100 protein-coding genes and 1 tRNA gene (1 of these 101 running past the window's edge) are annotated in these 115,343 nt (G+C 63.8%); 62 read left to right on the top strand and 39 right to left on the bottom strand.

Features of this window, described 5'->3' with window-relative positions:
- A protein-coding gene (locus RT582_RS00500; protein ID WP_014821899.1) for a 2-hydroxycarboxylate transporter family protein crosses the window boundary here: on the top strand, positions 1-1,221 show its 3' portion. The gene continues 93 nt to the left of window position 1, outside the view; the window shows 1,221 of its 1,314 coding nt (coding positions 94-1,314); its start codon lies off the left edge, out of view; the stop codon is at positions 1,219-1,221.
- A gap of 73 nt (positions 1,222-1,294) precedes the next feature.
- Here RT582_RS00500 and RT582_RS00495 read toward each other — a convergent pair whose 3' ends face one another.
- The 3 genes from RT582_RS00495 to thiI form a co-directional block, all read right to left on the bottom strand.
- Positions 1,295-2,932: a methyl-accepting chemotaxis protein gene (locus RT582_RS00495; protein WP_313476125.1), complete on the bottom strand. Its 1,638-nt coding sequence runs from the start codon at positions 2,930-2,932 to the stop codon at positions 1,295-1,297.
- Between the two features lie 353 nt (positions 2,933-3,285).
- Entirely contained in the window at positions 3,286-5,106 is a 1,821-nt protein-coding gene (gene typA, locus RT582_RS00490; RefSeq protein ID WP_313476123.1) for a translational GTPase TypA, read from the bottom strand.
- A 167-nt stretch (positions 5,107-5,273) separates the two neighbouring features.
- Positions 5,274-6,728 (bottom strand): tRNA uracil 4-sulfurtransferase ThiI, encoded by a 1,455-nt coding sequence (gene thiI, locus RT582_RS00485; protein WP_313476121.1) that lies wholly within the window; start codon positions 6,726-6,728, stop codon positions 5,274-5,276.
- Between the two features lie 338 nt (positions 6,729-7,066).
- Between thiI and glnA the strand changes: the two genes are divergently transcribed.
- From glnA to ntrC, 5 genes are all read left to right on the top strand, one after another.
- A complete protein-coding gene (glnA, locus tag RT582_RS00480) occupies positions 7,067-8,473 on the top strand; it encodes a glutamate--ammonia ligase (RefSeq protein ID WP_014821904.1) in 1,407 nt (468 codons plus the stop codon).
- Positions 8,474-8,637: 164 nt separating this feature from the next.
- Positions 8,638-9,186, top strand: coding sequence for a DUF4124 domain-containing protein (locus RT582_RS00475; protein WP_313476118.1), 549 nt, complete (start codon positions 8,638-8,640; stop codon positions 9,184-9,186).
- On the top strand, positions 9,183-9,812 hold the full coding sequence (locus RT582_RS00470) for a DUF4124 domain-containing protein (protein WP_221104208.1): 630 nt from the start codon (positions 9,183-9,185) through the stop codon (positions 9,810-9,812). Before RT582_RS00475 ends, RT582_RS00470 begins: the two co-directional genes overlap by 4 nt.
- Before the next feature lie 169 nt (positions 9,813-9,981).
- Positions 9,982-11,064 (top strand): nitrogen regulation protein NR(II), encoded by a 1,083-nt coding sequence (gene glnL / locus RT582_RS00465; RefSeq protein WP_014821907.1) that lies wholly within the window; start codon positions 9,982-9,984, stop codon positions 11,062-11,064.
- Positions 11,061-12,497, top strand: a complete 1,437-nt coding sequence (gene ntrC, locus RT582_RS00460) for a nitrogen regulation protein NR(I) (RefSeq protein WP_014821908.1) — start codon at positions 11,061-11,063, stop codon at positions 12,495-12,497. Before glnL ends, ntrC begins: the two co-directional genes overlap by 4 nt.
- A gap of 52 nt (positions 12,498-12,549) precedes the next feature.
- Here the strand turns inward: ntrC and RT582_RS00455 are convergent, their stop codons facing one another.
- The gene (locus RT582_RS00455) at positions 12,550-12,999 is read right to left on the bottom strand and encodes a hypothetical protein (protein ID WP_312171256.1); all 450 of its coding nucleotides are present in this window, start codon (positions 12,997-12,999) and stop codon (positions 12,550-12,552) included.
- Here RT582_RS00455 and RT582_RS00450 point away from each other — a divergent pair.
- The 6 genes from RT582_RS00450 to RT582_RS00425 all read left to right on the top strand — a co-directional run bounded on the left by RT582_RS00450 (position 12,998) and on the right by RT582_RS00425 (position 20,693).
- Positions 12,998-13,480: a tRNA (cytidine(34)-2'-O)-methyltransferase gene (locus tag RT582_RS00450; RefSeq protein ID WP_312171254.1), complete on the top strand. Its 483-nt coding sequence runs from the start codon at positions 12,998-13,000 to the stop codon at positions 13,478-13,480. The genes RT582_RS00455 and RT582_RS00450 overlap by 2 nt on opposite strands.
- A gap of 90 nt (positions 13,481-13,570) precedes the next feature.
- The gene (locus tag RT582_RS00445) at positions 13,571-15,943 is read left to right on the top strand and encodes an FdhF/YdeP family oxidoreductase (RefSeq protein ID WP_313476115.1); all 2,373 of its coding nucleotides are present in this window, start codon (positions 13,571-13,573) and stop codon (positions 15,941-15,943) included.
- A 120-nt stretch (positions 15,944-16,063) separates the two neighbouring features.
- Entirely contained in the window at positions 16,064-16,600 is a 537-nt protein-coding gene (hslV, locus tag RT582_RS00440; protein WP_014821912.1) for an ATP-dependent protease subunit HslV, read from the top strand.
- A gap of 90 nt (positions 16,601-16,690) precedes the next feature.
- Entirely contained in the window at positions 16,691-18,034 is a 1,344-nt protein-coding gene (hslU, locus tag RT582_RS00435) for an ATP-dependent protease ATPase subunit HslU (protein WP_014821913.1), read from the top strand.
- A gap of 48 nt (positions 18,035-18,082) precedes the next feature.
- Positions 18,083-18,457 carry a gamma-butyrobetaine hydroxylase-like domain-containing protein gene (locus RT582_RS00430; protein ID WP_228207677.1) on the top strand — a complete coding sequence of 125 codons (375 nt, stop codon included), beginning with the start codon at positions 18,083-18,085 and terminating at the stop codon, positions 18,455-18,457.
- 304 nt (positions 18,458-18,761) lie between these two features.
- Positions 18,762-20,693, top strand: coding sequence for a methyl-accepting chemotaxis protein (locus RT582_RS00425; protein ID WP_228207678.1), 1,932 nt, complete (start codon positions 18,762-18,764; stop codon positions 20,691-20,693).
- 37 nt (positions 20,694-20,730) lie between these two features.
- On the opposite strand, the gene RT582_RS00420 is transcribed toward RT582_RS00425, so the two are convergent.
- The gene (locus tag RT582_RS00420) at positions 20,731-21,006 is read right to left on the bottom strand and encodes a polyhydroxyalkanoic acid system family protein (protein WP_228207679.1); all 276 of its coding nucleotides are present in this window, start codon (positions 21,004-21,006) and stop codon (positions 20,731-20,733) included.
- 235 nt (positions 21,007-21,241) lie between these two features.
- Here RT582_RS00420 and ubiE point away from each other — a divergent pair, with 235 nt between their 5' ends.
- From ubiE to RT582_RS00370, 10 genes are all read left to right on the top strand, one after another.
- Complete coding sequence (gene ubiE, locus RT582_RS00415) at positions 21,242-22,012, top strand: bifunctional demethylmenaquinone methyltransferase/2-methoxy-6-polyprenyl-1,4-benzoquinol methylase UbiE (protein WP_014821916.1); 771 nt, start codon at positions 21,242-21,244, stop codon at positions 22,010-22,012.
- The gene (locus tag RT582_RS00410; RefSeq protein ID WP_228207680.1) at positions 22,012-22,635 is read left to right on the top strand and encodes a ubiquinone biosynthesis accessory factor UbiJ; all 624 of its coding nucleotides are present in this window, start codon (positions 22,012-22,014) and stop codon (positions 22,633-22,635) included. Before ubiE ends, RT582_RS00410 begins: the two co-directional genes overlap by 1 nt.
- Complete coding sequence (ubiB, locus tag RT582_RS00405; protein WP_044315788.1) at positions 22,632-24,242, top strand: ubiquinone biosynthesis regulatory protein kinase UbiB; 1,611 nt, start codon at positions 22,632-22,634, stop codon at positions 24,240-24,242. Before RT582_RS00410 ends, ubiB begins: the two co-directional genes overlap by 4 nt.
- A gap of 49 nt (positions 24,243-24,291) precedes the next feature.
- Complete coding sequence (gene hisI / locus RT582_RS00400) at positions 24,292-24,687, top strand: phosphoribosyl-AMP cyclohydrolase (protein WP_014821918.1); 396 nt, start codon at positions 24,292-24,294, stop codon at positions 24,685-24,687.
- On the top strand, positions 24,680-25,012 hold the full coding sequence (locus RT582_RS00395) for a phosphoribosyl-ATP diphosphatase (protein WP_011911574.1): 333 nt from the start codon (positions 24,680-24,682) through the stop codon (positions 25,010-25,012). Before hisI ends, RT582_RS00395 begins: the two co-directional genes overlap by 8 nt.
- A gap of 20 nt (positions 25,013-25,032) precedes the next feature.
- Complete coding sequence (tatA, locus tag RT582_RS00390) at positions 25,033-25,266, top strand: twin-arginine translocase TatA/TatE family subunit (RefSeq protein ID WP_014821919.1); 234 nt, start codon at positions 25,033-25,035, stop codon at positions 25,264-25,266.
- 71 nt (positions 25,267-25,337) lie between these two features.
- Entirely contained in the window at positions 25,338-25,754 is a 417-nt protein-coding gene (tatB, locus tag RT582_RS00385) for a Sec-independent protein translocase protein TatB (protein WP_014821920.1), read from the top strand.
- Positions 25,751-26,554, top strand: coding sequence for a twin-arginine translocase subunit TatC (gene tatC, locus RT582_RS00380; protein WP_014821921.1), 804 nt, complete (start codon positions 25,751-25,753; stop codon positions 26,552-26,554). Before tatB ends, tatC begins: the two co-directional genes overlap by 4 nt.
- Positions 26,551-27,258: a 16S rRNA (uracil(1498)-N(3))-methyltransferase gene (locus tag RT582_RS00375; RefSeq protein WP_014821922.1), complete on the top strand. Its 708-nt coding sequence runs from the start codon at positions 26,551-26,553 to the stop codon at positions 27,256-27,258. The genes tatC and RT582_RS00375 overlap by 4 nt, the downstream gene beginning before the upstream one ends.
- A gap of 173 nt (positions 27,259-27,431) precedes the next feature.
- The gene (locus RT582_RS00370) at positions 27,432-27,851 is read left to right on the top strand and encodes a UPF0158 family protein (RefSeq protein WP_014821923.1); all 420 of its coding nucleotides are present in this window, start codon (positions 27,432-27,434) and stop codon (positions 27,849-27,851) included.
- A 10-nt stretch (positions 27,852-27,861) separates the two neighbouring features.
- On the opposite strand, the gene dtd is transcribed toward RT582_RS00370, so the two are convergent.
- Complete coding sequence (dtd, locus tag RT582_RS00365; RefSeq protein ID WP_014821924.1) at positions 27,862-28,299, bottom strand: D-aminoacyl-tRNA deacylase; 438 nt, start codon at positions 28,297-28,299, stop codon at positions 27,862-27,864.
- 15 nt (positions 28,300-28,314) lie between these two features.
- A complete protein-coding gene (gene pip, locus RT582_RS00360; RefSeq protein WP_014821925.1) occupies positions 28,315-29,286 on the bottom strand; it encodes a prolyl aminopeptidase in 972 nt (323 codons plus the stop codon).
- 78 nt (positions 29,287-29,364) lie between these two features.
- Between pip and RT582_RS00355 the strand changes: the two genes are divergently transcribed.
- Positions 29,365-29,790: a hypothetical protein gene (locus RT582_RS00355; protein ID WP_041754610.1), complete on the top strand. Its 426-nt coding sequence runs from the start codon at positions 29,365-29,367 to the stop codon at positions 29,788-29,790.
- Between the two features lie 13 nt (positions 29,791-29,803).
- Here RT582_RS00355 and RT582_RS00350 read toward each other — a convergent pair whose 3' ends face one another.
- The 5 genes from RT582_RS00350 to RT582_RS00330 all read right to left on the bottom strand — a co-directional run bounded on the left by RT582_RS00350 (position 29,804) and on the right by RT582_RS00330 (position 34,954).
- Positions 29,804-30,340 carry a lipocalin family protein gene (locus RT582_RS00350; RefSeq protein WP_014821927.1) on the bottom strand — a complete coding sequence of 179 codons (537 nt, stop codon included), beginning with the start codon at positions 30,338-30,340 and terminating at the stop codon, positions 29,804-29,806.
- A gap of 27 nt (positions 30,341-30,367) precedes the next feature.
- Entirely contained in the window at positions 30,368-30,622 is a 255-nt protein-coding gene (gene bamE / locus RT582_RS00345) for an outer membrane protein assembly factor BamE domain-containing protein (protein WP_014821928.1), read from the bottom strand.
- A gap of 81 nt (positions 30,623-30,703) precedes the next feature.
- Complete coding sequence (locus tag RT582_RS00340; protein WP_014821929.1) at positions 30,704-31,306, bottom strand: DUF924 family protein; 603 nt, start codon at positions 31,304-31,306, stop codon at positions 30,704-30,706.
- A 3-nt stretch (positions 31,307-31,309) separates the two neighbouring features.
- Positions 31,310-32,320 (bottom strand): class 1 fructose-bisphosphatase, encoded by a 1,011-nt coding sequence (locus RT582_RS00335; protein ID WP_014821930.1) that lies wholly within the window; start codon positions 32,318-32,320, stop codon positions 31,310-31,312.
- Between the two features lie 183 nt (positions 32,321-32,503).
- Positions 32,504-34,954 carry a glycogen/starch/alpha-glucan phosphorylase gene (locus RT582_RS00330; RefSeq protein ID WP_014821931.1) on the bottom strand — a complete coding sequence of 817 codons (2,451 nt, stop codon included), beginning with the start codon at positions 34,952-34,954 and terminating at the stop codon, positions 32,504-32,506.
- Positions 34,955-35,151: 197 nt separating this feature from the next.
- Here RT582_RS00330 and RT582_RS00325 point away from each other — a divergent pair, with 197 nt between their 5' ends.
- On the top strand, positions 35,152-35,559 hold the full coding sequence (locus tag RT582_RS00325; protein WP_218857984.1) for a YkgJ family cysteine cluster protein: 408 nt from the start codon (positions 35,152-35,154) through the stop codon (positions 35,557-35,559).
- Between the two features lie 182 nt (positions 35,560-35,741).
- Complete coding sequence (locus RT582_RS00320) at positions 35,742-36,194, top strand: thioesterase domain-containing protein (protein WP_003303048.1); 453 nt, start codon at positions 35,742-35,744, stop codon at positions 36,192-36,194.
- Between the two features lie 76 nt (positions 36,195-36,270).
- On the opposite strand, the gene cysQ is transcribed toward RT582_RS00320, so the two are convergent.
- Positions 36,271-37,089, bottom strand: coding sequence for a 3'(2'),5'-bisphosphate nucleotidase CysQ (cysQ, locus tag RT582_RS00315; RefSeq protein ID WP_014821933.1), 819 nt, complete (start codon positions 37,087-37,089; stop codon positions 36,271-36,273).
- Positions 37,086-37,652 carry an ADP compounds hydrolase NudE gene (gene nudE, locus RT582_RS00310; RefSeq protein ID WP_014821934.1) on the bottom strand — a complete coding sequence of 189 codons (567 nt, stop codon included), beginning with the start codon at positions 37,650-37,652 and terminating at the stop codon, positions 37,086-37,088. Before nudE ends, cysQ begins: the two co-directional genes overlap by 4 nt.
- A gap of 119 nt (positions 37,653-37,771) precedes the next feature.
- Between nudE and yrfG the strand changes: the two genes are divergently transcribed.
- The 4 genes from yrfG to RT582_RS00290 all read left to right on the top strand — a co-directional run bounded on the left by yrfG (position 37,772) and on the right by RT582_RS00290 (position 42,958).
- Complete coding sequence (yrfG, locus tag RT582_RS00305) at positions 37,772-38,452, top strand: GMP/IMP nucleotidase (RefSeq protein ID WP_014821935.1); 681 nt, start codon at positions 37,772-37,774, stop codon at positions 38,450-38,452.
- A 169-nt stretch (positions 38,453-38,621) separates the two neighbouring features.
- On the top strand, positions 38,622-41,183 hold the full coding sequence (locus tag RT582_RS00300) for a hybrid sensor histidine kinase/response regulator (protein WP_014821936.1): 2,562 nt from the start codon (positions 38,622-38,624) through the stop codon (positions 41,181-41,183).
- Between the two features lie 269 nt (positions 41,184-41,452).
- A complete protein-coding gene (fdhD, locus tag RT582_RS00295; protein ID WP_014821937.1) occupies positions 41,453-42,301 on the top strand; it encodes a formate dehydrogenase accessory sulfurtransferase FdhD in 849 nt (282 codons plus the stop codon).
- A 195-nt stretch (positions 42,302-42,496) separates the two neighbouring features.
- Positions 42,497-42,958 (top strand): YMGG-like glycine zipper-containing protein, encoded by a 462-nt coding sequence (locus RT582_RS00290; protein ID WP_003303059.1) that lies wholly within the window; start codon positions 42,497-42,499, stop codon positions 42,956-42,958.
- Between the two features lie 112 nt (positions 42,959-43,070).
- Here RT582_RS00290 and RT582_RS00285 read toward each other — a convergent pair whose 3' ends face one another.
- The 4 genes from RT582_RS00285 to RT582_RS00270 all read right to left on the bottom strand — a co-directional run bounded on the left by RT582_RS00285 (position 43,071) and on the right by RT582_RS00270 (position 47,938).
- Positions 43,071-43,502 carry an acyl-CoA thioesterase gene (locus RT582_RS00285; protein WP_014821938.1) on the bottom strand — a complete coding sequence of 144 codons (432 nt, stop codon included), beginning with the start codon at positions 43,500-43,502 and terminating at the stop codon, positions 43,071-43,073.
- A 33-nt stretch (positions 43,503-43,535) separates the two neighbouring features.
- Positions 43,536-44,699 (bottom strand): iron-containing alcohol dehydrogenase, encoded by a 1,164-nt coding sequence (locus tag RT582_RS00280; RefSeq protein ID WP_014821939.1) that lies wholly within the window; start codon positions 44,697-44,699, stop codon positions 43,536-43,538.
- A gap of 207 nt (positions 44,700-44,906) precedes the next feature.
- Positions 44,907-46,697, bottom strand: coding sequence for an acyl-CoA dehydrogenase C-terminal domain-containing protein (locus RT582_RS00275; RefSeq protein ID WP_014821940.1), 1,791 nt, complete (start codon positions 46,695-46,697; stop codon positions 44,907-44,909).
- Between the two features lie 2 nt (positions 46,698-46,699).
- The gene (locus RT582_RS00270) at positions 46,700-47,938 is read right to left on the bottom strand and encodes a 3-hydroxyacyl-CoA dehydrogenase (RefSeq protein WP_313476110.1); all 1,239 of its coding nucleotides are present in this window, start codon (positions 47,936-47,938) and stop codon (positions 46,700-46,702) included.
- Positions 47,939-48,040: 102 nt separating this feature from the next.
- Between RT582_RS00270 and RT582_RS00265 the strand changes: the two genes are divergently transcribed.
- The 8 genes from RT582_RS00265 to RT582_RS00230 all read left to right on the top strand — a co-directional run bounded on the left by RT582_RS00265 (position 48,041) and on the right by RT582_RS00230 (position 55,459).
- Complete coding sequence (locus RT582_RS00265; protein ID WP_313476108.1) at positions 48,041-48,940, top strand: LysR family transcriptional regulator; 900 nt, start codon at positions 48,041-48,043, stop codon at positions 48,938-48,940.
- A gap of 196 nt (positions 48,941-49,136) precedes the next feature.
- Positions 49,137-49,985 (top strand): STAS domain-containing protein, encoded by an 849-nt coding sequence (locus RT582_RS00260; RefSeq protein WP_014821943.1) that lies wholly within the window; start codon positions 49,137-49,139, stop codon positions 49,983-49,985.
- Complete coding sequence (locus tag RT582_RS00255) at positions 49,985-50,347, top strand: STAS domain-containing protein (protein ID WP_041015300.1); 363 nt, start codon at positions 49,985-49,987, stop codon at positions 50,345-50,347. The genes RT582_RS00260 and RT582_RS00255 overlap by 1 nt, the downstream gene beginning before the upstream one ends.
- Entirely contained in the window at positions 50,344-50,748 is a 405-nt protein-coding gene (locus tag RT582_RS00250; RefSeq protein WP_003281109.1) for an ATP-binding protein, read from the top strand. The genes RT582_RS00255 and RT582_RS00250 overlap by 4 nt, the downstream gene beginning before the upstream one ends.
- Positions 50,745-51,755: an ATP-binding protein gene (locus RT582_RS00245; RefSeq protein ID WP_312916801.1), complete on the top strand. Its 1,011-nt coding sequence runs from the start codon at positions 50,745-50,747 to the stop codon at positions 51,753-51,755. Before RT582_RS00250 ends, RT582_RS00245 begins: the two co-directional genes overlap by 4 nt.
- Entirely contained in the window at positions 51,748-52,620 is an 873-nt protein-coding gene (locus tag RT582_RS00240) for a sensor histidine kinase (protein ID WP_014821947.1), read from the top strand. The genes RT582_RS00245 and RT582_RS00240 overlap by 8 nt, the downstream gene beginning before the upstream one ends.
- Positions 52,610-54,559, top strand: coding sequence for a response regulator (locus RT582_RS00235; RefSeq protein ID WP_312916803.1), 1,950 nt, complete (start codon positions 52,610-52,612; stop codon positions 54,557-54,559). The genes RT582_RS00240 and RT582_RS00235 overlap by 11 nt, the downstream gene beginning before the upstream one ends.
- A 687-nt stretch (positions 54,560-55,246) precedes the next feature.
- On the top strand, positions 55,247-55,459 hold the full coding sequence (locus RT582_RS00230; RefSeq protein WP_014821949.1) for a cold-shock protein: 213 nt from the start codon (positions 55,247-55,249) through the stop codon (positions 55,457-55,459).
- Positions 55,460-55,961: 502 nt separating this feature from the next.
- On the opposite strand, the gene RT582_RS00225 is transcribed toward RT582_RS00230, so the two are convergent.
- From RT582_RS00225 to RT582_RS00205, 5 genes are all read right to left on the bottom strand, one after another.
- Positions 55,962-57,173, bottom strand: coding sequence for an aldose 1-epimerase family protein (locus RT582_RS00225; protein ID WP_312726691.1), 1,212 nt, complete (start codon positions 57,171-57,173; stop codon positions 55,962-55,964).
- Positions 57,174-57,300: 127 nt separating this feature from the next.
- Positions 57,301-57,861: a fructose-2,6-bisphosphatase gene (locus RT582_RS00220; protein WP_278361996.1), complete on the bottom strand. Its 561-nt coding sequence runs from the start codon at positions 57,859-57,861 to the stop codon at positions 57,301-57,303.
- Between the two features lie 111 nt (positions 57,862-57,972).
- Entirely contained in the window at positions 57,973-58,395 is a 423-nt protein-coding gene (locus RT582_RS00215; RefSeq protein WP_014821952.1) for an HPF/RaiA family ribosome-associated protein, read from the bottom strand.
- 60 nt (positions 58,396-58,455) lie between these two features.
- A complete protein-coding gene (locus tag RT582_RS00210) occupies positions 58,456-59,781 on the bottom strand; it encodes an NTP/NDP exchange transporter (RefSeq protein WP_312916806.1) in 1,326 nt (441 codons plus the stop codon).
- A 7-nt stretch (positions 59,782-59,788) separates the two neighbouring features.
- The gene (locus RT582_RS00205; RefSeq protein WP_313476103.1) at positions 59,789-60,706 is read right to left on the bottom strand and encodes an aldo/keto reductase; all 918 of its coding nucleotides are present in this window, start codon (positions 60,704-60,706) and stop codon (positions 59,789-59,791) included.
- Positions 60,707-60,928: 222 nt separating this feature from the next.
- Here RT582_RS00205 and RT582_RS00200 point away from each other — a divergent pair, with 222 nt between their 5' ends.
- Complete coding sequence (locus RT582_RS00200) at positions 60,929-61,123, top strand: hypothetical protein (protein WP_017244744.1); 195 nt, start codon at positions 60,929-60,931, stop codon at positions 61,121-61,123.
- Between the two features lie 22 nt (positions 61,124-61,145).
- Here the strand turns inward: RT582_RS00200 and RT582_RS00195 are convergent, their stop codons facing one another.
- Positions 61,146-62,780, bottom strand: coding sequence for a methyl-accepting chemotaxis protein (locus RT582_RS00195; RefSeq protein WP_313476100.1), 1,635 nt, complete (start codon positions 62,778-62,780; stop codon positions 61,146-61,148).
- Between the two features lie 329 nt (positions 62,781-63,109).
- Here RT582_RS00195 and RT582_RS00190 point away from each other — a divergent pair, with 329 nt between their 5' ends.
- Positions 63,110-65,131, top strand: coding sequence for an FIST N-terminal domain-containing protein (locus RT582_RS00190; RefSeq protein WP_313476097.1), 2,022 nt, complete (start codon positions 63,110-63,112; stop codon positions 65,129-65,131).
- A gap of 68 nt (positions 65,132-65,199) precedes the next feature.
- Here the strand turns inward: RT582_RS00190 and RT582_RS00185 are convergent, their stop codons facing one another.
- The 5 genes from RT582_RS00185 to RT582_RS00165 form a co-directional block, all read right to left on the bottom strand.
- Positions 65,200-67,140 carry a RecQ family ATP-dependent DNA helicase gene (locus RT582_RS00185; protein ID WP_313476096.1) on the bottom strand — a complete coding sequence of 647 codons (1,941 nt, stop codon included), beginning with the start codon at positions 67,138-67,140 and terminating at the stop codon, positions 65,200-65,202.
- A gap of 211 nt (positions 67,141-67,351) precedes the next feature.
- A complete protein-coding gene (locus RT582_RS00180; RefSeq protein WP_041015312.1) occupies positions 67,352-67,954 on the bottom strand; it encodes a nitroreductase family protein in 603 nt (200 codons plus the stop codon).
- A gap of 163 nt (positions 67,955-68,117) precedes the next feature.
- Positions 68,118-69,662, bottom strand: a complete 1,545-nt coding sequence (locus RT582_RS00175) for a phosphoenolpyruvate carboxykinase (protein WP_023447049.1) — start codon at positions 69,660-69,662, stop codon at positions 68,118-68,120.
- A 221-nt stretch (positions 69,663-69,883) separates the two neighbouring features.
- On the bottom strand, positions 69,884-70,771 hold the full coding sequence (gene hslO / locus RT582_RS00170; protein WP_278379295.1) for an Hsp33 family molecular chaperone HslO: 888 nt from the start codon (positions 70,769-70,771) through the stop codon (positions 69,884-69,886).
- Positions 70,772-70,888: 117 nt separating this feature from the next.
- Positions 70,889-71,287 carry an RNA-binding S4 domain-containing protein gene (locus RT582_RS00165; protein WP_014821963.1) on the bottom strand — a complete coding sequence of 133 codons (399 nt, stop codon included), beginning with the start codon at positions 71,285-71,287 and terminating at the stop codon, positions 70,889-70,891.
- Positions 71,288-71,388: 101 nt separating this feature from the next.
- Here RT582_RS00165 and rimB point away from each other — a divergent pair, with 101 nt between their 5' ends.
- A complete protein-coding gene (gene rimB, locus RT582_RS00160) occupies positions 71,389-71,856 on the top strand; it encodes a retropepsin-like aspartic endopeptidase RimB (RefSeq protein ID WP_102833477.1) in 468 nt (155 codons plus the stop codon).
- Entirely contained in the window at positions 71,853-72,758 is a 906-nt protein-coding gene (rimK, locus tag RT582_RS00155) for a 30S ribosomal protein S6--L-glutamate ligase (RefSeq protein ID WP_023447046.1), read from the top strand. The genes rimB and rimK overlap by 4 nt, the downstream gene beginning before the upstream one ends.
- A gap of 21 nt (positions 72,759-72,779) precedes the next feature.
- Here the strand turns inward: rimK and RT582_RS00150 are convergent, their stop codons facing one another.
- The gene (locus tag RT582_RS00150) at positions 72,780-74,111 is read right to left on the bottom strand and encodes an ATP-binding protein (protein ID WP_023447045.1); all 1,332 of its coding nucleotides are present in this window, start codon (positions 74,109-74,111) and stop codon (positions 72,780-72,782) included.
- 76 nt (positions 74,112-74,187) lie between these two features.
- Positions 74,188-74,922: an osmolarity response regulator transcription factor OmpR gene (ompR, locus tag RT582_RS00145; protein WP_014821967.1), complete on the bottom strand. Its 735-nt coding sequence runs from the start codon at positions 74,920-74,922 to the stop codon at positions 74,188-74,190.
- 225 nt (positions 74,923-75,147) lie between these two features.
- Here ompR and RT582_RS00140 point away from each other — a divergent pair, with 225 nt between their 5' ends.
- The 3 genes from RT582_RS00140 to gshA all read left to right on the top strand — a co-directional run bounded on the left by RT582_RS00140 (position 75,148) and on the right by gshA (position 79,707).
- Positions 75,148-77,466: a Tex family protein gene (locus RT582_RS00140; RefSeq protein ID WP_104098224.1), complete on the top strand. Its 2,319-nt coding sequence runs from the start codon at positions 75,148-75,150 to the stop codon at positions 77,464-77,466.
- A gap of 2 nt (positions 77,467-77,468) precedes the next feature.
- Positions 77,469-77,858: a PaaI family thioesterase gene (locus RT582_RS00135; protein WP_104098223.1), complete on the top strand. Its 390-nt coding sequence runs from the start codon at positions 77,469-77,471 to the stop codon at positions 77,856-77,858.
- Positions 77,859-78,129: 271 nt separating this feature from the next.
- Complete coding sequence (gshA, locus tag RT582_RS00130) at positions 78,130-79,707, top strand: glutamate--cysteine ligase (protein ID WP_313476094.1); 1,578 nt, start codon at positions 78,130-78,132, stop codon at positions 79,705-79,707.
- A gap of 33 nt (positions 79,708-79,740) precedes the next feature.
- Here the strand turns inward: gshA and argA are convergent, their stop codons facing one another.
- The 4 genes from argA to RT582_RS00110 form a co-directional block, all read right to left on the bottom strand.
- A complete protein-coding gene (gene argA, locus RT582_RS00125) occupies positions 79,741-81,039 on the bottom strand; it encodes an amino-acid N-acetyltransferase (protein WP_014821979.1) in 1,299 nt (432 codons plus the stop codon).
- A 40-nt stretch (positions 81,040-81,079) separates the two neighbouring features.
- Positions 81,080-82,240 carry an acetylornithine deacetylase gene (argE, locus tag RT582_RS00120; protein WP_104098221.1) on the bottom strand — a complete coding sequence of 387 codons (1,161 nt, stop codon included), beginning with the start codon at positions 82,238-82,240 and terminating at the stop codon, positions 81,080-81,082.
- 117 nt (positions 82,241-82,357) lie between these two features.
- Positions 82,358-83,623 carry an inorganic phosphate transporter gene (locus tag RT582_RS00115; protein WP_014821981.1) on the bottom strand — a complete coding sequence of 422 codons (1,266 nt, stop codon included), beginning with the start codon at positions 83,621-83,623 and terminating at the stop codon, positions 82,358-82,360.
- 39 nt (positions 83,624-83,662) lie between these two features.
- Positions 83,663-84,340 carry a TIGR00153 family protein gene (locus RT582_RS00110; RefSeq protein WP_031298440.1) on the bottom strand — a complete coding sequence of 226 codons (678 nt, stop codon included), beginning with the start codon at positions 84,338-84,340 and terminating at the stop codon, positions 83,663-83,665.
- 113 nt (positions 84,341-84,453) lie between these two features.
- On the opposite strand from RT582_RS00110, the gene RT582_RS00105 reads away from it, so the two are divergent.
- Together RT582_RS00105 and RT582_RS00100 are read left to right on the top strand one after the other, a co-directional pair.
- Positions 84,454-85,818 carry a CYTH domain-containing protein gene (locus tag RT582_RS00105; protein WP_125898178.1) on the top strand — a complete coding sequence of 455 codons (1,365 nt, stop codon included), beginning with the start codon at positions 84,454-84,456 and terminating at the stop codon, positions 85,816-85,818.
- A 106-nt stretch (positions 85,819-85,924) separates the two neighbouring features.
- The gene (locus RT582_RS00100; protein WP_014821984.1) at positions 85,925-87,709 is read left to right on the top strand and encodes a GspE/PulE family protein; all 1,785 of its coding nucleotides are present in this window, start codon (positions 85,925-85,927) and stop codon (positions 87,707-87,709) included.
- Positions 87,710-87,878: 169 nt separating this feature from the next.
- Here the strand turns inward: RT582_RS00100 and RT582_RS00095 are convergent, their stop codons facing one another.
- Positions 87,879-88,592 (bottom strand): murein L,D-transpeptidase catalytic domain family protein, encoded by a 714-nt coding sequence (locus RT582_RS00095; protein ID WP_313476092.1) that lies wholly within the window; start codon positions 88,590-88,592, stop codon positions 87,879-87,881.
- 209 nt (positions 88,593-88,801) lie between these two features.
- Here RT582_RS00095 and RT582_RS00090 point away from each other — a divergent pair, with 209 nt between their 5' ends.
- The 4 genes from RT582_RS00090 to RT582_RS00075 all read left to right on the top strand — a co-directional run bounded on the left by RT582_RS00090 (position 88,802) and on the right by RT582_RS00075 (position 96,150).
- Complete coding sequence (locus RT582_RS00090; RefSeq protein ID WP_313476089.1) at positions 88,802-90,406, top strand: L,D-transpeptidase family protein; 1,605 nt, start codon at positions 88,802-88,804, stop codon at positions 90,404-90,406.
- 191 nt (positions 90,407-90,597) lie between these two features.
- Entirely contained in the window at positions 90,598-95,307 is a 4,710-nt protein-coding gene (locus RT582_RS00085; protein ID WP_313476088.1) for a PAS domain S-box protein, read from the top strand.
- 66 nt (positions 95,308-95,373) lie between these two features.
- Positions 95,374-95,682 carry a DUF2388 domain-containing protein gene (locus RT582_RS00080; RefSeq protein ID WP_014821988.1) on the top strand — a complete coding sequence of 103 codons (309 nt, stop codon included), beginning with the start codon at positions 95,374-95,376 and terminating at the stop codon, positions 95,680-95,682.
- A 42-nt stretch (positions 95,683-95,724) separates the two neighbouring features.
- Entirely contained in the window at positions 95,725-96,150 is a 426-nt protein-coding gene (locus RT582_RS00075; protein ID WP_104098215.1) for an OsmC family protein, read from the top strand.
- Between the two features lie 83 nt (positions 96,151-96,233).
- Here the strand turns inward: RT582_RS00075 and RT582_RS00070 are convergent, their stop codons facing one another.
- On the bottom strand, positions 96,234-97,340 hold the full coding sequence (locus RT582_RS00070) for a TRAP transporter substrate-binding protein (RefSeq protein ID WP_313476086.1): 1,107 nt from the start codon (positions 97,338-97,340) through the stop codon (positions 96,234-96,236).
- Between the two features lie 294 nt (positions 97,341-97,634).
- Between RT582_RS00070 and RT582_RS00065 the strand changes: the two genes are divergently transcribed.
- From RT582_RS00065 to RT582_RS00020, 11 genes are all read left to right on the top strand, one after another.
- Positions 97,635-98,186, top strand: coding sequence for a TRAP transporter small permease subunit (locus RT582_RS00065; protein ID WP_023447031.1), 552 nt, complete (start codon positions 97,635-97,637; stop codon positions 98,184-98,186).
- Complete coding sequence (locus tag RT582_RS00060) at positions 98,179-99,555, top strand: TRAP transporter large permease (protein WP_125860971.1); 1,377 nt, start codon at positions 98,179-98,181, stop codon at positions 99,553-99,555. Before RT582_RS00065 ends, RT582_RS00060 begins: the two co-directional genes overlap by 8 nt.
- Positions 99,556-99,647: 92 nt before the next feature.
- The gene (locus RT582_RS00055; RefSeq protein WP_313476084.1) at positions 99,648-100,880 is read left to right on the top strand and encodes a methyltransferase; all 1,233 of its coding nucleotides are present in this window, start codon (positions 99,648-99,650) and stop codon (positions 100,878-100,880) included.
- A 70-nt stretch (positions 100,881-100,950) separates the two neighbouring features.
- Positions 100,951-101,026, top strand: a tRNA-Thr gene (locus RT582_RS00050).
- 146 nt (positions 101,027-101,172) lie between these two features.
- On the top strand, positions 101,173-101,421 hold the full coding sequence (locus tag RT582_RS22420) for a helix-turn-helix transcriptional regulator (protein ID WP_126527058.1): 249 nt from the start codon (positions 101,173-101,175) through the stop codon (positions 101,419-101,421).
- 124 nt (positions 101,422-101,545) lie between these two features.
- Positions 101,546-103,330 (top strand): DUF927 domain-containing protein, encoded by a 1,785-nt coding sequence (locus RT582_RS00045; RefSeq protein WP_312726497.1) that lies wholly within the window; start codon positions 101,546-101,548, stop codon positions 103,328-103,330.
- A gap of 394 nt (positions 103,331-103,724) precedes the next feature.
- The gene (locus RT582_RS00040; RefSeq protein ID WP_312726499.1) at positions 103,725-106,223 is read left to right on the top strand and encodes a type I restriction-modification system subunit M; all 2,499 of its coding nucleotides are present in this window, start codon (positions 103,725-103,727) and stop codon (positions 106,221-106,223) included.
- Positions 106,216-107,568 carry a restriction endonuclease subunit S gene (locus RT582_RS00035; RefSeq protein ID WP_313476083.1) on the top strand — a complete coding sequence of 451 codons (1,353 nt, stop codon included), beginning with the start codon at positions 106,216-106,218 and terminating at the stop codon, positions 107,566-107,568. The genes RT582_RS00040 and RT582_RS00035 overlap by 8 nt, the downstream gene beginning before the upstream one ends.
- Before the next feature lies 1 nt (position 107,569).
- Entirely contained in the window at positions 107,570-109,225 is a 1,656-nt protein-coding gene (locus RT582_RS00030; protein ID WP_312726504.1) for an ATP-binding protein, read from the top strand.
- A 173-nt stretch (positions 109,226-109,398) separates the two neighbouring features.
- Positions 109,399-112,728, top strand: coding sequence for a type I restriction endonuclease subunit R (locus RT582_RS00025; RefSeq protein WP_312726506.1), 3,330 nt, complete (start codon positions 109,399-109,401; stop codon positions 112,726-112,728).
- Positions 112,725-113,426, top strand: a complete 702-nt coding sequence (locus RT582_RS00020) for a M48 family metallopeptidase (RefSeq protein ID WP_312726508.1) — start codon at positions 112,725-112,727, stop codon at positions 113,424-113,426. Before RT582_RS00025 ends, RT582_RS00020 begins: the two co-directional genes overlap by 4 nt.
- A 45-nt stretch (positions 113,427-113,471) precedes the next feature.
- Here RT582_RS00020 and RT582_RS00015 read toward each other — a convergent pair whose 3' ends face one another.
- On the bottom strand, positions 113,472-114,032 hold the full coding sequence (locus RT582_RS00015; RefSeq protein WP_312726510.1) for a recombinase family protein: 561 nt from the start codon (positions 114,030-114,032) through the stop codon (positions 113,472-113,474).
- Between the two features lie 404 nt (positions 114,033-114,436).
- On the opposite strand from RT582_RS00015, the gene RT582_RS00010 reads away from it, so the two are divergent.
- A complete protein-coding gene (locus tag RT582_RS00010) occupies positions 114,437-114,814 on the top strand; it encodes a hypothetical protein (RefSeq protein ID WP_044316362.1) in 378 nt (125 codons plus the stop codon).
- Between the two features lie 140 nt (positions 114,815-114,954).
- Here the strand turns inward: RT582_RS00010 and RT582_RS00005 are convergent.
- Positions 114,955-115,343: DUF4113 domain-containing protein (locus tag RT582_RS00005; RefSeq protein WP_313476081.1), on the bottom strand; the 389-nt coding region annotated here is incomplete at its 5' end.

Genomic DNA, 115,343 nt, shown 5'->3' with positions numbered 1-115,343 from the left:
TTCGCCATCGCCTTGCTCGTCATGGCCGCCGCCATCGCTACCGACACACTGCCCAGCGGCATGATCGGCGCGCTGCTGGTGATGATGCTGCTCGGCGAGCTGCTTGGCTTCGCCGGTGACCGACTACCGATCATCAAGACCTACCTCGGCGGCGGCGCGATCCTGGCGCTGTTCGGCGCCGCGGCGATGGTCTATTTCGGCTGGCTGCCGGCAGCCGTGGCCGATGACGTCGCCAGCTTCATGAAGGGCGGCGGTTTTCTAGACTTCTATATCGCCGCGCTGATCACCGGCAGCATCCTCGGCATGGACGCCAAGGTGCTGGTCAAGGTCGGCTCGCGCTACGCGTTGCCGCTGCTCTGCTCGGTGCTGTTCGCCGCGCTGTTCGCCATGGCCGTGGGCGCGCTGCTGGGTTTCTCGCCGCAGGATGCGGTGGTGGTCATCGCCATGCCAATCATGGGCGGCGGCATGGGCGCCGGCGCGGTACCGATGAGCCAGATCTACGAGCAGCTGCTCGGCCAGCCGGCCAGCTACTACATCTCGATCCTGGTGCCGGCCCTGGCGCTAGGCAACGTCTTCGCGATCATCATCGCCGGGCTGCTCAATGGCCTCGGCAACCGCTATCCATCGCTGACCGGCAACGGCCAGATGATGCCCGGCGTGGACGTCAACGAGAAGGAAGGGCCTATCACCCTGCCGGCGCTGGGCGTCGGTCTGGTCGCGGCGCTGAGCTTCTTCGTCGCCGGGCAGATTCTCGGCGAGTTCGTGCCGCTGCATCCCTACGCCCTGATGATCGTACTGGTGGCGCTGCTCAAGGTGAGCAACCTGGTGCCCGAGTCGATCAACGACGCCGCCTCCCAGTGGTTCCGCTTCGTCGCGCGCAACTGGACCTTCGCCCTGCTGTTCGGCATCGGCGTGGCCTTTACCGACCTCGGCCAGGTGATCGACGCCATCTCGCTGACCTATGTGCTGATCGTTTTCGCCGTGGTCGCCGGTGCCGCCTTCGGCGCGGGCCTGGTAGGCAAACTGGTGGGCTTCTACCCGATAGAATCGGCGATCACCGCCGGGCTGTGCATGGCCAACATGGGCGGCACTGGCGATGTCGCGGTATTGTCCGCCGCGCGCCGCATGTCGCTGATGCCCTTCGCACAGATATCCTCGCGCCTGGGCGGCGCGCTGATCCTGCTGATCTCCAGCGTGGTGGTGCCGCTGTTCTTTACCTGAGCGACGGTGATCCTGGAATGAAAAAGCCCCGGCCTTGCGGTCGGGGCTTTTTTTGTTCGGCGAACGGGCTGCGTCAACCGCGGAAGTAGTTGACCCGCCGATTCAGCTCCTCGGCCAGCATGGTCAGGTCCTGGCTGGAGGACGCCACCTGATTCGATGCAGCGGAACTGGCGACAGTCGAGTCGTGGATGCGCGTGACGCTCTGGTTGACCTCTTCCGCCACCGCGCTCTGCTCCTCGGAAGCCGTCGCGATCTGCGCGTTCATCTCGTTGATCGAGCCCACTTCCTGACGAATCTTGGTCAGCGCATTTTCCGCCTGCAGCGTCTGCTCGACGGTCTGCTGCGCCAGCAGCTTGCTCGACTGCATTACCTCCACCGCCCTGCCAGCGCCGGCCTGCAGCGAGGCGATCATCTCGCTGATCTCGCTGGACGACAGCTGCGTGCGATTGGCCAGCGAGCGCACCTCGTCGGCCACCACCGCGAAACCACGGCCATGCTCGCCGGCACGCGCCGCCTCGATGGCGGCGTTGAGCGCGAGCAGGTTGGTCTGCTCGGCAATGGCGGTGATGACCTGCAGGATCTTCTCGATGTCGCCGCTTTGCGCCGAGACCTGGTTGACGGTTTCGGTCGCGCTCCCCAGCACCTTGGCCAGGTTATGGATGGAGATGGCCGTCTCGCCGACGATCCGCGTACCGGTCTCGACCTGCTCGTCGGCGCTCTTCGCCGCAGCCGCGGCACGGGCGGCGAAGCTCGCCACCTCGTTCACCGTCGTGGCCATCTGGTTGATCGCCGTGGCGACCTGCTCAGCCTCGGCCGACTGGTGCTGGATCTGCTGATTGCTGTTCGCCGATGAGGTACGCAATTCACCCGAGGCGACGCCGACGCCATCGGCGGCCGCGCGCACCTCGGCGATGATCGCGGTGAGGCGGCTGGCCATCTTCGCGGTCGCCCCCATGACGCTGTCCGGGTATGGGGTGACGATCACCTGGCCAAGATCGCCGTTGGCCAGATTGCCGATCACACGGGCCACCTCGTCGGGTTCGGCACCGAGGGTCGAACGCAGCTTGCGGATGATCACCACGGCGATGGCCACACCCAGCAGAACCGCCACACCAGTCACCGCGACGATCAGCGCGAGGAAGCCGCTGGCGGTTTCGCGGACCACGGTCACGTCCTGATTGATGCTCGATTCCTGGTGATCGATGAACGCGTTGATCAGCCGCAGCCACTCGGTATAGGCCCCGGCGACGTTTTCCAGGAGGAATTCGTAGGCGCGCTCCGAGCCCTCGCTGAAGCGCAGTTCGACCACCTGCTGGGTCAGCGCGTTGGTCTTCGCCTCGATGGCCTCGATCTGCAGCATCAGCTGCTTTTCCACGGCATCGGCGGAGGGTTGCGCAAGCATCGTCTTCATCGGCTGCGCCGAATAGGTGTACAGCTGCGCCAGCCGCTTGATCTCCGCCACCTGCTCACGGGCAAACGCCGGATCGGCTGCACTGACGGCGTCCCGCACGGCAATCGCACGATCGTGCACGCTGCCGCGGAAGTTGATCGCATAGCGTTGCTTGAGGCCGGCCTGCGAGCTGATCTGGCTCATGCTCCGGTCGATGACGTCGACTTTGAGCGCACTGACCACGGCGACCGCCACCATCAGCGCCAGGATCACCAGAAACCCCAGGCCCAGGCGCATGGATACCGACATCTGCTTGTTCATCGAACACTCCTCTAGCCAGACTGCGAGGCAGCCATTCAGTCAGTCGTTGATGCTCCGAGCGAAACTCGGAGCGGGGCAAAACTTGTACAACATAATGTCACCGTGACATTACTTGTACAAGTTTTATCGACGAACTGCCGGCCGAGAGCGGCGGAGTAAGAGCGCTCCAGTGTTCGCAGTGAAATATCGCAGGCTCAAGCACGCTGCTTGCAGAGGTCTTGTACAATTTTTCTGAAATCGCCGGTCGCCGGTTGTGAAAGCTGCTGCGGTCGGCACGCCGGAGCACCGGGCCTGGCAATCGCCAGACAGCAAAAAGGCGCCCGAAGGCGCCTTTCTGTTGTCTCGCAACGGTGTCAGACCTTGCTGCGCTCGAAGCGCTTGCGGTCGTTCTCGTTGAGGTACTTCTTGCGCAGGCGGATCGACTTCGGCGTCACTTCCACCAGCTCGTCGTCGGCGATGAATTCCAGCGCCTGCTCGAGGGTGAACTTGATCGGCGGAACCAGGGCGATGACTTCGTCCTTGCCGGAAGCGCGCATGTTGTCGAGCTTCTTGCCCTTGGTGGGGTTGAGCACCAGGTCATTGTCACGGCTGTTGATGCCGCACAGCTGGCCTTCGTAGATCTCGTCGCCCGGGGCCAGGAACAGCTTGCCGCGCGCCTGCAGGGTTTCCAGCGAGTAGGTCAGTGCGGTACCGGTAGCCATCGAGACCAGCACGCCGTTCTGGCGGTTGGTCACTTCACCGGCCTTGATGGGGCCGTAGTGGCTGAAGGTCGAGGTCAGAATGCCGCTACCCGAGGTCAGGGTCAGGAAGTTGTTACGGAAGCCGATCAGGCCGCGCGCCGGGATGGTGTATTCCAGGCGTACACGGCCCTTGCCATCCGGAACCATGTTGCTCAGGTCGCCCTTACGCAGGCCCATCTGCTCCATCACCGGACCCTGGTGCTGCTCTTCGATATCGATGGTGACGTTCTCGTACGGCTCCTGCTTGTCGCCGGCCTCGTTCTCGATGATCACCACTTCCGGGCGGCCTACGGCCAGCTCGAAGCCTTCACGACGCATGGTTTCGATCAGTACCGAAAGGTGCAGCTCGCCACGACCGGAAACCTTGAACTTCTCAGGGCTGTCGCCCGGCTCGACGCGCAGGGCGACGTTGTGCAGCAGCTCCTTCTCCAGACGATCCTTGATGTTGCGGCTGGTGACGAACTTGCCTTCCTTGCCGGCGAACGGCGAGTCGTTGACCTGGAAGGTCATGCTCACGGTCGGCTGGTCGACGGTCAGCGGCGGCAGCGCTTCGACATTGTTCTGGTCGCACAGGGTGTCGGAGATGTAGAGCTCGTCCATACCGGATACGCAGACGATGTCGCCCGCTTCGGCTTCCTGCACTTCAACGCGCTGCAGGCCGGAGTGGCCCATGATCTTGAGGATACGACCGTTGCGCTTCTTGCCGTCGGCGCCGATGGCGGTGACCGGCGTGTTGGCCTTGATGGTGCCGCGGGCGATGCGGCCGATGCCGATCACGCCGAGGAAGCTGTTGTAGTCCAGCTGGGAAATCTGCATCTGGAACGGGCCGCTTGCGTCGACGACTGGCGCCGGCACGTGGTCGACGATGGCCTGGAACAGGGCATCCATGTCGTCATCCATCTTCTCGTGGTCCATACCGGCAATGCCGTTCAGAGCACTGGCGTAGACGATCGGGAAGTCCAGCTGCTCGTCGGTGGCGCCGAGGTTGTCGAACAGGTCGAAGATCTGGTCGATTACCCAGTCCGGACGCGCGCCCGGACGGTCGATCTTGTTGACCACGACGATCGGACGCAGGCCGGCCTTGAACGCCTTCTGGGTCACGAAGCGGGTCTGCGGCATGGGGCCGTCCTGAGCGTCGACCACCAGCAGCACGGAGTCGACCATCGACATCACGCGCTCGACTTCACCGCCGAAGTCGGCGTGGCCGGGGGTGTCGACGATATTGATGCTGTAGTCCTTCCACTTCAGCGCAGTGTTCTTGGCCAGGATGGTGATGCCGCGTTCCTTTTCCTGGTCGTTGGAGTCCATCACGCGCTCGTTTTCCAGCTCCTTGCGATCCAGGGTGCCGGACAGACGCAGCAGCTTGTCGACGAGGGTGGTCTTGCCATGGTCAACGTGGGCGATGATGGCGATGTTGCGTAGATTCTCGATCACTGATTCTTTTCTCTGTAGATAGCTTCGAGCTGAGGCTGGAAGCTGGAAGTAGTCCGGACGAAGACAGTCTGTCCGAGGGTTGTACGGCCTGGCCTTGCGATCAGTGCCGGTCGGGAGGGCGGTGGCGGATGCTGCCGCCAAGCAGCCCCGGCTGTTTCACCGATGAGTCAGGCCGGACGATAGACGCGTACATTGACATGCCCCTCGCTCAGCAGATGGTGAGCATGCAGGCGGCTCATGACACCTTTGTCGCAATACAGCAGGTACTGGCGGTTTTCATCCAGCTCCTTGAATCGGTTGTTCAGTGCGTAGAACGGCAGCGTCTGAACTTCGATGCCCGGCAGCTCGAGCGGTTCGTCCTCGGCGCTGTCGGGGTGACGAATGTCGAGGATGACCTGGCCAGCGCTCGGCTCGACGACTTCTTCCACCTGCAAATCCTGGCCCAGCTCGTCGATCACGCGATCGATGGCGACCTGGCGGGCATTCGCCAGCGCACGCTCCAGGATAGCCATGTCGAACTGCTTTTCTTCGTGCTCTATACGATAGCGCTTGGCCTTGGTGGTCGGGTTCACCGAGATCACGCCGCAGTACTCGGGCATGTTCTTGGCAAACTCGGCGGTGCCGATCTCGAAGGCGGTGTCGATGATGTCCTGCTTGTGGCTGGCGATCAGCGGGCGCAGCACCAGCATGTCGGTGGCCGAGTCGATTACCGAGAGGTTCGGCAGGGTCTGGCTGGAGACCTGCGAGATCGCCTCGCCGGTGACCAGCGCGTCGATGTGCAGGCGCTCGGCGATCTGCGTCGAGACGCGCAGCATCATGCGCTTGAGGACGACGCCCATCTGGCTGTTGTCGACCTTCTGCAGGATTTCGCCGACCACTTCCTCGAACGGCACGCTGATGAACAGCACACGGTGCGAGCTGCCGTACTTCTTCCACAGATAATGAGCGACTTCCATCACGCCCAGCTCGTGGGCACGCCCGCCGAGATTGAAGAAGCAGAAATGCGTCATCAGCCCGCGGCGCATCATCTGATAGGCGGCGACGGTGGAATCGAAACCACCGGACATCAATACCAGGGTCTGCTCCAGCGCACCCAGCGGGTAGCCGCCGATGCCGTCATGCTGCTCGTGCACGACGAACAGGCGCTGGTCGCGGATCTCCATGCGCACTTCGACTTCCGGTGTTTTCAGCGAAATACCGGCGGCGCCGCACTGCTGGCGCAGCTGGCTGCCAACGTGGCGCTCGACGTCCATGGAGCTGAACGGATGCTTGCCGGCACGCTTGCAGCGCACGGCGAAGATCTTGCCCGGCAGGCGCTCGGCGTAGTGCGCCTTGCATCTGGCGACGATGTCGTCGAGATCGCCCAGCGGGTACTCGTGCACTTCCAGGCAATGGGCGATGCCGGGCGTGCAGCGCAGGCGCTCGATCATCTCGCGCAGCAGCTTCGGCTCGCTGCGCACGGTTTCCACCTCGATGTTGTCCCACGCGCCCTCGACCCGCAGGTCGGGATCGAGCTCGCGCAGCACGGTGCGGATGTTCTTCGCCAATTGGCGAATGAAGCCCTTGCGCACCGGCGGGCTCTTGATGGTGATTTCGGGGAAAACCTTGACGATCAGCTTCATGGAAACAGCGCGGCGCCGATGTGGCAGGAAAAGAGGGGCGCGGAGTATAGCGGAAACTGCTCAACATTTAACCGCTTTCTTCAAACGCAGCAGAACGCACCAAAAGAATGCACATTGCCGGCGAGACGCACCAATACCGCGCATCAATCCAGTGCAGCAGCTACGCTTTGAGACGCGCAAACGCTGCCGCAGCGCTGCCAGCGGCCTGCAGTCCCAAGAAAGAGCACTGGCATGCAATTTGCTCCCTTGTGAGGCAGGTCGCCTTGGCGGAACATCGCCGCCCGGCTTCACCCTGATTCGGAAGCTCACTGTCATGCTTCCACCACTTGGAGAACACCATGTCGAAGTCGCTTCAACTGATCAAAGATTACGATGTGAAGTGGATTGATCTGCGCTTCACCGATACCAAAGGCAAGCAGCACCACGTCACCGTTCCGGCTCGTGATGCCCAGGATGAAGACTTCTTCGAGCACGGCAAGATGTTCGACGGCTCCTCCATCCATGGCTGGAAAGGCATCGAAGCCTCCGACATGATCCTGATGCCGGTCGACGAAACCGCCGTGCTGGACCCGTTCACCGAAGAGCCGACCCTGATCCTGGTCTGCGATATCGTCGAGCCGAGCACCATGCAGGGCTACGACCGCGATCCGCGCTCCATCGCCAAGCGCGCCGAAGAGTTCCTGAAAGGCACCGGCATCGGTGACACCGTATTCGTCGGCCCGGAGCCGGAGTTCTTCATCTTCGACCAGGTCAAGTTCAAGTCGGACATCTCCGGCTCGATGTTCAAGATCTACTCCGAGCAGGGCTCCTGGATGACCGACCAGGACGTCGAAGGCGGCAACAAGGGCCACCGCCCGGCCGTCAAGGGCGGCTACTTCCCGGTTCCGCCGTGCGATCACGACCACGAAATCCGTACCGCCATGTGCAACGCCATGGAAGAAATGGGCCTGGTCGTCGAGGTTCACCACCACGAAGTGGCCACTGCCGGTCAGAACGAGATCGGCGTGAAGTTCAACACCCTGGTTGCCAAGGCAGACGAAGTTCAGACCCTGAAGTACTGCGTACACAACGTCGCCGACGCCTATGGCAAGACCGCGACCTTCATGCCGAAGCCGCTGTATGGCGACAACGGTTCGGGTATGCACGTACACATGTCCATCTCCAAGGATGGCAAGAACACCTTCGCTGGCGAAGGCTATGCCGGCCTGTCCGAGACCGCCCTGTACTTCATCGGCGGCATCATCAAGCACGGCAAGGCGCTGAACGGTTTCACCAACCCGTCGACCAACTCCTACAAGCGTCTGGTCCCGGGCTTCGAAGCACCGGTCATGCTGGCCTACTCGGCCCGCAACCGTTCCGCCTCGATCCGTATTCCGTACGTTTCCAGCCCGAAAGCCCGTCGTATCGAAGCGCGCTTCCCGGACCCGGCTGCCAACCCGTACCTGTGCTTCGCTGCACTGCTGATGGCTGGCCTGGACGGCATCCAGAACAAGATCCACCCTGGCGATGCAGCCGACAAGAACCTGTACGACCTGCCGCCGGAAGAAGGCAAGCTGATCCCGCAGGTCTGCGGCAGCCTGAAGGAAGCCCTGGAAGAGCTGGACAAGGGCCGCGCGTTCCTGACCAAGGGCGGCGTGTTCTCCGACGAGTTCATCGATGCCTACATCGAGCTGAAGTCCGAGGAAGAGATCAAGGTGCGCACCTTCGTGCACCCGCTGGAATACGACCTGTACTACAGCGTCTGATCCAGCTCGCGTGACAGGAAGGCCACCCTCGGGTGGCCTTCTTCGTTTCTGCAGTCCGGCGGCGGTTCGTGCAGCTTGTCACGCCTCGCAAATCCCACCGATCGCACTTGCCTGCAACTCGGCGCAGTGCAAGGCTTCGGCAGTCCAACTCCGCGGAGCCTCCCATGCGTAGCGCACTGTTCAGCCTGCTGTTCATTCTCAGCCTTCCGGCCTTCGCCGAGATCTACAAGTACACCAATGCACAAGGCAATACGGTGTTCACCAATCAGCCACCGGAGGGTGTCCAGGCCGATACCGTCGACCTGCCGCCAGCCAATACGGTAAATATCCGCACGCCCGAACCGCCGCCACCACTGCCGGACAGCCAGCAGACGCAGTCGGCCCCTTACCAGACACTGATGCTGAGCGGGATTCCCGATGAAGAAGCCCTGCGCGCCAACAACGGCACCTTCGTCGTCAGCGCGCTGCTGGAGCCGCCGCTACGACCCGGCCACAGCTTGCGCTTCGTGCTGGACGGCATTCCTCAGGCGGCCGCCAGCGCCGCCGCCTCCCTGCAACTGAACAATGTCGAGCGTGGCGAGCATCGCCTGCACGTCGAGGTGCTGAGCGGCGAGAAGGTCATCCAGCGCAGCCAGCCGGAGCTGTTCACCGTGCAACGGGTGAATACCTCCAGCCCGGCATTGCGTCCGAAGCCTCCGAGGCCTGCTCCTTGAGCATCCTGCGGCAGACCCTGGCCGTCGCACTGCTGGCGGCCGCCCTGCCCTGCCTCGCCGGCGTCTACTCCTATGTCGACGCCGAGGGCAATCGGGTCTTCACCGATCGTCCGGCCGGCGAGGCGGCCGAAGAAGTACACCTCAAGCCGTCCAACAGCATGCCTGCGCCGCCGATGCCGGCCGCACTCCCTACAGAGCCGGCAGCACCGAAAGCCGCGAGCATCATCTATCAGTTGCGCATCCTCAGCCCGACGGCGGACGAAGCGATCCGCAACAACGCCGGCAATGTCAGCGTCACCGTGCAGGCCGAACCGACGCTACACCCCGGCCACGCCTATCAGGTACTGCTCGATGACCAGCCGTTTGGCGCACCCGGCGAACAGACTTCCTTCGCCTTGAGTAACGTCGATCGTGGCACCCATCAGCTGGCGGTGGCTGTCGTGGATGAACAGGAGCGCGTCCTGCAACGCACCGCGAACCAGCCCTTTCACCTGATTCGCACCTCGCTGGCCCAGCGGCGCATGGTCAATCCTTGCCAGAAGGCCGATTACGGCGTTCGCCCGGAATGCCCGCTAAAGGACAAGCCGGTGGAAAAACGCGACATTCCCTTCGTGCCCTTTCTATGATCATGGGGTGCACCTGTTTGGTGCGCCCATCAGGTGAGCGGATCGCTCGTCACCAATTTGGGTCACCGGACAGCCCGTAGGACTGCAGCATCACGCCGATCCGCGCCGCAATGGCGCGTTTGGTTTGGTTCTTGCATTTCCTGCCTGAACTTCCGGACGCAGACCAGCCATGATCAACGAAGCCCTGCAACGCCTGCTGATCGAGAATCTGACTACCGCGACGCTGTTGCTCAACTCGCGCCTGCGCCTGGAGTACATGAACCCGGCTGCCGAAATGCTGCTGGCCGTCAGCGGCCAACGCAGCCACGGACAGTTCATCAGCGAGCTGTTCACCGAGTCGCCGGAAGCCCTGGCGGCCCTGCGCCAGGCGGTTGAAGAAGCCCATCCGTTCACCAAGCGCGAAGCCACCCTGACCTCCGCCACCGGCCAGACACTGACCGTGGACTACGCGGTGACCCCGGTACTGACCCGGCAGGAAACCATGCTGTTGCTGGAAGTGCTGCCGCGCGACCGCCTGCTGCGCATCACCAAGGAAGAGGCCCAGCTGTCCAAGCAGGAAACCACCAAGATGCTGGTGCGCGGCCTGGCTCACGAGATCAAGAATCCGCTGGGCGGCATTCGCGGTGCGGCACAACTGCTGGCCCGCGAGCTGCCCGAAGAACACCTGAAGGACTACACCGAAGTCATCATCGAGGAGGCCGACCGCCTGCGTAATCTGGTCGACCGCATGCTCGGCTCTAACAAGCTGCCGTCACTGTCGATGACCAACATTCACGAAGTGCTCGAACATGTCGCCAGCCTGATCGAGGCGGAATGCCAGGGAAGCATCATTTTGGTGCGCGATTACGACCCAAGCATTCCCGAAGTCCTGATGGACCGCGAACAGATGATCCAGGCCGTGCTCAATATCATGCGCAACGCCATGCAGGCACTGGCCGGGCAGAACGAGCTGGGCCTCGGCCGTCTCACCCTGCGCACCCGCACACTGCGGCAGTTCACCATCGGCCATATTCGTCATCGCCTGGTGACACGCATCGAGATCATCGACAACGGCCCGGGGATTCCCGCCGAACTGCAGAACACGCTCTTCTACCCGATGGTCAGCGGCCGCCCGGACGGAACCGGCCTGGGCCTTGCCATCACCCAGAACATCATCAGTCAGCACCAGGGTCTGATCGAATGCGAGAGCCATCCTGGCCACACCGTGTTCTCGATCTTCCTACCGCTGGAACAAGGAGCCACATCAGCATGAGCCGAAGCGAAAACGTCTGGATCGTCGACGACGACCGCTCCATCCGCTGGGTCCTGGAAAAGGCCCTGCAACAGGAAGGCATGGCCACGCAGAGCTTCGACAGCGCCGACGGTGTGCTGGCCCGCCTCGCCCGCCAGCAGCCGGATGTGATCATCTCCGACATCCGCATGCCCGGCCTCAGCGGTCTGGACATGCTCTCGCAGATCCGCGAGCAGTACCCTCGCCTGCCGGTGATCATCATGACCGCGCATTCGGATCTGGACAGCGCGGTGGCCTCCTACCAGGGCGGCGCCTTCGAATACCTGCCCAAGCCGTTCGACGTCGACGACGCCGTCTCGCTGGTCAAGCGAGCCAATCAGCACGCCCAGGAGCAGCAGAACCAGCAGGAACCGGCCAACCGCCACCACACCCCGGAGATCATCGGCGAAGCGCCGGCGATGCAGGAGGTGTTCCGCGCCATCGGCCGGCTCAGCCATTCCAACATCACCGTGCTGATCAACGGCGAGTCCGGCACCGGCAAGGAGCTGGTGGCCCATGCCCTGCACCGCCACAGCCCGCGCTCGGCGTCGCCATTCATCGCGCTGAACATGGCGGCTATCCCCAAGGACCTGATGGAGTCGGAGCTGTTCGGCCACGAGAAAGGCGCCTTCACCGGTGCGGCCAATCAGCGCCGCGGCCGCTTCGAGCAGGCCGACGGTGGCACCCTGTTCCTCGACGAGATCGGCGACATGCCGGCCGATACGCAGACCCGTCTGCTGCGCGTGCTGGCCGATGGCGAATTCTACCGGGTCGGCGGCCACACGCCGGTGCGGGTCGACGTGCGCATCATCGCCGCAACCCACCAGGACCTGGAAACCCTGGTGCAGGCGGGCAAGTTCCGCGAGGACCTGTTCCACCGCCTGAACGTCATCCGCATTCATATTCCCAGGCTGTCCGATCGCCGCGAGGACATCCCGGCACTCGCCGAGCACTTCCTCGCCAGCGCCGCGCAGGAGCTCTCGGTGGAAACCAAGGTGCTCAAGCCGGAAACCAAGGAATACCTGCAGCACCTGCCCTGGCCGGGCAACGTGCGCCAGCTGGAGAACACCTGCCGCTGGATCACAGTGATGGCATCCGGCCGTGAAGTGCATGTCGACGACCTGCCGCCGGAGCTGCTCAACCAGCAGGCCGAGGCGCAGCCGGCGCACAACTGGGAACAGGCGCTGCGCAACTGGTCCGATCAGGCCCTGGCGCGCGGCCAGAGCAACCTGCTCGACGAGGCGGTGCCAGCCTTCGAACGCATCATGATCGAGACCGCGCTCAAGCACACCGCTGGTCGCCGTCGCGACGCCGCGCTGCTGCTCGGCTGGGGACGCAACACCCTGACGCGCAAGATCAAGGAGTTGGGCATGCGCGTCGATGGCAGCGATGACGATGACGGCGACGACAGCTGAGCGCGGCTGACACTGCATCGTGTTTAGCGCGCTGCCAAGGGCGTCACCTGAATCATGGCTGCTTGTCGGCCGCCACCTGCACGGCGATACGCCAGCCACCATCGTGGCGCTCGCCCTGCCATTGCCCCTGCAGTCGCCGCGCCGCCACCAGATGCAGCAACAGGCCTTTCCCGGTCTGCTGCACGCGCCAGGCCACTGGCATGCCGTCGATCTGCAGTTGTCCGGATTGCGGCTCGCCTTCGGCCTGGAACAGCAGGGCGAACGCCCCTTCTAGGTGCTCGTCATATACCTCGGGTTCGCGGTCGAACTGCAACGAAAGGCCTTGCGGCTGCACCTCCACCAATGCCAGTTGCACCGGCCCGGGCGCGGTGAGCCGGCCGATCATCAGCCCCACCAGCAGCCCGATCAGCACCAGCGAACCGAAAAAGGTCCGGCGTATGCGGCGCATCGGGTCCTGCGCCCCGGTAGAATGCCGCCGGTCTTCAACCTCGGTGCTGCGCATGTTTCACGTGATCCTGTTCCAACCGGAAATTCCGCCCAATACCGGCAACATTATCAGGCTCTGCGCCAATACCGGCTGTCACCTGCACCTGATCGAGCCGCTGGGTTACGAGCTGGACGACAAGCGCCTGCGCCGCGCCGGCCTCGACTACCACGAGTACGCCACGCTGGAGCGCCACTCCGACCTACCGAGCTGCCTCGCGCGGATCGGCATCGACGCCGCAAACGCAGACGGCCCGCGGCTGTTCGCATTCACCACCAAGGGCTCGCAGCCGTTTCACGAGGTGCACTACCGACGCGGCGACGCCTTGCTGTTCGGCCCGGAGAGCCGCGGCCTGCCGCCGGAGATCCGCGACGCACTGCCCAACGAGCAACGCCTGCGCCTGCCGATGCGCCCCGACAGCCGCAGCCTGAACCTGTCGAACACCGTGGCCGTCACGGTATACGAGGCCTGGCGCCAGCACGGCTTCGCCATGGAGTGAGCGGTACAACCTTGTGACAAAGGGTCCTGAACGATCCGCCGTGGTCCCCGTCGTAAACAGACAAGCTCCCTTGGCAGCAGGAGAAACGACGTGTCCCAGACCAAGTTCAGGCCCTACCACGCGCCCGCGGGCGGCTGGGGGTCAGCCTACTCCGTCGCCAACATCCTGCTGCGTGAGCGCGTTTCGCCGGCCGGTATCGGTCTGCTGCTCAAGCAGAACAAACCTATCGACGGTTTCGCCTGTGTCAGTTGCGCCTGGGCCAAGCCGCATCCGTCACGACTACTGTCCTTCTGCGAGAACGGCGCCAAGGCGACTGCGTGGGAAACCACGTCGCTGCGCTGCGGCCCGGAATTCTTTGCCAGGCACAGCGTCAGCGAGCTGCTCAACTGGAGCGACTACGATCTCGAGCAGCAGGGCCGGCTGACCCATCCGCTGCGCTACGACGCCGCCAGCGATCACTATCAGCCGGTCAGCTGGGATGAAGCCTTCGCCGAGATCGGTGCCGAGCTCAAGGCCATGGCCGATCCCGATCAGGTGGTGTTCTACATGTCCGGGCGCGCGGCGCTGGAAACGGCCTACATGTATGGCCTGCTGGCGCGGCTGTACGGCACCAACAACCTGCCGGACAGCTCCAACATGTGCCACGAGAGCACTTCGGTGGCGCTGCCGGAGAGCATCGGCGTGCCGGTGGCGACCGTCACCCTGAACGATTTCGAGCACACCGACGGGCTGTTCTTCTTCGGCCACAACACCGGCACCTCCAGCCCGCGGATGCTGCATCAGCTACAGGAAGCCCGTGAACGCGACGCGCAGATTGTCACCTTCAACCCGCTGCGCGAGCGCGGTCTGGAGCGCTTCGTCAATCCACAGTCGCCGCGCGAAATGCTCACACCGGACAGCACGGTGATCAGCACCCAGTATCACCAGCTCGCCATCGGCGGCGACATGGCCGCCATCGCCGGCATGTGCAAGGCGCTGTTCGAAATGGACGACCAGGCCGTCGCCGAGGGTCGCAAGCGCGTGCTCGACGTGGACTTCATCGAGCAGCACACCCATGGCTTCGAGGATTTCGAACAGCGCATCCGCAGCTACAGTTGGACGCAGCTGGAACGCCGTTCGGGGCTCAGCCGCGCCGCGCTGGAAGCAGCCGCGACCGTCTATGCGCGCTGCGAACGGGTGATCGCCCCTTATGGCATGGGCCTGACCCAGCACCGCTACGGCGTGCAGACCATCCAGATGCTGGTCAACCTGCTGCTGTTGCGCGGCAACATCGGCAAGGAAGGCGCAGGCATCCTGCCGGTGCGCGGCCACTCCAACGTGCAGGGCCAGCGCACCGTCGGCATCACCGAAAAGGCGGCAAAGGTGCCTGCGGACAACCTGCGCCGGCAGTTCGGCTTCGAGCCGCCAAGCGATGACGGCGTGAACACCGTGGAGGCTTGCGAGGGCATTCTCGATGGCAGCATCCGTGGCTTCATCGGCCTGGGTGGCAACTTCGTCCGCGCCATTCCCGACACCCTGCAGATGGAGCCGGCCTGGCGCAGGCTGCGGCTGTCGGTGCAGGTGTCGACCAAGCTCAATCGCAACCACCTGATCACCGGCGAGGTGTCCTACATCCTACCCTGCCTGGGGCGCACCGAGATCGACCGTCAGGCCACCGGCGAGCAGCGTCACACCACCGAGGACAGCACCGGCTGCATCCGCGCTTGGCGCGGCGCCGCCGAGCCGGCCGGCGAACTGTTGCTATCGGAGCCGGCAATCATCGCGCGGCTGGCCAGGGCCACACTGGCACCCAACCCGATGCTGGACTGGGACGCCTGGGTCGCGGACTACAGCCTGATACGCGACGCCATTGCCGAGAGCTACCCGGAGATCTTCCACGACTTCAACGTGCGCATGATGGAGCCCGGCGGCTTCCATCGCCCGCTTGGCGCCAGCGAACGACGCTGGGATACCGAGTCTGGCAAAGCCAATTTCATCAACCCGCCATCGCTGGTTGCCGACCCCGACACCGAAGAAGACGGCCACGAGCAGCACGACGTGCTGCAGATGATGACGCTGCGCAGCAACGACCAGTTCAACACCACCGTCTACGGCTACGACGACCGCTTCCGCGGCATCCATGGCACCCGCGCGGTGATCCTGATGAACCGCAACGACATCGTCCGCCTCGGCCTGGCCGAAGGCGACCGCATCGAGGCGATCACCGTGGTCGACGATGGCGTGCACCGCGCGGTCAGCCCGTTGCGGGTCACGCCGTACGATATCCCCGAAGGCTGCTGCGCCGGTTATTACCCGGAATGCAATGCCCTGCTGCCGGTCTGGCACCATGCCGAACGCAGCAAGGTGCCGGCGGCCAAGTCGATTCCGGTGCGCCTGCGCAAGCTGATCGCCGCGTCGGTTGCCGGCGACGTACCGCGCCAGCCCAGTCGCCCGCAGCGCAGCGAACAACCCGGGCCTGCCTAGCGCCTCGTGCAGAACCACGGCTGTCGACGAACCTCGCCGACAGCCGTTGAAAAGCCGGCAGCAGTCCCCCATATCAACCGCATTCGGGCATTCATCGCCCCGCAGTGTGGAGATTTTCCTTTGACCACCATCGTTTCAGTGCGCCGCAACGGCAAAGTCGTCATGGGCGGCGACGGCCAGGTTTCCCTGGGCAACACCGTCATGAAAGGCAACGCCAAGAAGGTCCGCCGCCTCTATCACGGCCAGGTTCTGGCGGGCTTCGCCGGCGCCACCGCCGACGCCTTCACCCTCTTCGAACGCTTCGAAGGGCAGCTGGAGAAACATCAGGGTCACCTGGTCCGCGCCGCCGTCGAGCTGGCCAAGGACTGGCGTACCGACCGCTCCCTGAGTCGCCTGGAAGCCATGCTGGCGGTGGCCAACAAGGACGCCTCGCTGATCATCACCGGCAATGGCGACGTGGTGCAGCCCGAGGACGACCTGATCGCCATGGGCTCCGGCGGCGGCTTCGCCCAGGCCGCGGCCAAGGCCCTGCTACTCAAGGCCGGCGCCGATATGTCGGCCCAGGAAATCGCCGAGACGGCGCTGAACATCGCCGGCAGCATCTGCGTGTTCACCAACCAGAACCTGACCATAGAGGAGCTGGACAGCGCGATCTGACAGGCCGATGAAAAACCAGCTGCGTTGCCTCGCCTGGGTTTTTCAAGCCGCCTGCTTGCACCCCGTCCAGCCTTCCGGAGTAACGAAACAATGTCCATGACGCCCCGCGAGATCGTCCACGAACTCAACCGCCACATCATCGGCCAGGACGACGCCAAGCGCGCCGTGGCCATCGCCCTGCGCAACCGCTGGCGGCGCATGCAGCTGCCGGCCGAGCTGCGCCAGGAAGTCACCCCGAAGAACATCCTGATGATCGGCCCGACCGGTGTCGGCAAGACCGAGATCGCCCGCCGCCTGGCCAAGCTGGCCAATGCGCCCTTCCTCAAGGTCGAGGCGACCAAGTTCACCGAGGTCGGCTATGTCGGCCGCGACGTCGAGTCGATCATCCGCGACCTGGCCGATGCAGCCTTGAAAATGCTGCGCGAACAGGAGGTGCACAAGATGCGCCACCGCGCCGAGGACGCCGCCGAGGAACGCATTCTCGACGCCCTGCTGCCGCCGGCACGTCCGGTGGGCTTCTCCGAGGAGCCAATGCAGCCGAGCGATTCCAACACCCGCCAGCTGTTCCGCAAGCGCCTGCGCGAAGGCCAGCTGGATGACAAGGAAATCGACATCGAGGTCGCCGAAAGCCCGGCCGGCGTGGAAATCATGGCACCGCCCGGCATGGAGGAGATGACCAACCAGCTGCAGAACCTCTTCGCCAACATGGGCAAGGGCAAGAAGAAGAGCCGCAAGCTGAAGATCAAGGAAGCCTTCAAGCTGATCCGCGACGAAGAAGCCGCGCGCCTGGTCAACGAAGAAGACCTCAAGGCCCGCGCCCTGGAAGCGGTCGAGCAGCACGGCATCGTCTTCATCGACGAGATCGACAAGGTCGCCAAGCGCGGCAACACCAGCGGCGCCGATGTCTCCCGCGAGGGCGTGCAGCGCGACCTGCTGCCGCTGATCGAAGGCTGCACGGTCAACACAAAACTCGGCATGGTCAAGACCGACCACATCCTCTTCATCGCCTCCGGCGCCTTCCACCTGTCCAAGCCCAGCGACCTGGTGCCGGAACTGCAGGGTCGCCTGCCGATCCGTGTCGAGCTCAAGGCGCTGTCACCGGAAGACTTCGAGCGCATCCTCACCGAGCCGCACGCGGCGCTCACCGAGCAGTACCGCGAGCTGCTGAAGACCGAAGGCCTGCACGTCGAATTCCTCGAAGATGGCATCAAACGCATCGCCGAGATCGCCTGGCAGGTCAACGAAAAGACCGAGAACATCGGTGCGCGTCGCCTGCACACGCTGCTCGAGCGCCTGCTGGAGGAGGTCTCCTTCAGCGCTGCCGATATCGCCGCCAAGCAGGACGGCGAGGCGATCCGCATCGACGCTGCCTACGTCAACGAGCATCTCGGCGAGCTGGCGCAGGACGAAGACCTGTCGCGCTACATCCTCTAACCGTCGCGGCCGTGGCAATCGCCACGGCCGGTTCTTCCGGAGCGTTGCATGCGCATCCCCACTGCAATCAAGCTGCACAAGGCGTCGAAAACCCTGGAGCTGGAATATGGCAGCGACGAGCGCCATGTGCTGTCCGCCGAATTCCTGCGCGTGCATTCACCCTCGGCCGAGGTGCAGGGCCACGGTAATCCGGTGCTGCAGACCGGCAAGCTGAACGTAGGCCTGGAGCAGATCGAACCGGCCGGCCAGTACGCGCTGAAGCTGACCTTCAGCGACGGCCATGACAGCGGCCTATTCACCTGGGATTACCTGGAGCGCCTGGCGCTGAATCAGCAGACGTTGTGGGAGGACTATCTCGCGGCACTGGCGGCCGCCGGCAAGTCGCGCGATCCGGATGAGTCAGTGGTCAAGCTGATGCTCTGACCTTGCTCGGCAACATCTCGCCATCGTTTTCTGCCCGAACTCTCAGCGCCTGACCGACTGCGCAACTGGTCGGTGCCGCGCTGCCGGCCCGCCAACTGCGCTCCGACGGTCAGCCCCGTACCGCCATAGCGCGACCCTGCAGTCAAAAAAACGACCGGCGTGCAGCGCATTTGCTTAAGAAACCTCCGAAGTCGGCCGCTAAGTGCAGTGACACTTACGCTGCCGCCACGGCAGCCCGGCACAAGACGCCTCGCCACTGCGCCTCGGCAACTTGCGCCCGCCTCGACTTTTGGAGCGTTCATACATGTTCTCGCGCTTTTTCACCGACCTGGCCGTCACGCGCAAGCTTGGCCTGGGCTTCGGCTTCATGGTCCTACTGACACTTCTGGTCGCCGCCATCGCCGTCACCAGTCTCAACGGGCTGATGGAGCGCAACCAGAAGCAGACACGCCTTTCGCAGGTTCAGGAAGCCGCCTACGCGGTGGATACCGCGCGCACGCTGTTCGAACAGAGCGGCAGCGACGCCCACGCCCAGCAGGTGACCGGCAAGATCGGCGAAGTTCGCTATCACCTGCAGGACATCCGCACCACCCTGACTGCCGCTGACGATCAACGTGACATCGCCGCCGCGCTGCAGCACGCCGAGCGTATCGAGCGCAGCTTTCAGGAGCTGAAGCAGGCCCGCGAAAGCCGCGAGCAGAGCCGGGGCGTTATGGTCAGCAGCGCCGGCGAGGCGCTCAAGGCACTCGGTGAACTGGAAGGACAGATCTACCAGGCGCTCGAACAATCCGCCGACGACCCGCTCGTCGTGCAGCAGGCCCGCGCCCTCGCCGAACTCACCCGGCGTGTGCTGGAGAGCCGTTATCTGGTGCGTGGCTACATCTTCCAGCACACTGAGGAGTCTGCGCAGCTCGCCTACGCCGGCCTTGATCGCTCCCGCCAACAGGCCGACCTGCTGCGCGGCCTGCTGCCATCCGACCAGCACAGTCATCTCGATCGCATGGCCAGCGCCCTGCAACGCTACCGAGCGGCGATTGAAACCTTCAAGGTTGGCATGGACGCAACCATCCAGGCACGCACGGCGCTGGCCAAGGAGATCGGCGGGCTGCTGGAAATTAACGGCAACCTGTACCGCAACCAGCAGAACAAGATGCTCGGCGAAACGCAGCAGGCACGCATCCAGACCATGCTGACCGCCCTCGCCAGTGCACTGCTCGGCCTGCTCGCGGCCTGGTTCATCGCCCGCCAGATCATTCTGCCGCTGCGCCACACCCTGGCCATGGCCCGGCGCATCGCCGACGGCGACCTCTCTGGTCAGGACAGCGCGCCGCGACGCGACGAACTGGGACAGCTGGAAAGCGCGATGCAGGAGATGCGCCAGAGTCTGCGCAAGCTGATCGGCAGCATCGGCGACAGCTCGACGCAGATCGCGGCGGCTGCCGAGGAGCTCTCCGCGGTCACGGAGCAGACCAGCGCCGGGGTCAACGATCAGCGCCAGGAGACCGATCAGGTGGCCACGGCGGTAAACGAGATGGCCGCCACCGTTCAGGAGGTGGCGCGCAACGCGATCGATGCCGCACAGGCCACTGCCGAGGCCGACCAGCAGGCGGTACAGGGCGAGAAGCTAGCTGGGGACGCTGTCGCCCAGATCGAGCGCATGGCGATGCAGGTCGCCAACACCGGCGAGGCAATGGAGCATTTACGCCGCGACAGCAATGCCATCGGCAGCGTGCTGGACGTGATCAAGGCAGTCGCCGAGCAGACCAATCTGCTGGCGCTCAATGCCGCCATCGAGGCGGCGCGGGCTGGTGAAGCGGGCCGTGGCTTCGCCGTGGTAGCAGACGAGGTGCGTGGCCTGGCGCAACGCACCCAGCAATCGACCGAGGAGATCGAGAAACTGATCGGCACCCTACAGAACAGTGCCCAGAGCGCCAGCCAGCTGATGCGCGACAACCAGCAGCTGAGCGACAGCACGGTCGAACTGACCCGCCGTGCCGGCGACGCCCTGAGCGTCATCGCCCGGACCGTGTCGACCATCCAGAGCATGAACCAGCAGATCGCAGCGGCGGCCGAACAGCAGAGCGCGGTGGCCGAAGAGATCAACCGCAGCGTGGTCAGCGTGCGCGACATTTCCCTGCAGACCGCTACCGCCAGCGACGAAACGGCACGCGCCAGTACCGAACTGGCCCAGCTCGGCAACGCGCTTCAGCAGCAGATCGGCCGCTTCCGCCTCTGACGGCCAGGCGCAGGGCCGCAGCGTCCTGCGCCGCCTCTCAGGTCAGCGCCTTGTCCAGTGCCCGCTCGATCTGCCCCTGAATGCTGCTACCCATGGCCGAGAGCAGCAGGCCGAGGTTGAGCAGAACCTTCACGCTGTCCTCGTAGACTTCGATACGCCCATCCGCGCCGCTGCGCTTGACTGCCAGCACATCGCCCTGCCACTGACAGCTCACACCGAACTCGCGAGCCAGGCGTGCAGCCAGTTCGTCGGCCTTCTCGCGTGCGGCCTCGCGGCCAAGATTGTGGGTACGTTCGACGATGATCTGGGCCATGAGGACTCCTGGCTGCGCCCGAAAAGGCGCGCACTATAGCAAAGCGGCGCCGTCGATCGCCTGGCCGCCCCGCCTGCTCATGCCAGTGAACCCTCTGTCCCACAGGCCTGTCGCCGCCAGCGCCATCCTGCGACATGTCGCCGCTAGCCCTTTTGCCCGCGACCGCCAGCTCGACGCTTATCAGCCGCCTATTTAGGTTTAGAATGCCGGGCACATTCTTTCCGGCGAAAGTGACATGACCGACCCTCGCAAAGCGCATGACGCAGAACCGACCACCCATTTCGGCTACAAGAACGTGCCGGAAAGCCAGAAGGCGCAGAAGGTGGCCGAGGTGTTCCACTCCGTGGCCGCCAAGTACGACCTGATGAACGACCTGATGTCCGGTGGCGTGCATCGCCTGTGGAAGCGCTTCACCATCGAGCTGTCCGGCGCCCGCCACGGCAATCGCATCCTGGACATCGCCGGCGGCACCGGTGACCTGACCCGCCAGTTCTCGCGCATCGTCGGCCCCACCGGCGAGGTGGTGCTGGCCGACATCAATGCTTCGATGCTCAAGGTCGGCCGCGACAAGCTGCTGGACAAGGGCGTGGCCGGCAACGTCAGGTTCGTTCAGGCCGATGCCGAGAAGCTGCCCTTCCCGGACAATCACTTCGACGTGGTCACCATCGCCTTCGGCCTGCGCAACGTGACGCACAAGGAAGACGCAATCGCGTCGATGCTGCGCGTGCTCAAGCCGGGCGGCCGCCTGCTGGTACTGGAATTCTCCAAGCCGACCAACCAGCTGTTTTCCAAGGCCTACGACGCCTACTCGTTCAGCCTGCTGCCGATGATGGGCAAGCTGATCACCAACGACGCCGAGAGCTATCGCTACCTGGCCGAGTCGATCCGCATGCACCCGGATCAGGAAACGCTCAAAGGCATGATGGAGACCGCCGGTTTCGAGCGCGTCAGCTATCACAACATGACCGGCGGCATCGTCGCCCTGCACCGCGGCATCAAACCCTGATGTTGCGCGCTGCCCTGCTGGCCGGTGCCGAGCGTGGCATCAATCGCGTCCTGCGCCTGGACCCCACGGCATTGCCGCGACTGGCACGCCTGAGCGGCCGGATCATCGAGATCGACTGCACGGCGCCGGCCTGGCGGCTGTTCATCCTTGCCGACGACGAAGGCCTGCGCCTGGCCAGCAACTGGGGCGCGGATGCCGATTGCCGCCTGCGCGCGCCTGCGAGCAGCCTCTTGCGCCTGGCCGTCAGCCGCAACAAGACCGCCGTGCTGCATGGCCCCGAGGTCGAGATCGACGGCGACAGTGGGCTGCTGATGAACCTCGCTGAGGTGCTGCAGGATCTGGAGCTGGACTGGGAATACGAAATTTCCCGCTGGCTCGGCCCGGTCGGCGCACAGCTGCTCGGCTCCAGCCTACGCGGCCCAGTGGACTGGGTGCGCGACAGCGCCGACTCGCTGCGTCAGGACCTTGCCGACTACCTCAGCGAGGAATCGCGGATGCTGGTCGGCCAGGCCGAAGCCCAGGCGCGTTTCGACGAGCTGGATGACATGAAACTTGCCCTCGACCGACTCGAAGCCCGCATCGAGCGCCTCGCCCTCAACCTGAATCCAGATCGCCCCGAATGAAGCTGTTCGCCGCCGCACGCCGCCTGTTTCGCATCCTGCTGGTGGTGATCCGCTACCGCCTCGATGACATCATCCTCGACCTGCCGATGCCCTGGTGGCTGCGCGCCACCAGCTACCTGCTGCCCTGGCGCTGGATTCCGCGACGCCACAGCGAGCTGTCGCGCGGCGCACGCCTGCGTCTGGCACTGGAGGGCCTGGGGCCGATCTTCATCAAGTTCGGGCAGATCCTCTCCACCCGCCGTGACCTGCTGCCGCCGGATATCGCCGAAGAGCTGGCGATGCTGCAGGACCGCGTGCCGCCCTTCGATTCAGCCGTCGCCACGGCACTCATCGAGCGCCAGCTGGGCGCTCCGGTAGGGGAAATCTTCGCCCGTTTCGACAGCAAGCCGCTGGCCTCCGCATCGGTGGCGCAGGTGCACGCGGCCAAGCTGCGCTCCGGCGAGGAAGTGGTGGTCAAGGTGGTGCGCCCGAACCTCCGGCCGATCATCAGCCAGGATCTGGCCTGGCTGTTCATGCTGGCCAACAGCGCCGAGCGCATTTCCATCGACGCGCGCCGCCTGCACCTGGTGGAAGTGGTCGACGACTACGCCAAGACCATCTACGACGAGCTCGACCTGCTGCGCGAAGCGGCCAACGCCAGCCAGCTCAAGCGCAACTTCGAGGGCTCGGCGCTGCTTTACGTGCCGCAGGTGTACTGGGACTACTGCCGCCCGCAGGTGCTGGTGATGGAACGCATCTACGGCGTACCGGTGACCGACATGGCTGGACTGGCACGACAGAACACCGACATGCGCCAGCTGGCCGAGCGCGGGGTGGAGATTTTCTTCACCCAGGTGTTCCGCGACAGCTTCTTCCACGCCGACATGCACCCCGGCAACATCTTCGTCAGCACCCACCAGCCCTGGAGCCCGCAGTACATCGCGGTGGACTTCGGCATCGTCGGCAGCCTGACGCCGGAGGACCAGGATTATCTGGCGCGCAACCTGATGGCCTTCTTCAAGCGCGACTACCGCAAGGTCGCGCAGCTGCACATCGATTCGGGCTGGGTGCCGGCGGAAACCAAGGTCAACGAATTCGAGGCCGCGATTCGCACCGTCTGCGAGCCGATCTTCGAGAAGCCGCTGAAGGACATCTCCTTCGGCCAGCTGCTGGTGCGCCTGTTCCAGGTGGCGCGGCGCTTCAACATGGAAGTGCAGCCACAGCTGGTATTGCTGCAGAAGACCCTGCTCAACATCGAAGGTCTCGGCCGTGAGCTGTACCCGGATCTCGACCTCTGGAGCACCGGCCAGCCGTACCTCGAGCGCTGGATGCGCGAGCGCATGAGCCCCAAGCAGCTGATCAAGAACGTGCACGCGCAGATTGAACAACTGCCGCACCTGGCCAACATGACCCGCGAGCTGCTCGAGCGCATGGCGCACCCGCACGCTAACAACCCACCGCCGCCCTGGCGCGAGCGTCACCACGGCTGGCCGCTGCGTCTGATCGGCGCCGTACTGCTCGGCAGCGGCGCGACCCTGGCGGCCAGCGCCGACAGCCTGACCGCCGTAACCGCCTGGCCGGCGTGGGTGATGCTGGTAGCCGGCATCTTCATCGTGGTGCGCCGATAGCCATCCCTGGTGCAGGCTGGCACACTTGGCCCATTGAGCGGAGAATCCGATGAACTGGCTGGACGAAATCAACTGGAACGCCGACGGTCTGGTGCCGGCGATCGCCCAGGACCACAAGACCGGCCGCGTGCTGATGATGGCCTGGATGAATCGCGAAGCCCTGACGCTGACTGCGCAGGAAAACCGCGCCATCTACTGGTCGCGTTCGCGCAACCGGCTGTGGCGCAAGGGCGAGGAGTCCGGACATGTGCAGCAGCTGCACGAGCTGCGCCTGGACTGTGACGCCGACGTGATCATCCTGATGGTCGAGCAGATCGGCGGCATCGCCTGCCACACCGGTCGGGAAAGCTGCTTCTACCGCGTTTTCGAAAACGGCGCCTGGAAGGTCGTCGAGCCGGTCCTCAAGGACCCGCACGCCATCTATGCGGAGCACAAGCATGAGTGACACCCTGACCCGTCTGGCCGAGGTGCTGGAAGCCCGCAAAGGCGCGGCGCCGGACAGCTCCTACGTTGCCAGCCTGTACCACAAGGGCCTGAACAAGATTCTCGAGAAGGTCGGCGAGGAATCGGTGGAAACCATTCTCGCCGCCAAGGACGCCGCCGTCAGTGGCGACTCCAGCGACCTGATCTACGAAACCGCTGACCTCTGGTTCCACAGCCTGGTCATGCTCGCCGCGCTCGGCCAGCACCCGCAGGCCGTGCTGGATGAACTGGACCGGCGCTTCGGTCTCTCCGGACACGCGGAAAAAGCCGCGCGTCCGCAAACCTGATTCACATCGGAGATATCACCATGGGTTTTGGCGGCATCAGCATCTGGCAACTCCTGATCATTCTGCTCATCGTCATCATGCTGTTCGGCACCAAGCGCCTCAAGGGCCTGGGCTCCGACCTCGGTGATGCGATCAAGGGCTTCCGCAAATCCATGGGCACCGACGAGGAAAAGCCCGGCGTCGAAGACAAGCAGAACCAGACCATTGACGCACAGGCGCGCAAGGTCGAAGAGCCGACCAAGAAAGACCAGTGATTACGTTCCATGCGGCCGAGCGGCGACCTTCGCTGCCCGGCCGCTCTCCCTATTGATGTGAGCACGTCCTGATGTTCGATATCGGTTTCACCGAACTGCTACTGGTCGGCCTGGTGGCGCTGTTGGTGCTCGGCCCGGAGCGCCTGCCCGGTGCGGTTCGCACCACGGGACTGTGGGTTGGCCGGCTGAAACGCAGCTTCAGTAACATCAAGGCCGAGGTGGAGCGCGAGATCGGTGCCGACGAGATCCGTCGGCAGCTGCACAACGAGCGCATCCTCGACTTGGAACGGGAAATGAAGCAGAGCATCATGCCGCCGACCTCGACCACCAGTTCGAGCACCGCCAAGCCGCCGCTGACCGAAAGCCCGGCTAACGACACGGCGAACAGTACCGGCGCCGCCGTTACGCCCAGCCCGGAAGTGCCGCCAGCTGCACCTGTTGCTGAACCCGCACCTACCCCTCGCCCCGACAGATCGCCAGAACCATGAGCCAGTCTTCCATCGATGATCAGGAAATGCCCCTGATCGCTCATCTGACCGAACTGCGCAAGCGCCTGCTGCGCTGCGTCGTGGCCATCGGCCTGTTGTTCGGCGGGCTGTTCTACTTCTCCCAGCAGATCTACGCACTGGTCGCCGCACCGCTGCGCGCCTATCTGCCGGAAGGCGCGACGATGATCGCCACCGGCGTCGCCTCGCCCTTCCTGACACCGTTCAAGCTGACCTTGATGGTCGCGCTGTTCCTGTCGATGCCGATCATCCTGTACCAGATATGGGGCTTCATCGCCCCAGGCCTGTACAAGCACGAAAAACGCATCGCCGTGCCGCTGCTGGTGTCGAGCATTTTCCTGTTCTACGCCGGCATGGCCTTCGCCTATTTCGTCGTGTTCCCGATCATGTTCGGCTTCTTCGCCAGCGTGACGCCGGAAGGCGTGGCGATGATGACGGACATCGGCCAGTACCTGGACTTCGTGCTCACGCTGTTCTTCGCCTTCGGCGTGGCGTTCGAGATTCCAGTGGCGACTTTTCTGCTGATCTGGGTGGGCATCGTCGACGTCGCCACCCTGCGCAAGAGCCGACCCTATGTGGTCGTCGGCTGCTTTGCCGTCGGCATGGTGCTGACGCCACCGGACGTGTTCTCGCAGACGCTGCTGGCCGTTCCCATGTGGCTGCTGTTCGAAGCCGGGGTGATCTGCGGCAGCATGATCAACAAGCGCGACGAAGATTTCCGTGGCGATGCCGAGCAGGACGCGGCAGAACCCGGCGACCAGCCGCCCGCGCCGCGCCCGTGAACCTGCTGCTGCTCGACACGGCCGATTTCGTCGCCGATAACCGCGTGCTGCTGCGTGACCGGCGCCTGACTCATCTGCAGCAGGTCCATCGCGCCGAGGCGGGCGAGCAGCTCAGAGTTGGCCGCGTGGGCGGCAACATGGGCAGCGGACAGCTCCTGCGCCTGGATGCTCACGAGGCAGAGCTGCAGGTCAGCTTCGACCAACCACCGCCGGCGAAGCTGCCGGTGACCCTGCTACTGGCGCTGCCACGACCTAAGATGCTGCGCCGCGTGCTGCAGACCGTGGCCGCCATGGGCGTGCCGCGGCTGGTATTGCTCAACAGCTATCGCGTCGAGAAAAGCTTCTGGCAAACGCCATTCCTCGAGCCCGCCGCCATCCACGAGCAGCTGATCCTCGGCCTGGAACAGGCGCGTGACACCGTCCTGCCGGAGGTCATTATCGAGAAGCGCTTCAAGCCCTTCGTCGAGGATCGCCTGCCTCAGCTTGCCGCAGACACCCTGGGGCTGGTCGGCCATCCCGGCGATTTTCCCCATTGCCCCCGTGCCGTAACGCAGCCTGTCACCCTGGCGATCGGCCCGGAAGGCGGCTGGATCCCCTACGAGGTAGACAAACTGGCTGCCGCCGGCCTGCGACCGGTTCAGTTGGGAGAGCGCATCCTGCGCGTGGAAACGGCGGTCAGCGCGCTGCTGGCCCGACTGTTCTGAGCCTGAACGGCTGACTCACCACCGTCACCGTTCGCCACCTGACCGATGCGCCCCGATGAACGTAACGCACCCACCCGGTGCAAGGGAGTCACAGATTAGGACTGCTCACGCTTCAGTGCGTCTGCGCTGCGGCCTCGACACTCCAACGAATCCCTAAAAGAGCCGTTCTTGCCATGCGACCATTGACCATCGACATGCACCGTCTGGAGTACGCTCTGGATGGACGCGACAGCGCCGAGTACTACCTGGACCTGGAAAGCGGTGCCATCCGCGCCGTTTTTCCCAGCGAGCCAGCCCCCGGCGTCATGGAGAAATACGACGTACAGCAGGATCGCTATCTGCACATCGAACCGCTGGAGCTCGCGCAATCCATGGCGATGCGTGAGGCCTTCCTCTTCACCCAACACGACCCGATCGCCCACGCGGTGCTGAGCAGTGCGCTGAACGGCCGCAAGCCACTGCGCACCTTCGACTTCAAGCTGGAGGATTTCCCTGCGGTGAGAGAGGCCTGGCTGGACTACCAGACCGTGCAGCTGCGCGAGTACGCGATCACCTGGCTGCGCGAGAACGACCTGGAACCGGTCCGGCACTGATTCACGCGCGTCAGCTTTCGAGGAGAAAGGTCACCGGACCGTCGTTGACCAGATGCACCTGCATCTCGGCGCCGAAACGCCCGCAGGCCACCTGTGGATGCTGCTGGCGCGCCTGGGCCAGCAGGTAGTCGTAGAGCGCTTCGCCGTGCACTGGTCGCGCGGCGCTGGAGAAACTCGGCCGCAGCCCGCTGCGGGTATCGGCCGCCAGGGTGAACTGCGATACCAGCAACAGACCACCGTCGATATCCTTCAGCGAGCGATTCATCTTGCCCTGCTCGTCGCTGAAGACGCGGTAGTTGAGCAGCTTGTGCAACAGCTTGTCGGCACGGGCATGATCGTCCTCGCGCTCGACGCCCACCAGCACCAGCAAGCCCTGATCGATGGCACCGACCACCTCGCCTGCGACCTCGACCCGTGCCTGACGGACACGCTGGATCAACGCTTTCATCGCTGGGCGGCTCCGTCAGGCGTCTGTCGGAGGCAGATCGAGCAAGCGGTGGGCGATCTCACCGGTCGCCCGTATCAGCGCATCGGTAATGCCTAGCTCCGCCGCCGAATGCCCGGCGTCGCGGATGATCTGCAACTCGCTGTTCGGCCACGCCTGATGCAGCGCCCAGGCATTGTCCAGCGGGCAGATGGCATCGTAACGGCCGTGCACGATGATGCCCGGCAGGTGGGCGATCTTCGGCATGTCGCGCAAGAGCTGATCCGGCTCGAGAAAGGCCTGATTGACGAAGTAGTGGCATTCGATTCGCGCCATCGACAGCGCCCGGTGCGCATCGGCAAACCGCTCGACCACGTTGTGATTCGGCCGCAGCGTGGCGGTGCGACCTTCCCAGCAGGACCACGCCTTGGCGGCGTGCATCTGGGCGATCTGGTCGTTGCCGGTGAGACGGCGGTAGAACGCTTGCATCAGGTCGTCGCGTTCCTCCAGCGGAATCGGCGAGAGGAAGTCCTGCCAGTAGTCCGGGAAGAGCCGGCTGGCGCCTTCCTGATAGAACCAGGCGAGGTCCTGTGGACGGCAGAGGAAGATGCCTCGCAGGATCAACGCATGCACATGCTCGGGATAGCGCTGCGCGTAGGCCAGGGAGAGCGTCGAGCCCCAGGAACCACCAAACAGCACCCACTTGTCGATGCCCAGATGCTCGCGGATGCGCTGCATGTCGGCGATCAGATGTGCGGTGGTGTTGTTCTCCAGGCTGGCATGGGGCGTCGAACGTCCGCAGCCACGCTGATCGAAGGTGATGATGCGGTACAGGGTCGGATCGAAGAAGCGGCGGCTGAGGGCATCGCAGCCGCCGCCGGGACCGCCATGGACGAACAATACGGGCAGACCATCCGGCGACCCACTCTCGTCGACATAGAGCACATGCGGTTCTTCCACCGCCAGCTCGTGTCGGGCGTAGGGTTTGATCTCCGGATACAAGGTCTGCATGGCACACTCCTGATCTGCGGCGGGCCGGCTGGCCCCCATGACGTTAGCGGCATCATAACGAGGTTCACGGAGTTGAGCATGTCAGCATGGAAAATAGCGGCACTGGCGCTATTAATGACTCTGGCCGGCTGCGGCCGGGACGACCCGGAAGCAGCGCTGCAGCAGGCCGCCGAGCAGTTGCAGACGACCCTGGAGAACAAGCAGGTCGGCGACCTGATGGAACTGCTGCACGCAGATTTCCAGGCGCAGCGGCAGTACGATCAGGAATGGGCGCGGCGCACGGCAACACTGATGTTCCTGCGCCATCGCAATGTCCGGGTAATCGCCCTCAGCCAGCGCAGCTGGGTCGATCCGACCTATCCCGATCGCGGCCATACCGAGGCACAGGTGACGCTCGCCGGCGCCGAATCACTCCTGCCGCAGCAGGCGGGGCATTATCAGGTCAGACTCGAGTGGCGCCAGGACCGAGGCGAATGGCAGCTGGCGCGTCTGGAATGGGACTGAGCAGGCCAAACGATTACTGGCGCCAGATCAGTTCGCTGGTGTCGTAACCGCGCCGTTCGGCCTCGGAGAGCAGGCGATCGCGGGTCGCCTGGTCGACCTCGGTGTCCCGCGCAAGCAGCCAGAGATACTTGCGATCCGGGCTGCCGACCAGCGCAGTGCTGTAGCCCTCGTCCAGATAGAGCACCCAGTAGTGGCCCTTGGTCAGACCGGGAAAGAGCCGGCTGAACCAGTTGTCGAAGCGCACCCACAGCCGATCGGTAATACCGGCTTCCTGCGGCACCGCTTCGCCTTTGGCTTCCTGCCAGTCGCCGTCTTCTGTTTCGCAACGGTTGGTCACCGCCACGCTGCCATCGGCCTGCAACTGGTAATTCGCTTCGGAGCGTATGCAATTGCGCTGAAAGAACATCGGCAAGCGCGCCAGCTCGTACCAGGTCCCCTGATAGCGTTGAAGGTCGACCTCGCCGACCGTTTCAGGGGGCTGTTCGCGCCCGCCTCCTGCGCAGCCGCTCAACAGCATCAGGCACAGCAGGGCAACGACACTCGCACGCATGGGATCTCTCCTGAGTTACATCAGCAGTTATTTCAGCCCCTTGCCGGAAAACATCATCACCTTGTCGCCCGCGAACTGGACGCTGATGAAGCGATTCTTCTCGCCCCAGGTGCAGCTCGACATTCCCAGCGCCCCGGCGCATTCGGAAGGTTTGCCGAGCAACTGCTCGACTTCCACCCGTTCCATGCCGGGCTTGAGCTTGGCGAAGTTTTCCTGGGTGATCGGACTGCAGGCAGCCAGCAGGACGACGCAGGCAATCAGCAATGGGGTACGCAATGGCATATCGAGCTCCTTGCTTGTTCTAAGGTTCAATGCCCCGCGGTAGCGGTGCCGCGGATCCTTGGACAGAAATGGCATCCGCGCTCAGAAAGACGAGCCCGGCTGTTCCAGAAATAGTCGCTCGGCGTCGCTGGACTCGCGGCCGAGAATTGCATTGCGATGCGGGAAGCGACCGAAGCGGGAGATCACCTCGCGGTGGCGCTCGGCATAGTCGAGAAAGCCGACGAACAGCGGCTGTTCCGCCTCGTCGGCGATGTCGCGCAAGGCAGTGAACTGCGCGACGGCCAGATCCTGGGTTGCCAGGTTCTCCGCGTGCTCCAGCACCAGGTAGATGAACACGCGCTGGATAGGCGCCAACAGCATGTCGCCGCCGTGGGCCAGGCCATCGCGAACCAGGTGCTGGGCGCGCTCGTCGCCGGCGAAAGCCTTCGGCGTGTTGCGATGGATCATGCGCGGCAGCTGATCGAGCAGCAGCACCAGTGCGAGCCAGCCCTCGGGCAATTCGGCCCAGTCCTGCAGCTCGCCGTTCAGAGCCTGTTCGACCAGTGCGCCGAAGCGCTGGCGCGCCTCGTCGTCCTGTTCTGCGCGGTAGCCAAACCAGAGTCGCTGCTTTTCAGCCGCGATCTCGCTGGCGCTGGTGCCCTGGCCGAACCACCAGTGGAGCAAGTCCTGCCAGGGCGCCTGCATCGGTCAGCCCTGGTGGTAGCCGGTGACGCGCTCGACTTCTTCCTTCGAACCGAGGAACACCGGCACGCGCTGGTGCAGGGACTCCGGCTGAATTTCCAGGATGCGCTGCGTACCGTTGGTGGCGGCGCCGCCGGCCTGCTCGACGATCATCGCCATCGGGTTGGCCTCGTACATCAGGCGCAGCTTGCCGGCCATGGAAGGGTCGCGGTTGTCACGCGGGTACATGAACAGACCGCCGCGGGTGAGGATGCGATGCACGTCGGCCACCATCGAGGCGATCCAGCGCATGTTGTAGTTCTTGCCCAGCGGGCCGTCCTTGCCGGCCAGCAGCTCGCCGACATAGCGCTGCACCGGCTCTTCCCAGTGGCGCTGGTTGGACATGTTGATGGCGAATTCGGCAGTGCTCTGCGGAACGCTGAGGTTCTCGTGGGTAAGCACGAAGCTGCCCAGCTCACGATCCAGGGTGAAGCCCATCACGCCGTGGCCGAGAGTCAGAATCAGCATGGTCTGCGGGCCGTAGATGGCGTAGCCGGCGGCAACCTGCTTGGTCCCCGGCTGCAGGAAGGCTTCCTCGCCGAGTGCGTCGTTCTGACTGAAACAGGCATCCGGACAGCGCAATACGGAGAAGATGGTGCCGACCGAAACGTTGACATCGATGTTGCTCGAGCCGTCCAGCGGGTCGAAGACCAGCAGATAGGCACCCTTCGGGTACTTGCCGGGAATCTGGTAGGCGTTGTCCATTTCCTCGGACGCCATGCCGGCCAGGTGTCCGCCCCACTCGTTGGCCTCCAGCAGGATTTCGTTGGAGAGCACGTCGAGCTTCTTCTGCACTTCGCCCTGGATGTTCTCGCTGTCGGCGCTACCCAGTACGCCACCGAGGGCGCCCTTGGATACCGCGTGGCTGATTTCCTTGCACGCTCGTGCCACGACCTCGATGAGAAAGCGCAGATCAGCAGGCGTGTTGTTACTGCGAGTCTGCTCGATGAGGTAGCGACTGAGGGTTACGCGTGACATGGAAATGACTCCGGAGGAAGGATAAACCCGCGCAGTTTAGCAGGCCGTAGGAAAACTAACTCCCCTCAGACAGGTCCGCCCCCTGCAGAGTTCAGCGAAGCGGCGGCCAGATTGCCAGCACGGTCGGCAACCCTCGCCATTTGCGGCTGCGCGCCGGCGGAGGACCCTCCGGCGCGCCGGCCATCACAGCACTTTCCAGATCTCCCGGGCGTACTCGCGAATGGTGCGGTCCGACGAGAACCAGCCGGTGCGGGCGGTGTTCAGCACGGAGGAACGCCACCAGCGTGCCGGATCACGCCAGCACTCCTCGACATCCAGCTGCGCCTGCCAGTAAGCCTCGAAATCGGCGCAGACCATGAAGGTGTCGTGCCAGCTGATGCCATCCACCAGCCCGGTGTAACGGCCCGGATCACCCGGCGAGAAGGCACCGCCACGAATCGCCGAGAGCACTTCGCTGAGCCGCGGTGAAGCGCCGATGATGGCTTCGGCGTTGTACTCGTTGGCCTGCTTGCGCACATTCACCTGCTGCGCGGTGAGGCCGAAGATGAACATGTGTTCAAGGCCGATCTGCTCGCTCATCTCCACATTGGCGCCGTCCAGGGTGCCGATGGTCAGCGCCCCGTTGAGGGCGAACTTCATGTTGCTGGTACCCGAAGCCTCCAGGCCGGCGGTGGAAATCTGCTCCGACAGGTCCGCTGCCGGGATGATGTCCTCGGCCAGGCTGACGTTGTAGTTGGGCAGGAACACCACCTTGAGCAGGCCGCGCACGGTGGGGTCGGCATTGATGGTATTGGCGATGTCGTTGGTCAGCTTGATGATCAGCTTGGCCTGGTGATAGCTCGCCGCCGCCTTGCCGGCGAAGATCTTCACCCGCGGCACCCAGTTGCCGCCCGGATCGGAGCGAATCGCCTGGTACAACGCGACGGTGTGCAGCAGGTTGAGCAACTGGCGCTTGTACTCGTGGATGCGTTTGACGTGCACGTCGAACAGCGCGGTCGGGTCGACGCTGATGCCCAGCCGCTCCTGGATCACATTGGCCAGATGACGCTTGTTGGCCAGCCGCTGCTCGGCGAAACGCTGGCGGAACGCGGCCTGTTCGGCAAAGGGTTCGAGCTCGCGCAGGCGGGTTTCCGGCTCATCGAGCACCTCCTCGCCGACATGCTCCACCAGCAACTGGGTCAGCTGCGGATTGGCCTGGTAGAGCCAGCGGCGGAAGGTGATACCGTTGGTCTTGCTGTTGATCCGCTGCGGATAAAGGCTGTGCAGATCGGTGAACACGGTCTTGCGCATCAGCTGGGTGTGCAGCCCGGATACGCCATTGGTGCTGTGCGAACCGAGGAAGGCCAGATTGCCCATGCGCACCCGGCGACCGTGATCTTCCTCGATCAGCGATACCGAGCGCAGCAGCTCGGCATCGTGGACGCCGCGCTCGCGCAGCTGGTCGAGATGGTAGGCATTGATCAGGTAGATGATCTGCATGTGCCGCGGCAGCAGGCGCTCCATCAGGCCCACCGGCCAGGTTTCCAGCGCTTCGGGCAGCAGCGTGTGGTTGGTGTAGGACAGCGTGGCCGTCGTCAGCCGCCAGGCGTGCTGCCACTCGTAGCTGTGCACGTCGACCAGCAGGCGCATCAGCTCGGCCACGGCAATCGCCGGGTGGGTGTCGTTGAGCTGGATGGCGGTGTAGTCGGGCAGGCTGTCCAGCGAACCACGCTGCTTGATGTGGCGACGCAGCAGGTCCTGCAGCGAGGCGGCGACGAAGAAATACTCCTGGCGCAGGCGCAACTCCTGCCCGGCCTCGGTGCTGTCGGCCGGATAGAGCACCCGTGAAATGCTTTCGGCGCGGGCCTCTTCGGCCGCTGCACCGATATGGTCACCGGCGTTGAAGCGCGCCAGATGGAAATCCGCCTCGGGCCGCGCACGCCAGAGGCGCAGCGTGTTCACCCCGGCGCCGCGCCAACCGACGATGGGGGTGTCATAGGCGATCGCCCGTACCCCTTCGGCCCAGTGCCAGAAATGCTGGACCTCGCCTTTCTCGTTGGTGGCCGCCGTGACACTGCCGCCGAAGCCGATCAGATACTTCACCTCGGAGCGCTCGAACTCCCAGGGGTTGCCGAAATCCAGCCAGGTCTCGGTCTGCTCGTGTTGCCAGCCATCGACGATGGCCTGGCGGAACAGGCCGTGGTCATAACGGATGCCGTAACCATGGGAGACCACGCCGAGGGTCGCCATGCTCTCCATGAAGCAGGCCGCGAGCCGGCCGAGGCCGCCATTGCCGAGCGCCGCGTCAGGCTCCAGCAGGCGGATGCGTTCGATATCCACGTCGAGCCCGGCGAGCGCTTCACGCGCCACGTCGAACAGGCCGAGGTTGCTCAGGCTGTCGACCAGCAGGCGGCCGATGAGAAACTCCAGAGAGAGGTAATACACCCGCTTCTGCCCGCTGGTGTAAGCCTCGCGCGTGCAATCCATCCAGCGGTCGATGGTGCTGTCGCGAGTAGCCAGGGCTACCGCATGGAACCAGTCGTAATCGGAGGCGTTCTCCGGATCCTTGCCAACCGAATAGGTGAGCTTGCGCAACACTCGCTCACGGAAAGCGGCAATTTCTTCAGCGGTGGCAATGGCTGTTTCCTGCGTCATGGACAGACCTCGGTTAGCGAAGACACACAAGAGGGACTCGCGGCAGCCATGCCCGTTCACCTCCATTCGACATTCCAGAAAAAGCGTTGCAGGTTTCCTTTACATCTGCGCTACCGCCCGTCCGGTCGCCGCCGTCGGAAGACGCTGGTAATCGCCGCGCGACTCGTTATGATCCGCGCGCCCGAACGCACCGAAGACTGCCCGTGAAGACAAGATTGATCGCCTCCGCCGACCCGGAACGCCTGGAAACCTGGGTACGCTACAGCGCCGGCCTGTGCCGCGACTGCCATGCGACCTGCTGCACCCTGCCGGTGGAGGTACGCATCGACGACCTGATCCGGCTGGAGCTGGTCGATGCCTTCGAGCGCGACGAGCCGGCGAAGAACATCGCCAAGCGCCTGAGCAAGGCGGGCATCGTCGAGCACTTCAATCACAAGCACGAGATCTTCACGCTGACCCGCCTGGCCAATGGCGACTGTCTCTATCTGGACCGCAAGACCCGGCTTTGCACGGTCTATGCCAAGCGCCCGGACACCTGCCGCAACCACCCGCGTATCGGCCCGCGCCCAGGTTATTGCGCCTACCGAAGCAAAACCGCCGGCTGACGCGGCGCACCATCGGACATCGCCGCTGCACCCGCCAGCACCGATGCGGAACACCGCAGACAGCAGCGCGGCGTGCCCGGATTTGTCGCCACGGATAGCCTGAACGGACTGGCCAAAGCGTGACTCAGGAGTCATGCTTGGCGTCTGTCTGTATCTTCGTAACGTTTAGGAACCTCCCCGGCATGAGCCGCGATAGCCGCTACCTGGAAGCCATCCTCCATCACGACATTCCGCTGACCCGCTCGCTCGGGCTGCGCGTCGAGCAGTGGGAAAACCACGAGTTGCGCCTGCAGGTACCGCTGCAGCCGAACATCAACCACAAGAGCAGTATGTTCGGCGGCAGTCTGTATTGCGCTTCGGTGCTGGCAGGCTGGGGCTGGCTGCATCTGCGGCTGCGCGAGGCGGGCATCGAGGATGGGCACATCGTCATCCACGAAGGGCAGATCGAGTACCCGCTGCCGGTGGTCGACGATGCAATCGCCATCTGTTCAGCGCCGAGCCCCGAGGCCTGGGAGCGCTTCGAATCGATCTATCGTCGCCGTGGCCGTTCGCGGCTGGAGCTGAAAAGCCGCATCCTGGCGGCCGACGGCCGTGACGCGGTGCGCTTCACCGGGCAGTTCGTGCTGCACAAATAAGCGAAGGATTACATTGCACGCGTCTGCGACGGCTTGCTCAGTCGGCGCAATGCCCGCTCCAGGCAGGCGCGCCGGGTTACTCGCGATTGGCCAGTTCGATCAGCCAGTCGCGCCAGTCGACGCCTCTGGGCAGGGCCAGGAAAGACGGGTTCAGATAACTTTCCCGCGCGTCATAGCGCAACGCCGCACCACTGACATCCAGCACCTCGCCACCGGCACCTTCCAGCACCCCCTGCGCGGCAGCGGTATCCCACTGCGAGGTCGGCGCCAGGCGCGGGTAGCAATCCGCAGCACCTTCGGCCAGCAGGCAGAATTTCAGCGAACTGCCGACATTCGCCAGCGCCAGCTCACCGAAACGTTCGCCCAGACGACTCAACAGCTGCTCCTGCGCCGGACTGCTGTGGCGCCGGCTGGCGACCACGGTAAACGCTTGCTCCGGTTGCTGGCGCACGCGCAGCGGCTGAGTCGCGCCGGACACTTCGCTGCGCCAGGCGCCGAAATCCTCGCCACCGTAGTAACAGCGTCCAGATGCCGGAATGCCGACCACGCCGAAGCGCACCTTGCCTGCCTCGATCAGCGCGACGTTGACCGTGAACTCCTCGCTGCCGGCGATGAATTCCTTGGTGCCATCCAGCGGGTCAACCAGCCACCAGCGCGTCCAGCCGGCGCGCTCGCTCAGCGGCACCTCGCAATCCTCCTCGGACAGCACCGGGATGGCGCTATCCAGCGCCAGCAGGCCGTCCAGCAACACCTGATGCGCCGCCATATCGGCGACAGTCACCGGCGATTCGTCGGTCTTGGTCTGGACATCCAGCTCGCTGCGCCAGTGAGGCAGGATCGCCTCGCCCGCCTGACGCACCAGATCGATGACCGACGACAGATAGGGATGACTCATTGGCCGAACTCTCCGCGCTGGGTCAACAGATCCTTGACCAGGTACAACGCGGCCAATGCGCGCCCCTCGCTGAACTGCGGGTGCTGCACCAGACTGGACAGTTCGTGCAGGTTGACCTTGTCGAGCCGCATCGGCTCCGGCTCGTCGCCGGGCAGCTGCTCCGGATACAGATCGCGCGCCAGCACCACCTGAATCTTCTGGCTCATGTAACCGGGCGACAACGACAGCTCGGTAAGCAGCTCCAGGCGGCGCGCGCCGAAGCCGGCCTCCTCCTTGAGCTCACGGTTGGCCGCTTCGAGTACGTCTTCACCCGGCTCGATCAGGCCCTTGGGCAGCGACAGCTCATAGGTGTCGGTGCCGCCGCAATATTCCTCGACCAGCAGTGCATTCTCCGCATCGGCCAGCGCCACGATCATTACCGCGCCGTAACCGCTGCCCTTGCCAACCAGGCGTTCATAGGTGCGCTCGACACCATTGGAAAAACGCAGCTGCAGCTCCTCGACACGGAACAGTCGGCTGCTGGCGACGATCTCACGGGCTAGCACGGTGGGTTTCTGGCGCATGGGGAACTCCTGGAAACGCGAGCGGCTATCATAACCCGGCTTTTTGCGCTGGCCGTGAGTGCTTTGCGACCAGCTGACCGACGCCGCCCCGTCCATACACCGCTGACGCGAGCCCGCACATGACCGCCAACCTGCCCTGGTCCGACATCGATACCGTCCTGCTCGACATGGACGGCACGCTGCTGGACCTCCATTTCGACAATCATTTCTGGCTCGAACTGCTGCCGCAACGCTACGCCGAGCTGCACGGCATAAGCCGCGCCATGGCCGAGCTGGAACTGGCACCACTGTTCAACGAGCACGTCGGCAAACTCACCTGGTATTGCCTGGACTACTGGACCCGCGAACTCAACCTGCCGATCCGCGACATGAAACGCGAGATCGCCGAGCTGATCGCCCTTCGACCAAATGCCGACGAATTTCTCGCCGCGTTGCGCCATACCGGCAAGCACGTGGTGCTGATCACCAATGCGCACCGCGACTCGTTGTCGCTGAAGCTGGAGAAGATCGAACTGGCGCCCTGGTTCGACCGCCTGATCAGCTCCCACGACTACGGCTATCCGAAGGAGGAGCCGCAGTTCTGGCACGCACTGCGCCAGGATCTGGAGTTCGAGCCCGCACGCGCACTGTTCATCGACGATAGCCTGCCGATCCTGCGCAGTGCGCAGCGCTTCGGCATTGCGCATCTGCTGGCGGTGCGCGAGCCGGACAGTCGCCGCGCACCGAAGGACACCGAGGAATTCGCCGCGGTTGACGATTACCTCGACCTGATCCGCAGCCTGCACGGCGGTCCAGCGTGACGGCTGGCGCTGCCTTCGGCAGCCGGAAGCTTTACACTACGCAACAGTTGCCGTCGGCGGGAACCGGCTCAGGACGAGCCCGGGCCGGCACGCATCGAAACAGCGCAGCGGTGCGCAGCACATGCCCTGCCGCTCGTAGTTCGCCCACGGATGATCGATAGGAAGCAACATGGCAGCAGTAGGCGCCGAATTCTGGCCCCATAGTCACAGCGAGATGAGCGAGCGAATCCGCCGGCATGACTGGGGTGCGACTGCGCTCGGAACTCCTGACGCCTGGCCGGCTTCGCTACGGCTGCTGCTGGACACCAGTCTCGAAGCGCCCCTGCCGATGTGCATCCTTTGGGGCGACCAGGCGCTGCAGTTGTACAACGACGCCCACGCCGCACTGATCGGCGATCGCCACCCGGCCGAACTCGGCCAGCCCGCTTGCCACCGCTGGGGCGCGACCTGGGCCCTGCTGGAGCCGGCCTGCGACACTGCCCGCCGCGGTGAGCCACGGGTACTGCGCAATCAGCAACTGGTCATCGAACGCGATGGCGCTCCGGTGGAAGCCTGGTTCGACCTCGCCCTGAGCCCCATTCGCAACGCCTCGCACGGCATCGGTGGTCTGCTGCTGTGCCTCAGCGAAACCAGCGAACGCGTGCGCACCGAAACCCGCCTGTCGCAGACCGCCCTGCACTACAAACTCAGCGCCGAGGTGCACCGCGCCAGCGAACAGCGCCTGCAACTGGCGCTCGAGGCCAGCGACCTGATCGGCATCTGGGACTGGGCCATCCAGGCCAGCGAGATTCCGGCGGGCGCGGAGCTTTCCCGCATCCTGCCGGTGGCCCAGTCCGGGCCGAACGGCCTGAGCAGCGAAGCCTTTTTCGATCATGTCCATCCCGACGACGTGCCTCGCCTGCGCGCTGCGCTGGAGCGCTGCATCGTCGAGCGCGGTACGCTCGACGAGCGCTACAGGCTGCGCAGCGACGATGGCGTCACCCGTTGGGCGCTGGCGCGCGGGCGCTGCCATTGCGACGAGCAGGGCTGGCCACAGCGCTTCCCCGGCGCAGTGATGAACATCACCGGACAGCAGGCCAGCGAAGATGCCCTGCGCCAGAGCGAAGCCGAGTTGAAGATGGTCACCGACGCACTGCCGGTGCTCATCGGCTACGTCGACGCCGAGGAACGTTTTCGCTTCAACAACCGCTACTACTCCGACTGGTTCGGCCACTCGACCGAATGGCTGCTGGGCAAGACTGCCCGCGAAGTGCTCGGTGAACGTGGCTATGCCGAGCGCCAGACAAGCATCCGTGATGCCCTCGCTGGCCGCGACGTGACCTTCGAGGCCCATAGCCCGCACCGTGACGGCGAGGCCCGACGCATGCTGGTGCACTACCTGCCGCGCCGTGACGGCCAGGGCAACGTGCTCGGCTTCTTCGTCATGGCACTGGATGTCACCGAGCGCTGGCGCGCCGAACAGGCTCTGCGCGAACTCAACGAGACACTGGAAAGCCGTATTCAGGAGCGCACCCAGGCACTGGCGGAAGTCTACGAACGCCTGCTCAAGGAAATGGCCAGCCGCGAGCAGGCACAGGAAGCGCTGCGTCAGGCGCAGAAGATGGAAGCGGTCGGGCAGCTGACCGGCGGCATCGCCCACGACTTCAACAACATGCTGACCGGCATCATCGGCGGCCTGGACCTGATCCAGCGCTACATCCAGTCCGGCCGCCACGGCGAAACCCAGCGCTTCATCGATGCCGCGGTCACCTCGGCCAATCGCGCCGCGGCACTGACCCACCGCCTGCTCGCCTTCGCCCGGCGCCAGCCGCTGAATCTCAAGCGTGTCGAGCTGAACCAGCTGATCGAGTCGATGCACGACCTGCTCAGCCGCACGCTGGGCAGCCACATCCACATCCGCAATCAATTGCAGCAAGGTCTGTGGCCGGTTTCCAGCGACGAAAACCAGCTGGAAAGCGCGCTGCTCAACCTGGTCATCAACGCCCGCGACGCCATGGCTGACGGCGGCACCCTGCTGCTGGAAACTCGCAATGTCGAACTGTACAGGCAAGGCGATGTGGGCGATCTGGCCGCCGGGCGCTACGTCATCCTCTGCCTGACCGACAGTGGCTGCGGCATGAGCCCCAAGGTGCTGGCCAGCGTCTTCGAACCGTTCTTCACCACCAAACCCATCGGCCAGGGCACGGGGCTCGGCCTTTCCATGGTCTACGGTTTCACCCGGCAAGCCGGCGGCCATATCCAGATCGCCAGCGAACCGGGCGAAGGCACCCAGGTCAGCCTGTACCTTCCCGTATTCGAGGACCAAGGCGTCAGCGTCGCGCCAGCCGGCGAAGACGACGGCCCGCTTCAGGCCCAGCAAGGCGAAACCGTCCTGGTGGTCGAGGATGATCCGGCGGTGCGCCTGCTGGTCATCGACGTGCTACAGATGCTCGGCTATCAGACGTTGGAAGCCGCCGACGGCAATGCGGCGATCCGCCTGCTTGAGAGCACGCCCACCATCGACATGCTGGTCACCGATGTCGGACTGCCCGGCATGAACGGCCGGCAACTGGCGGATGTCGCGCGCCAGCATTGCCCCGATCTGCCGGTGCTGTTCATGACCGGCTATGCCAAGCAGGCCGCCAGCGCGGACTTCCTCGAACCGGGCATGGACATGATCAGCAAGCCGTTCAACCTTGATGCGCTGGCCAAGCGCGTACGCGACATGCTGGCGGATAACGACCAACGGTGAATCGTCCGCAGCCGGCTGGGGTCATAACCCTATCCACCGGCGGCGAGCATGCACTGCAGTTGCAGCGATGCAGAATGCCGGTCTCGTCAGACCTCGTGGCCTGTGCGGTGAGTGGGTTGAGGCAAGTTCGGATGTAAATGGCCGAGACAAGGCGCTGCGACGAGTCATAGCGGGCTATGGCGAGGAGCAGCAACCCAGTATCGGGGCCATGGACGCCGAAATTGACCAACCGAACTACTAAACAGGCCACTAACCGGACCGAATCGCCGATGAACGCCCCGTCTCGCCTGAATGCCGGCGTCGCCAGTGCCGCGCAACCACCTGCCGGCGCCAGCCAGCGCTACTGCTACCAGCCGATCGACGATGTCGCGCAATGCGCAGTCGATCTTGCCGAGGAGTGCGCGCTGGCGATCGCCTACAACGGGCTGAGCCAGGCGGTGATGATGATCTCGCCGGCCGATCTGGAAGATTTCGTGGTTGGCTTCAGCCTGGCCAATGGCTTCGTCGAGTCGCTGGATGATATCTACGACATTCGCCTGCACGGCAGCGGCAGTGCGCGGCGCGCCGAATTGGACATCGCCAGCCGCGCGTTCTGGCGCCTCAAGCTGCAACGCCGCCAGCTACCCGGCAACAGCAGCTGCGGGCTCTGCGGGGTCGAAGCGCTAGAGCAGGCACTGCCGCGCCTGCCGGTCATGCCGGCAGCGCCACTGCCGCCCTCGCACTGGTTGCAGGACCTGCGTCAACGAATCGAAGCGTTTCAACCGCTGGGGCGCGACTGCGGGGCGGTGCACGCCGCATTGTTCATGGACGCCAACGGCGAGATCCGCCTGGGCCGCGAGGATATCGGGCGGCATAACGCGCTGGACAAGCTGATCGGTGCCATGGCCCGCTCCGGCTGTGCAGCGGCCGGTGGCCTGGCGATCGTCACCAGCCGCTGCAGCCTGGAGCTGGTGCAGAAAGTGCAGCGGGCCGGGATTCCAGCGCTGGTGAGCCTGTCTTCACCCACCGGCCTGGCCGCCCAGTGGGCGCAGCGACATAACCTCAACCTCATCCACCTGCCACAGCACAGCCCGCCGCGGGTCTACAGCCCTGCCGCAGCGGTGCGCGCGCAAGGCTGATGCTGATTCCGAGCGGTAAAGGCCCTGCGCGCAGACCGCACAATCGAGCTAAGACCATTCGAAACACCCGTTGTTCCTAAGCAAAATCAAATAGTTAGCAAACGCCAACCGGATCACGCATTTCACCGGATCGCTCTTGCCGCAAGCGCAGCGGCACGTGAGGATCGCGGCGCAATCCACATACGGGATCACTCCATGAAGTACGCCTCGATTTTCCTGTTGTCCACCAGTCTGCTCAGCGCTGCAGCCTTCGCCGGCAGCAACACCGAAGCCGCCGTCGGCGGCGCGCTTGGCGGTGCACTGGGTTCAGTGGTGGGAGAGCATCTGGGGGGCTCGACCGGCGCCACCATTGGTGCCGGCGTTGGCGGCGCGGCCGGCGGCATGGTCGGTGCGGACAAACGCAGCCGTACCGAAGCGGCCATTGGTGGTGGCCTCGGCGCGGCAGGCGGTAATGTCATCGGCCAGCAGGTCGGTGGCAGCACGGGTGGGCTGATCGGCGCAGCCGTGGGCGGCGGCGCTGGCGGCGCGATCGGCAATGCCTACGGCGACGATGATGATGACTACCGGCGTGACCGTCGCTACCGGGATGATCGCCGCTACTACGGCCATCCAGGCAAAGCCAAAGGTCATTACAAGCACAAACACAAGCATCACTGAGGGCCGCAGACGGCAGGCATTGCCGTCTCGCAGCGCCACCGCATCGCCCGGACCGGCCCAGCCGCTCCGGGCGATCTCGTTTTTACGGCTTCTGCTGTATGCGCCGAGCGGGTTAGCTCAAGGCTTCCAGCGCGGCGCGCAAGCGCCCGGGAATGGCGACGGGACGGTTGCTTGCGCGTTCGACGAAGACATGCACGAAGCGGCCCGCGGCGCAGGCCTCCTGCTCACCCTCGCGGAAGATAGCCAGCTCGTATTGCACCGACGAGTTGCCCAGCCTGGCCACCCGCAGGCCGACCTCGATGACGTCCGGATAAGCGATCGACGCAAAGTAGTCGCAGGCGGAGCTGACCACGAAACCGACGATCTCACCGCCCTGGATATCCAGCCCGCCCTGCTGGATCAGATAGTTGTTCACCGCGGTATCGAAGAAACCGTAATAGACGACGTTGTTCACGTGGCCATAGATATCGTTGTCGTGCCAGCGCGTGGTGATCGGCTGGAAATGCCGGTAATCGTGGCGCAGGTGCTTAGGTTGCTCAGGCATGGGTGGTTTCCGCGTGCAGTAGTAAAAAGGCGCTCAATACGCCGCCTGATAGATTGCCAGCGCATCGGCTTCGGTGACTTCGCGCGGGTTGTTGACCAGCAGGCGCTGCTGCAGCATCGCCTCCTTGGCCAGCTGCGGCAGCATCTCCTCCGGCACGCCGGCATCGCGCAGCCGGGTCGGCAGGCCAACGCGTGCGCTCATCTGCTCGAACTCCTCGATCAGCTGTTCGGCGTAGGTCGAAGGGTCGTCCGTGCGCAGTCGGTCGCCGAGGATGATCGGCGCCAGCTCGCCGTAATGCGTGGTCGCCGCGCTGACGTTGAATCGCAGCACCTGCGGCAGTACCAGCGCGTTCGACAGCCCGTGCGGGATATGGAAATTGCCACCCAGCGGATAGGCCAGGGCATGCACCGCCGCTACTGGCGCATTGGCGAACGCCTGCCCTGCCAGGCACGCGCCGAGCAGCATGGCCTGACGCGCCTCCCGGTTGCTGCCTTTGTGCACCGCCTCGTCGAGGTTCGCCGCCAGCAGGCGCAGCGCCTCGCGAGCCAACAGGTCGGACATGGGGTTTTTCTTGAGCGCGCTGGTATAGGCCTCGATGGCGTGCACCATGGCGTCGATGCCAGTCGCTGCGGTGACTGCAGGCGGCAGGCCAAGGGTGAGGTCGGCATCCAGCAATGCCAGATCGGGCAGCAACAGGGTCGATACCACACCCATCTTGGTCGTCTCGCCGGTGGTGATGATGGCGATCTGCGTGACTTCCGAGCCGGTGCCGGCGGTGGTCGGCACCTGAATAAGCGGCAGGCGCTGGCCCTTGGCATTGCCGACCCCGTAGATATCCTGCAGCGATTGGGCACAGGCCGGATGCGCCAGCAACGCCACCAGCTTGGCGACGTCCATGGAGCTGCCACCGCCGAAACCGATGATGAGATCGGCTCCCACTGCCCGAGCCTGCTCCACCGCCGTCATGACGATGTGTTCCGGCGGATCGGCGATGACCTGATCGTAGATCGCAACTGCCAAGCCTTCGCTTTCGAAGCCAGGCAAGACATCATTGAGCAGGCCGAAACGGGTGATGCCCGGATCGGTGACGACCAATACGGAACGCGCCCCGCGCTCCTTGCAGAGGCTAGCCAAACGGCGAGAAGAGCCGGGCTCACAGATCAATTGCGCGGTTGTGGCAAAGCTGAACGGATGCATGCTGCCTCCTGACTGTTTTTATTCGGCTTTGGCAAAGGCAGTCAACGTGAAAAAAGCGCCCTCACCCCAGCCCTCTCCCGGAGGGAGAGGGGGTAGTTCTGTGTTGTTGCCCAACCGCGGGGCCTGGCCCTCACTCGGTCGACCCCCTCTCCCCTTTGGGGAGAGGGTTGGGGTGAGGGGCTGTCGCACTCGCCCTTCCAACCTCACTCAAAACGCAAAATCCGTCTCCGGCAGCGCCATCAAACATTCGGCCCCACCCTGAATCGCTTCCCGATGCGCACTGGCCCGCGGCAGTACACGACGCAGATAGAAGTCCGCACTGGCTAGCTTGGCCTGATAGAACGCCTCTTCACCCGTACCCTGCTCCAACGCATCCTGCGCGCGCGCCGCGGACTGCAGCCACAGCCCGGCCAACAAGACATAGGCAGAGTACTGGAGGAAGTCCACCGACACCGCGCCGATCTCCTGTGGGTCGCGCCCGGTCGCCGCAATGATCTCGGCACTCAGCTCGCGCCATTCGCCGATACGTGCCTGCACCTTGCTGGCCAGAGCGTGCAGCGCCGGGCGATCGATCTGCCGGTCGCAAATCTCGCTGAATTCCGCCTGCAGCGCCGACAGTTCCGCGCCGCCGTCGCCGAGCAGCTTGCGGCGGATGTAATCCAGCGCCTGAATGCCGTTGGTGCCTTCATAGAGCTGGGTGATGCGGCTGTCGCGCATCAGCTGTTCCATGCCCCATTCGCGGATATAGCCGTGGCCGCCGTAGACCTGCACGCCGAGGCTCGCCACCTCCTGACCCATGTCGGTGAAGAACGCCTTGACGATGGGGATCAGCAGCGCAGCGCGCTTGCTCGCCGCCTTGCGGTAGCTCGGCTCGGGATGGCCATGCTCGAGGTCCAGCTGCCGGGCGCAGTAGGCCGCCAGCATGCGGCTGCCTTCGACCAGCGTCTTTTGCGTCAGCAGCATGCGGCGCACGTCGGGGTGCACGATGATCGGGTCGGCTGGCTTGTCCGGATGCTGCGCGCCTGCCAGCCCACGAGACTGCAGGCGCTCGCGGGCATAGGCCAGCGAGCCCTGATAAGCCTGTTCGGCAATGCCAAGCCCCTGCAGCCCGACCTGGAACCGTGCGTCGTTCATCATGGTGAACATGCATGCCAGGCCCTGGTTGGGCTCGCCAACGATCCAACCGGTGGCGTCATCGAAGTTCATCACGCAGGTAGCGGCGCCCTTGATGCCCATCTTGTGCTCGATGGCACCGCAGGACAGCGCGTTACGCTCGCCCGGCGTACCGTCAGCGCTGGCGATGAACTTGGGCACAAGCAACAGGCTGATGCCCTTCACGCCGGCCGGCGCATCCGGCAGGCGCGCCAGCACCAGGTGCACGATGTTCTCGCTCATGTCGTGCTCACCACCGGAGATGAAGATCTTGCTGCCGCTGACCTTGTAGCTGCCGTCCGCCTGGGGTTCGGCGCGGGTGCGCAACAGCGCCAGATCGGTGCCGGCCTGCGGTTCGGTCAGGCACATGGTGCCGCTCCAGCTGCCGCTGACCAGCTTCTCCAGATAGGCATCTTTCAACTCGTCGCTGCCGTGCTTGTACAGCGCGAGCACCGCACCTTCGGTCAGGCCGGAATAGATGCGGAAGGACAGTGAAGCGCCCATCAGCATCTCGTGGAAGTTGCAGGCCACCAGCTGTGGGAAGCCCTGGCCACCGTATTCGGTCGGCCCGGTCATGCTCGCCCAGCCGTTGTCGACGTACTGTCGATACGCCTCGACGAAGCCCTGTGGCGTGCGGACTTCGCCGTTTTCCAGGGTCACGCCCTCTTCGTCGCTGTTGCGATTGAGCGGCGCGATTTCGCCGCCGGTGTAGCGGGCGGCCTCTTCCAGTACGCCGTCGATCAGCTCGCGGTCCAGGCCGTTGCCCAGCAATTCACAATGGCCGGTGGCATCGAACAGTTCGTGCAACACGAAGCGCATGTCACGCAGCGGGGCCTTGTATTCCATGCTCAAGCCTCCTTCTTGTAATCGACGAAGCGGCCGCCGAGCGTCGCCAGGCTGTCGATCAGCTCGGCAGGCTTCCAGTGCTCGCCGTACTGCTCAGCCAGGGCGTTCAGGCGATCACGAATGGCCGGCAGGCCCTGACGATCGGCCCAGGTCATCGGCCCACCGACTTCGGCAGGAAAGCCGTAACCGTAGAGGTAGACGGTGTCGATATCGGCGCTGGACTCGGCCATGCCTTCCTCGAGGATCTTCGCGCCTTCGTTGACGAGTGCCAGCAGGCAGCGCTCGAGGATTTCCTCACTGCCAATCTCGCGACGCTCATAGCCGAGCCGCTCGGACTCACGCTGCACCAGCGCATCCACTTCAGGATCGTGCTCGGCCTGGCGGCTGCCCTCGGCATAGCGGTAGTAGCCCGTGCGCGATTTTTGGCCGAAGCGGCCCAGCTCGCAGAGACGATTGTCGACCTGCACCTCGGGCTCGTCCTGGCCCTTGCCGGACAATTCGCGGGCGCGCCATTCCAGGTCGATGCCCACCACGTCGTACATGCGGAACGGGCCCATGGCAAAACCGAAGCCCTGCAGCGCGGCGTCCACCTGATGCGGATAGGCGCCTTCGAGCAGCATCATCCGCGCCTCGCGCACGTAGGTGGCGAGCATGCGGTTGCCGATGAAGCCCGGGCAGTTTCCGGCGACCACACTGACCTTGCCCATACGCTTGCCGAGCGCGGTGGAGGCCTCAAGCACCGCTTTGGAAGTCTTCGCGCCGCGGACGATCTCCAGCAGCTTCATGATGTGCGCCGGGCTGAAGAAGTGCAGCCCCACCACCTGTTCCGGGCGGCCGGTGACAGCAGCGATGGCGTCGATATCCAGCGCGGAGGTATTGCTGGCAAGGATGCCGCTCGGCTTCACGATGCCATCCAACTCGCGGAAGATATTCTGCTTGAGCTCGAGGTTTTCGTAGACCGCCTCGATCACCAGATCCACATCGGCCAGCGCCTGGTAATCGGCCGCCTTGCTGACGCAGGCCCGGCGCGCCTGCGCCTGAGTCTCGTCGATCCGGCCCTGCCGCACGTTGTGCGCGTAGGTGTCGGCCACCACGCCCAGCGCCTGTTCCAGCATCTCGGGGTTGTTGTCCAGCCACAGCACCTGCACGCCGGCGTTGGCCAGGCTCATGACGATCCCGCGGCCCATGGTGCCCGCCCCGATCACGGCGGCGGTCTGGATATCGAAGCGGTCTTGGCTCATTGCAGCTGTCCTCGTTGCAAGGCTGGAAAAACTGGAGACCAACCATAGACGAAGACGCTACTATTTTTGAAATTTAGTCTTGTGATGTTTCGAATTCACCAAATGAATATCTACAACTTCGACCTCAACCTGCTCCGTGTGCTGGACGCCCTGCTGCGCGAGCGCAACGTCTCGCGGGCGGCGGAGCGGCTGTCGCTCAGCCAGCCGGCAGTCAGCAACGCGCTCAATCGCTTGCGTGAGTTGCTCGACGACCCGCTGCTGGTGCGTGCCGGCCGAGCCATGCAGCCGACACCAAGGGCGCTGGCACTGGAAGCACCGATCCGTCACGCGCTGCAGCAGATCGAGCACAGCCTGATTGCCGGCGAAGCCTTCGATCCGGCGCGCAGCCACCAGCGTTTCCGCATCGCCGTGACCGACTATGTGGAGCTGATCTGCATGCCCGCGCTGATGCGGCGGCTGGCCGAGCACGCACCCGGCATCCAGCTGGCGATCCAGCACCTGACGCCGACGCTGCCGGTCGAAGCGCTGGACAACGGCGAGGTCGACCTGGTGCTCGGGCGCTTTCTCGAAGTGCCGTCACGCTTTCACGTACGTCGCTGGGCCAGCGAGACGCTGCAGGTGGCGGCGCGGCGCGACCACCCGCTGCTGACGGCGGGGCTGGATCTGGATGCCTTTCTGCGCCTGCGCCACCTGTGGGTGCATGGTGGCCAGACCCGCGGCATGGTCGACCAGTGGCTGGAAGCCCAAGGGCTTGGACGCAAGGTTGTCTACACCACGCCGAACTACCTGCAGGCCGCGCATATCGTCGCCAGCAGCAACCTCGCTGCCGTACTGCCGACCCAGTTGGCGCGCTATTTCGCCACGCTGCTACCCCTGCAAACCTTCGATCTGCCGTTCGATCTCGGCACCTTCGCGCTGGATATCGTCAGCGTCGCACAGCGACAGAACGACTCGGCGCTGCAATGGCTGATCGAACAGATCGACGCCGTGGCGCCTGGCTGAGGCGCGAATCGAGCGCAACGAATCTCACGCCTGGCTAATATCCATTTGCTAGTATCTCCCAGCTTTTCCGTCGGGAATTTCCCGAAAGCAGGCGACTGCGGCCGGCTGCGCGGAACATCGCAGCAAGGTGGATATCTACTCTTGCTAATGCGCCATGGTGAACATGGACGATCAAATCAAATCCGGAGCTAGACCTATGGCGGCCCTGCTGCAACGTACCACCGACACCATCACTCGCAATCAGGCCGAACTGCTCAGCAGCTGGAAGTCCGACCTGCAGAATCTGGGCGGCTATCACAACGTCAAGCCCGAAGAACTGGCCCAGCAGACCGTCGACTTCATCCGTCAGCTGATCAGCGGAACGGCAGACGGCTCGGCCGATATCAACGGTCCGGCCTGGGACAGCATGCGCCTGTACCTGGAAAAACTCTCGCGCAGCCGCGCCCTGCTTGGCATGGATTCGCAACAGACCGCTGGTTTCATCTTCGCCATCAAGCGTCCGCTGATGACCCTGCTGCAGAGCGAATACGCCAACGAACCGGCAGTATTCGCCGAGCAGCTGTGGGCGGTATCCGAGCTGATCGACAGCCTCGGGCTTTACACCGTGCGCACCTTCCAGAAGTCCCGCGAAGAAGTGATCAAGCGTCAGCAGGAAGAGTTGCTGGAGCTGTCGACCCCGGTGGTCAAGCTGTGGGACGGCGTGCTCGCCCTGCCGATGATCGGCACCCTCGACTCGCAGCGCACCCAGGTGGTGATGGAGTCGCTGCTGCAGCGCATCGTCGATACCGGTTCGGAAATCGCCATCATCGATATCACCGGTGTGCCGACGGTCGACACCCTGGTCGCCCAACATCTGCTGAAGACGGTCACCGCGATTCGCCTGATGGGTGCCGACTGCATCATCAGCGGCGTGCGTCCACAGATCGCGCAGACCATCGTGCACCTGGGCCTGGACCTGCAAGGCATCGTCACCAAGGCCAGCCTGGCCGACGCCCTGGCCCTGGCCCTGCGCCGTTCCGGCCTCACCGTGACGAAGGCCGTCTAATGGATCGCATACCCATTCTGCGGATGGGCGAGTTTCTGCTCGTCACCATCCAGGTCGACATGCACGACCAACTGGCGATGACCCTGCAGGACGACCTGGCCGAACGCATCAGCGCGACGTCGGCAAAGGCCGTGCTGATCGATATCTCCGCACTGGACATGGTCGACTCCTTCATCGGCCGCATGATCGGCACCATCTCCGGCCTGTCACGGATCATGGACGCCGAGACCGTAGTGGTCGGCATGCAGCCGGCCGTGGCCATCACCCTGGTCGAACTCGGTCTCGAACTGCCCGGCGTCAGCACCGCGCTGAACGTCGAGCGCGGCATGCAGCTGCTGCGCGCCCGCGTGGCCGCGCAATGATCGTGCGCAGCAGCGGCAGCCAGCCGGTGCGCCTCGAACAGGATGTCGTGCTGGCGCGGCAGACCGTGCGCAAGCTGACCCAGGAATGCGCCATGCGCCTGATCGACCAGACCAAGCTGGTCACGGCGGTCAGCGAGCTGGCGCGCAACACCGTGGTCTACGGCGGCGGTGGCGACATGGATTGGCAGCTGATCGAGGATGGCACGCGGGTCGGCGTGCGCCTGACCTTCCGCGACGAAGGCCCGGGCATCGCCGACATCAAGCTGGCCATGACCGACGGCTGGACATCCGGTAGCGGCCTCGGCCTGGGGCTGACCGGCGCCAAGCGGCTGGTTGACGAGTTCGAACTCGACAGCACGGTCGGCGCGGGCACCCGAATCACCATTACGCGGTGGACATGAACGTTCAGGGAAGCGTCACCCAGGTCCTGCTGATCGAAGACAACAGCCAGATCGGCCACGCCCGCCGGGTCGCCCAGCGGCTGGCCGAACAGCACGACTTCGACACCACCGATGCCGGGCGCGCCGCCCTGCTCGCCACCGAGCTGGGCAGTAACCTGCTCAAGCACGCCGGGCGCGGCGAACTGCACCTTCGCGTAATTCCTGGACGAGAGGGGCGCGGCGTCGAAATCATCGCGGTCGACCGCGGACCGGGCTTCGACCTTGATCAATGCCTGACCGACGGATTTTCCACCCGCGGCACCCAGGGCATCGGGCTCGGCGCGCTGGCGCGTCAGGCCCAGGTGTTCGATGCCTATTCCGATACCCGCGGCTCGGTGGTGCTGGCGCAGCTGTTTCCTCGCGGCGCGCAGCCGCCGCCGTGGCGCTACGGCGTCAGTCAGCATCCCTATCCAGGCGAAACAGCCTGTGGCGACGCCTGGCAGCTGGCCTTCGATGGGCAGCGCTGCAGTGCCCTGGTCATCGATGGCATCGGCCATGGCGAGCTTGCCCAGCAGGCCGCGCTGGCAGGTGCGGTGGCGTTTGCAGAATCCCCACTGGATTCCCCCTTCGCCCTGTTCAGCAACATGCACCAGGCGATGAACGGCACTCGCGGCGGCGCCGCAGCCATCGCGCACTTCGACGGCCAGCGTCAGACGCTGGATTTCGCCGGCATCGGCAATATCGGCGCCAGCCTGATCGCTAGCGAGGGCTCGCGTGGCCTGGCCTCGCATCCCGGCATCGTCGGCGTGCGCTTTCGCAAGGCGCATGTCTTCGACTACCCGCTGGGCGAGGCGCGGCTCCTGGTGCTCTACAGCGATGGCCTGCAAACACGCTGGAATCTGCGCGACTACCCCGGTCTCGTTCACCGTCACCCGGCCATCATTGCCGCACTGCTGCATCGCGACTTCTGCCGCGGTCGCGACGACGTGACCGTGCTGGCACTCAATCTGGAGGCTCCCCGTGGCTGATCCGACGTCCCCCGAGACCGGCGACGCCGGCCAGCTCGAACAGCTGCGCCGGGCGAATGAATCGCTGCGCGCCGAACTGGAAGAAACCAATCAGGGTGTACTGGCGCTGTATGCCGAGCTGGACACCCAGGCCGAGCAGCTGCGCCAGGCCTCGGACCTGAAGAGTCGCTTTCTGTCGTACATGAGCCACGAGTTCCGTACGCCGCTGGGCTCGATCCTCAGCATCACCCGCCTGCTCAGCGACGAACTGGACGGCCCGTTGAGCCCGGAACAGCACACGCAGGTGCGTTTCGTCAGCTCGGCCGCCAGCGAGCTGAGCGAAATGGTCGATGATCTGCTCGACCTGGCCAAGATCGAAGCCGGCCGCGTCAGCATTTCCCCGGCCTGGTTCGACATGCTCGACTTGTTCTCGGCGTTGCGCGGCATGTTCCGCCCCATCGTCGAGGGCTCGCCGATCGACCTCATCTTCGAAGAGCCCGAAGGCATTCCGCGGCTCTATACCGATGACAAGAAGCTGGCGCAGATCCTGCGCAACTTCATCTCCAACGCGGTGAAGTTCACGCCTCAGGGGGTGGTGCGCGTGTCGGCACGGATGGAAAACCCGCAGCAGGTCCGCTTCGCCGTCAGCGACACCGGTATCGGCATTGCCCCCGAGCTGCACGACCGGCTTTTCGAAGATTTCGCCCAGGTCGACTCACCGCTGCAGAAGCGCCTGCGCGGAACCGGCCTCGGCCTGGCGTTATGCAAGCGTTTCGCCGAACTGCTCGGCGGCCGTGTCGGTGTGGAAAGCGAACCAGGCAAGGGCTCAGAGTTCTATGTAGTTCTGCCTCTGGCGATTGATACGGAGCCTTCCGATGGAGCGTGACAGCCGTCTGTTGATCGTCGACGACAACGTGCCGACGCGCTATGCGATGCGCCGGGTACTGGAACGCCATGGCTATCAGGTGCTGGAAGCCGGCACCGGCAGCGAAGGCCTGGAACTGGTGGCCAACGCCGCGCCGGATGCGCTGATCCTCGACGTCAACCTGCCGGACATGAGCGGCTTCGACATCGCCCGCCAGCTGCGCGCCGATGCGAACACCGCCCTGCTGCCGCTGATTCACGTGTCCGCCGCCTCCATCGAGACCAACGACATCATCACCGGCCTCGATGCCGGCGGCGATGCCTACCTGATCCACCCGGTCGATCCCGACGTGCTGCTGGCGACGCTGCGCACCCTGCTGCGGGTGCGCGATACCGAGCGCGCACTGCGTGACAGCGAGGCGCGCTTCCGGGAAATCTTCTTCCATGTCGCCGCGCCCATCGCGGTGCTCGACGCCGAGTTGCAGCTGCACGAGTGCAATCACGCGTTCGAACTGCTGATTGGCGGTGCCAGCCCGGCTTCGCCCCTGTCGCAAAGCGTCGCCGCCGGGCAGGAGACGATTCTCGCCGAGCTGAGCGCACATCTTCAGGCCGGCGAGCGCTGGCATACGCCGCTGCAAATGCAGGTCAACGGCGAGACCCGCGAGACCGAGTGGCAGATTTCCCCGTACCGCGCACAGGGCCTGGGCCTGGTGTTCGTTGAGGACGTAACCGAACAGCGTCTGCGTGAACGCGCACAGCGCCAGGAAATCGCGACTACCACCAGTCAGCTCGCCCACGAGGTCGCCGAGCGAGCGCGCACCGAAGAGCAGCTGCTGCAGGCGCAGAAGATGGACGCCCTGGGCAAACTCACTGGCGGTATCGCCCACGACTTCAACAACCTGCTCACCGGCATCATCACCGGCATCGAGCTGATGAAGCAGCGCATCATCGAAGGCCGCGCCGACAGCGTGCTGCGCTTTGCCGATGCCTCGCTCAGCTCGGCGCGCAGTGCAGCGTCGCTGACCAATCGCCTGCTGGCATTCGCTCGCAAACAGCCGCTGGATGCGCGGGCGCTGGATATCAACGAACGCATTCGCTCGCTGCAAGACCTGCTGCGGCGCACCATCGGCGAACGCATCACGCTGACCTTCGACTTCACCGCCGAGCCCGCGGTGGCGCGCGTGGACGTCAGCCAGTTCGAGAGCGCCCTGCTCAATCTGGTGATCAACGCCCGCGATGCGTTGCCCGAAGGCGGGCATATCCGCATCAGTACGTTCCCTTCGGATGGCGGCCAGAAGGCGGAACTCGCGCCAGGGCGCTACATCGGGCTGTGCGTGAGCGATGACGGAACGGGTATCGATCCCGGCGTGCTGGACAAGGTCTTCGATCCCTTTTTTACCACCAAGCCGCAGGGCCGCGGCACAGGGCTGGGGCTATCGAGCATCTACGGGTTTGCCCTGCAGTCGGGTGGCGATGCGAGCATTCGCAGCACGCTCGGCGCCGGAACCGAAGTCACCCTCCTGCTGCCCGCCGCCAACGGCGAACAGGCAGCGACGCCCGCCGCAGCGCCGGATAGTTCGATGCGGCTGGTCGGCCACGAGCACGTGCTGGTGGTGGAAGACATGCCCAGCGTGCGCATGCTGATCGCCGAGACGCTGATCGAAGCCGGCTACCGCTGCAGCCAGGCGGGAGACGTGGAAACCGCCCAGTCTCTGCTCGAGGCCGACCCGTCAATTGACCTGCTGCTGACCGATGTCGGGCTACCCCGTCTTTCCGGTCGCCAGCTGGCCGAATGGGCACGCCGCGAGCGCCCGACATTGCCGGTGGTGCTGATGACCGGCTATGCGGAGAGCGCATCCAGTCGCGAGGGCTTTGTCGATGAGCGCATGGAGCTGGTACTCAAGCCGTTCGAAGGTGCAGACCTGTTGATCAAGATCCGCGGCCTCCTCGACGAAGCCTGATGTTGCCGATCGGCTATCCACCGCCGCTTAAAAATCACCGATCTGCGCTTGATGCGCATGGCGCGGGCAACAAAAAACCCGCCGAAGCGGGTTCTTTCTGACCTATCCGAATCCTTCCGGCTGCCTTCCTGGCGATGGTCGATCATCCTGATCCTGAGCACGTCCTGCGCTTCAGAATGGGCATAGATTAATCATCAGGCCGCAGGCAATGAAGAGCCAAAAACCGGGATTCTTGTAAGCCTTTCGCTATAGCTAAAACGAACGTGTCGTTTCACTGTCGCGCTTACCAGCCTGGAGGGACAGAAGGCCGCCTTTGCGCGGCCACGCACCCCCGCTGCTTTGTCGGCAAGCAATGCTCCCGCTACAAATTATTAGCGTGGAACTTTTGTTGAATTATTTCTCTTGCCTCCATAGGCTCATACAATATTGATAATTAACAACTAGTTAAACCCTAAATATTCGAGTTCGCGAGCTTACTTAAAGAGGCCAATTTATTTAAATTGCAAATAAAAGCTGTACATATACTTAAATCTACGTATATTCGCCCCCACTGCTTCGCAATTAACACTTCGACACCCGGCATGATGTTTCTCTGTTTCATCTCCTCGGTTCGTTTTGCTTCTCGCTTCTCAGTCTCGGCACCGAATGCTTCAGTGCTGCAGCCTTAAAACACCTTGGGAGATACTCATGTCTACTCGTCAAAATGGCACAGTCAAATGGTTCAACGATGAAAAAGGTTTCGGCTTTATTACGCCGACCGATGGCAGCGAAGATCTGTTCGTTCATTATCGTTCAATCGAAAGCACAGGCTTCAAAAGCCTGAGCGAAGGCCAAGCGGTCTCTTTCATGGCTACCAAAGGCCAGAAAGGGATGCAGGCTGATCAGGTTCAAGTCTCCTAAGACGCCTGATACAAAAAAGCCCCGCTTCGGCGGGGCTTTTTTTCGTCCGTAATATCTGACGCAACGGCTTTTCCCATGATCGGAAAATAATGGTGCTAGTTCTGAATGTCGCAAATAGGCGCGGTCGACGTTCAGCACCAGCGGCATATGAATTCCTCAGAAAAGCAAAAACCCGCCGAAGCGGGTTTTTTCTGACCTTTCCGAATTCCCTTCGATTGCCGTCCTGGCGATGGTCGATCTTCCTGATCCTGAGCGCGTCCTGCGCTTCAGAGTGGGTGTAGATTAATTACACGCCGTGGACGGTAAAAGGGTCGAACGCCGCAGCCTCTTGTAAGCCTTTTGCTATAGCTGCAGGAGCCGGGGAACTTTCAGACCCAAGGAACGCCTCGCAGTCGCCCTGAAAGGCCCGACGTAGAGCCATCCTGAGCAAGCGATGCATCGTAATCGACGGTGCATCGCTGCGACGAGATCCAAAACGCGCGAAACCTGTCCAGCAGACGTATTAGTCCTTCGACAGGTCAACCAGCGGCTCGTCACGAATTTCAGTGTCGCGACCGGCCTGTACCGCTTCGATCCGTTTGCGCGCGGCGTCGACTGCGGCGCTATTGACCAGCAGCTCGTAACTCACGCGAAAATGCTTCTGCTCACCTGGCTCAATCTTCGGCACCAATCCCAACGGCCGTTGATAGCGGCGGTTGTAGGAAAAGCTGGTACCCGGTTCGAGGCCGGTCACGTAGCCCTGCTTCTCGGTATCGGTGTTCTTCCACAGCGAGAACACCGGTAGCTCGGCAGTATTGAAGCCGGCACTGACGCCGAGATTGCCGGCGCGGTTGTGCAGCATGGTCAGGGTCTGGCCCTGTTCGTCCGCATAGGGCACCACGTTGAACACCGTCTCGTCGTAGTCCCTGGTTGGGCCGCGATAGCGCTGCCAGTCGCTCAGCTCCTTCGCCGCGCGGGGGTTGAACGGTGAGACCTGCTTGACCGGCGCCACGAAGCGCGCGCCCTCCTCCAGCAGCGGCGTGCCGAAATTGGTGTGGTACAGCACCTGGTATTCCTTGGCGTAGTCGCCCTGATTGGTCAGCGTGTCGTGCAACGAGAATCCGGTGCGGCCGGGCTCTGTGCTGAGCTCGGTGAGGATTGCGAAGTCGAGTTTCTTGAAGGCCTTCTCCTGCAGCTCGCCACGCAAGCGAATGGCATAGGGCGGCTTCTCGTCGATCTGCAGCACCACCCGCGAGGCCGGAATGTTCGCCGCACGGCCATGCAGCGTGAGCAGTTCGCCATTGTCTTCGCCGGGGTGGCCGACCCACTCGAAGCCGCAACGGGTGACCAGTTCATTGAAGCCCTCGAGCCAGCCCAGCCCGCCGCGCCCGTTGAGCTCGATAAAGGCCGGGTTAACCACTTCATCCACCGGCGAATCCCAGCCCAGGCGTACCTCGCCGGCCACCGCTTCCAGCACGTTCATGCCGCGCGTGGGCACAACGGTCATGCGCATGCTGCCGTTGTCGATCTCAATCAGGCTGACGCCTTCCTGCCGGCCGCCATGCAAGGTACGCATGCTGACCGAAAATGGCGTCGGCGCGTCGATGCCCAGCTCTTCGCTGGTGATGCGCCAGTTCTTCGCCGGTTTGTCGTGGTCGATCAGCACCTGTTCCCAGGCCATGGCAGGGGTGGCCAGGCAGATGCCCAGGCCGAGGAGAAGCTGCAAACGGGTCATGGGGGTTCCCTTTGTTGTTATGACTCCTGCTCAAGGTAGCTGAAACGTTTCATCTGGCAAGCCAAAGCGGTTGCCGAATGACTGAAGGGAGGCGGAACGCAGCTGGACGGAGTGCTCTAGCTTGGCTTCAGCCCTTGCTGTAGCGACTCGACTGCCAGTAGCCGGTGAGCAGCGGCAGTGCGGGGCCAAGCCAGCCGCGCTGACGAAGTTGCCGGGCGATCAGCGCATTCATGATCTTGTGCCCCATCAGCAACACGCTTTCATTGGCCTCGGCCAGCTCGATCAACCGATCGGCCGCTGCGCTGGCACGCCTGGTGGATTCGCGGATGTGCTCGGTATGGCTGGCGAAGCCGAGAAACCAGGCGGTGCGAAACGCCAGGCGCCAGAAGCGCGACGGCAACAGCGGCAGGCCCCACTCGGGATACGGCAGGTGCGGCTCGACGAACAGCGGATCAGGCAGTTCACAGCAGTCGCATTCCAGATGCGAGCGCGATTCGATGCAGCGCTGCAGGGAGCTGCAGACCACGATGCCAACCGAGCCTGCCAGCGCGACCAGACTGTCCGGGCGCTCGGCGGCGACGACCTCCGCAGCGTTGTAGCGCTCGACCCAAGTTTTCATGCCAACCGGCGTGCTCCAGCGCGCTGCGCCGTGGTCGGGTCTACCGTGCCGCACGAGGATGATCTGCATCTGGCTACCGGATACACGGGCCCGGCCGCCAAGGCGCATGCCTGGCAGCAGGGGGATAGAAAGAGAATGAAGCGGGTGGAAACGCCCCGGCACGCGGCCGGGGCGACGGGGTCACTTGTCGAGCTCGTCCTGCTTTTCCAGGAATTCCTCTTCGAGCATCGCATCCTTGACGGCCTGAGGCTGCTCGTCGAGCAGCGGATCATTCAACTCGCCGCTGGACAGTACGCGGGTGTCCAGCTTGCCCATCAGATGCTCCAGCGCGTGCTGCATCTTGTCCGCCGCGCCATCGACCGCCAGCTGCAGCGACTCGGCCTTGTGCGTCACCGACACCGCCTGATGCCCCTTGGGCCGCGCCTCGATCTGGCAACGCTTGTCATCGGCGCCGGCCTTCTGCGCGTTTTCATCGCTGACATGGACTTCCACTCGGGTGAGGAAGTCGTCGAAACGCTCGAGCCGATCCTCAACGGTCGTACCGACCCACTCGTGCAGCTCGACGCTGCCAGGGATGTGGTTGCTATTGACCTGCACTTGCATACGACTACTCCTGATAGATGACGTACCTACTAGAGTTCGAGGCGCGCGCGTCGGCGAGGTTCAGCTGCTTCGTCCGGTTGCCGACCGAGGCGGCTCATCCGGCTTGGCGCCAGCGCGGTCGGCCCGTCCGCCGATAAACCAGCCCACCAAGCCCCAGACCGCCGCGCACACGGCGCCGACCAGGGCGATCAGCCAGACGCCCTGACCGAGACTGTCGAGCAGGCTCTTGGCCCAGCCGCTCAGGGCATCGCCGCCGCGGTAGACCACGGTGTCGATGAAGTTCTTCGCCTTGTACTTGCTCTCGGCATCCAGCGGCGCGAAGAGCATCTCGCGGCCCGGGCGGACGAAGGCGTATTCGCCGACGCGACGCACGATCATCACGGCGGCCAGCACGGCAAAGGTCGGCGCCAGGGCCAGGCCGATGAAGCCCACGCAAACCAGTGCCGGCACCGCGGCGAGCAGAATCCGCACGCCGAGCCGCTGCGCGATGCGACCGGTGATGAACAGCTGAGATAACAGCGCCCCCGCCTGCACCACAAAATCGATCGCACCGAACACCCGCACCTGCTCGGCACGATCCGGAAACAGCTCGGCGACCAGCCTTGCCTGTTCGAAGTAGAGAAAGGTGCTGGCGGTCGTCAGCAGCAGCACGAACGCCGCGATGCCGAGCAGATAGCCCGAGCCCAGCACCCGCGTCAGGCCACTGAATGGATTGCCCGCTACCGGGCGCCGTGGACTTTCGGCATGTTCGGCGCCGGGACGGCCGGCACCCCGTTCCTCGCGCCAGACCATCAGGTAGTGCTTGAGCGCGACCGCCGCGACCAGCAGAAGCGCCGCCAGCAGCATCAGCCCGAACTGACCGAGCACGCCGACCAACAGCGCGCTCGTCGCCGGTCCGACCAGCCCGCCCACGCTGGCACCAGCAGCGATGAAGGCGAACAGCCGGCGCGCCTGTGGCGCGTCGAACACATCGGCCATCAGGCTCCAGGCGACCGAGACCACAAACAGGTTGTAGACCGAGATCCACACATAGAACACCCGCGCCAGCCAGACGCTGTCTCCGAGCAGGAAGAACAGCCCCGCGAACACGAGCAGGTTGACGCAGAAAAAGCCGTACACCCAGTCGATGTAATGGATGCGCGCGACCCGCGAGTTGAGCCAGGCGAACAGTGGCACCGCCACCAGCATGGCGATGAAGGTCGCGGTAAACAGCCACTGCAGGTTCTCGACGCCGCCCTGAATGCCCATCGACTCGCGAATCGGCCGCAGCATGAAGTAGCCAGAGAACAGGCAGAGGAACAGGCTGAACCCGGCCAGCGCGGCACGCAGTTCCCCGGGGTGGGCATTGATCAGCGCGGCCCCGCGAGCGGCTAGCGAAGTCGGCATTCGGCGCTCAGCGGAAGGCGTCGACGACCATCTGCCGCTGTCGCGCATCCGGCAGCCGCCCCTGGCCGGCGAGCAGGTTGTCGGCCATGTAGCGCGGGTTGGAAGTCGCCGGTATGACCGCAGTTACAGCCGGCTCGGCAAGGATGAACTTGAGCAGCAGCTGCGCCCAGGAGCTGGCATCGATCTCCACCGCCCAGGCCGGCAGCGGCTTGTCCTTGACCCTGGACAGCAGGTTGCCACGGGTAAACGGCCGGTTGATCAGCGTGGCGATGCCGTGGTCGGCGCAGTACGGCAGCAGCTGCTTCTCGGCGTTGCGCTCGCCCACCGAATAGTTGAACTGCACGAAGTCGACCTTCTCCTGCTTCAGCGTCTCCAGCAGGCGGTCGTGGGCCGACTCCAGATAGTGGGTCACGCCGATGTAGCGCACCCGCCCCTCCTGCTTGAGTTCGCGCAGCAGGCCGAGCTGGGTGCGGGTGTCCTGCAGGTTGTGCACCTGGATCAGGTCGATGGTGTCGGTCTGCAGCGCCTTGAAGCTCGCTTCAATCTGCGCCATGCCGCGTTCGCGACCGCTGGAGGATACCTTGCTGGCGAGGAAGACCTTGTCGCGCTGGCCGTGGCGCTCGACCAGCTCACCGACGACGCGCTCGGCATTGCCGTAGCTCGGTGCGGTATCGATCAGCGATGCGCCGCCATCGACCAGCACGCGCAGCACCTCGAGCAGCCGCGTCATCTCGGGATCGTCCAGGGCCACGTCATGGGTGCGTGACGTGCCGAGGCCGATGACGGGTAGCATCTCGCCGGTGGAAGGAATCTCGCGTCGACGCAGCACCTCGGCTGCCCGCACCAGCGACGGCAACAGCGGACCGAGCGCCAGCATCGCTGCGGCCACGGCTGTACGTTGAATGATCTGGCGGCGCGTCGGCATGGGTGGGGTCTCCGGTCGTTTGCGGTATCGACCTCTGAGTATGGTCGAGCCATCCCGCGATACCGGCCCGGCGACGTACGGAGCTTTTCCTGATGTTTCAGAGCGACGCAAGGCGTAAGGAAGCGACGCCACGGTGGTGGCAATATGCCTTTATTTGCGCTTTACTGCGCCGCTTCCGATGCCTGCTGCGTTGACGGCGGGTAGATAACTGTCGAGCCGAGCATGTCCTGCAACCTACCCCAGTCGCGCCAGCCGAGCCCCGGCGGCAAAGCACCTGCCGCGTCGCGCCCGCCCCGTGCACGCTCCAGGCTGAGCAGTCTCTGCTATGCCGCAGGACTGCTGTTGGTGTTCATTCTCAGCCTGCTTCTGCTGCCGAACGACAGCGGCCTGGGCCGGCTGCTGTGGGGCGCGCTGTAAGACAGCGCCCAGATATCAGGTCTCAGGTACGAAAACGGCCGACCAGCTCCGCCAGGGTTTTCGATAGCCCAGACAGCTGCTGGCTGGCGAGCATGCTTTGCGAGGAGCAGGTAGCCGCCTCGTTGGACAGGTCACGGATATCGGTGATGTTGCGCGCGATTTCCTCGGTGACGCTGCTCTGCTCCTCGCACGCCGTGGCGATCTGGGCGGCCATGTCATTGATCCGCTGCACCGACACGGACGTTTCCGCCAGCACCTGATCGACGCCGGATGCCCGCTCGACGCTGTCTCGCGCCTTGTCGCTGCCGTTCTGCATGGCCTGCACGGCCTTGTCGACGCCGCTCTGCAAGCGCTCGATGCGAGCCTGGATATCCTCGGTCGAATCCTGCGTGCGCGCGGCCAGTGCCCTTACCTCGTCGGCCACCACGGCGAAACCGCGGCCCTGCTCACCGGCGCGCGCGGCCTCGATGGCGGCGTTGAGCGCGAGCAGATTGGTCTGCTCAGCGATGCCGCGAATCACTTCCAGCACCGCGCCGATGCTGGCGGTTTCCTCGGCAAGCGCACCGATGGCCTGCGATGCGCCTTCGACCTCCCCGGCCAGCTGGCGGATCGACTGGATGGTACTGCTGACGACCGACGCACCCTGGCGTGACTGGGTTTCCGCCGCACGCGCGGCGTCCGACGCGTTCTGCGCATTGAGCGCGACTTCATGCACCGCCGCGCTCATCTCGGTCGCGGCAGTGGTCACCTGATCGACCGCGGCGTGTTCGCTGCTGATCAGCTGATCGTTGGTTTCAGCCATTGCCGCCATGCCGCGCGCGGCGGTCTCGACCTCAGCGGTAACCCGTCCGACCTCGGCAATCAGCGGCTGCAGTTTGTCGAGAAAACGGTTGAAGGCGTTGCCGAGCTGGCCCAGCTCGTCAGCCGAATGCACCTCCAGGCGGGCGCGCAGGTCGCCATCGCCATCGGCGATCTGCTTCAGGCGATCGAGCAGTCGGCGCATCGGATGCAACACCACCATCGGCAAACCCAGTATCAACAGCACGCAGCCCAGCAGGCCGATGATCAGCACCGCGGTCTGCTGCCTGGATGTGGCGGCGCCTTCGGCAATCGCCGCCGCGCCTTCGGCCTCGGCGGCTGCGCCTTCGAGTTCGCCGAGCTTGTCGATAGCATCGCGCATGGCATCGAAGCGCGCCTCGCTGTCACCAAAGCTCAGCGCGCTGGCGGCCTGAGGATCGAGATCGACCTGCTCGATGACCCGCTGCGATACCGCGGACCACTGCTGAAAGCCGCTATTGAACCGCTCGACCAGCGCCAGCGCCTCGGCGCCCGGCTGCATGGCTGCGTACTTCTGCACGCGGTCGTAGGCTTGCTTGAGGTTTTCCGCATGGCTGGCCTTGAGTGCCTGCACATGGTCGCCAGCATCGCTGTCGAGCAGGCTACGCTCGGCGACGAAGGCCTGATACAGGTCACGATCGGCATTGAGCAGCAGGCCGATGGCCGGCAGATGGCGCGTGCCCAAGACCTCGCTGGAGTCGGTCACGCGTTCGATGCCACGCATCCCGAAAACGCCCATCAGCACCAGCAACAGCGCCAGCGCCGCAATGGGCAAGGTGATCTTCCAGCGGAATCCGAGATCGGTGAACAGGCGGGGCATGGCGTCGCTCCTCGAGAGGCTTTCCTTGGCTATCGGCTACAACAACTGCGGCAACAGGTCACCGGTCGACAATTGCACAGCCGCGCGCGACTTCCGTTGCGCCACATCAAGAGGAATCGCCGCCTCACCCAGTACTTCCGGATGAAGACCATGGTTGCATGGCGATCTTCGATCCGGCGGCCGATAACGTGGCTGACGGTGACGGCGCCGAACGGGCATGCAGCTCGCGGCCGGGGTGCCGATAACAAAAAATGTAGCCTCTGATCGACGGCTGATCAGTGCGGGAGCGGCCGAGTTTCCCGCTTCCCTTCCTAAAGCGAGTAACGCCCATGATTTCGCTCTCCCGATTCAAGCCAGGCCACACGCAATCCAGCGGCACGGCGAGCCTGCTCTGCTCGGCTCACCAGCTTGCCCAGCAGCTCACCACCCTGCGCTTCAACCCGACCTACATTGCCGGTTTCGTCTCGCCGCACGTGGATCTGGATGAGGTCGCCAGGCAGGTAGCGCAGCGCTTTCCGCAGGCGACGATCAGCCTGTGTACCACCGCGGGCGAGCTGTCCAGCGAGGACCAGCGGCTTTACTGTGCCACCGGCGCGCAGTGGGATCGGGTGGTGTTGCAGCTGTTCGACGCCAGCGTCATCGCCGCCGCCGAGATCGTCCGTGTGCCGCTGGAGTGCGAGGACATCCGCGGCCAGGGTCAGCGGCTGTCGATGGGCGAGCGCATCGCGCGCCTCACGGCGTCGATCAAGCGGGTGCAGGTGTCGATGAAGATCGACTACCGCGACACGCTGGCGAACATCTTCTTCGACGGCCTCTCCGCTTCGGAATCCTTCTTCATGGAGGCGCTGTACGAGTCCGGTCGTTTCCCCTGCCTGTTCGTCGGCGGCTCAGCCGGTGGCAAGCTGGATTTTCAGAAGACCCAGCTGCATGACGGCAAACGCAGCTACCAGAACCACGCGCTGATCGTCTTTCTCAAGTGCGCGCGGGACGTACGCTTCGGCGTGTTCAAGAGCCAGAACTTCGAGCCGACGCCACTTAGCCTGAACGTACTCAGCGCTTCCCTGGAAGACCGCTACATCAGCCAGGTGGTCGACGCTCGCGGCAACATCCGCACCATGGTCCAAGCGCTGTGCGAGGCGCTCAAATGCGCGCCGCAGGAGCTGGAGCAGCGGCTCTCGGACTACTCCTTCGCCATTCGCGTCGGCGAGGAAGTGTTCGTCCGCTCGATCTCGCAGATCGACTTCGCCAACGAGCGCGTGCACCTGTTCTGCGACGTCGCCCCCGGCGAAGAGCTGATCATGGTCAAGCGCACCCCGCTGGCCGAAACCACCCGCCGCGACTATCAGCAGTTCATGCGCAACAAGCCCGGCAAGCCGCTGGTGGGCATCCTCAACGACTGCATCCTGCGCCGACTGAACAACGAGCAGGCACTGGGCGGCATGGACCCGGTGTTCGATGACGTGCCAGTGGCCGGTTACTCGACCTTCGGCGAGATCCTCGGCCTCAACCTCAACCAGACCCTCACCGCGGTGTTCTTCTTCCGCACCAACGGCAAGGACGAGTTCCACGACGAGTACACCGACAACTTCATCGCCTACCACGGCGAATTCAAGGCGTTCTTCCTGCGCCGGCAGATCAAGAAGCTGACCGGTCTGAGCCAGGTGGTGGTCAAGCAGATCGAGCAGTTCAAGCGCCAGGACTACAGCAGCGCGGTGGACATCAATGGCCTCGACGAACACATCCGCCCAGTGTTCCGCGGCCTGGCCGACCTTGGCCAGGTCCTGTCCCAGGCCGACCATGAGCGGCAGTCCATGTCCGAACAGCTGAGCCAGTGCGCCAACGAACTGCACGGCTCGATGGACGACCTGACGCTGAACATCAACCAACAGGGCACCGTCATCGAACAGGCCGGCAGCTCGGTCAAGCAGATGGTCCACCAGGCCGACGAGGTGGTCAGCAGCGCCCGCGACCTGGCGCAGTCCAGTCAGCGCATCCAGTCGGTGGTGCAGACCATCCAGCAGATCGCCGGGCAGACCAACCTACTGGCGCTCAATGCGGCGATCGAGGCGGCGCGCGCCGGCGACATGGGCCGTGGCTTTGCGGTGGTGGCGGATGAGGTGCGCAAGCTGGCCGAGATCACCGGCAAGAACGCGGAGGAAATCGGCACCGACATCGACCGCCTGGCCAGCGAGATTCGCGCGGTGGCGCAACACATCGAGACGCAATCGGCCGGTGTCGGCTCGCTGACCGGGCTGCTCGATGCACTGGAGAACTCGAGCAACCTCACCGCTGGCACCTCACGCCAGACCAAGGGCGTCGCCGACCGGCTGATCGGCCTGACCGCGCGCTAAGGCTGTTCGCCGATGGCCAGGGTCTGTTGACGTTTTGTCGCGAGCCGCGAACGAAACGTCAACAGACCCTAACGCGTCAGGCGCGCGCGAACCTCGGCGTAGGGATAAGCCTCCAGCGAGGCGAAACCGGGGATCTGGCGCGCCTTGAGCTTGGTGAACACCGGCACGCTGATGCCGCAGAGAAAGCGCGTCAGGCACTCGGCGCTGGGCGCACCGCCCTTCAGCTGCGCGAAGCGTTGACTGAATTCGGCGCAGCGGGCGGCCAGGTCAATCTGTTCCAGCGGCGCCATTGCCGGCGGTTCCGGCAGTTTCGCGACCTGTCCGTTGCAGACAGAACAATGCCCGCAGTGCTGCGGCGCCTGCACGTCACCGAAATACCCGGCCAAGCGCTGGCTCAGGCATTCACTGGATTCGAACAGCGCCAGCATGTTGTCGATGCGGGTGATCTCGCTCGCTTCGTGCTGTTTGAAGTATTCATGCAGTTCGATGCTCAAGCCCTCTGCGTCGAAGTCTGGATCGAGCAGCGCATAGACGTCTGTCATCTGCTTGCTCTCCAGCTCGATCCAGCCCTTTTCCTGGAAGTACTCCAGGGCCTTTACCACCCGTCCACGGTCCGCCCCGTGCTGCTGGTAGAGCGCATCGAAATCCAGCGTGCACCAGGTCCTTGCCCGCGCCGAGCTATGCACGATGGCCTCGACGAACTGCCGCCGCTCGCCTTCAAATTTCGCCACCAGCACCTCGGGTTCGAGCAGGTACTTGAAGCGGTACTCAGCGAAATAGGCGAAGCGTGGCGCGATGATGCCGCGCAGCTCCAGCTGCACCAGCAGGGTTTTCAGCGGCAGCTGGCGGATGTTGCTCTGGTCCGATAGCTGGTTGAGCATCAGCTCCCACTGTCCGCTGCCCTTTTGATCAGGAGCAGCCGCCTGTAGCAGCTCGTCGAGTACGCAGCGGATCCCGTCAAGCTCCGGTGTGTCGCCATAGACGAAGTTCTGCAGCACGCTGAGGCTGTCCCGGTTGGCCAGCACCAGGCAATCCGAAGCGTTACCGTCGCGCCCTGCCCGACCGATTTCCTGACTGTAATTTTCCACCGACTTGGGCAGGTCGTAGTGCACTACGTTGCGGATGTCCGCCTTGTCGATGCCCATACCAAAGGCAATGGTGGCGACGATGCAGTTCAGCTCGCCGGCCATGAAGCGGCGCTGGATCGACTCACGCAACTCGTGGGCCATGCCGGCGTGGTAGGCGCTGGCCGGGAAACCGCGCTGCGCCAGATGCTCGGCAACCTGCTCGGCTGTTTTCTGCTGGGTGACATAGACGATGGTAGGTTGGCCGCCCTTGTCTGCCAGCCACTCCACCAGCCGCCGCTGCTTGTTGAAGCCGCTGACTGGCTCCACCAGCAGATTGAGGTTGGGCCGGTAGAAACCGGTGGTGACCACGTCGTCCGCGGCAATCGAGAATTTGGCCTGCATGTCGGCGATCACCGGCGGCGTCGCCGTGGCGGTGAGCAGCAGCACCTGGGGAATGTTGAACTGGCGCTGGTAGTCGGGAAGCTTGAGATAATCCGGGCGGAAGTTGTGGCCCCATTCGGAGATGCAGTGCGCCTCATCGACGACCAGCAACGAGATCGTCACCTGGCTGATGAAGTTGCGGAAGCGTTCGTTCTTCAGCCGCTCCACCGAAATCATCAGGATCTTCAGTTCACCGGACTTGGCGCGGGCCATGGTTTCGCTGGCCTGCTCGCGGCTCTGCGCCGAGTCGATGCTGGCTGCGGCGATGCCGTGCCGGTGCAGGAACGCCAGCTGGTCCTGCATCAGCGCCAACAGCGGCGAAACGACCAAGGTGAGATGAGGCAATAGCAGCGCCGGCACCTGATAACACAAGGACTTGCCCGACCCGGTGGGAAAGATCGCGGCCGCCGAGCGCCCGGCCACCACGGCGCGAATGGCCTGATCCTGGCCGGGACGAAAGCCGTCGTAGCCGAAAGTCTGCCTGAGGGTCTGTTCGATCATGCTGAGTCACTCCTTTGACTGGAGGCCGGAGGGTAGCAAACGGAGGGAGACGGTACTGCAAAGCGGCTGACATGTGCGGCCGGTCGTCGGAGCGCGTGGCCATCAACCCAGCGATGGCCCTGGGCGGGCCGGATGGGACTTTGAGGTGGACAAAGTTGGCGGCCAGCGGGCCCAGGCGGAAGGACGCATTGCGCGCCCTTCGCCAGAAGACTCAGAAGCGGTCGCGAATCACCACCTCGTCGAACGGCAACTTGCCGATCCGCGGCTTCGGCTCAGCAGCGCGCTTGCCCACCGCGACCATCAGCGCGATGACATGGTTGTCCGGCAGGTTGATCAGCTTGCCGACCGCGTCGAAATCGAAGCCATCCATCGGGCAGGAATCCAGGCCCTTGGCCCGTGCCGCGAGCATCAGCGTCTGTGCCATCAGGCCGCAACTGCGCATGGCTTCGTCACGCTGGACCTGCGGCTTGTCGCGGTAGTAGGCATCGATGGCGCCGGCCATAAAGTTCTGCACCTCGCCTGGCGCACCATCCCAGACCCGGCGGACATTCTTTTCCCAGCTGTCGACCTGCGCGCAGATCACCACCAGCATCGAGGCATCGGTCATCTGCGCCTGGTTCCAGCCCACCTCGCGGATCTGCGCCCGCAGCGCAGGGTCGCTTACCTCGACGAAGCGCACGTGCTGCAGGTTGAAGGCAGAGGGTGCCAGCAGTGCCAGTTGCAGCAGCTCGTCCTTCTCCTCCCGGCTGAGCTGGAAGCTCGGGTCGTAGACTTTGACGGCGCGACGGGTGCGGATGGCTTCTACGGTATTCATGACGCTTCCTCGTGATCAACAGTGGCGCCATGCTAAGGGCGCCGACCAATCGAATCCATGCGCCTTGACCGATAAGAATCATCGACGCCTTTGATCCGAATCACCACCCGGCACAAACGAAAAAGCCGCCCCGAGGCGGCTTTTCGATAACGCAGCAGACAGCTTAGAGCTGCGGGCCGGCGTTGCGGATGGCGTCGGAGACATCGAACTTCTTAAAGTTCTCGACGAACTTGGCTGCCAGTTCCTTTGCGGCCTGGTCGTAGGCGCTCTTGTCAGCCCAGGTGTTGCGCGGGTTCAGCAGCTGGGTATCGACGCCGGCGACGGCCTTCGGCACGTCCAGATTGATGATCGGCAGGTGCTCGGTCTCGGCACCGATCAGCGCACCGCTCTGGATTGCAGCGATCACCGCACGGGTGGTCGGGATGTTGAAGCGCTTGCCGACGCCGTAGCCACCACCGGTCCAGCCGGTGTTGACCAGGTAGACCTTGGAGCCAAAGCCGTTGATACGCTTGATCAGCAACTCGGCGTACTCGCCAGCCGGACGCGGGAAGAACGGCGCGCCGAAGCAGGTGGAGAAGGTCGACTTGATGCCGCTGCCCGAACCCATTTCGGTGGAACCGACCAGCGCGGTGTAGCCGGACAGGAAGTGGTAGGCAGCCTGCTCGTTGTTCAGGATCGACACGGGCGGCAGTACGCCGGTCAGGTCGCAGGTCAGGAAGATCACCGCGTTCGGCTCACCGCCGAGGTTCTTCTCGGAGCGCTTCTCGACATGCTGCAGCGGGTACGCGGCGCGGCTGTTCTGGGTCAGGCTGGCGTCGGCGTAGTCGGGCAGACGGGTGCGCTCGTCGAGCACCACGTTCTCCAGCACGGCGCCGAACTTAATAGCCTTCCAGATCACCGGCTCGTTCTTCTCGGACAGGTCGATGCACTTGGCGTAGCAGCCACCCTCGATGTTGAACACGCGGCCAACGCCCCAGCCGTGCTCGTCATCGCCGATCAGGTAGCGGCTCTCGTCGGCCGACAGGGTGGTCTTGCCGGTGCCGGACAGACCGAAGAACAGGGTGGTGTCGCCGTCTTCGCCGATGTTGGCGGCACAGTGCATCGGCAGCACGTCGACGTCCGGCAGCAGGAAGTTCTGCACGGAGAACATGGCTTTCTTCATTTCACCGGCGTACTGCATGCCGGCGATCAGCACCTTCTTCTCGGCGAAGTTGATGATCACGCAACCATCGGAATTGGTGCCGTCACGCTCGGGTACGCACTGGAAGAACGGTGCGTTGAGGATGCGCCACTCGCTCAGGCTGGCCTGGTTGAACTGTTCCGGGGTGATGAACAGGCAACGGCCGAACAGGTTGTGCCAGGCGGTCTCGGTGGTCATCTTGACCGGCAGGTAGTGCTCGGGATCGGCACCGACATGGACGTAGGAGACGAAGCTGTCGCGCTCGGCGAGGTAGGCTTCGACGCGGTTCCACAGTGCTTCGAAGTTGCCGGCCGGGAACGGACGGTTGATCGGGCCCCAGGCGATCTTGTGCTGGGTGCTCGGCTCTTCGACGATGAAGCGGTCAGCCGGAGAACGACCCGTGCGGTGCCCGGTCTTCACCACCAGAGAGCCATTGGCGGACAGTTCGCCCTCTCCGCGCTTGACGGCTTCTTCAATCAGTTGAGCGGTGCTGATGTCGGTGTACACGGCGTTGGTGGCTTGCGTCATGAGTGTTCCCGTCGGCCTTGGGCCGATTCCTCCATGCTGTTGTAGCCCGCCGAGCGACGAACTACATCGAAAAAAGTGCGCGCGATTATGCCAGATAATGCGCCGCGCTGGGTATGAGGCCGTGATGGCCAAATAGTTCACTGGCTGGCTGCAGGTCCATCCCTGTCTCATTCCTTAGCGTACTGGCGCTCCGCGGATGGCTGCCGAGCGCCAGGCGCCGCTCAATGACGGGTGCCCGAGGGCGCGTCGCTGCCGCCACCGGCGAAAAGCTGGGCCACGTCCGCGGCGTCATAGGTGTACTTCTCGTTGCAGAACTGGCAATCGATGCTCACCGCACCGCCCTGCTCGACCACCAGTTGCTGGGCGTCGTCCTCGCCCAGGCTGATCAGCGCACGGGCCGAGCGCTCCCGCGAGCAGCTGCAGCGAAAGCGGATCGGCAGCGCGTCGAACAGGCGCAGCTGCTCCTGATGGTAGAGCCGGTGCAACAGCGTCTCGGCATCCAGTCCGAGCAGTTCCTCGGCCGTCAGGGTGTCGGCCAGGGTGCGCAGGTGCTCCCAGCTGGCGTCACGCTCGTCGGCATCCTTGATTCGATCGGCCGGCAGCTGCTGCAACAGCAGGCCGCAGGCCCGGCGGCTGTCGGCATTGAGCCAGAAGCGCGTCGGCAGCTGCTCGGACGCAGCGAAATAGTTGGTCAGGCATTCCGCCAGGTTGACCCCGTCCAGGCCGACGATGCCCTGGTAGCGCTGGCCGTTGGCCGGGTCGACGGTGATCGCCAGCATGCCCTCGGGCATCAACTCGGCCAGCGTTGCGCCCGTCTCGATCTGCTCGGCGTGGTAGCGCGCGATGCCGCGCACCTCCCGGGCACTGGAGCACTCGACCATCAGCAGCGGGACGGCTCCGCTGGAACGCGCCTGGAGAATCAGCAGCCCGTCGAACTTGAGCGTGCCGACCAGCAGCGCGGCAGCGGCGAGCAGCTCGCCAAGCAGCTGGGCGACGGGCTCGGGGTAGGTGTGCTTGGCCAGCACGTGCTGGAAGCTTTCGTCCAGCGTGGCGATTTCGCCGCGAACGTCGGAATCGTCAAAGATAAAGCGCTGAGTTTGGTCGGACATGCCGGGGCTCGCTGGAACGGCGGAGGAAGCCGGCGATTTTAGGCGCAAAGCCCGCCCGGACCAAGGGCGGCTGCCGGACGGCCTCGTGAGTGATGCAGCTCGCCAGCGTTGCGAAGATCAGTCCGGTTTGTAGTCGCGCAGGTACTGGATCTGCCGGCGCTGCTTCTTGCTCGGCCGCCCATCGGTCTGCAGCCCCAGTGCGCCGGCCTTGCGCTGCGCCGCCGCTTCCTCGCGCGCGGCCAGGCTTTGCGGCGTTTCCTCATAGAGTGTTTGCGCCTCGGGCGCTCCGCGGCGCACCGCCGACAAAGCGCGGACGACCACCGTGCGCTCGTCGAAACCGATGCGGATCAGCAGCTCGTCGCCCACCTTAGGTTCCTTGCTCGGCTTGCAACGCTCGCCACGACAGTGCACCTTGCCACCCTCGATGGCCGCCTTGGCCAGCGCACGGGTCTTGAAGAAGCGCGCAGCCCACAGCCACTTGTCCAGGCGCACCTTGTCGTCGTCTTTTTCGGCCATCGTCCAGCTCTATCCTCTACACGTCGTTCTAGGGTGTTACAGACGGATGCAGTTGTCATGCACCCCGACTAGAATGCCGGCAAATTCTTCGGACGCTCCCATTGAAGAGACTCGACCCCCATACCGTGATCGGTCTGCGTGAGTGGATCGCCCTGCCGGATCTCGGCGTGGTGGGACTGCGCGCGAAGGTCGATACCGGGGCCAGCACATCGGCGCTGCATGCTACCGAGATCAGCGAGTTCGAACGCGACGGTCAGCGCTGGGTCCGATTCACCGCCCACCTGGGCACGCTGGTACAGCGCCGCCACCGCTGCGAGGCACCGCTGGTCACGCGCAAGCTGATCAAGAGCTCCAACGGGCAGGTGCAGACGCGCTACGTGGTGCGAACATTGCTTGCACTCGGCAGTCATGTCTGGCCGGTGGAGTTCACCCTGACCTGCCGCAAGACCATGCGTTATCGCCTGCTGCTCGGTTCAAAAGCGCTGATCGAAGGGCAATGGCTGATCGATCCGTCGCGAACCTATATCCAAGACAAACCCCAGATCCTCACTTCCTCCGGTGCTCCATGAAAATCGCCGTGCTGTCGCGCAATCCGCGCCTGTATTCCACCCGACGCCTGGTCGAAGCCGGCCAGCAGCGGGGCCATGAGGTGGTGGTGATCGATACGCTACGCGCGTACATGAACATTGCCAGCCACAAGCCGCAGATCCATTACCGCGGCAAGCCGCTGGACGGCTTCGACGCGGTGATCCCGCGCATCGGCGCCTCGGTGACCTTCTATGGCTGTGCGGTGCTGCGCCAGTTCGAGATGCAGGGCGTGTTCCCGCTCAACGAATCGGTCGCCATCGCCCGCTCGCGGGACAAGCTGCGTGCGCTGCAACTGCTGTCGCGCCGCGGCGTCGGCCTGCCCGTGACCGGCTTCGCCCACTCGCCGGACGACATTCCCGATCTGATCCAGATGGTCAACGGCGCCCCCCTGGTGATCAAGGTACTGGAAGGGACCCAGGGCATCGGCGTGGTGCTCTGCGAAACCGAGAAGGCGGCCGAATCGGTGATCGAGGCCTTCATGGGTCTCAAGCAGGACATCATGGTGCAGGAGTACATCAAGGAAGCCGGCGGCGCCGACATCCGCTGCTTCGTGGTCGGCGACAAGGTCATCGCGGCGATGAAGCGCCAGGCCAAGCCCGGCGAGTTCCGCTCCAACCTGCACCGTGGCGGCTCCGCCAGCCTGATCAAGATCACCCCGGAAGAACGCATGACCGCCATCCGTGCGGCCAAGGTGATGGGCCTGAACGTCGCCGGCGTCGACATCCTGCGCTCAAACCATGGCCCGCTGGTGATGGAGGTCAACTCCTCGCCGGGCCTGGCCGGCATCGAAGAGACCACCGGCAAGGACGTCGCCGGGCTGATCATCCAGTACCTGGAGAAGAACGGCGGGCCGCACCTGACCCGCACCAAAGGCAAGGGCTGATTCCGCCTCGTGGCGAACCGGCTACTCGGCCGGTTTGCCCTGCACCGCATCGCGCGGCAGCAACAATCCCAGCGGCAGGCTGACGCGCGCCTCCAAACCACCGCCCTCACGGTTGCGCAACTCGACGATGCCGCCGTGCTGAGAAGCGATGCGTTTGACGATCGCCAGACCCAGCCCGGCGCCCTGCCCGCCACGGGCGCGATCACCGCGGATGAACGGATTGAAGATGCATTCCAGCTCGGCGGGATCAATGCCCGGGCCGCGGTCGAGCACGCTCAGCACCACGTAGGGCGCGTGCTGGTCGCCCGACACGTAGGCCGCCACCTCCACCCCGCCGCCGCCGTAGCGCAAGGCGTTCTCGATGAGGTTGACCAGCAGCCGCTTGACCGATACCCGACGCAGGGCAAACGGCGGCATCGGCTCGACGCACAGCCGCACGATCTCCTGCTGCTGATTGTAGGGTGCCACCACTTCGCGGATCAGCTCACCGAGGTCGGTGGTTTCCACCGGTTCATCGCTGCCGTCGCGGACAAAGGCGAGGAACTGATCGAGGATCGCATTCATGTCCTCGACATCACGAATCATGTCGTCGGTCAGCTCGTCATCGCTGCTCATCAGCTCCAGCGACAGGCGCAGGCGCGTCAATGGCGTGCGCAGATCGTGGGAAACCCCGGCCAGCATCAGTTCGCGCTCCCGGCCAGCCTGCTCGACGTCCTCGGCCATCTGGTTGAAGGCGCGATACACCTCGGTCATCTCGCTCGGCGTATCGCTGATCGGCAGGCGCACGCGCCGGCCCTTGCCGATCTGCCGTGCAGCGAAGACCAGCCGCTTGAGCGGCAGATTGAGCTGGCTGACGAAGATCCACGCCGCACCGGTGGACAGCAGGCCGATACCGAGGAACCAGCCGAGCACGCTCCAGATGCGCTGGCCACGCAGCGGATAGGCGTACAGCGGCACCTGCACCCAGTCCGGCCCCAACGCGGGCGCGCGCACCCAGATCGCCGTGGACGGCTGGATACGCACGCGCACCTCGGTATCGTCGCCCAGCTCGTCGCGCATCTGCCGCTGGAAGATCTCGGTGTAGGGCCAGTGGTATTCGCTGCGCGGCACGTTCTGCTCGGCCACCAGCTGCAGGCCGGCGGCGCGACCGATACGATCGCGGTCTTCGAGATCGGCGGCCCAGTATGCACGCAGCGTCAGTGCCGCGCCGTGGCTGTACTGGCGGTCAACCAGCACGTCCTCGTTGGTCATCAGATAGACCAGCGTCAGGACCTTGGAGAACAGCACCACGATCAGCACCATCCACAGGGTGCGGGCGAAGAAGCTTTGCGGGAACCAGAGCGGAGTTTTCATGAAGTCCCGGCGGCAGGCCCAGGACGGCAGGCCGCGAGCTTAACGCGCTCGAAGCCTGCAGCAGGCCGCAGCCAACTCACTTGTTGCCGTCCGGCACGAATACGTAACCCACACCCCAGACGGTCTGGATATAGCGCGGCTTGGACGGGTCCGGCTCGATCAGCCGGCGCAGGCGGGATATCTGCACGTCGATGGAGCGCTCCAGTGCATCCCACTCGCGCCCGCGGGCGAGGTTCATCAGCTTGTCGCGGGTCAGCGGCTCGCGTGCGTGCTGGACCAGCGCCTTGAGCACGGCGAACTCACCGGTGGTGAGCATGTGCACCTCGTTGCCCTTCTTCAGCTCACGGGTCGCCAGCGACAGCTCGTACTCGCCGAAGGTGACGGTCTCGTCCTCACTGGCCGGCGCGCCCGGAACCTGCGGCGCCTGCCGACGCAGCACCGCACGAATGCGCGCGAGCAGCTCACGGGGGTTGAAGGGCTTCGCCAGGTAATCATCGGCGCCCTGCTCCAGGCCCTGAATGCGACTGGCCTCGTCGCCCTTGGCGGTGAGCATGATGATCGGAATCTGGTTGTTTCCCTCGCGCAGCCGGCGGCACGCAGACAGACCATCCTCGCCAGGCATCATCAGGTCGAGCACCACCAGCTGGAACAACTCGCGGCTGAGCAAACGATCCATCTGCTCGGTGTTTTCCACGGTACGGACGCGGTAGCCCTGCTCGTCGAGAAAACGCTCGAGCAGACGTCGCAGACGGGCATCGTCATCGACGATGAGGATTTTTTCGCCTTCGCTGGCTGGCGCAGTGCTGCTCATGGAAACTCCCAGATGGTCGACGGCGCATTATTGCGCAGTGTGGATCGGCCCTACTGACAGCCATTGTTAGCAGATTTTTCGTCGAACGGCCGATTCCCGCAGCATTCGACCCAGACCGGCGACCGCTCACCGGCAATCGGTTGAGGCCGGCAGCCGCAGTTCCCCTATAATCGCCGGCTTTCGCGCAGGCCCGGCCTGCATGGTTTGACTGACCCAGGTAGGTTCATGGACAGCATCAATTCCCGTATCGCCAACGAGCTGGGCGTGCGCCCGCAACAGGTCGCCGCCGCCGTGGCGCTGCTCGACGAAGGCTCCACCGTTCCCTTCATCGCCCGCTACCGCAAGGAAGTCACCGGCAGCCTCGACGATACCCAGCTGCGCAACCTGGAAGAGCGCCTGCGTTACCTGCGCGAGCTGGACGAGCGCCGCGTCTCGATCCTCGCCAGCATCGAGGAACAGGGCAAGCTGACCCCCGAACTCAAGCGCGAGATCGACCTCGCCGACACCAAGACCCGCCTCGAAGACCTCTACATGCCCTACAAGCAGAAGCGCCGCACCAAGGGTCAGATCGCCCTCGAAGCCGGTCTCGGCGAGCTGGCCGATGCGCTGTTCGGCAACCCGGACCTTACGCCAGAGCAGCAAGCCGAGCGCTTCATCGACGCCGAGAAGGGCTTCGCCGATGTGAAAGCCGTCCTTGAAGGCGCCAAGTACATCCTCATGGAGCGCTTCGCCGAAGACGCCGACCTGCTGGCCAAGCTGCGCGAGTTCCTCAAGCACAACGCCACCCTCAGCGCCCGTGTAGTGCCGGGCAAGGAAAGCGAAGGCGCCAAGTTCAGCGACTACTTCGAGCATGACGAAGTGCTGAAGAACACCCCTTCGCACCGCGCGCTGGCGATCTTCCGCGGCCGCAACGAAGGCATCCTCAGCGTCAGCCTTAAGGTCGGTGACGAAACGCCCGGCAGCATGCACCCCGGCGAAGGCATGATCGGCGAGCGCTTCGGCATCGCCAACCGCGGCCGCGCCGCCGACAAGTGGCTCGGCGAGGTGGTGCGCTGGACCTGGAAGGTCAAGCTCTACACCCACCTGGAAACCGACTTGCTCGGTGAGCTGCGCGACAAGGCCGAGGACGAAGCCATCTCGGTGTTCGCGCGCAACCTGCACGACCTGCTGCTCTCCGCCCCGGCTGGCCCGCGCGCGACCCTGGCGCTGGACCCGGGCCTGCGCACCGGTTGCAAGGTCGCGGTGGTCGACGCCACCGGCAAGCTGCTGGAAACCGCCACCGTCTACCCGCACGCACCGCGCAACGACTGGGACGGCACCCTGGCGATTCTCGCCAAGCTGTGCGCCAAGCACGCCGTCGACCTGATCGCCATCGGCAACGGCACCGCCAGCCGCGAATCGGACAAGCTGGCCGGCGAGCTGATCAAGAAAGTGCCCGGCCTCAAGCTCACCAAGATCATGGTCAGCGAAGCCGGCGCCTCGGTGTATTCGGCCTCGGAACTGGCGGCCAAGGAATTCCCGGACCTGGACGTCTCCCTGCGCGGCGCCGTGTCCATCGCCCGCCGCCTGCAGGACCCGCTGGCCGAGCTGGTGAAGATCGACCCGAAGTCCATCGGCGTCGGTCAGTACCAGCACGACGTGTCCCAGCTCAAGCTGGCGCGTTCGCTGGACGCGGTGGTCGAGGACTGCGTGAACGCCGTCGGCGTCGACGTGAATACCGCCTCTGCCGCCCTGCTGGCGCGCATCTCCGGCCTCAACTCGACGCTGGCACAGAACATCGTGCAGTTCCGCGATGCCAATGGTGCGTTCAAGTCCCGCAGCGAGCTGAAGAAGGTGCCGCGCCTGGGCGACAAGACCTTCGAACAGGCCGCCGGCTTCCTCCGCGTGATGAACGGCGACAACCCGCTGGACGCCTCCGCCGTGCACCCGGAAACCTATCCGCTGGTCAAACGCATCGCCGCCGATACCAACCGCGACATCCGCTCGCTGATCGGCGACTCGGCGTTTCTCAAGCGCCTGGACCCCAAGCAGTTCACCGACGAGACCTTCGGCTTGCCGACTGTCACCGACATCCTCAGCGAACTGGACAAGCCCGGCCGCGATCCGCGCCCGGAGTTCAAGACCGCCGAGTTCCAGGAAGGCGTCGAGAAGCTCAGCGACCTGGAGCCGGGCATGGTGCTCGAGGGCGTGGTGACCAACGTGACCAACTTCGGCGCCTTCGTCGACATCGGCGTGCATCAGGACGGCCTGGTGCACATCAGCGCGCTGTCGGAGAAGTTCGTCAAGGACCCGTACGAAGTGGTCAAGGCCGGTGACATCGTCAAGGTCAAGGTCATGGAAGTGGACATCCCGCGCCAGCGCGTCGGCCTGTCCATGCGCATGAGCGATACGCCCGGCGCCAAGACCGACGGCCCGCGTGGCGGCGCCGGCAAGCCACGCGGCAACGCGCCGCGCAGCGAGCGCCATGCCAAGGAAGAAAAGCCGGCACCGGCCAATGCCGCCATGGCCGCGCTGTTCGCCAACGCCAAGCAGCTGAGGAAGTAGGCATGAGCATTCAAGTCGAGGCGGTGGGCAGCTCCAGCGCCTTCGGCCGCCTGCTCGGCCTGGAGATTCACCAGGTCGGCAACGGCGAGGCGGTGCTCGGCCTGAGCATGCACGACGGCCTGCGCAACCTGCACGGCAAGCTGCACGGCGGCGCGCTGTTCTCGCTGATCGACACCGCCATGGGTCAGGCCAGCCACAGCCTCGGTGATGGCTCGCCGAACAGCGTCACGCTCGAATGCAAGGTCAACTACATCCGCCCGGTGAGCGAGGGCGAGCTGCGCTGCCGCGCCTGGGTGGTGCACGGCGGCAGGCGGACCCAGGTGCTGGAAGCCGAGGTGCATCAGGGCGACAAGCTGATCGCCAAGGCCCAAGCGACCTTCGCCTGCCTCTAGTGGCCTGTTTGGTAAGTTCGGTTGGTCAATTTCGGCGCCCATGGCCCGGATACTGCGTTGCTGCTCCTTGCCATAACCCCGCTATGACTCGTCGCAGCGCCTTGTCTCGGAGCCATGTTCATCCGAACTTGCCTCAACCAACTCACCGCACAGGCCACCAGCCGTCCGCGGAGTCGGCATGCGTCGACAGCGATCGAAGCAACGCTGCCTCTTGTGAAGCGGCGTTTCCATCCCCATATTGGGCCGACTGTCGCGTGAAGGAATCCACAAGTTGAGCGCTCTTCTCACCCACCGCCTGGCATTGTTGGCCGAGCCGTCCCACCTGCCGCTGCTCAGTCAATGCCTGCACGGGATCGAACGCGAATGCCTGCGCGTCGACGCTCGCGGTCAGCTGGCGATGACCCCGCACCCCGTTGCATTGGGTTCGGCGTTGACCCACCCGCAGATCACCACCGATTATTCGGAGGCGCTGCTGGAGTTCATCACCGGCACCGACAGCGACCCGCAGAACACTCTCGCCGAGCTCGAAGCGATCCACCGCTTCACCTATGCCAAGCTCGGCGAAGAATTCCTCTGGAGCCCGTCGATGCCCTGCCCGCTACCGAGCGAGGCGGACATCCCGATCGCCGAATACGGCAGCTCCAACATCGGCCGGCTCAAGCACGTCTATCGCCAGGGCCTGGCCCTGCGCTACGGCAAGACCATGCAGTGCATCGCCGGCATCCACTACAACTTCTCGCTGCCCGAGGCGCTGTGGCCGGTACTGCAGGCCGATGATGGCGATACCCGCTCGGCCCAGGACTACCGCTCGACGCGTTACATCGGCGTGATCCGCAACTTCCGTCGCTACAGCTGGCTGCTGATGTACCTGTTCGGTGCCTCGCCGGCGCTGGACGCCGGCTTCCTGCGCGGACGTCAGCATCAGCTCGAGACGCTCGACGCTGACACCCTGTACCTGCCGTACGCCACCAGCCTGCGCATGAGCGATCTGGGCTACCAGAACAATGCCCAGGCCGGGTTGACGCCCTGCTACGACGACCTGGCGAGCTACACCGAGAGCCTTTTCCGCGCCGTCTCCACGCCGTATGCCCCCTACGAGGCGATGGGCATCAAGGATGCCGCCGGCAACTGGCAGCAGCTCAACACCAACGTGCTGCAGATCGAAAACGAGTACTACTCGAACATTCGCCCGAAGCGCGTCACCGCCACCGGCGAACGACCGTTGCAGGCGCTGCGCGCGCGCGGCATCCAGTACATCGAAGTGCGCTGCCTGGACATCAACCCCTTCCTGCCGCTGGGGATCGACCGCAACGAAGCGCGCTTCCTCGACGCCTTCCTGCTGTTCTGTGCGCTGGACGACAGCCCCTGCCTGGCCGACGGCGAATGCAGCGCGGCCACCGACAACTTCCTCAGGGTGGTCAAGGAAGGCCGGCGTCCGGGACTCGAGCTGCAGCGTTGTGGCGAGCATGTCATGCTCAGTGACTGGGCCAACCAGTTGCTCGACGAGATCGGCCAGGTTGCCGCCCTCCTCGACCGCAGCCATGCCGACTCCCGGCACGCCGAGGCGCTCGCCGAGCAGCGCGCCAAGGTCGCCGACAGCAGCCTGACGCCGTCCGCCCGCGTACTTGACGAGCTGCGCCGCAGCGGTGAGAGCTTCAGCCAGTTCGCCATGCGCCAGACCCTGGCCCACGCCGACTACTTCCGCAGCCAGGCACCGAGTGCAAGCGAGCTGGATCAGTTCGAATCCGCCGCACATCAGTCGCTGGAGCGCCAGGCGGAGATGGAAGCGACGGACGAGCTGGATTTCGACAGCTTCGTCGTCGAGTACCAGCGCGGTCTTAGTCTCTGAGCAAATGGCGGGCGCAACGCCCGCCGGCACACTTCAGAGCGGTTTCTCGAAGATCTTCGAATTACGCTGGAAGTTGTACAACGAAGCCCGCGCGGCCGGCAGACGGTCGACGCTGATCGGCTCGAAGCCGCGCTCCTGGAACCAGTGCGCGGTGCGTGTGGTGAGCACGATCAGCTTCTTCAACCCCAGCGCCCGGGCACGCTCCTCGATGCGTTCGAGCAGCTCATCGCCGCGACCGCCGTGGCGGTATTCCGGATTGACCGCCAGGCAGGCAAGCTCGCCGGCATCCGAGTCGGAAATCGGATAAAGCGCCGCACAGGCGATGATCAGGCCGTCACGCTCGACGATGCTGAACTGCTCGACCTCGCGCTCCAGCACCTCGCGCGAGCGCCGCACCAGGATGCCCTGCTCCTCCAGCGGCGTGATCAGGTCGATCAACCCGCCGACATCCTCGATGGTTGCCTCGCGCAGCTGCTCGAACTGCTCCTGGGTTACCAGCGTGCCGCCGCCATCGCGGGTGAACAGCTCGTTGAGCAACGCACCGTCGTCGGCGTAGCTGACCACATGACTGCGCCGCACGCCGCCGCGACAGGCCTGCGCGGCGGCGTCGAGCAGCTCGGCCTGGTACTGGCTGCCGAGGCGTTCGACATAGGCCGGAATCTGCTGCGGACGCAGCTCGCGCACCAGCTTGCCGCTTTCGTCGAGCAAGCCCGGCTCGGCGCCGTAGAGCACCAGCTTGTCGGCCTGCAGATCGATGGCCGCGCGCGTGGCGACATCCTCGCAGGCCAGGTTGAAGATCTCGCCTGTCGGCGAATAACCCAGCGGCGACAGCAACACGATGGTGCGCTCGTCCAGCAGCCGGCCGATGCCCTTGCGGTCGATACGGCGTACTTCGCCGGTGTGATGCAGATCGACGCCATCGAGCACGCCGATCGGCCGCGCGGTGACGAAGTTGCCACCGGCCACGCGCAGTCGCGCGCCCTGCATCGGCGACGCCGCCATATCCATCGACAGCCGTGCCTCGAGGGCGATGCGCAACTGGCCAACCGCGTCGATCACGCACTCCATGGTCGGCGCGTCGGTGACGCGCAGATCGCGATGGAAGCGCGGTTCGATGCCACGGGCGGCCAGGCGCGCCTCGATCTGCGGACGCGAGCCGAATACCAGCACCAGGCGTACACCAAGGCTGTGCAGCAGCACCAGGTCGTGGACGATGTTGGCGAAGTTGGCGTGCTCCAGGCCGTCGCCCGGCAGCATGACGACGAAGGTGCGGTCACGGTGCGAGTTGATATAAGGCGAGGAGTCGCGAAGCCAGGTGACGTAGTCGTGCATGTAAAAGCCTTCGTGGCGGTTCTGTTCGTCTGTATTGGAGTCAGTTCGCGGCGGTCTGCGGCTGCAGGCAGTAGTGCTCGATCATCCGACGCAGCAGCTGCACGGTCGGTTCGATGCGATCGAGCTGCAGGTATTCGTCGGGCTGGTGCGCGCAGGCGATGTCGCCGGGCCCCAGCACCAGCGTTTCGCAGCCGAGCTGCTGAAGATAAGGCGCTTCGGTGGCAAACGCCACCGCCTCGGCCTGGTGCCCGGTGAGGCGCTCGGCCAGGCGGACCAGCTCGCTTTCCGCCGTCTGCTCGAAGGCTGGCACCGCGGGGAACAGCGGCGCCAGGTCGATCTTGACCTGATGTTGTTCGGCCAGCGGCTGCAGGCGCTGGCGGATGATCGTCCGCAGCTGCTGCGGGTCCATGCCCGGCAGCGGGCGCAGATCGAACTCCAGCGAACATTGCCCGCAGATGCGGTTGGGGTTGTCGCCACCATGGATGCAGCCGAAGTTGAGCGTCGGCTTGGGCACGTCGAACAGCGGGTTGTCGTATTCGCCCTGCCACTGGCGGCGCAGCGTCATCATCTCGCCGATCACGCCGTGCATGGCTTCCAGCGCGCTGTGACCATAGGTCGGGTTCGACGAATGCCCGCTCTGTCCGAGGATATCGATGCGCTCCATCATGATGCCCTTGTGCAGGCGTACCGGGCGCAGGCCGGTGGGCTCGCCGATCAGCGCCGCGCGCCCGAGCGGCCGGCCGGCTTCGGCCAGGGCACGGGCGCCAGACATCGAACTCTCTTCATCGCAGGTGGCGAGAATCAGCAATGGGCGGCGGAACGGCTGCTCCAGCAGCGGCCGAACCGCCTCGATGATCAGCGCGAAGAAGCCTTTCATGTCGCAGCTGCCGAGGCCGTACCAGCGGTCATCGGCCTCGCGCAGCTTCAGTGGATCGGACTGCCACAGCGCGGCATCGAACGGCACGGTATCGCTGTGCCCGGCCAGCACCAGCCCGCCGGGACCACTGCCATAGCTGGCGAGCAGGTTGAATTTCCCCGGCGCGACTTCCGGCGTTTCGCAGGTGAAGCCCAGCTCACCGAGCCAGGCCGCGAGCAACTCGATCACAGGACGATTGCTCTGATCCCAGCCCGGCTGCGTACAACTGACCGAGGGTGCCGCGAGGAGCGCAGCGAACTGCTCCTTGAATGATGGAATGGGCACCGGCTACCTCCGTGATGCAATCGGAACGAGCCTGCAGTGAAGCATGAAACGCGCCACGGCGGGACCCACAAACGAAAACGCCCCGCCGAAGCGGGGCGCAGACGGCATCGGCCGGAGTTACGTGAAGATGAATTTGAGCACGGTGAAGAAGACGATCGCCAGGAATGCACCGGCCGGCAGGGTGATCAACCAGGACATGAAGATCGAGCCCACGACACCCAGGTTCAGCGCACCGATACCGCGCGCGATACCGATCCCGAGAACCGCTCCGACCAGCGTGTGAGTCGTGGAGACCGGCAGGCCGATGGCCGATGCGCCGACCACGGTTGTCGCGGTAGCCAGTTCGGCGGCAAAACCGCGGCTTGGCGTCAGCTCGGTGATTTCCTTGCCGATGGTGGCGATCACCTTGTAGCCGTAGGTGGCCAGACCGATGACGATACCTATCGCACCGAGCAGCAACACCCAGCCCGGCACGGCGGACTTGGCCGCGATGTCGGCGGCGCCGCCGGACTCGATCACACCGACGATGGCGGCCAGCGGACCAACCGCGTTGGCGACATCGTTGGCGCCATGGGCGAAGGCCATCGAGCAGGCGGTGAAGATCATCAGCACGGCGAACACCTTCTCCACGCTGGCGAAGTGGAAGGTCTTGTCGGCCTCGACGTCGACCTTGATCCGCGAGAGCAGTGCGATACCCACGAGCATCACCAGCAGGCCGATGCCGAAGGCCAGCAGGATGCCCTGGCCGCTGCTGAGGGTCAGACCGACATGTTTGAGGCCCTTGGTGACCGTCATCAGCGCGACCATGAAGCCGGTCAGGAACATGTACAGCGGCACGAAGCGCTTGGCGTTCTCGAACGGATGATCGGTATTGATGATCAGCTTCTGCACACTCATGAACAGGCCAAAGGCGACGATGCCGGACAGCATCGGGGTGACCACCCAGCTGGCGACGATCGGGCCGATGGCGTCCCAATGCACCGCATCGGTGGACACACCCACCGCGGCGAAGCCAATCACCGCGCCGATAATCGAATGCGTGGTGGAAACCGGCCAGCCTTTCATGGTGGCGATCAGCAGCCACGTGCCGGCGGCCAATAGCGCCGACATCATTCCCAGCACCATCAGGTCAGGGGAAATAACCTCTGCGTCGACGATACCGTTCTTGATCGTCTCGGTGACTTCGCCGCCGGCCAGGTAGGCGCCGCAAAACTCGAAGATCATGGCCACGACGATGGCCTGCTTGATGGTCAGTGCCCGAGAACCGACCGAAGTACCCATGGCATTGGCCACGTCGTTGGCGCCCACGCCCCAGGCCATGAAGAAACCGAATGCGCAGGCAAGGATCAGGAGTACGAAGCCGTAATCCGCAATAAGAGACATAAGGAATTACCTGTTGAACCCAGAAAGGATGCTGGCGCCTCAGCGCGCCAGCAGTTGTTCCAGACGGTTACCGACGCGCTCGGCGCGGTCGGCTACATCACCGATCCATTCGATGATCTTGTAGAGAAAGATCACGTCGACTGCTGGCAAATCCTTTTCCAGGTGGAACAGCGCACGGCGAACCGTGATCTGCATGCGGTCGGTTTCCCGCTCGATTTCCTCGAGTTCTTCGACCATCTTTTCGACGAGGGTGGCTTCGCGGCCGCTGAAGCCGGTTTCCAGCAGCGAATCCAGTTCCTTCAGCGCCTTCAACGCCTGGGCGCTGGCATCCACGGTGCGTTGCACGTAGGCGAGCATCTGCGGCTGCAGTGCCTGCGGGATGGTCATGCAGCGACCCAGCATCAGGCCGGCGATGTCCTTGGCGCGGTTGGCGATCTTGTCCTGTACACTCAGCAGGTCCAGCAGATCGGAGCGCGGCACCGGCAGGAACAGGCTCTTGGGCAGGTGCTGGCGAACGCTCTTCTTGAGCTTGTCGGCTTCGTTTTCCAGCTGCGACATCTGCTGCTGAATCTGCTCGACCTTCTCCCAGTCTTCGGCCATGACCGCCTGGAATAGCGGTACCAGGTTCGCTGCACACTCATGCGACTTGGCCATATGCTGCTGCATCGGGCCGATTGGCGAACGTCCGAACAAGCTGACGAAAGGATTGACTGGCATAGGGTAAAGCCCCGGCTTGAAAGAGGCGGCAAGTATACGGACAGGCCATCACGCCTGCTACCGTGCGTCATCAGGCTGCAACATCCACACATCATAGGCACCCAGTCGGCACCATGCAGAAAGAAACCGAAATCAAGCTACGCGCCAGCCGCGAAACCCTGCTCGCCCTGCGCGATCATCCGCTGCTGAAGAAGCGCAACAAGAGTGGCTGGTCGCGCCATGAGCTGTTCAACCAGTATTACGACACCGCCGAGCGCGACCTCGCCCAGGCCCGCGTCGCGCTGCGCCTGCGCCGCGACGGCGAGCAGTTTATCCAGACCCTGAAAAGCCGCGGCCAGAGCGTCGCCGGGCTTTCCGAGCGCAACGAGTGGGACTGGTATCTGGACAAGGCCAAGCTCGACACCAAGAAGCTTGGCGACGACTGCTGGCCGGCCAGCCTCGCCGAGCTGGACAAGAAAAGCCTCAAGCCGATCTTCACCACCGACTTCGTGCGCGAGAAAGCTGAAATTGCCTGGGGCCGTGGCAAGACCAAGGTGGTGATCGAGGCGGCGCTGGATCTCGGCCAGGTCAAGGCCGGCAAGCAGTCCGAGGAAATCTGCGAGCTGGAGCTCGAGCTGCGCCAGGGCGATCCGGAAGCGCTGCTGGAATTGGCGGCAGAGCTGGCCGCCGACCTGCCGCTGATGCCCTGCGACATCAGCAAGGCCGAGCGCGGTTATCGACTGCATGACGCCGATGGCTACAATCTGCAGCTGCCGGCGCCGGCACTCGACGCTACGATGCCGCTGGATGACGCGGTGGTAGCCCTCGGCTGGCAGCTGCTGGGTAACAGCCAGCGTCTGGCTGAGCAGTACCGCTTCAATGGCCGCTGGAAACTGCTGAGTGACTGGCTGCAGCAACTGATCGAGCTGCGCGCCCTGCTCGGCAGCCTCGGCCAGGCCGCCCCGCGCGCCAGCAGTCGTGAGCTGCGTGAACTGCTCGACGCGCTCATCCAGGACTGGCGCCCACGGGTCGAAGCCGGCCAGGACGATGAAGGCGTGCGCAAGGCCGCACCAGTGCAGTTCGCCGAGGAACTGGGCCAGACCCGCTGGGGCCTGCTGTCGCTGAAAGCTTCGCTGTGGCTGCTGCAGCGCAGCTGGACCGAAGGCCGCAATGCGCGCGGCGATCGTCAGGGCGCTGCCGAGCTGGGCAAGTGGCTGCTGCATCTGCTGGCGGAAGAAGCCAAGGCCCTGCAACTGCCGCGCTACCAGCAACAACCCGAAGACCTCGCCGAACAGAGCCCGCGCATGGAGCGCCTGCTGGTCTGGTTGCATCTGGCCCGCAGCGTGCTGGAGTTGCCGGAAGTCGATCGACTGTACGGCGAGCTGGCCAAGCTGCATGAACTGGCCCGCCAGCCCATCGACGAGCAAGCGCTGGAAATGCGCGTCGAGCAGGCGCACCTGGTCTGGACGCTCAAAGCCTGGAAGCAGCTGGAGAAATAACGCCCCAAGACGGCGCAAGCTGCTCAAAGTTGAACCCCGGCGGCAGACAACGCCGGGGCTTTAGCGGCAAGCTTGGCTTTTCCCGCCGCCGCGTCGAAGGAATCCCATGTCCGTGCTGAACTCGCCCTCCCAGGACCGCCCTCTCGATCTCGCCGATCTGTTGCGCGAGCTGGTCGCCCAGGGGCGGGTCGCGCAGGACAGCGCCGAACAATGCCTGACGGTCCGCCGCAGCGCGGTGGCCAACCAGCAGCATCCGCTGGAATTCCTCGCCGCGCAGCAGCTTGATGATCTGCAGCGGCCGGGCAAGAAGCTCGATCTGGAAACGCTGACCGTCTGGCTGGCGGAACGCGCCGGTCAGCCGTATCTGCGCATCGACCCGCTGAAGATCGACGTCGCCGCCGTCACCCCACTGATGTCCTACGCCTTCGCCCAGCGCCACAGCATCCTCGCAGTGGCGGTGGACAACAGCGCCGTCACCATCGCCAGCAGCCAGCCCTTCGTGCACGGCTGGGAAGCCAACCTGACCCACGTGCTCAAGCGCCCGATCAAGCGCGTGGTGGCCAACCCGAGCGACATTCAGCGCTTCACCGTCGAGTTCTACCGCCTGGCCAAGTCGGTCAGCGGCGCCAGTGGTACCGATCAGAAAATCAGCGGCGTCGGCAATTTCGAGCAGCTGCTCAACCTCGGCGCCAGCGATCAGGAACCGGACGCCAACGACTCGCACATCGTCAACATCGTCGACTGGCTGTTCCAGTACGCCTTTCAGCAGCGCGCCAGCGATATCCACATCGAGCCACGCCGCGAGCAAGGCACCGTGCGCTTTCGCATCGACGGCGTGCTGCACAACGTCTACCAGTTTCCACCGCAGGTGACGATGGCGGTGGTCAGCCGACTAAAGTCCCTCGGCCGGATGAACGTCGCCGAGAAGCGCAAACCGCAGGATGGCAGGGTCAAGACCAAGACGCCGGAAGGCGGCGAAGTCGAGCTGCGCCTGTCGACGCTGCCCACCGCGTTCGGCGAGAAGATGGTGATGCGTATCTTCGACCCCGAAGTGCTGCTCAAGGGCTTCGACCAGCTGGGCTTTTCCGCCGACGACCTGCGCCGCTGGCAGAGCATGACCAGCCAGCCCAACGGCATCATCCTCGTCACCGGGCCGACCGGCTCGGGCAAGACCACCACGCTCTACACCACGCTCAAGCAGCTGGCGACGCCCGAGGTGAACGTCTGCACCATCGAGGACCCGATCGAGATGATCGAAGGCGCCTTCAACCAGATGCAGGTGCAGCACAACATCGACCTGACCTTCGCCAGCGGCGTGCGCGCGCTGATGCGTCAGGACCCGGACATCATCATGGTCGGCGAGATCCGCGACCTGGAAACCGCCGAGATGGCCATCCAGGCCGCACTGACCGGCCACCTGGTGCTCTCCACCCTGCACACCAACGATGCCCCCAGCGCGATCACCCGCCTGCTGGAACTGGGCGTGCCGCACTACCTGCTCAAGGCCACACTGCTCGGCGTCATGGCCCAGCGCCTGGTGCGCACGCTGTGCCCGCACTGCAAAGCGCCGATGCAGCTGGATGCAGACGACTGGAGCGCATTGACCAAACCCTGGAACGCCCCGCTGCCGACCACCGCGCAACGGGCGGTAGGCTGCCTGGAATGCCGCGACACCGGTTTCCGCGGTCGCGCCGGGGTCTACGAGATCATGCTGCTGAACGACGCGATCAAGCCGCTGATCACCGCCGACACCGACATCGTCGCCCTGCGCCGCCAGGCCTTCAAGGACGGCATGCGCAGCCTGCGCCTCTCAGGCGCCCAAAAGATCGCCGCCGGCCTGACCACCGTGGAAGAAGTGCTGCGGGTGACGCCGCAGAGCGAGCAGAAATAGCCGGAGGCGCGAGGCGTTTGTAGGGTGGATGTCGCTTTTTACATCCACCACAACTCCGTCCGGTGGATCGATGAAGCGTGATCCACCCTACGCCAGCTCGGACCGCACCTGCGTCAGTGCCCGCACTTGCGCCGATGACGCCGACCCTTGCGACGATTCGAATGCTGCATCAGCCGCCCGAACGTGCAGCGAGAATGGTCGCCACCTCGTTGGGCTTGCAGTTGAGATACGCCGAGGATTGCAGCCATTGCTGGTCGGGGTACCAGGAGAACATGAACTGGCCGCCCTTGAGGCTATCGACCACCATCCGCGCCACCTCAGGCCGTACCGCCGGGCAGCCCTGGCTGCGGCCGATGCGGCCCTGGGTGGCGATCCAGGAAGGATTCACGTAGGCCGCCGGGTGGATGACGATGGCGCGCTCGCGGGCGCGGTCATTGATTCCCGGCTCCAGACCGTCCATGCGCAGCGAGTAGCCATGCTTGCCGCTGTAGCTTTCGGCGGTGCGGAACAGACCGATGCTGGACTGGTGACTGCCAACCGTATTGGAGAACTGCGTGGCGTGGTTGTCGCCGGACTTCTGGCCATGGGCGACCAGGTCCTCAAGCAACAGCTCCTCCTTTTCCAGATCGAAGATCCACAGCCGTCGCTCGCTGGAGGGCAGCGAAAAATCGATCACCGCCAGACGCTGGGCAGCACTTGCACCGTTGTTGACGGCGCATTGCATGGCCGCGACGGCGTGGGTTAGAACCTCGCGATCGAGCGTGGGCGCCAATCGGGCCAGGCTGGCGACCATCGGCTGATAGGTTGCACCGGCCGCCCAGACAGGCGAAGCGAGAACGAAAAGTCCCGCCGCCAGGCAGGCACGTCGAAGCATGGACATCATCGAGCAAGCAACCTCGTCGGGCCCGGCCTGACGACTTCCTGTCTGGCCGGCGCCGCATCCTCGCTGCCGAACACAGCAGCAGCGCAACGAAGCCGGACGGGACGAACGTGCGCCCAATGCCCGGCAGGATATGTTTTTATGGGCCCGAAAGAATGCCGGCAGACACCGGAACGGCGGCCCTACAGGCGCGCAGTCTAGCAGTCACGGGAATGGCCTGGAGCGATAAATTGTTCAAAAAATGTGCATTCCGTCTTGCCGTCTGGCTCTGCCTCGCCCCGCTCGCGGCCTCGGCAGAGCCGCTCGTCGCAACGCCGACGCCGCTCGAAACCGCGCTGATGAGCCTGCCAGAGCGCTGCACGGCGATGCCGGACAGGCTGGAACCAGAGGCGCTGCAGCGCCTGTCGGCATTCTATGCAGCCGTGCATCACCAGCCGGTGTGGAATTCCTATGCGACGCTCGACGGTTTGCTCCAGCAGCTCGCGCAACTGGCCGATGACGGCCTGGACCCTGTGCAATATCAGCCGGCACGCATACGCGAGCAGCTCTATCAGTCGTCGACCGCGCCGCTGCATCGCGAATGCGCTGACATCCTCACCAGCCACGCCTATCTGGAAGCGCTGCACCATCTGGCCCGTGGTCGCCTGCGCCAGGCTGATGTCGAGCCGATCTGGCGCAGCCCCGACGCCGCGGAGCGCGACGATAGCCAGCAATTGCTGCAGATCGCCGTGCAGGGCCTTACCGATCTGCCGCGGGCCTTCGAGCGCGCCCGCCCGGCCCTTGCGCTGTACCGCGACTTGCGCGCCGCCTATGCGCGGTTGCGCCTGGCGCCGCTGCCGGCCTGGCGGCCATTGCCGGACGGCACGACGCTGCGACCCGGAATGAGCGATGAACGTGTGCCGCTGCTGCGCGAAATGCTGCTCGCCGGCGCCGCCAGTACGGCGGCGCTGGAGCCGCGCTACGACGACGAGCTGGTCGAGGCGGTGCGCCGCTTTCAGACGCGACATGGTCTGGAAGCCGACGGCGTGATCGGCGCCGGCACTCTGGCCGCATTGAACGTCAGCCCGGCCAGCCGTCTCGATCAGGTGCGTATCAATCTGGAGCGCCTGCGCTGGATCAGCCGCGACCTCGAGCCGCAATCGCTGCTGGTGGATATCGCCGGAGCACGGCTGATCTACTACCGCGACAGCTGTCCGTTCTGGCAGACGCGCACCCAGGTCGGCCGCCAGATGCGGCAGACGCCGCCGCTGAAATCGCAGATCACCCGACTCACGCTCAACCCTACCTGGACCGTACCTCCGACCATCCTGCAGCAGGACAAGCTGCCGTTGATCCGCGAGGACGCCGGCTACCTCGCGCGTCACGGGATGCGCGTGCTCGATGCTCAGGGCAACGACCTGGACCCGGCCAGCATCGACTGGCATGCACCGCGCAACATCATGCTGCGCCAGGAGGCAGGTCCGGCCAATCCGCTCGGACAGGTGGCGATCCGCTTCGCCAACCCGTTCTCGGTGTACCTGCACGATACGCCGAGCAAGCCGCTGTTCGATCTCAGCCAGCGTGCCCTCAGCTCCGGCTGCGTGCGCGTCGAAGGGGCGCTGCAGCTGGTCGATCTGCTACTCGACGAAGACGAGCGCGAGACCGTCGCCAGACTGCTGCAGTCCGGCAAGACCCACGAGTACCGCCTGGCGCGCCGCACGCCGATCCTGATGGCCTACTGGACCGCGGCCGTCGACGACACCGGCCAGCTGCGCTATCGCCCGGACATCTACCAGCGCGATGCCGCGCTCCTCAGGGCGCTGGACGCGGCGCGTTAGCGCAACGCTGACGACCCGGTGCGGGCACCCGCGAGGCGTTCCGTTCGTCGGGAGTTTCGTCGCCTGCTGCCTGAACCAAGCAGGCTCGGCGTAGTCTTTTGCTGACCGCTCGACACACCCGCCGCTGAAGGGTGGTCGACTGACAGCCCCGTCTGAATTACTCAGTGCCATGGATAGCCGAGCAGGACACCTTGAACGCCGAACACAGCGCCCTCACAGCGACCTGGAATGAAGCTGAACGGCTGATCGCATTGGCTCGTTATGCCGCGCTCGACGCCTCGTGCGACGCGGAGCTGGATGAGCTTGCCGCCATGGCTGCGGACCTCTGTGCCTGTCCGGCGGCGGCGATCCATTTCATCGATGACCAATACCAGTACTGTAAGGGCGCCTTCGCGCTCCAGCGCGAGCCCGTTCCGCTCGCGCGCTCGCTCTGTGCCCGCGCGATCCTGCAATCCGAGCCGCTGATCACCAGGCACAGCGGCGAGCTCAGCGCACCCGTGGAAATGCCACGTCTCGCCGCAGGCGAGCCCGCTCGCTTCTATGCCGCGGCGATCCTGCGCGACGACGACGGCCTGCCGCTGGGTACGCTGTGCGTCTGCGACCGCCAGCCACGCGAGCTCTCGCCGCGTCAGGGCGCGCAGCTGCAGGCACTGGCACGCCAGGTCATGGCGCTGCTGGAACTGCGGCGCTTGCGCGGCGAAGACGCGCGCAGCCGCCAGATCATCGACAGCGCCCAGGACTACGCCATTCTCGCCAGCGACCCGCGCGGGTGCATCACCAGCTGGAACAGCGGTGCGCAGCGCATGCTCGGCTGGACTGCCAAAGAGATGATCGGCCAGCCACTCGCCCGCATCTTCACCGAAGAGGATTGCGCACAACACGCCCCTGAGCAGGAAATGCGCACGGCAAGCGAGAAAGGCAGCGCCATCGATGAACGCTGGCACCAGCGCAAGGACGGTTCCCGCTTCTGGGCCAGTGGAGTGCTCACTCCGCTTTTGCACGACGGCAAGCCGCAGGGCTTCGTCAAAATCCTCCGCGATTTGACCGAAGCGCGGCTGCAGCAGAGCTTCGCCCGGGAAATGGAGGAGCGCTACCGCACGCTGGTCGACCTCAGTCCACAGGTGGTCTGGCAATGCGATGCCGATGGCAGCCTGAGCTATTGCAACAGCTACTGGTGCGAATTCACCGGCCTGGACGAGCAGCAATCACGTGGCGACGGCTGGCTTGTCGCGGTCTCCGCGAACGATCGCCAGCGTACGGCCGAACAATGGCAGGCCGCGCTGCAACGCCAACTACCGTTCAAGCTCGAACTGCTCCTGCGCGACATCGATGGCCAGCCGCGCTGGTTCCAGGTCAGCGCCGCACCGATCTACGATGCCGACGGACAATTGCTGCACTGGGTCTGCGTGGCCCAGGACGTCGACAGCCGCCGGCGCTCGGAGATGCAGCGGCTGGAGAGCGAAGCCTTCACCCGCCTGTTGCTGGATTCGGCCAACGAAGGTTTCTACTCCATCGACCGCGGTGGCATGGTCACCCTGTGCAACGATGCCTTCCTCAACCTGCTGGGCTTCGCCAGCCGCGAGGAAGTGCTAGGCCGCCAGCTGCACCATGTGATCCATCACAGCCATCCGGACGGCAGCCCCTACCCGGTGCAGGACTGCCCGATCCAGCACACCGCCACAACCGGCGAACCACGCCACGTCGAGCACGAACTTTTCTTCCGCGTCGACGGCAGCAGCCTGCCGGTGGAATACCGGGTGGCGCCGATCTACCGCGACGGCGAGCTGCAGGGCGCCATCTGCACCTTTAGCGACATCAGTGAGCGCACCCAGCACCAGGCATTGCAGGCCTTTCTTCTCGAACTGAGCGATTGCCTGCAGGCTTGCAGCGAGCGGGTCGATGTCTGCTGCGTACTCGACGAGCGCCTGGCCCGGCTTACGCACTGTGACTGCATCGCCTGGGGGACCGTGAAGGACGGCACGCTGGCCGTGAAACAGGAATGGCTGGCTGTGGATGCTCCGAGCCGGATAGGGCGTCATGGCCTGAAAGCGGACGCCGCCGGTTTCATCGACCGCCTGCCAGACGAAAACCTGGTCGTGCTCGAGGAAGACACGTCAGGCAGTGACTCGCTGCTGCAACATCTGGCCGCCCGCTCGGTCCTGTTCACCGAGCTGCCAGGTGTCGAGTCCGGCACCCAGCCCGCGCTGCTCATGTTCGTCCGCAGCCAGCCGCTGCCCTGGAGCCCGGATGACATCGGCCTGGCGCGCGAGGTGCTGGAGCGCATCCGTGCCGCGGCCGAGCGCATGCGGGCCAGCAAGGCCCTGCGCGAAGCCGAGCAGCGCATCAGCCTCGCCAACGAGATCGCCTCGATCGGCGTCTGGGAATACCGCGACAGCCATCATTCGCTGCACTGGGACGCACAACTCAAGGCCATGGCCGGGCTGGCGCCGGATGAGCCGGGGCTGGGTGTGCACGAGATTCTTGCGCGGATCCATCCGGACGACCGCAGCGTGCTGCTCAAGGCGCTGGGCGAGACCCTGGCGGGACGTGGCGACGGCGAGTTCCAGCTCGACTACCGCATCTTCGATACCCGCATCGGTGAGTTCGTCTGGCTCGCCAATCGTGGCCGCCGGCTCGTCGATTCCAGCGGCAAGGTGCGCATCCTCGGTACCGCGCGCAACATCACCGCCGAACGCAACGCTGCCGAACGCATGCTGCGCATGAACGAGATGCTCGAAGAGCAGATCAAGGATCGCCAGCAGGCCGAGCAGCGCCAGACCGCGCTGATCGAACTGGGCGACCTGCTGCGCGAGCAGCACGACAGCCAGACCATTGCGCATGCCGCGGTGAGCGTGATCGGCCGCACCATCGGTGTTTCCCGCGTGCTGTTCGCCAGTGTCGATGCACCGAGCCAGAGCGCCACCATCGAGCGCTACTGGAGCGACGGCAGTTCGGACAGCAGCAGCGAAGTGGTGCATTTCGCCGATTACGGGGACTTCTTCTACGATCTGCAGGAAAACGAACTGGTCGTGATCGAAGACGTGCTGCACGACGCCCGCACTGCAAGCCATGCGGAGAACTTCGCCGAAAGCCAGATCCGCAGCATCGTCTGCGTCCCGCTGTTCGAGCAGGGCCGCATTTCCGCCGTGATGATGCTGCTCGAAGAACAGCCGCGCGCCTGGCTCGACGACGACATCTCGTTCATCCGCGAAGTCGCCGACCGCGCCTGGACCGCCGATGAGCGCATGCGCGCCGAACGCGCATTGCGGGAGAGCGAAGAGCAGTTCCGCACCCTCGCCGACAACATGAGCCAGTTCGCCTGGATGGCCGACCCCAGCGGCCACATCTACTGGTACAACAAGCGCTGGTACGACTACACCGGCACCACCGACGAAGCCATGCGCGCCCTTGGCTGGCGCACGGTGAACCACCCGGACCATCATGAGCGGGTCAGCGCCTCGATGAAGCGCGCCTTTGCCATCGGCTCGATCTGGGAAGAAACCTTTCCGTTGCGCGGCAAGGACGGCAAGTACCGCTGGTTCCTCTCCCGCGCATTGCCGATTCGCGACGACTTCGGCCAGGTTACCCACTGGTTCGGCACCAATACTGACGTCACTGCCCAGGTTGCCGCCGAAGAGGCGCTGCGCGAGCTCAACGACAGCCTCGAGCGCCGGGTTGCCGAACGTACCCGCGAGCTGGCGGCGATCAACAGCCGGCTGCACATCGAGATGGCCGAGCGCGAGCGCGCCGAAGAAGCGCTGCGCCACGCGCAGAAGATGGAAGCCATCGGGCAACTCACTGGCGGCCTGGCGCACGACTTCAACAACATGCTGACCGGCGTGCTCGGCGCGCTCGACCTGATCCAGCGGCGTGTCTCCGGCGGCAATACCGGCGATCTCGACCGCTACATCGACGCCGCGACCACCTCGGCCAACCGTGCCGCGGCGCTGACCCATCGCCTGCTGGCCTTTGCCCGTCGCCAGTCGCTGGACCCCAAACCGGTCGACGTGAACCTGCTGGTGGTGTCGATGGAGGACATGCTGCGTCGCACCATGGGCGAGCACATCCGCCTGGAAGTCGAGCTGCAGGCAGATGTCTGGCTCGCTTACACCGACGGCCACCAACTGGAAAACGCCCTGCTCAACCTGGTGATCAATGCCCGGGATGCCATGCCCGATGGCGGACGCCTCGGGGTGAACACGCGCAATGTACGGATCCAACAGCGCCAGCCGGACGCCCCCGAACCGGGCGACTACGTGGTGCTGAGCGTCACCGACAACGGCTCCGGCATGTCGGCTCAGACCATCGCCAAGGCATTCGATCCATTCTTCACCACCAAACCGATCGGCCAGGGCACCGGCCTAGGCCTGTCGATGGTCTACGGCTTCGCCAAGCAGACCGGTGGTCACGTGCGCATCGACAGCACGCTGGGCGAAGGCACGCAGGTCATCCTCTACCTGCCGCGCAACGAGGCCCGGGACGAGCTACCGCCTGCAGCGTCGCAATCGACGGAGGTGACCAGCGCGACGAACGGGGAGATCGTGCTGGTGGTGGAGGACGAGGCCGCCGTGCGCATGCTCGTCGTGGAGGTGCTGCAGGAGCTGGGCTACCAGGTGCTGGAAGCAGTCGATGCGAATGGCGCGCTGCCCTACCTGCACGGCGATCGGCGCCTCGATCTGCTGGTCACCGATTTCGGCCTGCCCGGCCTGAACGGACGGCAGCTGGTGGAAAGCGCGCGACAGCACCGCCCCGAACTGAAGGTGCTGTTCATCACCGGCTACGTACCGGACGACGAGATGCGTAACGACTTCCTCGCACCCGGCATGGATATCCTCGCCAAACCGTTCAGCATCGACATCCTCGCCGCCCGCATCCGGCGCCTGATCGACGGGCGCGACTAGCGACAACCGGAACTCTCCTTCGCCCATCGCACTCTCAGAAGAACGATAGCAAGGAGGTTTCCGCTCATGCGCAAGACACTTTTCGCAGCGTTCACCCTGGCGTTGGTGCCGGTTGGTAGCGCCGTAGCCGATGGCCTGGTCCGCGACATTCTCTCCTCGGGTGCGACCACCGCATCCACCTACATGACCTTCAAGGACGACAAGCTGGTGATACCTGCGCGCGAGGATGCAGGCAGCTTCGTGGCCAGCAACGGCGAGATCCGCGGCCCGTATCTGGAAGCCATGCTGCAGCAACTGCGCAGCGAGCAGCCGCAGCTGGAAGCCACCGACATGGAGCTGGCCAGCGCGATCCTCGCGGCCGAACAGCTTCAATAGCGGCACGCTGAACCCATTCACGCATTCATTCGAGGTCAGTTCATGAAGAAGAGCGCTTCCGCCGTCTGGCAAGGCGGCCTGAAAGACGGCAAGGGCACCATCAGCACTCAGAGCGGTGCACTGAAGGACAACCCCTACGGCTTCAACACTCGCTTCGAAGACACGCCGGGGACCAATCCGGAAGAGCTGATCGGCGCGGCCCATGCCGGCTGCTTCTCGATGGCGCTGTCGATGATGCTGGGCCAGGCCGGGCTGACCGCCGAACGCATCGAAACCCGCGCCGAGGTCACACTCGACAAGGATGGCGAAGGCTTCAGCATCACGGCTATCGATCTCACCCTAAAGGCGCGGATTCAAGGCGCGGATGACGCGCAGTTCCAGCAGATCGCCAATCAGGCGAAGGAAGGCTGCCCGGTATCCAAGGTACTCAACGCTCGCATCAGCCTGAACGCGACGCTGGAAGGCTGACAGCGCCTCCATCGCGCGAAGCTCGGGCGCAAAAAAAACGCCACACCGTTGCCGGTGTGGCGTTTTCGCATCCGGGGTAGCTATCAGCCGCGGATGTTGTAGATGTCCTTCTCGTTCAGCTCGGCGTATTCATACAACCGCTTGAGATAGGCACTCTGCTGCTCCCACACCTTGGCCGCCACCGGATCGGCGTTTGCAGAGGCGTCGACCACTTCAGCCGCCACTTCCTTCAGGCGGGACAGCACTTCGTCCGGCAGGCGGCGTACTTGGACGCCCTGCTCGCGCAGTTGCTCCAGCGCTTCCATGTTCTTGGCGTTGTAGTCATCGAGCATGTCGCCGTTGACGTCACGCGCCGCGGCACGAACGATGGCCTTCAGATCATCCGGCAGGGTTTCCCAGGCCTTGAGATTGACGTCCAGCTCGAAGGTGACGTTCGGCTCCTGCCAGCCCGGGGTGTAGTAGTACTTGGAAGCCTTGTGCAGGCCCAGGGCCAGATCGTTGTACGGGCCGATCCACTCGGTGGCGTCGATCGCGCCGGTCTGCAGGGCGGTGAATATCTCGCCAGCCGGCATGTTCACCACGGTACCGCCCATCTTGGTCAGCACTTCGCCGCCCAGGCCCGGGGTACGCATCTTCAGACCCTTGAAGTCGTCGACCGAGTTGATTTCCTTGTTGAACCAGCCGGCGGTCTGCACGCCGGTGGCACCACAGGCCATCGGCAGTACGCCGTAGGGCTTGTAGACCTCTTCCCACAGCTGCATGCCGCCGCCACGATGCAGCCAGGCATTCATTTCCTGCGCGTTCGGGCCGAACGGCAGCGCGCAGAAGAACTGCGCCGCCGGGACCTTGCCTTTCCAGTAGTAAGGTGCGCCATGACCCATTTCGGCGGTGCCGCGCGATACCGCGTCGAACACTTCCAGCGCCGGGACCAGCTCGCCGGCGGCATAGACCTTGACCTTCAGCCGGCCACCGCTCATTTCGTTGACCAGATTGGCGAAGCGCTCGGCACCGACGCCTACGCCCGGGAAGTTCTTCGGCCAGGAGGTGACCATCTTCCAGTTGAATGTCTGCTGTTCGCTGGCCTGCTTGCTTTCGCCCGCTGCCGGCTTCTCGCTCTTGTCATTGCAGCCAGCCAGAGCGGTTGCTGCCAGGCCTACGCCAGCGGCGGTGAGAATGTCACGACGTTTCATGAGGTTACTCCTTGTTATTTGTTCTTATTGCGCAACGGCAAGGCTACGCTTTTTGCCGGACCGCCTTGCGCCTTTCGTTCCGTTTCGAGTCCCTGAGTCAGGCTGACCGCTGGCTCGTACGGCGAAACCTGCGCCGGAAATGCATCCGCCACTCCGGGCTCGACTAACATTAGAGCCTCCGGCGCCTCAAGCCTAGCGCATAAGCTAAAAGTCGTAGGCCGATTGCTGCAAAGCGCCAGTACTGCAAGAATCGCCCTCTCCCGCCAACCTTGCGTCTCCTAAGAAGGACTACAAATGTCCCAGAGCCCCCCGCCCCTGCTGCGCGTGGCTGGCCTCATCGATGCGTTCAACATGCGCCTCGGCCAGCTCTGTGCCTGGATCACCCTGTTTCTCGTCATCGGTACCGCCGTCGTGGTGGTCCTGCGCTACGGTTTCGGCATCGGCGCCATCGCCCTGCAGGAAGCGGTAATGTACGGCCATGCGCTGGTGTTCATGGGCGCCGCCGCCTGGACCCTGCAGCGCAACGGCCACGTTCGCGTCGACATCTTCTATCAGAAGTTCAGCAGTCGCAGGCAGACCGTCGTCGACGGTCTTGGCCACCTGCTCTTTCTGCTGCCGGTCTGCCTGTTCCTCGGCTGGAACAGCTGGGACTACGTCACCAGTTCCTGGGCGACTCACGAAGGTTCCAACGAGTCGGGCGGGCTGAAGTTCGTCTACCTGCAGAAGAGCATCATCCTGCTGCTGGTCGGCAGCCTCGCCCTGCAGGGCCTTTCCGACCTGATCAAGGCCGGCTACCGCCTGGCCGGTCGTTTGCCTGAAGCAGAGCAGGAGGTGAAGCATGGGTGAAATCATGGCCATCCTGCTGTTCATCAGCATCTGCTTCGCCCTGATGTCCGGTTATCCGGTCGCCTTTACCCTTGGCGGCATGGCACTCCTGTTCGCCGGCATCGGCGTGGTCACCGGCTCGTTCGACGTGGGTTATCTGCACGCGTTGCCGAACCGCATCTTCGGCATCATGAACAACCAGACGATGCTGGCGGTACCGCTGTTCGTCTTCATGGGGGTGATGCTGGAGAAATCGCGCGTCGCCGAAGACCTGCTGGAATCGATGTCGCGGCTGTTCGGCACCATGCGTGGCGGCCTGGCGATTTCGGTCTGCGTGGTCGGCGCGCTGCTTGCGGCCAGCACCGGTATCGTCGGCGCCACCGTGGTCACTATGGGCCTGCTGGCACTGCCGACCATGCTGCGTCGCGGCTACGACCCGGCGATCGCTACCGGCACCCTCGCCGCCACCGGCACCCTCGGTCAGATCATTCCCCCCTCGATCATCCTGGTCCTGCTCGGCGACGTGATGTCCAGCGCATTCCAGCAGGCACAGCTGAAGATGGGCATCTTCTCGCCGAAGACCGTGTCGGTCGGCGACCTGTTCGTCGGCGCGCTGATCCCGGGCCTCGTGCTGGTTGGCATGTACATCCTCTACCTCATCGCGGTAGCGATCTTCCAGCCGAAGAAGCTGCCCGCCTTGCCGCAGGAAGAACTGGGGCCGATCGAATGGGGCAAGCTGATCGGTGCGCTGCTGCCACCGCTGGCGCTGATCACCGCAGTGCTCGGCTCGATTCTCGCCGGTTACGCCACACCGACCGAGGCTGCGGCGATCGGTGCCCTGGGCGCGACCTTGCTGTCGATCGCCAAGGGCCAGCTGAATTTCGCCCAGCTCAAGCAGGTAGCCTTCGGCACCACCGAAATCACCTCCATGGTGTTCCTCATCCTCATCGGTGCGTCGCTGTTCTCCCTGGTGTTCCGCGGCTTTGGCGGTGAAGTGCTGATCGAAGATGCCCTGCATTCGCTGCCTGGCGGTGTGCTCGGCGCGTTCCTGGTGGTGATGCTGGTCATCTTCCTGCTGGGCTTCATTCTCGACTTCATCGAGATCATCTTCGTGGTGGTGCCCATCGTCGGCCCGATCCTGCTGGCCATGGGCCTGGACCCGGTCTGGCTCGGCGTGATGTTCGCCATCAACCTGCAGACCTCGTTCCTCACCCCTCCCTTCGGCTTCTCGCTGTTCTACCTGCGCGGCGTCACACCCCGCAGCGTACCGACCAGTGTGATGTACAAGGGCGTGCTGCCGTTCATCCTGATCCAGATCGGCATGCTGGTAGTGGCCTACATGTGGCCCGGAATCGTTACCTGGCTACCGGAACAGGTCTACGGCCAGTAACTGCAACTGCAACGCCCGTCCCTCGACGGGCGTTGTGCTTCCTACCGCAGCATCCCGCTACAATCGGCTCCCGCCCGAACGCCTGCCCGCCGATGACAGCCTCCCCTTCTCTGCTCGAACGCTTCCAGGCACTCGACCGTTTCCTGAGCGCGCACCAGGCTCTCTGGCGTCCGCGTCCATTCGTCTGCCGAAGCCTGCCCTGGGAAAACGACTACCCTGAGCTCGCCGCCTGGCTCCGGGCACGCTCGCTGGCCGACGCCGAAGCTGCGCACAACCAACCAAGCGAACTCGCCGCACCGGCACCTTTCCCGCAGCTGGCTGCGATCGCCTGCGAGCTGAGCCAGATCGACGAACTGCCCGCAAGCGAGCCGCCGGCTGTGGCTCATCGCCAGAACCTCGACATACCGGGACGCAAATCGCTGCAGATCCAGGCATTCGGCGCGCGCCTGCACTTTCGCGAAACGCCGCGGCACTGGCTCGACTGGTGCTCCGGTAAAGGTCATCTCGGCCGGCATCTGGCCAGAAACGGCGCCGCACTGACCTGCCTTGAGTGGGACGAAGTGCTGGTCAACGCCGGCGACCAGCTGAGCGAACGACTCGGCGTCGAGGCGACGCACCGCTGCCAGGATGTGCTGGCTTCCGATGCAGGGGACCAGCTGCACGCCACGCATACGGCAGTCGCCCTGCATGCCTGCGGCGACCTGCATGTTCGCCTGCTGCAACTGGCCGTCGCCAAACAATGCCGCCAGCTTGCGGTGGCACCCTGCTGCTACAACCGCATCACCGATGAGCAGTACGTCCCACTGTCACAGACAGCCGGCGCTTCGTCCTTGCAGCTCACGCGCGATGACCTCGGTTTGCCTTTGAGCGAAACCGTCACCGCGGGCGCACGCGAACGGCGCAACCGCGACCAGTCCATGGCCTGGCGCCTGGGCTTCGATACCCTGCAGCGCCGCCTGCGCCAGCAGGACGAATACCTGCCGACCCCGTCGCTGCCCGGCGCCTGGCTGAAGAAAGACTTCGCCGACTACTGCCACGACCTCGCCACGCTCAAGCAACTACCCGCGCCCGGTGACGAGGACTGGCCGGCACTGGAGCGCACAGGCTGGCAGCGCCTGGCCGAAGTTCGCAACCTGGAATTGGTGCGCGGCTTGTTCCGCCGCCCACTCGAACTCTGGCTGTTGCTCGACCGAGCATTACTGCTGGAAGAACAGGGCTACCGCGTTCGGCTGGGCACCTTCTGCCCCAGCCAACTGACGCCGCGCAACCTGCTGTTGCTCGCCGAACTCGACGCGCCCGCGCAGAATGTGACGCGGCCTGAATAAGCGACCGCAAGTCACCGTAATCAAACGGTTTACTCGTCGCGCGCAATGGATATAATGGCGACCCTCAAATGCCGGTATAGCTCAGCTGGTAGAGCAACTGACTTGTAATCAGTAGGTCCCGGGTTCGACTCCTGGTGCCGGCACCATAGAAATCAACGACTTAGGCTCACCGCAAGGTGGGCCTTTTTCGTTTCTGCTCAACACTTTGCTCAACACATCGTCGGAGCTGTGCATCAGTCGACAACTGAAGCGCTTCCCTGACCCATCGTGGCGAAATCCTAAACCTACAAGAATGTGGTCGAATTCCAGCCCAAAAAGCTTTCACAGAACGGCACAGTGTTTCTACACATCACAAGGAGCACCTGCCATGCCACACGAAATCTTCCTGACTAGCGCCGAGCTCTGTCAGCTGCTGCGCTGCAGCAGCACGACCCTCTGGCGTATGCGACAAAACCCCGGTTTTCCGCAACCACGCCATTTTGGGCGGCGCCTTTTGTGGGTACGCAGGGACGTTGAACACTTCCTCACGCTCGAAGCCTGACGCCCGCCTCGCCCTCTAATCGAGCCACAGCCGTCTAGAGGGCTATCCCAATCTTTTTTTCTATCGAAGCCAGTCATTTATGGCTTTGCGGGCTCCCTTGCGCCCGAAAAATGAGGAGCGCTTTATGCCAACTGCAGAAAAGCAGGCCAGCGTGCTACCCAGCCCGGCCAAGAACGTCACCGCCATACCCTCAATGGATAAGAAACACACCACTATCCCGAGTAACGGCTTCAGCGTGCAGTACGAAGAGATCTGGCACGATGGTCAAAGGCTTCGTCCTGGCGTCTGGCTACATAGCACTTGGGACTCTAAGCTCGGCGAGCAGAGCACTCACGAGTGGATTTGCGGCCCTCTTGAGGTGGAGGCCATCACTCGCAGCTTGCAGAGCACCGATTACGGCCGCCTGATCAGTTTCATTAATTTGGACGGACAGGAACGAAAGTGGGCTATGCCGAACCTGCTGCTCGCCGGCAAAAGCGACTCGATCCTCGGCACCCTGCTGACCATGGGCCTGGATGTCTCATACGAACACCGCACGAAAGTCACCGCGTTTATCGCTGGTCAGCGCCCTTCAGCTCGCGTGATTGCGGCAACAGAGACAGGCTGGCATGGCGATAAGTTGTTCATCATGCCGCGCCAGAATATCGGTGAGGGCCAGGCGGTTTACCAGAGCGAAGACGCTACGCAGGACGACTACCGTGTCGGAGGGACGCTGCATGGCTGGCAAAGCAGCATTGGCAGCATGTGCGCTGGCAATCCTCTGCTGCTGTTAAGCATATGCACATCCCTAGCCGGGCCCATTCTTTTTCATGTTCAGATGAAAGGTGGTGGCTTTCACCTAGTCGGAGATTCGAGCACCGGAAAAACGATCGCCACCATTGCCGGTGCCTCCGTTTGGGGACACGGAGAAAAATTCTTACGAACCTGGCTTGCTACCGGCAACGGGTTGGAAGGTATTGCCAACGAGCGAAATGACACCATTTTGGCTCTCGACGAAATAGGCGAAGCAGACGCGCGCGAGGTTGGTGCAGTTGTTTACGCACTAGCTAACGGGACTGGAAAAACGCGAGCCACCCGCAGCGGGTCAGCCAAGAAGACAAAGCGCTGGCGGATCATGCTGTTCTCTACCGGCGAACTGGGTCTAGGTGCCTTTATGGCCGAAGGCGGTCAACGCATCCGTGCCGGACAGGAGATTCGGCTGTTGGATATCTCCGCTTACCGCACTCATGGCGCATGGGACAACCTGCATGGAATGGAAGACGGCAGACGATTCTCGGATGCCATCAGAAAGGGCAGCATGACCCACTATGGCCACGCCGGCCCGGAGTTCGTTCGCAGACTCATTGAAAGCGAGGAATTTTGCCACTTGCCTGATCTGCTGGAGAAATTTCGCGATCAGTACCCGTGCTGCAGCGGCCAGGAAAGCCGAGCTGCTGAACGCTTTGCGCTGGTAGCAATGACCGGCGAACTGGCTATCAGCTTTGGCATCCTGCCCCTGCCGGCCGGTGCAGCCCGTGAAGCGATGCGAGAGCTGTTTGCCTCTTGGCGTGCTGTCAGAGGAGAAGGCCCAAGCGAAAACCGAAAGGTCCTGGACAGCATCAGCAACTTTATCGCCCGCCACGCAGAAACGCGCTTCCAAAGCGCCGCAGTCGGTAGCCCCGCTGTTCGAGATCGGGCTGGTCTGTGGGAAGAGGCCGCTGATGGGAGCCGCTTATACTTGTTTAATCGCTCAGGGCTAGAAGAAGCAGCAAAGGGCTACGATCTGGGGCGCGTAGTACGCGCTCTAGATTCTGTCGGTGCTATTGCCAAGCGTGAGCCTGGAAAAAACCAGGCACAAAAGCGGCTCCCAGAGGGAGGTAAAGACCGCTTCTACTGGATCAACCCCGAGCTCCTTTCGCGTCCCGACTGAACCAAAGCATTTCCACGCGGGACGCGTGATACAAGGGGTACAGGCCCAAGTTATGGGGCTTTTGGCTGTACCGCCCTCCCGAAGGAAGCGGGATACAGGTGGTACAACGCCAGCCTCTTGTACCGCCTGTACCACCCGCCTCCGAGCTGCGAGATACAACTTCAGCCCATGTCAGTCCTGCTTGTCCCCCTTGTCGCACCTGTACCACCGATAACTTCAAAAAAGAATAGAGATTAGCGGTGATCGTGTCCGGCTTGGTTTGCGCTGCATCGGCCTAGTCCATTCCCGAAATCAAACTCACCAGCCGCTGGCCAGCGCCTGGCTTGGGTTAGAATCCCCGGCATTTATGCCATCAGTAACGGCGCCCGCGACGGCGCTCATCAGGGATTCAGCAATGCCCCTCACGCTTCAACAACTGGAACGCCACCTGTTCAAGGCCGCCGACATTCTGCGCGGCAAGATGGATGCCTCTGAGTTCAAGGAATACATCTTCGGCATGCTATTCCTCAAGCGCTGCTCGGACGTGTTTGAAGAACGCTACGAACAGGTGGTTGCCGAGGAACTCAAAGCCGGCAAGAGCAAGGCCGAAGCCTTTGTTACAGCGGAAAACCCGCGCTGGTACAAGCGCGACGGCGGTTTCTGGGTGCCCAGCCATTCGCGCTTCAAGCACCTGGTCAACGAAGCGCACATCAACGTCGGCGATCTGTTGAACAAAGCGCTGGGCGGAATCGAGGAAAACAATGCCTCCCTGGAAGGGGTTTTGGAGCACATCGACTTCACCCGCAAGGTCGGCCAGAGCAAGATTCCCGACCAAAAGCTGCGCCAACTGATCACGCATTTCGGTGAAGTACCACTGCGCAACAGTGAGTTCGAATTCCCCGACCTGCTCGGTGCGGCCTACGAGTACCTGATCGCCGAATTCGCCGATTCCGCTGGCAAGAAGGGTGGCGAGTTCTACACGCCGCGCTCGGTGGTGCGGCTGATGGTTAACCTGCTCAAGCCGACCCTGGCCCACGACATTTACGACCCCTGCTGCGGCTCGGGCGGCATGTTGATCGCCGCCAAGGAATACATCGACGAACACGGCGAAGACGGTCGCAAGGCCAACCTGTTCGGTCAGGAATTCAACGGCACCGTCTGGTCCATCGCGCAAATGAACATGCTGTTGCACGGCATCAGCAATGCCTGGCTGGAGAACGAAGACACCCTGGCCGATCCTCGGCATATCGAAGGTGGTGAGCTACGCCGTTTTGATCGCATCCTCACCAACCCGCCCTTCTCCATCAACTGGGGCCACACCGAGAAAAATGCCGACGGCAGCCTGGCCTGGAACCCGGCCTTCCGTGAGGAACGTTTCCGCTTCGGCGAGGTGCCGCTGGGCTCGAAGAAGGCCGACCTGATGTTCCTCCAGCACATGCTCGCCGTCACCCGCGACGAGGGCATGGTCGCCACCGTACTGCCCCACGGTGTGCTGTTCCGTGGCGGCGAGGAAAAGGGCATCCGCGCCGGCATCATCGAAGAGGATCTGCTCGAAGCTGTTATCGGCCTGCCGGCCAACCTGTTCTACGGCACGGGCATCCCCGCCTGCATCCTGATCCTGCGTCAGCAAAAACAGGACGGCGCCAACCGGGTCAGTAGCAAGCCGACCGAGCGCCAGGGCAAGGTGCTGTTTATCAACGCCGACCGTGAATACTTCGAGGGCCGTGCGCAGAACTTCCTGCTGCCCGAGCACATCGAGAAGATCGCCACCGCCTACAACGAATTCCGCCAGATCGACGGCCTGAGCGACGTGGTGGACATCGCCACCCTGCGTGACAACGACTACAACCTGAACATCCGCCGCTATGTGGACAACGCACCACCGCCCGAACCGCACGACGTGCGCGCCCACCTGCTCGGCGGCGTGCCCAAGACCGAGGTGCAGGCCAAGGCCGCACTGTTCAGCGCCCACGGCCTCGACCCGCTCGACCTGTTCGTTAAGCGCGATGCGCAGTATTTCGACTTCCGTAGCGAGCTGACCGGCCGCTCCGACCTCAAGCCCGCCATCGAAACCAACGCCGGCCTGCAGCTCAAGGAAGCCTCGATACGCGCCGCCTTTGAAAGCTGGTGGCGCGAGCACAGCCCGCGCATCACTGCCCTGGCTGGGAAACTCGACGACAGCGCCGCGCTGGTCAGCCTACGCGGCGAGCTGCTGGCCAGCTTTAGCGAAACCCTGGAGCGCATCGGCCTGCTCGATCCCTTCCAGGTGCGCGGCATCGTGGCCGGCTTCTGGTACCAGAGCAAATACGACTTCCTCGGCCTGATGGCGCGCGGCAGCCAGGGCGTGATGGATGCCTGGCGCACCAGCGTGGTCACCGCCCTGGAAGACAAGGCCAGCAAGCAGAGCCCGCTGGAACACAAGCTGGTCAAGTTCCTGCTCGGGGATTTCGTCGCCGGGCTGGCCGAGCTGGAAGCGAAAAAGGCCGAACTGGAAAGCCAGATCAAGGCCGCCACCCCAGCCAAAGGCGCGGAGGGTGACGAGGCCGACAGCGAGGCGGAAGCCGGCGACGACGAGGAAAACGCCGTTGACGAGGCCCAGCTCAAGGACTGGAAAGCCGAGCTGACCAAGGTGAAGAAACAGCTCAAAACCAAAAAGGACAACTTCGCCAGCCACCTGAACAAGGCCGTTGACGGGCTGGACGAACAGCAAGCCGCCGAGCTGCTGCTGACCATCCTGCACAACGACATGCAGGCCATTGTCGAGCGCTATATCGCCGCCCAGCGCAAGCAGATCGTTGCCGCCTTCGAGAACTGGTGGGACAAGTACCGGGTGACGCTAAACGAGATCGAGCACAAGCGCGATGCGGCGGCGGTAGCGTTGCAGGGGTTCTTGAAGGGGTTGGGGTATGTCTGAAGTGTTCGATAGCTGGCAGGTGACCAATCTCCGTAGCGTCGCTATCTCGGCCACAGATGGCTTCACCGATGGCGATTGGATTGAAGCACCCTACATTACGGGTGAAGGAATCCGACTAATTCAAACGGGAAATATAGGGCGGGCGGAATTTCTCGAAAAAGCCGAATCAAGAAAATACATTTCAAATTCTTCTTTCCGGCTTCTGAATTGCAAGCTAGTCAAACCCGGAGATCTACTGGCCTGCCGACTCGCGGACCCGATTGGCCGGGCTTGCGAAGTTCCTGCCGACATTGGCGATGCAATTACATCTGTCGACTGCACGATCATCCGTGTAGATTCGACCCGTTTTGAGAAGCGATTTGTTCTGCACTGGCTAAATTCTGAAGAGAACTTGAAGCGCGCTTCGGATATGGCGGCAGGCTCAACACGCTCTCGCATCAGTCGCTCAAACCTGGGAAAGCTCCCGATTCCAAATCCCGAGTTGAGTGAGCAAAGCCTGATTTCAAAAGTCCTCGACACCCTCGACACCGCCATCCGCGAAACCGAGACGCTGATCGACAAGCTCAAGGCCGTCAAGCAGGGCCTGTTGCACGATCTCCTGACCCGCGGCATCGACACCAACGGCCAAATACGCCCGCCTCAGAGCAAAGCGCCGCAGCTCTACAAGAAATCGTCGCTGGGATGGATTCCGAGGGAGTGGGAGGTTGAGCCCATTATCAACCTGACATCCAACTCAGTGATCGGACCATTCGGCAGTGATCTTGTTGCTGCCGACTACCGCGACTCTGGGGTGCCAGTGATCTTTGTGCGGGACGTTAAACCGGATCGACTCGTGTGGAAGAGTAACGTCTTCGTAAGTGCCAGCAAGGCACAGGCTTTGGCGGCGCATGAGGTCCGCGCGGGTGATGTCGTTGCCACAAAGATGGGCTTCCCACCATGTGTGGCTGCTGTCTACCCAGAATCTATGCCCAGCGGAATCGTGACGGCAGACATCGTTCGTCTGCGGCCATGTACGGATCGTATCTGCCCTGACTGGATATCGATGTTCATCAACTCTTCAGCCGTCGCCAAGCAAGTCGAGCAGATCACCGCTGGCGTAACTCGGCCCAAGGTTACATTGCGTGATGTTCGGAACCTTCTGATCGGACTACCGCCGATCAAAGAGCAGGAGCGGGTTTTGGATCGATTGACTGCTATGCAATCACGGATTCAGCTTGAAGAAGCCTCACATGAGAAGCTCACTGCTGAGAAAGCCGGCCTGATGGACGACCTCCTAACCGGCCGCGTCCGCGTCACCCCGCTGCTGGAATCTGCGCAACAACCTGCTGCACAAACGGGAGCCTGATATGCCTCATCGCCTGCCGCCCCGCGAAACTCTCACCGTCGAGTTCAAAAGCGACCGCAGAAAGCTGCCGGATACTGACCTGATCGAGGCGCTGGTCTGCCTCGCCAACGCCGAAGGCGGCGAGCTGTGGCTGGGCGTCGAGGACGATGGCACGGCCAGCGGCCTGCATGCGGAGCATCGCCTGCTGGAAGGGTTGGCCGGCATGGTGGCGGCGCGCACGTCGCCATCGTTGTCCGTACAAGCCGAGGCGGTTGAAGTGAACGGCGTGACCGTGGCGCGCATCCGCGTACCCAAGGCCCACGGCGAAGTGGCCACCACTAGCGGGGTCTATCTGCGCCGCCGCTTGAAGCACGACGGCACGCCCGAATGCGTGGCCATGCTGCCCCACGAACGGGCCAGCCGCGCTTCCAGTTTTGGCCTGATCGACGTGTCGGCCCAGCCGGTGGCCGGCGCCACCCTCGCCGACCTCGACCCGCTGGAGCGCGAGCGCCTGCGCCAGGCCGTGCAGCAGTATGGCGGTGACCGCGTTTTGCTGGAGCTGGACGATGAAGCTCTGGATGGCGCGCTGCTGCTTACTGCGCGCCAGGCAGATGGCTCGCGTGTGCCAACTCTCACCGGCCTGCTGCTGGTTGGTCGTGAAACTTCCCTGCGCCAACTGGTGCCCACTCACGAATTCGCCTTTCAGGTGCTGGCCCAGCAGGCGGTGCGCTTCAACGAATTCCGCCGCTTCCCGCTGCTCAAGGCGCTGGACTGGCTGGAAACCAACTTCCGCCCGTACAACCCGGAGGATGAGTTACAGGTCGGCCTGTTCCGCGTGCCGGTGCCCAAGGTCGATATGGGTGCCTTTCGCGAAGCGGTGGCCAATGCGCTGATCCACCGCGACTATCACCGCCTCGGCGCCGTGCATGTGCGGCTTGAGGACGAGGCGCTGGTGGTCAGCAACCCCGGCGGGCTGGTGGATGGCGTGACCCTGGCCAACCTGCTGGTCACCGAGCCGCGCCCACGCAACCCCACTCTGGCGGACGCGATGAAACGCATTGGCGTGGTCGAGCGCTCCGGGCGCGGCGTGGACAAGATCTTTCGCGGCATGCTCAAGTTTGGCCGCCCAGCTCCGGACTACAGCTACACCACGGCGCAGAGTGTCGTACTGCGCCTACCGACCACCGAGGCCGACCTGGAATTCCGCCGCCTGGTGGTCGAGCACGAACGTGCCACCAACACTGAGCTGCCTATCGACAGCCTGATCGCCCTGGCCGCCCTGCGCGCGACCAAACGGGTGTCGGCGGATGAATTGGCTGTGCAGATTCAGCGCGATACCGCAAGCGCCAAGCGCACCCTGGAAGCCCTGACCGAGGCGGGCCTGGTGGAAGCGCACGGCTCCACCCGGGCACGCAGTTACACCCTGTCGGCCAGTTTGTATCAGGCCGGAGGTAACAAAGCGGCTTACACCCGGCAAGCCGGCTTCAGTCCTATTCAGCATGAGCAAATGGTTCTCAACTATGTGCAGCAGCATGGGCAGATCAAGCGGGCCGAGGTGATGGAGCTGTGCCGGTTAAGCGAGGGGCAGGCGAAAGATCTGCTCAAACGCATGAAGGGTAGCGGCGCCCTGGCGTTGCACGGAAGGGGGCCTGCATCGGCCTATCAGCTCCCCGAATAGCCGATCGATCGGACGGATCGGATGGATCGGATGGATCGGATGAAAATCGGATGGAACGGATGGAACGGATGGATCATCCTCTGGTTGGGAATTGCGCCCTTCGGGACCGCGCAGGGGTTATGGATGTTATGGGGGTGTTGCTCCCATAAAGGCCGGATTAAAAGGAGTGGCCTGTGGGTTGGGAATTGGAAGATGTCGAGAAGCCCTTTGTTACGCAGCTGCAAGGTGTGGGCTGGACGTCTGTAGAAGGCAGCCTCGACGACCCGGCACTGACCGGGCGTGGCAGTTTCTCCGAGGTGATACAGGAGGCGCTGCTGCGTGAGCGGTTGCGCGCGCTCAACCTGCGCGACGGCAAACCCTGGCTGGATGATGAGCGACTGTCCGAGGCGGTCGCGGCCATTACCCGCCTGGGTACGGCGAAACTCATTGAAGCTAACCAGAAAGCCACCGAGCTGCTGCTCAAGGGCATCACCGTCGATGGCCTACCGGGCTGGGATGGTGGACGCGGGCAGACCATCCAGTACATCGACTGGGATATTCCAGCCAACAACCGCTTCAGCGTAATCAACCAGTACCGCGTGGACTGCCCTGCCGGTTACGACAGCGGCAAGAAATTCATCGTCCCCGATCTGGTGTTGCTGGTGAATGGCATCCCGCTGGTGGTGGTGGAGTGCAAGAGCCCGTCCATACCCGAGCCGCTGGCCGAGGCGGTGGATCAGTTGCGCCGCTACAGCAACCAACGCAAGGCGGACGCCGAGGTCGAGCACAACGAGGGCAACGAGGCGCTGTTCGCCAGCGTGCAACTTCTGATTGCCAGTAGCTTCGACGAAGCTCGCGTCGGCTGTATCGGGGCCGGCTTTGCCCATTACGCAAAGTGGAAGACGGTAGTCGGCCCGGATGGCAGTTGCAGCGAGCAGGCGGTCGCCGAGTCGCTGGGCAAGGCGAAGCTGTCGGAGCAGGAGCGCTTGGTTGCGGGCATGTTGTCGCCCGCGCATCTGCTCGATCTCATCCGCCATTTCATGCTGTTCATGCAAGTGGGCGGGCAGACCATCAAGACGGTATGCCGTTACCAGCAGTATCGCGCGGTGAGCCATGCCATCAGTCGCCTGAAACGCGGACAAACCCGCGCGCAGCATGGCGAGAGCGACCAGCGTGGCGGCATCGTCTGGCACACCCAGGGTTCGGGCAAGAGCCTGACCATGGTGTTTCTGATGCGCAAGATTCGTACCGATGAACAGCTGCGGCGCTTCAAGGTGATCGTGGTCACCGACCGCAAAGATCTGCAGAGCCAGCTGGCCGCCACCGCCACCTTGAGCGGCGAGCCACCGGAAGTGGCCGCGAATATCGCGGGCGTGAAAGCCCTGGCCCGGCGCAAAGGGCCGGGGCTGGTATTCGCCACCATCCAGAAGTACCGCAACCCCGAGCTGGAAGAAGAAGCCTCCGGTGCCGTTGAGATCGGTGAGATAAATCCGGCTGCCAAGGCGGCTGAAAAACGCGCTCCCTACCAAGGGAACAAGCCGTTTGAAGTGCTCAACACCGACGAGAGCATTCTAGTGCTGGTGGACGAGGCGCACCGCACCCAGGCGGGCGATCTGCACGCGAACCTGCTGGCCGGCCTGCCCAACTGCGCGCGTATCGGTTTTACCGGCACGCCGATCATCATGGGCGACAAGAAACGCACCCATGAGATTTTCGGTGCATTCATCGATAAGTACACCATCCGCGAAGCCGAGGCCGATGGCGCCACGGTGCCCGTGCTGTACGAGGGGCGCACGGCTCAGGGCGCGGTGAAGGATGGGGCCAGCCTCGATGAGCTGTTCGAGGATCTGTTCCGCGAGCACACCCAAGAAGAACTGGAACTGATCAAGAAGAAGTACGCGACCAAGGGCCATATCTTCGACGCGCCGGCACTGATTGCCGACAAGGCGCGGGACATCATCCGGCACTATGTCACCAACATCCTGCCCAACGGCTACAAGGCCCAGGTGGTGGCCTACAGCCGGATAGCGGCGGTGCGTTATTACCATGCGCTGCAGGCCGCCCGCGATGAGTTGCTGGCAGAGGCCGATGCCCTGCCAGCCACCGACAAGGCACTCGACGACGAAGCCCTGTGCCAACGCCCGCCCAAGCTGCAAGCGCGGGTGCAGGCCTGGCGCTATCGCGAGACGCTGCAAGCGCTGGAGTTCGCGCCGATCATTTCCGGGACCAATAACGATCCCTCCGAATGGAAGGTGTGGACCGACGGAGCCAAGCATGAACAGCTGATCAAGCGCTTCAAGAAACCGCTGCACCATGAGCAGCCGGGCAAGGCCGATTCGCTGGCATTCCTGATCGTCAAATCCATGCTGCTGACCGGCTTCGATGCACCCATTGAAGGAGTGATGTACCTCGACCGTCCGATCAAGGAGGCCGAGCTGTTGCAAGCCATTGCGCGGGTCAACCGTACCGGCTTCGGCAAGCGTTGCGGCATCGTGGTGGATTACTACGGGGTCGCCAACCATCTGCGAGAAGCCTTGGCGGCCTATGCCGACGAGGATATCGAGGGCGCGCTGACTAGCATCAAGGATGAGGTGCCGGTGCTGCGTGATCGGCATTTGCGCGTCATCGATGTGCTACGTCGTCAGGACATCGAAAACCTAGAAGACGCTGAAGCCTGCATTGCCGCTCTGGCGGAGGAGAAAGTACGGGCTGAGTTCACGGTAAAACTCAAAGCGTTTCTTGCCTCCCTGGATACCGTGTTGCCGCGTCCCGAAGGCCTGCCGTTCGTCAAGGATGCCAAGCGACTGGCCTATATCCATGCCCGTGCACGCAGCCGTTACAAGGACCTGCCGCAGTTGGGCAAGGACGTCGGCGTCAAAGTCCGCAAGCTGATCGACGATCACGTTATCTCGTTGGGTATCGACCCAAAGATTCCGCCGATCCAGCTGACCGATGCCAATTTCGAGAAGGAGCTGTCGCGCAGCGCCAACGATCGCGCCAAGGCATCGGAAATGGAACACGCCATCCGCTCGCATGTGCGCAAGCATGCCGACGAAGACCCAGTGCTGTACCGCAAGCTCTCGGAGCGGCTGAACGAGCTGCTCAAGTCTCTGGGTGAGCAGTGGGATCAATTGGTGGTGCAGATGCAGAAGATCATCGACGAACTGCGCAGCGGCCAGTTGAGCGAGGAGAACACACCGCTGGACGTGCCGGAGCATTACGCACCGTTCCTGCGCACGCTGCTGGATGTCGTCTGCGCTGAGCGTGATGCGCAACCTGCCGAGCTGCTGCGACTCAAGGATGTCACGGTAGAACTGGTGGATTTGCTGGTCGATGAACTGCAAAGCCACCGTGACATCTGGAGCCCGCGCAAACGCGCCGCCCAGGAAGAACTGGCCGGACAGCTGTTCGATCACCTGATGCGCCTACGCCCGCCGTTAGTGGATACCGACACGGCGGGCCTGCTGGCCGACCGTATGCTCGACCAGGCACGCGCCAACCATGACAGGTTGATGCGGGTGTGAGCAGTCAGACACTGACCGTCGGCGACCTTCAGTTGTCGCTGCGCCGCAGTACGCGGCGCAAGACCCTGCAGATCACCGTCGAGCGCGATGGGGCGCTGACTCTCTCCAGCCCGCCGGACGTGGATGAACAAACTCTGCGGGAATTTGTGGCGGAAAAAACCTTCTGGATTTACTCGCGCCTGGCCGAGAAGGAGCGCCTGCAGCGGGCTATCCCTACCAAGGAATATGTGGATGGTGAGGGCTTTCTCTATCTTGGGCGCAGTTATCGTCTGAAGTTGGTGGACGAGCAGGCTGTACCCCTGAAGCTGACCGCCGGGCGTTTTCACCTGCTGCGCAGCGAGCTGGTACGCGCACGCGAGCATTTTATCCGCTGGTATAGCGAACACGCCCGCGACTGGCTGGCAGTCCGCGTCAAGAATCACCAGGCGCGTATGGAAGTGACACCTGGCGGCGTGCGCGTGCAGGACCTGGGCTATCGCTGGGGGTCATGCGGAAAAGGCGCAGTGTTGTATTTCCACTGGAAAACCATCCTGTTGCCCAAGCACATCGCCGAATACGTTGTTGTGCATGAGATGGTGCACCTGCACGAGCCGCACCACACCCCGGAGTTCTGGCTACGCTTGGAGCGCGCCATGCCCGATTACACCCAGCGAAAGAGCTGGCTGGCCGAGCATGGCATCGAGGTGGAGGGGGTTTGAAGCTCTTCCCCTGGATGGGAAGCTTTTCCCTACCAGGGATAAGGGCTACACCGGAGCCCGCAGATACTCATAGAGTGTGGCCCGGCTGATGCCGAACTCGCGAGCCAGCGCGGCTTTCGGTTCGCGCGCTTCAACACGACGCCGTAGCTCTTCGAGCCGGCTGTCACTCAGCGCTTTTTTCCTCCCTCGATAGACTCCGCGCTGTTTCGCCAGGGAAATACCCTCGCGTTGCCGCTCACGAATCAAAGCCCGCTCGAACTCCGCGAACGCCCCCATGACTGAAAGCAGTAGGTTGGCCATCGGCGAATCCTCCCCGGTGAAGGCCAGCGACTCCTTCACGAAATCGATGCGTACTCCCCGCCCGGTGAGCTGCTGCACCATGCGCCGCAAGTCATCGAGATTACGAGCCAGACGATCCATGCTGTGCACGACCAGCGTGTCACCCTCGCGCACGTAACTGAGCAACGCTTCGAGCTGCGGGCGCTGTGTGTCCTTGCCGGAGGCTTTGTCGATGAATACCTTGCTCACCTGAACGCCTTCGAGTTGCCGATCAGGGTTCTGGTCGAGCGTACTGACCCGTATGTAGCCGATCCGTTGTCCGTGCATGTTGCCTTCCCAGCGAAATGTGTATGGCTGAGATTTTAAAGGCAGCCGGACAGATGCCAAATTACTGGAAAACCGACCCTATCCAGACAGACTTTCGCTGCGTTTCGGGGTGTCAGGTTAGGGTATACGTCAAGCAGTCACTGAGTTGCGGCTATCGGCTAGGAGCGGACGCTCACAGGTTGAAGCGCTTAATCCATACCCGACCATAGACACACTATCCAACGATTACGTAGCCTCGGAGCAGGTCTTGTCGCTTCTGCTCCATGATACATTGTCACGTTTCAGACGTTCAACTGGGTCAAGGGGTTACGCAGGGTCAAGGGAACGTTATGCAACAGAAGTGGCGTAATAAATTATGCCACTTCTGTTGCCTACTTATAGTTAGCTCTCAATTGGAGGTTTCTGTGCTGGCCGGAGCAAATAACCAGAATTTGTACCGTGAGTACTACGAGCTCATCCAAAGCAGCGAAGCCAAAGAAGCCTACAACTACCTAGTCGGTTGGGCAGCATCGCTCAGAAGCCATGATTTCTTTCCCGGCAGCCACGGTGTAATCAAAGACTTCAGGTTTATGCGTGGCGCCGACTGGGACTTTGCATTTATACCAAACCAGAAATGGCTGCTTTTCTACTTTAGAAAGCCTTGCCTAAACTCTGAAAAATTCTCGAAAACCCGGGTATTAGAAAGCTTTCCAAACGCCACAGAAAATAACGCCGGCGAACTCACAATCAGAGTTTCCACGCTTGAAATGGCAGTCCGGCTTGCCGCGTATATTGATAGCTAACAATTGGTTCAAGTCGTTCGCTTCGCTCTGGTGAGGCAGGCACTTTCTAACAACTGGTTCAAACCGCTCGCTGCGCTCACTGGGACGGCTTAAAGCCGATAACAGTCATCAATGTACGCAGCGCGTGCCCGGCGCTAGTCTCACCGCACCACCATCAACTCATCCCACCTCGTCGTATACCGCTGGCTCATCATCTCCCGCTTCATCGACCACTCCGCAGTGGCGGGAATGCGCCCGAGGCGTACCGTTCCCCTGCCCTCTCGCGCATTAATTTGATCGACCACGGCCATCAGTCGATCGGCACCTAGGCGCGGGGCGGCGGCGAACAGGTCACCAGTGAATTCGCCTCGCTGCCGCAGATCCATCAGCAGCACCTCGGCTTTGCTGTAGGCGTAGCCATGCCGGTAGATCGCTTCAAGCCCGCGCACGGCTGCAGCGGCGAGCACGCGAGTGTCGTCGGTCGGGTACGGCAGAGGGTAAGCGTTCATTCCAAGACATCCTGCCATCCCGCTGACTTCCGCCCTAGAGT

This window comes from Stutzerimonas kunmingensis (assembly GCF_032106285.1).
In the GTDB taxonomy this organism is placed as follows: domain Bacteria; phylum Pseudomonadota; class Gammaproteobacteria; order Pseudomonadales; family Pseudomonadaceae; genus Stutzerimonas; species Stutzerimonas kunmingensis_B.
Note: the sequence above shows the minus strand (reverse complement) of the source record. Positions and strands in the feature narration are given on the sequence as shown.

What these genes read in the sequence shown, in the direction of transcription:
- RT582_RS00110 (WP_031298440.1), bottom strand. Translation starts at nt 84,340, where the DNA reads ATGCCAGTCAATCCTTTCGTCAGCTTGTTCGGACGTTCGCCAATCGGC.
- RT582_RS00045 (WP_312726497.1), top strand. Translation starts at nt 101,546, where the DNA reads ATGCCAACTGCAGAAAAGCAGGCCAGCGTGCTACCCAGCCCGGCCAAG.
- RT582_RS00030 (WP_312726504.1), top strand. Translation starts at nt 107,570, where the DNA reads ATGCCTCATCGCCTGCCGCCCCGCGAAACTCTCACCGTCGAGTTCAAA.
- RT582_RS00180 (WP_041015312.1), bottom strand. Translation starts at nt 67,954, where the DNA reads ATGAATACCGTAGAAGCCATCCGCACCCGTCGCGCCGTCAAAGTCTAC.
- RT582_RS00280 (WP_014821939.1), bottom strand. Translation starts at nt 44,699, where the DNA reads ATGCATCCGTTCAGCTTTGCCACAACCGCGCAATTGATCTGTGAGCCC.
- RT582_RS00165 (WP_014821963.1), bottom strand. Translation starts at nt 71,287, where the DNA reads ATGGCCGAAAAAGACGACGACAAGGTGCGCCTGGACAAGTGGCTGTGG.
- hisI (WP_014821918.1), top strand. Translation starts at nt 24,292, where the DNA reads ATGAACTGGCTGGACGAAATCAACTGGAACGCCGACGGTCTGGTGCCG.
- RT582_RS00210 (WP_312916806.1), bottom strand. Translation starts at nt 59,781, where the DNA reads ATGCCGACTTCGCTAGCCGCTCGCGGGGCCGCGCTGATCAATGCCCAC.
- RT582_RS00080 (WP_014821988.1), top strand. Translation starts at nt 95,374, where the DNA reads ATGCGCAAGACACTTTTCGCAGCGTTCACCCTGGCGTTGGTGCCGGTT.
- ubiE (WP_014821916.1), top strand. Translation starts at nt 21,242, where the DNA reads ATGACCGACCCTCGCAAAGCGCATGACGCAGAACCGACCACCCATTTC.
- RT582_RS00300 (WP_014821936.1), top strand. Translation starts at nt 38,622, where the DNA reads ATGGCAGCAGTAGGCGCCGAATTCTGGCCCCATAGTCACAGCGAGATG.
- RT582_RS00275 (WP_014821940.1), bottom strand. Translation starts at nt 46,697, where the DNA reads ATGGAATACAAGGCCCCGCTGCGTGACATGCGCTTCGTGTTGCACGAA.
- RT582_RS00285 (WP_014821938.1), bottom strand. Translation starts at nt 43,502, where the DNA reads ATGCCTGAGCAACCTAAGCACCTGCGCCACGATTACCGGCATTTCCAG.
- RT582_RS00225 (WP_312726691.1), bottom strand. Translation starts at nt 57,173, where the DNA reads ATGACCCGTTTGCAGCTTCTCCTCGGCCTGGGCATCTGCCTGGCCACC.
- RT582_RS00055 (WP_313476084.1), top strand. Translation starts at nt 99,648, where the DNA reads ATGACAGCCTCCCCTTCTCTGCTCGAACGCTTCCAGGCACTCGACCGT.
- RT582_RS00230 (WP_014821949.1), top strand. Translation starts at nt 55,247, where the DNA reads ATGTCTACTCGTCAAAATGGCACAGTCAAATGGTTCAACGATGAAAAA.
- RT582_RS00060 (WP_125860971.1), top strand. Translation starts at nt 98,179, where the DNA reads ATGGGTGAAATCATGGCCATCCTGCTGTTCATCAGCATCTGCTTCGCC.
- cysQ (WP_014821933.1), bottom strand. Translation starts at nt 37,089, where the DNA reads ATGAGTCATCCCTATCTGTCGTCGGTCATCGATCTGGTGCGTCAGGCG.
- RT582_RS00245 (WP_312916801.1), top strand. Translation starts at nt 50,745, where the DNA reads ATGAACGTTCAGGGAAGCGTCACCCAGGTCCTGCTGATCGAAGACAAC.
- RT582_RS00270 (WP_313476110.1), bottom strand. Translation starts at nt 47,938, where the DNA reads ATGAGCCAAGACCGCTTCGATATCCAGACCGCCGCCGTGATCGGGGCG.
- RT582_RS00185 (WP_313476096.1), bottom strand. Translation starts at nt 67,140, where the DNA reads ATGATCGAACAGACCCTCAGGCAGACTTTCGGCTACGACGGCTTTCGT.
- hslU (WP_014821913.1), top strand. Translation starts at nt 16,691, where the DNA reads ATGTCCATGACGCCCCGCGAGATCGTCCACGAACTCAACCGCCACATC.
- RT582_RS00350 (WP_014821927.1), bottom strand. Translation starts at nt 30,340, where the DNA reads ATGCGTGCGAGTGTCGTTGCCCTGCTGTGCCTGATGCTGTTGAGCGGC.
- RT582_RS00115 (WP_014821981.1), bottom strand. Translation starts at nt 83,623, where the DNA reads ATGTCTCTTATTGCGGATTACGGCTTCGTACTCCTGATCCTTGCCTGC.
- glnL (WP_014821907.1), top strand. Translation starts at nt 9,982, where the DNA reads ATGATCAACGAAGCCCTGCAACGCCTGCTGATCGAGAATCTGACTACC.
- RT582_RS00105 (WP_125898178.1), top strand. Translation starts at nt 84,454, where the DNA reads ATGCAGAAAGAAACCGAAATCAAGCTACGCGCCAGCCGCGAAACCCTG.
- RT582_RS00355 (WP_041754610.1), top strand. Translation starts at nt 29,365, where the DNA reads ATGTCAGCATGGAAAATAGCGGCACTGGCGCTATTAATGACTCTGGCC.
- RT582_RS00430 (WP_228207677.1), top strand. Translation starts at nt 18,083, where the DNA reads ATGCGCATCCCCACTGCAATCAAGCTGCACAAGGCGTCGAAAACCCTG.
- RT582_RS00395 (WP_011911574.1), top strand. Translation starts at nt 24,680, where the DNA reads ATGAGTGACACCCTGACCCGTCTGGCCGAGGTGCTGGAAGCCCGCAAA.
- RT582_RS00495 (WP_313476125.1), bottom strand. Translation starts at nt 2,932, where the DNA reads ATGAACAAGCAGATGTCGGTATCCATGCGCCTGGGCCTGGGGTTTCTG.
- RT582_RS00265 (WP_313476108.1), top strand. Translation starts at nt 48,041, where the DNA reads ATGAATATCTACAACTTCGACCTCAACCTGCTCCGTGTGCTGGACGCC.
- RT582_RS00015 (WP_312726510.1), bottom strand. Translation starts at nt 114,032, where the DNA reads ATGCACGGACAACGGATCGGCTACATACGGGTCAGTACGCTCGACCAG.
- RT582_RS00370 (WP_014821923.1), top strand. Translation starts at nt 27,432, where the DNA reads ATGCGACCATTGACCATCGACATGCACCGTCTGGAGTACGCTCTGGAT.
- tatC (WP_014821921.1), top strand. Translation starts at nt 25,751, where the DNA reads ATGAGCCAGTCTTCCATCGATGATCAGGAAATGCCCCTGATCGCTCAT.
- tatA (WP_014821919.1), top strand. Translation starts at nt 25,033, where the DNA reads ATGGGTTTTGGCGGCATCAGCATCTGGCAACTCCTGATCATTCTGCTC.
- RT582_RS00260 (WP_014821943.1), top strand. Translation starts at nt 49,137, where the DNA reads ATGGCGGCCCTGCTGCAACGTACCACCGACACCATCACTCGCAATCAG.
- RT582_RS00070 (WP_313476086.1), bottom strand. Translation starts at nt 97,340, where the DNA reads ATGAAACGTCGTGACATTCTCACCGCCGCTGGCGTAGGCCTGGCAGCA.
- RT582_RS00150 (WP_023447045.1), bottom strand. Translation starts at nt 74,111, where the DNA reads ATGAAAACTCCGCTCTGGTTCCCGCAAAGCTTCTTCGCCCGCACCCTG.
- RT582_RS00035 (WP_313476083.1), top strand. Translation starts at nt 106,216, where the DNA reads ATGTCTGAAGTGTTCGATAGCTGGCAGGTGACCAATCTCCGTAGCGTC.
- RT582_RS00195 (WP_313476100.1), bottom strand. Translation starts at nt 62,780, where the DNA reads ATGCCCCGCCTGTTCACCGATCTCGGATTCCGCTGGAAGATCACCTTG.
- RT582_RS00425 (WP_228207678.1), top strand. Translation starts at nt 18,762, where the DNA reads ATGTTCTCGCGCTTTTTCACCGACCTGGCCGTCACGCGCAAGCTTGGC.
- ubiB (WP_044315788.1), top strand. Translation starts at nt 22,632, where the DNA reads ATGAAGCTGTTCGCCGCCGCACGCCGCCTGTTTCGCATCCTGCTGGTG.
- RT582_RS00335 (WP_014821930.1), bottom strand. Translation starts at nt 32,320, where the DNA reads ATGTCACGCGTAACCCTCAGTCGCTACCTCATCGAGCAGACTCGCAGT.
- RT582_RS00235 (WP_312916803.1), top strand. Translation starts at nt 52,610, where the DNA reads ATGGAGCGTGACAGCCGTCTGTTGATCGTCGACGACAACGTGCCGACG.
- thiI (WP_313476121.1), bottom strand. Translation starts at nt 6,728, where the DNA reads ATGAAGCTGATCGTCAAGGTTTTCCCCGAAATCACCATCAAGAGCCCG.
- RT582_RS22420 (WP_126527058.1), top strand. Translation starts at nt 101,173, where the DNA reads ATGTGGTCGAATTCCAGCCCAAAAAGCTTTCACAGAACGGCACAGTGT.
- RT582_RS00175 (WP_023447049.1), bottom strand. Translation starts at nt 69,662, where the DNA reads ATGACGCAAGCCACCAACGCCGTGTACACCGACATCAGCACCGCTCAA.
- RT582_RS00135 (WP_104098223.1), top strand. Translation starts at nt 77,469, where the DNA reads ATGAGCATTCAAGTCGAGGCGGTGGGCAGCTCCAGCGCCTTCGGCCGC.
- RT582_RS00100 (WP_014821984.1), top strand. Translation starts at nt 85,925, where the DNA reads ATGTCCGTGCTGAACTCGCCCTCCCAGGACCGCCCTCTCGATCTCGCC.
- RT582_RS00420 (WP_228207679.1), bottom strand. Translation starts at nt 21,006, where the DNA reads ATGGCCCAGATCATCGTCGAACGTACCCACAATCTTGGCCGCGAGGCC.
- RT582_RS00455 (WP_312171256.1), bottom strand. Translation starts at nt 12,999, where the DNA reads ATGCGCAGCACCGAGGTTGAAGACCGGCGGCATTCTACCGGGGCGCAG.
- RT582_RS00255 (WP_041015300.1), top strand. Translation starts at nt 49,985, where the DNA reads ATGGATCGCATACCCATTCTGCGGATGGGCGAGTTTCTGCTCGTCACC.
- RT582_RS00190 (WP_313476097.1), top strand. Translation starts at nt 63,110, where the DNA reads ATGATTTCGCTCTCCCGATTCAAGCCAGGCCACACGCAATCCAGCGGC.
- RT582_RS00065 (WP_023447031.1), top strand. Translation starts at nt 97,635, where the DNA reads ATGTCCCAGAGCCCCCCGCCCCTGCTGCGCGTGGCTGGCCTCATCGAT.
- RT582_RS00095 (WP_313476092.1), bottom strand. Translation starts at nt 88,592, where the DNA reads ATGATGTCCATGCTTCGACGTGCCTGCCTGGCGGCGGGACTTTTCGTT.
- yrfG (WP_014821935.1), top strand. Translation starts at nt 37,772, where the DNA reads ATGACCGCCAACCTGCCCTGGTCCGACATCGATACCGTCCTGCTCGAC.
- glnA (WP_014821904.1), top strand. Translation starts at nt 7,067, where the DNA reads ATGTCGAAGTCGCTTCAACTGATCAAAGATTACGATGTGAAGTGGATT.
- RT582_RS00330 (WP_014821931.1), bottom strand. Translation starts at nt 34,954, where the DNA reads ATGACGCAGGAAACAGCCATTGCCACCGCTGAAGAAATTGCCGCTTTC.
- RT582_RS00040 (WP_312726499.1), top strand. Translation starts at nt 103,725, where the DNA reads ATGCCCCTCACGCTTCAACAACTGGAACGCCACCTGTTCAAGGCCGCC.
- RT582_RS00200 (WP_017244744.1), top strand. Translation starts at nt 60,929, where the DNA reads ATGTCCTGCAACCTACCCCAGTCGCGCCAGCCGAGCCCCGGCGGCAAA.
- RT582_RS00340 (WP_014821929.1), bottom strand. Translation starts at nt 31,306, where the DNA reads ATGCAGGCGCCCTGGCAGGACTTGCTCCACTGGTGGTTCGGCCAGGGC.
- RT582_RS00410 (WP_228207680.1), top strand. Translation starts at nt 22,012, where the DNA reads ATGTTGCGCGCTGCCCTGCTGGCCGGTGCCGAGCGTGGCATCAATCGC.
- RT582_RS00140 (WP_104098224.1), top strand. Translation starts at nt 75,148, where the DNA reads ATGGACAGCATCAATTCCCGTATCGCCAACGAGCTGGGCGTGCGCCCG.
- fdhD (WP_014821937.1), top strand. Translation starts at nt 41,453, where the DNA reads ATGAACGCCCCGTCTCGCCTGAATGCCGGCGTCGCCAGTGCCGCGCAA.
- RT582_RS00290 (WP_003303059.1), top strand. Translation starts at nt 42,497, where the DNA reads ATGAAGTACGCCTCGATTTTCCTGTTGTCCACCAGTCTGCTCAGCGCT.
- nudE (WP_014821934.1), bottom strand. Translation starts at nt 37,652, where the DNA reads ATGCGCCAGAAACCCACCGTGCTAGCCCGTGAGATCGTCGCCAGCAGC.
- RT582_RS00475 (WP_313476118.1), top strand. Translation starts at nt 8,638, where the DNA reads ATGCGTAGCGCACTGTTCAGCCTGCTGTTCATTCTCAGCCTTCCGGCC.
- ntrC (WP_014821908.1), top strand. Translation starts at nt 11,061, where the DNA reads ATGAGCCGAAGCGAAAACGTCTGGATCGTCGACGACGACCGCTCCATC.
- pip (WP_014821925.1), bottom strand. Translation starts at nt 29,286, where the DNA reads ATGCAGACCTTGTATCCGGAGATCAAACCCTACGCCCGACACGAGCTG.
- RT582_RS00450 (WP_312171254.1), top strand. Translation starts at nt 12,998, where the DNA reads ATGTTTCACGTGATCCTGTTCCAACCGGAAATTCCGCCCAATACCGGC.
- RT582_RS00320 (WP_003303048.1), top strand. Translation starts at nt 35,742, where the DNA reads ATGAGCCGCGATAGCCGCTACCTGGAAGCCATCCTCCATCACGACATT.
- bamE (WP_014821928.1), bottom strand. Translation starts at nt 30,622, where the DNA reads ATGCCATTGCGTACCCCATTGCTGATTGCCTGCGTCGTCCTGCTGGCT.
- tatB (WP_014821920.1), top strand. Translation starts at nt 25,338, where the DNA reads ATGTTCGATATCGGTTTCACCGAACTGCTACTGGTCGGCCTGGTGGCG.
- ompR (WP_014821967.1), bottom strand. Translation starts at nt 74,922, where the DNA reads ATGAGCAGCACTGCGCCAGCCAGCGAAGGCGAAAAAATCCTCATCGTC.
- RT582_RS00220 (WP_278361996.1), bottom strand. Translation starts at nt 57,861, where the DNA reads ATGCAGATCATCCTCGTGCGGCACGGTAGACCCGACCACGGCGCAGCG.
- dtd (WP_014821924.1), bottom strand. Translation starts at nt 28,299, where the DNA reads ATGAAAGCGTTGATCCAGCGTGTCCGTCAGGCACGGGTCGAGGTCGCA.
- RT582_RS00205 (WP_313476103.1), bottom strand. Translation starts at nt 60,706, where the DNA reads ATGCCGACGCGCCGCCAGATCATTCAACGTACAGCCGTGGCCGCAGCG.
- argA (WP_014821979.1), bottom strand. Translation starts at nt 81,039, where the DNA reads ATGCACGACTACGTCACCTGGCTTCGCGACTCCTCGCCTTATATCAAC.
- rimK (WP_023447046.1), top strand. Translation starts at nt 71,853, where the DNA reads ATGAAAATCGCCGTGCTGTCGCGCAATCCGCGCCTGTATTCCACCCGA.
- RT582_RS00090 (WP_313476089.1), top strand. Translation starts at nt 88,802, where the DNA reads ATGGCCTGGAGCGATAAATTGTTCAAAAAATGTGCATTCCGTCTTGCC.
- hslO (WP_278379295.1), bottom strand. Translation starts at nt 70,771, where the DNA reads ATGTCCGACCAAACTCAGCGCTTTATCTTTGACGATTCCGACGTTCGC.
- RT582_RS00250 (WP_003281109.1), top strand. Translation starts at nt 50,344, where the DNA reads ATGATCGTGCGCAGCAGCGGCAGCCAGCCGGTGCGCCTCGAACAGGAT.
- RT582_RS00215 (WP_014821952.1), bottom strand. Translation starts at nt 58,395, where the DNA reads ATGCAAGTGCAGGTCAATAGCAACCACATCCCTGGCAGCGTCGAGCTG.
- RT582_RS00075 (WP_104098215.1), top strand. Translation starts at nt 95,725, where the DNA reads ATGAAGAAGAGCGCTTCCGCCGTCTGGCAAGGCGGCCTGAAAGACGGC.